This window comes from Mesorhizobium sp. NZP2298 (assembly GCF_013170825.1).
Lineage (GTDB): Bacteria > Pseudomonadota > Alphaproteobacteria > Rhizobiales > Rhizobiaceae > Mesorhizobium.
Genome location: NZ_CP033365.1, coordinates 1,586,624 through 1,698,633, shown reverse-complemented (window position 1 = coordinate 1,698,633; position 112,010 = coordinate 1,586,624). Strand labels below are relative to the sequence as shown.

At 63.5% G+C, this 112,010-nt stretch carries 111 protein-coding genes and 1 tRNA gene (2 of these 112 running past the window's edge); 40 read left to right on the top strand and 72 right to left on the bottom strand.

The window, feature by feature from the left end:
* The 3 genes in view from EB231_RS08255 to EB231_RS08245 are tightly spaced (at most 43 nt apart) and all read right to left on the bottom strand, a layout consistent with a single transcriptional unit that may run on beyond the window.
* Nucleotides 1-129: the 5' end (the start) of a lysoplasmalogenase gene (locus EB231_RS08255; protein WP_172348378.1), read on the bottom strand. 546 nt of this gene lie to the left of the window's left edge; only the first 129 of its 675 coding nucleotides appear in the window; it begins with the start codon at nucleotides 127-129; its stop codon lies beyond the left edge, outside the window.
* Nucleotides 126-1,040, bottom strand: coding sequence for an aromatic amino acid exporter YddG (yddG, locus tag EB231_RS08250; RefSeq protein ID WP_172348377.1), 915 nt, complete (start codon nucleotides 1,038-1,040; stop codon nucleotides 126-128). The genes EB231_RS08255 and yddG overlap by 4 nt, the downstream gene beginning before the upstream one ends.
* A 43-nt stretch (nucleotides 1,041-1,083) precedes the next feature.
* Entirely contained in the window at nucleotides 1,084-1,872 is a 789-nt protein-coding gene (locus EB231_RS08245) for a DUF3108 domain-containing protein (RefSeq protein ID WP_172348376.1), read from the bottom strand.
* 259 nt (nucleotides 1,873-2,131) lie between these two features.
* Here EB231_RS08245 and rpmB point away from each other — a divergent pair, with 259 nt between their 5' ends.
* The 3 genes from rpmB to EB231_RS08230 all read left to right on the top strand — a co-directional run bounded on the left by rpmB (nucleotide 2,132) and on the right by EB231_RS08230 (nucleotide 3,945).
* On the top strand, nucleotides 2,132-2,428 hold the full coding sequence (rpmB, locus tag EB231_RS08240; protein ID WP_010911765.1) for a 50S ribosomal protein L28: 297 nt from the start codon (nucleotides 2,132-2,134) through the stop codon (nucleotides 2,426-2,428).
* A gap of 154 nt (nucleotides 2,429-2,582) precedes the next feature.
* The gene (locus EB231_RS08235) at nucleotides 2,583-3,263 is read left to right on the top strand and encodes a queuosine precursor transporter (protein ID WP_172348375.1); all 681 of its coding nucleotides are present in this window, start codon (nucleotides 2,583-2,585) and stop codon (nucleotides 3,261-3,263) included.
* A 4-nt stretch (nucleotides 3,264-3,267) separates the two neighbouring features.
* Nucleotides 3,268-3,945, top strand: a complete 678-nt coding sequence (locus tag EB231_RS08230) for a spermidine synthase (RefSeq protein ID WP_172348374.1) — start codon at nucleotides 3,268-3,270, stop codon at nucleotides 3,943-3,945.
* Nucleotides 3,946-4,066: 121 nt separating this feature from the next.
* On the opposite strand, the gene EB231_RS08225 is transcribed toward EB231_RS08230, so the two are convergent.
* The 4 genes from EB231_RS08225 to EB231_RS08210 form a co-directional block, all read right to left on the bottom strand.
* A complete protein-coding gene (locus EB231_RS08225) occupies nucleotides 4,067-5,092 on the bottom strand; it encodes an esterase-like activity of phytase family protein (RefSeq protein ID WP_172348373.1) in 1,026 nt (341 codons plus the stop codon).
* A complete protein-coding gene (gene cobT / locus EB231_RS08220; protein ID WP_172348372.1) occupies nucleotides 5,089-6,987 on the bottom strand; it encodes a cobaltochelatase subunit CobT in 1,899 nt (632 codons plus the stop codon). Before cobT ends, EB231_RS08225 begins: the two co-directional genes overlap by 4 nt.
* 61 nt (nucleotides 6,988-7,048) lie before the next feature.
* On the bottom strand, nucleotides 7,049-8,035 hold the full coding sequence (gene cobS / locus EB231_RS08215) for a cobaltochelatase subunit CobS (RefSeq protein WP_172348371.1): 987 nt from the start codon (nucleotides 8,033-8,035) through the stop codon (nucleotides 7,049-7,051).
* A 123-nt stretch (nucleotides 8,036-8,158) separates the two neighbouring features.
* Nucleotides 8,159-8,788 carry a J domain-containing protein gene (locus EB231_RS08210; RefSeq protein WP_019861454.1) on the bottom strand — a complete coding sequence of 210 codons (630 nt, stop codon included), beginning with the start codon at nucleotides 8,786-8,788 and terminating at the stop codon, nucleotides 8,159-8,161.
* 182 nt (nucleotides 8,789-8,970) lie between these two features.
* Here EB231_RS08210 and EB231_RS08205 point away from each other — a divergent pair, with 182 nt between their 5' ends.
* Nucleotides 8,971-9,273, top strand: a complete 303-nt coding sequence (locus tag EB231_RS08205) for a BolA family protein (protein WP_172348370.1) — start codon at nucleotides 8,971-8,973, stop codon at nucleotides 9,271-9,273.
* Between the two features lie 30 nt (nucleotides 9,274-9,303).
* Here EB231_RS08205 and EB231_RS08200 read toward each other — a convergent pair whose 3' ends face one another.
* The 5 genes from EB231_RS08200 to EB231_RS08180 all read right to left on the bottom strand — a co-directional run bounded on the left by EB231_RS08200 (nucleotide 9,304) and on the right by EB231_RS08180 (nucleotide 14,854).
* A complete protein-coding gene (locus EB231_RS08200) occupies nucleotides 9,304-10,857 on the bottom strand; it encodes an acetolactate synthase large subunit (RefSeq protein WP_172348369.1) in 1,554 nt (517 codons plus the stop codon).
* A 184-nt stretch (nucleotides 10,858-11,041) separates the two neighbouring features.
* Complete coding sequence (locus tag EB231_RS08195) at nucleotides 11,042-11,842, bottom strand: alpha/beta hydrolase (RefSeq protein ID WP_172348368.1); 801 nt, start codon at nucleotides 11,840-11,842, stop codon at nucleotides 11,042-11,044.
* Between the two features lie 369 nt (nucleotides 11,843-12,211).
* Nucleotides 12,212-13,108, bottom strand: a complete 897-nt coding sequence (locus tag EB231_RS08190; protein WP_172348367.1) for an HlyC/CorC family transporter — start codon at nucleotides 13,106-13,108, stop codon at nucleotides 12,212-12,214.
* A 1-nt stretch (nucleotide 13,109) separates the two neighbouring features.
* Complete coding sequence (gene aroB / locus EB231_RS08185; protein WP_172348366.1) at nucleotides 13,110-14,246, bottom strand: 3-dehydroquinate synthase; 1,137 nt, start codon at nucleotides 14,244-14,246, stop codon at nucleotides 13,110-13,112.
* The gene (locus EB231_RS08180; RefSeq protein WP_172348365.1) at nucleotides 14,243-14,854 is read right to left on the bottom strand and encodes a shikimate kinase; all 612 of its coding nucleotides are present in this window, start codon (nucleotides 14,852-14,854) and stop codon (nucleotides 14,243-14,245) included. Before EB231_RS08180 ends, aroB begins: the two co-directional genes overlap by 4 nt.
* 211 nt (nucleotides 14,855-15,065) lie before the next feature.
* Here EB231_RS08180 and EB231_RS08175 point away from each other — a divergent pair, with 211 nt between their 5' ends.
* The 5 genes from EB231_RS08175 to EB231_RS08155 all read left to right on the top strand — a co-directional run bounded on the left by EB231_RS08175 (nucleotide 15,066) and on the right by EB231_RS08155 (nucleotide 19,233).
* Nucleotides 15,066-15,218: a hypothetical protein gene (locus EB231_RS08175; RefSeq protein WP_056575994.1), complete on the top strand. Its 153-nt coding sequence runs from the start codon at nucleotides 15,066-15,068 to the stop codon at nucleotides 15,216-15,218.
* A 21-nt stretch (nucleotides 15,219-15,239) separates the two neighbouring features.
* The gene (locus tag EB231_RS08170) at nucleotides 15,240-16,157 is read left to right on the top strand and encodes a site-specific tyrosine recombinase XerD (RefSeq protein WP_172348364.1); all 918 of its coding nucleotides are present in this window, start codon (nucleotides 15,240-15,242) and stop codon (nucleotides 16,155-16,157) included.
* Between the two features lie 98 nt (nucleotides 16,158-16,255).
* Nucleotides 16,256-17,206, top strand: a complete 951-nt coding sequence (locus EB231_RS08165; protein ID WP_140608701.1) for an acetyl-CoA carboxylase carboxyltransferase subunit alpha — start codon at nucleotides 16,256-16,258, stop codon at nucleotides 17,204-17,206.
* A gap of 444 nt (nucleotides 17,207-17,650) precedes the next feature.
* Nucleotides 17,651-18,982: a L,D-transpeptidase family protein gene (locus tag EB231_RS08160; RefSeq protein ID WP_172348363.1), complete on the top strand. Its 1,332-nt coding sequence runs from the start codon at nucleotides 17,651-17,653 to the stop codon at nucleotides 18,980-18,982.
* Between the two features lie 8 nt (nucleotides 18,983-18,990).
* Nucleotides 18,991-19,233: a sulfurtransferase TusA family protein gene (locus EB231_RS08155; RefSeq protein ID WP_172348362.1), complete on the top strand. Its 243-nt coding sequence runs from the start codon at nucleotides 18,991-18,993 to the stop codon at nucleotides 19,231-19,233.
* A gap of 4 nt (nucleotides 19,234-19,237) precedes the next feature.
* On the opposite strand, the gene EB231_RS08150 is transcribed toward EB231_RS08155, so the two are convergent.
* Nucleotides 19,238-20,347, bottom strand: coding sequence for a CobW family GTP-binding protein (locus EB231_RS08150; protein ID WP_172348361.1), 1,110 nt, complete (start codon nucleotides 20,345-20,347; stop codon nucleotides 19,238-19,240).
* 4 nt (nucleotides 20,348-20,351) lie between these two features.
* Nucleotides 20,352-21,518 carry a D-alanyl-D-alanine carboxypeptidase family protein gene (locus EB231_RS08145; protein WP_172348360.1) on the bottom strand — a complete coding sequence of 389 codons (1,167 nt, stop codon included), beginning with the start codon at nucleotides 21,516-21,518 and terminating at the stop codon, nucleotides 20,352-20,354.
* Here EB231_RS08145 and EB231_RS08140 point away from each other — a divergent pair.
* The 12 genes from EB231_RS08140 (at nucleotide 21,517) to EB231_RS08085 (ending at nucleotide 33,269) form a co-directional block, all read left to right on the top strand.
* Complete coding sequence (locus EB231_RS08140; protein ID WP_172348359.1) at nucleotides 21,517-21,804, top strand: hypothetical protein; 288 nt, start codon at nucleotides 21,517-21,519, stop codon at nucleotides 21,802-21,804. The genes EB231_RS08145 and EB231_RS08140 overlap by 2 nt on opposite strands.
* The gene (locus tag EB231_RS08135; RefSeq protein WP_172348358.1) at nucleotides 21,792-22,955 is read left to right on the top strand and encodes a M20 aminoacylase family protein; all 1,164 of its coding nucleotides are present in this window, start codon (nucleotides 21,792-21,794) and stop codon (nucleotides 22,953-22,955) included. The genes EB231_RS08140 and EB231_RS08135 overlap by 13 nt, the downstream gene beginning before the upstream one ends.
* Nucleotides 22,956-23,040: 85 nt before the next feature.
* Nucleotides 23,041-23,117, top strand: a tRNA-Arg gene (locus EB231_RS08130).
* 582 nt (nucleotides 23,118-23,699) lie between these two features.
* Nucleotides 23,700-24,584 carry a DeoR/GlpR family DNA-binding transcription regulator gene (locus tag EB231_RS08125; RefSeq protein WP_246740896.1) on the top strand — a complete coding sequence of 295 codons (885 nt, stop codon included), beginning with the start codon at nucleotides 23,700-23,702 and terminating at the stop codon, nucleotides 24,582-24,584.
* 1 nt (nucleotide 24,585) lies between these two features.
* Complete coding sequence (locus EB231_RS08120) at nucleotides 24,586-25,680, top strand: four-carbon acid sugar kinase family protein (protein WP_172348357.1); 1,095 nt, start codon at nucleotides 24,586-24,588, stop codon at nucleotides 25,678-25,680.
* Between the two features lie 218 nt (nucleotides 25,681-25,898).
* A complete protein-coding gene (gene pdxA, locus EB231_RS08115) occupies nucleotides 25,899-26,930 on the top strand; it encodes a 4-hydroxythreonine-4-phosphate dehydrogenase PdxA (RefSeq protein ID WP_206681899.1) in 1,032 nt (343 codons plus the stop codon).
* A 154-nt stretch (nucleotides 26,931-27,084) separates the two neighbouring features.
* The gene (locus EB231_RS08110; RefSeq protein WP_172348356.1) at nucleotides 27,085-27,333 is read left to right on the top strand and encodes an ABC transporter permease subunit; all 249 of its coding nucleotides are present in this window, start codon (nucleotides 27,085-27,087) and stop codon (nucleotides 27,331-27,333) included.
* 135 nt (nucleotides 27,334-27,468) lie between these two features.
* A complete protein-coding gene (locus EB231_RS08105) occupies nucleotides 27,469-28,584 on the top strand; it encodes a sugar ABC transporter substrate-binding protein (RefSeq protein WP_172348355.1) in 1,116 nt (371 codons plus the stop codon).
* 60 nt (nucleotides 28,585-28,644) lie between these two features.
* Nucleotides 28,645-30,168 (top strand): sugar ABC transporter ATP-binding protein, encoded by a 1,524-nt coding sequence (locus EB231_RS08100; protein WP_172348354.1) that lies wholly within the window; start codon nucleotides 28,645-28,647, stop codon nucleotides 30,166-30,168.
* Nucleotides 30,165-31,127, top strand: coding sequence for an ABC transporter permease (locus tag EB231_RS08095; protein WP_172348353.1), 963 nt, complete (start codon nucleotides 30,165-30,167; stop codon nucleotides 31,125-31,127). The genes EB231_RS08100 and EB231_RS08095 overlap by 4 nt, the downstream gene beginning before the upstream one ends.
* Nucleotides 31,128-31,192: 65 nt before the next feature.
* Nucleotides 31,193-32,122 (top strand): ABC transporter permease, encoded by a 930-nt coding sequence (locus tag EB231_RS08090; RefSeq protein ID WP_246740895.1) that lies wholly within the window; start codon nucleotides 31,193-31,195, stop codon nucleotides 32,120-32,122.
* 238 nt (nucleotides 32,123-32,360) lie between these two features.
* Nucleotides 32,361-33,269: an SMP-30/gluconolactonase/LRE family protein gene (locus EB231_RS08085; RefSeq protein WP_172348351.1), complete on the top strand. Its 909-nt coding sequence runs from the start codon at nucleotides 32,361-32,363 to the stop codon at nucleotides 33,267-33,269.
* A 460-nt stretch (nucleotides 33,270-33,729) separates the two neighbouring features.
* Here the strand turns inward: EB231_RS08085 and EB231_RS08080 are convergent, their stop codons facing one another.
* The 3 genes from EB231_RS08080 to EB231_RS08070 are packed head-to-tail and all read right to left on the bottom strand — an operon-like array spanning nucleotide 33,730 to nucleotide 37,381.
* Nucleotides 33,730-35,667, bottom strand: a complete 1,938-nt coding sequence (locus EB231_RS08080) for a (Fe-S)-binding protein (RefSeq protein ID WP_172348350.1) — start codon at nucleotides 35,665-35,667, stop codon at nucleotides 33,730-33,732.
* 1 nt (nucleotide 35,668) lies between these two features.
* Nucleotides 35,669-36,610 (bottom strand): electron transfer flavoprotein subunit alpha/FixB family protein, encoded by a 942-nt coding sequence (locus tag EB231_RS08075; protein ID WP_172348349.1) that lies wholly within the window; start codon nucleotides 36,608-36,610, stop codon nucleotides 35,669-35,671.
* Between the two features lie 3 nt (nucleotides 36,611-36,613).
* Nucleotides 36,614-37,381, bottom strand: a complete 768-nt coding sequence (locus EB231_RS08070; protein ID WP_172348348.1) for an electron transfer flavoprotein subunit beta/FixA family protein — start codon at nucleotides 37,379-37,381, stop codon at nucleotides 36,614-36,616.
* Between the two features lie 222 nt (nucleotides 37,382-37,603).
* Between EB231_RS08070 and EB231_RS08065 the strand changes: the two genes are divergently transcribed.
* The 6 genes from EB231_RS08065 to EB231_RS08040 are packed head-to-tail and all read left to right on the top strand — an operon-like array spanning nucleotide 37,604 to nucleotide 43,143.
* Nucleotides 37,604-39,235 (top strand): GMC family oxidoreductase, encoded by a 1,632-nt coding sequence (locus tag EB231_RS08065; protein WP_172348347.1) that lies wholly within the window; start codon nucleotides 37,604-37,606, stop codon nucleotides 39,233-39,235.
* Nucleotides 39,232-39,657 carry a hypothetical protein gene (locus EB231_RS08060; RefSeq protein ID WP_172348346.1) on the top strand — a complete coding sequence of 142 codons (426 nt, stop codon included), beginning with the start codon at nucleotides 39,232-39,234 and terminating at the stop codon, nucleotides 39,655-39,657. The genes EB231_RS08065 and EB231_RS08060 overlap by 4 nt, the downstream gene beginning before the upstream one ends.
* Before the next feature lie 26 nt (nucleotides 39,658-39,683).
* Entirely contained in the window at nucleotides 39,684-41,351 is a 1,668-nt protein-coding gene (locus tag EB231_RS08055) for a GMC family oxidoreductase (RefSeq protein WP_172348345.1), read from the top strand.
* A complete protein-coding gene (locus EB231_RS08050) occupies nucleotides 41,351-41,785 on the top strand; it encodes a hypothetical protein (protein ID WP_172348344.1) in 435 nt (144 codons plus the stop codon). Before EB231_RS08055 ends, EB231_RS08050 begins: the two co-directional genes overlap by 1 nt.
* A 21-nt stretch (nucleotides 41,786-41,806) precedes the next feature.
* Nucleotides 41,807-42,709, top strand: a complete 903-nt coding sequence (locus tag EB231_RS08045) for an amidohydrolase family protein (protein WP_172348343.1) — start codon at nucleotides 41,807-41,809, stop codon at nucleotides 42,707-42,709.
* Nucleotides 42,703-43,143: a DMT family transporter gene (locus EB231_RS08040; protein ID WP_172348342.1), complete on the top strand. Its 441-nt coding sequence runs from the start codon at nucleotides 42,703-42,705 to the stop codon at nucleotides 43,141-43,143. The genes EB231_RS08045 and EB231_RS08040 overlap by 7 nt, the downstream gene beginning before the upstream one ends.
* Before the next feature lie 81 nt (nucleotides 43,144-43,224).
* Here EB231_RS08040 and EB231_RS08035 read toward each other — a convergent pair whose 3' ends face one another.
* From EB231_RS08035 to pcaD, 7 genes are all read right to left on the bottom strand, one after another.
* Nucleotides 43,225-43,629 (bottom strand): GlcG/HbpS family heme-binding protein, encoded by a 405-nt coding sequence (locus EB231_RS08035; protein WP_206681898.1) that lies wholly within the window; start codon nucleotides 43,627-43,629, stop codon nucleotides 43,225-43,227.
* A gap of 18 nt (nucleotides 43,630-43,647) precedes the next feature.
* Nucleotides 43,648-45,147 (bottom strand): sugar ABC transporter ATP-binding protein, encoded by a 1,500-nt coding sequence (locus EB231_RS08030; RefSeq protein ID WP_172348341.1) that lies wholly within the window; start codon nucleotides 45,145-45,147, stop codon nucleotides 43,648-43,650.
* A gap of 16 nt (nucleotides 45,148-45,163) precedes the next feature.
* The gene (locus tag EB231_RS08025; protein ID WP_246740894.1) at nucleotides 45,164-46,189 is read right to left on the bottom strand and encodes an ABC transporter permease; all 1,026 of its coding nucleotides are present in this window, start codon (nucleotides 46,187-46,189) and stop codon (nucleotides 45,164-45,166) included.
* A 44-nt stretch (nucleotides 46,190-46,233) separates the two neighbouring features.
* Entirely contained in the window at nucleotides 46,234-46,989 is a 756-nt protein-coding gene (locus EB231_RS08020) for an SDR family NAD(P)-dependent oxidoreductase (protein WP_172348340.1), read from the bottom strand.
* Entirely contained in the window at nucleotides 46,986-47,204 is a 219-nt protein-coding gene (locus EB231_RS08015; RefSeq protein WP_172348339.1) for a 2-hydroxymuconate tautomerase, read from the bottom strand. Before EB231_RS08015 ends, EB231_RS08020 begins: the two co-directional genes overlap by 4 nt.
* 74 nt (nucleotides 47,205-47,278) lie before the next feature.
* Complete coding sequence (locus EB231_RS08010; protein ID WP_172348338.1) at nucleotides 47,279-48,337, bottom strand: sugar ABC transporter substrate-binding protein; 1,059 nt, start codon at nucleotides 48,335-48,337, stop codon at nucleotides 47,279-47,281.
* A gap of 18 nt (nucleotides 48,338-48,355) precedes the next feature.
* The gene (gene pcaD, locus EB231_RS08005; protein WP_172348337.1) at nucleotides 48,356-49,231 is read right to left on the bottom strand and encodes a 3-oxoadipate enol-lactonase; all 876 of its coding nucleotides are present in this window, start codon (nucleotides 49,229-49,231) and stop codon (nucleotides 48,356-48,358) included.
* Nucleotides 49,232-49,327: 96 nt separating this feature from the next.
* Here pcaD and EB231_RS08000 point away from each other — a divergent pair, with 96 nt between their 5' ends.
* Genes EB231_RS08000 through EB231_RS07990 form a run of 3 tightly spaced genes read left to right on the top strand, consistent with a single transcriptional unit; the run spans nucleotide 49,328 to nucleotide 51,835 of the window.
* Entirely contained in the window at nucleotides 49,328-50,443 is a 1,116-nt protein-coding gene (locus tag EB231_RS08000; RefSeq protein WP_172348336.1) for an NAD(P)/FAD-dependent oxidoreductase, read from the top strand.
* A 4-nt stretch (nucleotides 50,444-50,447) separates the two neighbouring features.
* Nucleotides 50,448-51,149, top strand: coding sequence for a GntR family transcriptional regulator (locus EB231_RS07995; RefSeq protein WP_206681897.1), 702 nt, complete (start codon nucleotides 50,448-50,450; stop codon nucleotides 51,147-51,149).
* Nucleotides 51,146-51,835 (top strand): N-acyl homoserine lactonase family protein, encoded by a 690-nt coding sequence (locus EB231_RS07990; protein WP_172348334.1) that lies wholly within the window; start codon nucleotides 51,146-51,148, stop codon nucleotides 51,833-51,835. The genes EB231_RS07995 and EB231_RS07990 overlap by 4 nt, the downstream gene beginning before the upstream one ends.
* 314 nt (nucleotides 51,836-52,149) lie before the next feature.
* On the opposite strand, the gene EB231_RS07985 is transcribed toward EB231_RS07990, so the two are convergent.
* The 14 genes from EB231_RS07985 to EB231_RS07920 form a co-directional block, all read right to left on the bottom strand.
* Nucleotides 52,150-52,917 carry an SDR family NAD(P)-dependent oxidoreductase gene (locus EB231_RS07985; RefSeq protein ID WP_172348333.1) on the bottom strand — a complete coding sequence of 256 codons (768 nt, stop codon included), beginning with the start codon at nucleotides 52,915-52,917 and terminating at the stop codon, nucleotides 52,150-52,152.
* Nucleotides 52,914-53,879, bottom strand: coding sequence for a carbohydrate kinase family protein (locus EB231_RS07980; RefSeq protein ID WP_172348332.1), 966 nt, complete (start codon nucleotides 53,877-53,879; stop codon nucleotides 52,914-52,916). Before EB231_RS07980 ends, EB231_RS07985 begins: the two co-directional genes overlap by 4 nt.
* Nucleotides 53,880-53,913: 34 nt before the next feature.
* Nucleotides 53,914-54,897 carry an ABC transporter permease gene (locus EB231_RS07975; protein ID WP_172348331.1) on the bottom strand — a complete coding sequence of 328 codons (984 nt, stop codon included), beginning with the start codon at nucleotides 54,895-54,897 and terminating at the stop codon, nucleotides 53,914-53,916.
* Nucleotides 54,894-55,925, bottom strand: coding sequence for an ABC transporter permease (locus EB231_RS07970; protein WP_172348330.1), 1,032 nt, complete (start codon nucleotides 55,923-55,925; stop codon nucleotides 54,894-54,896). Before EB231_RS07970 ends, EB231_RS07975 begins: the two co-directional genes overlap by 4 nt.
* Nucleotides 55,922-57,448 carry a sugar ABC transporter ATP-binding protein gene (locus EB231_RS07965; RefSeq protein WP_172348329.1) on the bottom strand — a complete coding sequence of 509 codons (1,527 nt, stop codon included), beginning with the start codon at nucleotides 57,446-57,448 and terminating at the stop codon, nucleotides 55,922-55,924. The genes EB231_RS07970 and EB231_RS07965 overlap by 4 nt, the downstream gene beginning before the upstream one ends.
* A gap of 71 nt (nucleotides 57,449-57,519) precedes the next feature.
* Nucleotides 57,520-58,521 carry a sugar ABC transporter substrate-binding protein gene (locus tag EB231_RS07960; RefSeq protein WP_206681896.1) on the bottom strand — a complete coding sequence of 334 codons (1,002 nt, stop codon included), beginning with the start codon at nucleotides 58,519-58,521 and terminating at the stop codon, nucleotides 57,520-57,522.
* Nucleotides 58,522-58,584: 63 nt separating this feature from the next.
* Entirely contained in the window at nucleotides 58,585-59,244 is a 660-nt protein-coding gene (locus EB231_RS07955) for an L-fuculose-phosphate aldolase (RefSeq protein ID WP_172348328.1), read from the bottom strand.
* Nucleotides 59,245-59,271: 27 nt separating this feature from the next.
* The gene (locus EB231_RS07950; protein WP_172348327.1) at nucleotides 59,272-60,048 is read right to left on the bottom strand and encodes an SDR family NAD(P)-dependent oxidoreductase; all 777 of its coding nucleotides are present in this window, start codon (nucleotides 60,046-60,048) and stop codon (nucleotides 59,272-59,274) included.
* A gap of 200 nt (nucleotides 60,049-60,248) precedes the next feature.
* Nucleotides 60,249-61,085 carry a GntR family transcriptional regulator gene (locus tag EB231_RS07945; protein WP_056577120.1) on the bottom strand — a complete coding sequence of 279 codons (837 nt, stop codon included), beginning with the start codon at nucleotides 61,083-61,085 and terminating at the stop codon, nucleotides 60,249-60,251.
* Nucleotides 61,086-61,156: 71 nt separating this feature from the next.
* Nucleotides 61,157-62,401, bottom strand: a complete 1,245-nt coding sequence (locus EB231_RS07940) for an MFS transporter (protein WP_172348326.1) — start codon at nucleotides 62,399-62,401, stop codon at nucleotides 61,157-61,159.
* A complete protein-coding gene (locus EB231_RS07935) occupies nucleotides 62,398-62,850 on the bottom strand; it encodes a MaoC family dehydratase (RefSeq protein WP_172348325.1) in 453 nt (150 codons plus the stop codon). Before EB231_RS07935 ends, EB231_RS07940 begins: the two co-directional genes overlap by 4 nt.
* Complete coding sequence (locus EB231_RS07930; protein WP_172348324.1) at nucleotides 62,847-63,287, bottom strand: Zn-ribbon domain-containing OB-fold protein; 441 nt, start codon at nucleotides 63,285-63,287, stop codon at nucleotides 62,847-62,849. The genes EB231_RS07935 and EB231_RS07930 overlap by 4 nt, the downstream gene beginning before the upstream one ends.
* Nucleotides 63,287-64,438 carry a thiolase family protein gene (locus EB231_RS07925; RefSeq protein ID WP_172348323.1) on the bottom strand — a complete coding sequence of 384 codons (1,152 nt, stop codon included), beginning with the start codon at nucleotides 64,436-64,438 and terminating at the stop codon, nucleotides 63,287-63,289. The genes EB231_RS07930 and EB231_RS07925 overlap by 1 nt, the downstream gene beginning before the upstream one ends.
* Nucleotides 64,435-66,381, bottom strand: a complete 1,947-nt coding sequence (locus tag EB231_RS07920; RefSeq protein WP_172348322.1) for an acetoacetate--CoA ligase — start codon at nucleotides 66,379-66,381, stop codon at nucleotides 64,435-64,437. The genes EB231_RS07925 and EB231_RS07920 overlap by 4 nt, the downstream gene beginning before the upstream one ends.
* An 81-nt stretch (nucleotides 66,382-66,462) precedes the next feature.
* On the opposite strand from EB231_RS07920, the gene EB231_RS07915 reads away from it, so the two are divergent.
* A complete protein-coding gene (locus tag EB231_RS07915; protein ID WP_281411431.1) occupies nucleotides 66,463-67,692 on the top strand; it encodes an acetyl-CoA C-acetyltransferase in 1,230 nt (409 codons plus the stop codon).
* Between the two features lie 160 nt (nucleotides 67,693-67,852).
* Here the strand turns inward: EB231_RS07915 and ssuD are convergent, their stop codons facing one another.
* The 12 genes from ssuD to EB231_RS07855 form a co-directional block, all read right to left on the bottom strand.
* The gene (gene ssuD / locus EB231_RS07910) at nucleotides 67,853-69,010 is read right to left on the bottom strand and encodes an FMNH2-dependent alkanesulfonate monooxygenase (protein ID WP_172348320.1); all 1,158 of its coding nucleotides are present in this window, start codon (nucleotides 69,008-69,010) and stop codon (nucleotides 67,853-67,855) included.
* A 38-nt stretch (nucleotides 69,011-69,048) separates the two neighbouring features.
* Nucleotides 69,049-69,897, bottom strand: a complete 849-nt coding sequence (locus EB231_RS07905) for an ABC transporter permease subunit (protein WP_172348319.1) — start codon at nucleotides 69,895-69,897, stop codon at nucleotides 69,049-69,051.
* Complete coding sequence (locus tag EB231_RS07900; protein ID WP_172348318.1) at nucleotides 69,894-70,688, bottom strand: taurine ABC transporter ATP-binding protein; 795 nt, start codon at nucleotides 70,686-70,688, stop codon at nucleotides 69,894-69,896. Before EB231_RS07900 ends, EB231_RS07905 begins: the two co-directional genes overlap by 4 nt.
* Before the next feature lie 67 nt (nucleotides 70,689-70,755).
* A complete protein-coding gene (gene tauA / locus EB231_RS07895; protein WP_172348317.1) occupies nucleotides 70,756-71,763 on the bottom strand; it encodes a taurine ABC transporter substrate-binding protein in 1,008 nt (335 codons plus the stop codon).
* Nucleotides 71,764-72,141: 378 nt separating this feature from the next.
* Nucleotides 72,142-73,029, bottom strand: a complete 888-nt coding sequence (locus EB231_RS07890; RefSeq protein WP_172348316.1) for an MBL fold metallo-hydrolase — start codon at nucleotides 73,027-73,029, stop codon at nucleotides 72,142-72,144.
* 390 nt (nucleotides 73,030-73,419) lie between these two features.
* The gene (locus EB231_RS07885) at nucleotides 73,420-73,773 is read right to left on the bottom strand and encodes a cupin domain-containing protein (protein WP_172348315.1); all 354 of its coding nucleotides are present in this window, start codon (nucleotides 73,771-73,773) and stop codon (nucleotides 73,420-73,422) included.
* 133 nt (nucleotides 73,774-73,906) lie between these two features.
* The gene (locus EB231_RS07880) at nucleotides 73,907-74,800 is read right to left on the bottom strand and encodes a sugar phosphate isomerase/epimerase family protein (protein WP_172348314.1); all 894 of its coding nucleotides are present in this window, start codon (nucleotides 74,798-74,800) and stop codon (nucleotides 73,907-73,909) included.
* Between the two features lie 71 nt (nucleotides 74,801-74,871).
* Nucleotides 74,872-75,810, bottom strand: coding sequence for an ABC transporter substrate-binding protein (locus tag EB231_RS07875; protein ID WP_140772521.1), 939 nt, complete (start codon nucleotides 75,808-75,810; stop codon nucleotides 74,872-74,874).
* A gap of 80 nt (nucleotides 75,811-75,890) precedes the next feature.
* Nucleotides 75,891-76,883, bottom strand: coding sequence for an ABC transporter permease subunit (locus EB231_RS07870; RefSeq protein ID WP_140772523.1), 993 nt, complete (start codon nucleotides 76,881-76,883; stop codon nucleotides 75,891-75,893).
* Complete coding sequence (locus EB231_RS07865; RefSeq protein ID WP_172348313.1) at nucleotides 76,880-78,424, bottom strand: sugar ABC transporter ATP-binding protein; 1,545 nt, start codon at nucleotides 78,422-78,424, stop codon at nucleotides 76,880-76,882. Before EB231_RS07865 ends, EB231_RS07870 begins: the two co-directional genes overlap by 4 nt.
* Nucleotides 78,421-79,800: an FGGY-family carbohydrate kinase gene (locus EB231_RS07860; RefSeq protein WP_172348312.1), complete on the bottom strand. Its 1,380-nt coding sequence runs from the start codon at nucleotides 79,798-79,800 to the stop codon at nucleotides 78,421-78,423. The genes EB231_RS07865 and EB231_RS07860 overlap by 4 nt, the downstream gene beginning before the upstream one ends.
* Nucleotides 79,797-80,579: a DeoR/GlpR family DNA-binding transcription regulator gene (locus EB231_RS07855; protein WP_172348311.1), complete on the bottom strand. Its 783-nt coding sequence runs from the start codon at nucleotides 80,577-80,579 to the stop codon at nucleotides 79,797-79,799. Before EB231_RS07855 ends, EB231_RS07860 begins: the two co-directional genes overlap by 4 nt.
* 181 nt (nucleotides 80,580-80,760) lie before the next feature.
* Here EB231_RS07855 and EB231_RS07850 point away from each other — a divergent pair, with 181 nt between their 5' ends.
* From EB231_RS07850 to EB231_RS07840, 3 genes are read left to right on the top strand one after another with little or no spacing between them, the layout of a single operon-like run.
* The gene (locus EB231_RS07850; protein WP_172348310.1) at nucleotides 80,761-81,801 is read left to right on the top strand and encodes a class II aldolase/adducin family protein; all 1,041 of its coding nucleotides are present in this window, start codon (nucleotides 80,761-80,763) and stop codon (nucleotides 81,799-81,801) included.
* A gap of 15 nt (nucleotides 81,802-81,816) precedes the next feature.
* Complete coding sequence (locus EB231_RS07845) at nucleotides 81,817-83,091, top strand: FGGY-family carbohydrate kinase (protein WP_172348309.1); 1,275 nt, start codon at nucleotides 81,817-81,819, stop codon at nucleotides 83,089-83,091.
* Nucleotides 83,088-83,939, top strand: coding sequence for a TIGR01459 family HAD-type hydrolase (locus EB231_RS07840; protein ID WP_172348308.1), 852 nt, complete (start codon nucleotides 83,088-83,090; stop codon nucleotides 83,937-83,939). The genes EB231_RS07845 and EB231_RS07840 overlap by 4 nt, the downstream gene beginning before the upstream one ends.
* Here the strand turns inward: EB231_RS07840 and EB231_RS07835 are convergent.
* Entirely contained in the window at nucleotides 83,926-84,936 is a 1,011-nt protein-coding gene (locus EB231_RS07835) for a sugar-binding transcriptional regulator (RefSeq protein WP_445299300.1), read from the bottom strand. The genes EB231_RS07840 and EB231_RS07835 overlap by 14 nt on opposite strands.
* 155 nt (nucleotides 84,937-85,091) lie before the next feature.
* On the opposite strand from EB231_RS07835, the gene EB231_RS07830 reads away from it, so the two are divergent.
* Complete coding sequence (locus EB231_RS07830) at nucleotides 85,092-85,886, top strand: hypothetical protein (protein WP_172348307.1); 795 nt, start codon at nucleotides 85,092-85,094, stop codon at nucleotides 85,884-85,886.
* Nucleotides 85,887-85,908: 22 nt separating this feature from the next.
* On the opposite strand, the gene ptsP is transcribed toward EB231_RS07830, so the two are convergent.
* The 5 genes from ptsP to EB231_RS07805 all read right to left on the bottom strand — a co-directional run bounded on the left by ptsP (nucleotide 85,909) and on the right by EB231_RS07805 (nucleotide 90,725).
* Nucleotides 85,909-87,891, bottom strand: a complete 1,983-nt coding sequence (gene ptsP, locus EB231_RS07825) for a phosphoenolpyruvate--protein phosphotransferase (RefSeq protein ID WP_172348306.1) — start codon at nucleotides 87,889-87,891, stop codon at nucleotides 85,909-85,911.
* Between the two features lie 151 nt (nucleotides 87,892-88,042).
* Nucleotides 88,043-88,423, bottom strand: a complete 381-nt coding sequence (locus EB231_RS07820) for a PTS glucitol/sorbitol transporter subunit IIA (protein WP_172348305.1) — start codon at nucleotides 88,421-88,423, stop codon at nucleotides 88,043-88,045.
* A 27-nt stretch (nucleotides 88,424-88,450) separates the two neighbouring features.
* On the bottom strand, nucleotides 88,451-89,455 hold the full coding sequence (srlE, locus tag EB231_RS07815) for a PTS glucitol/sorbitol transporter subunit IIB (protein ID WP_172348304.1): 1,005 nt from the start codon (nucleotides 89,453-89,455) through the stop codon (nucleotides 88,451-88,453).
* 17 nt (nucleotides 89,456-89,472) lie between these two features.
* Nucleotides 89,473-90,234 (bottom strand): PTS glucitol/sorbitol transporter subunit IIC, encoded by a 762-nt coding sequence (gene srlA / locus EB231_RS07810; protein ID WP_027054143.1) that lies wholly within the window; start codon nucleotides 90,232-90,234, stop codon nucleotides 89,473-89,475.
* Nucleotides 90,235-90,287: 53 nt separating this feature from the next.
* Complete coding sequence (locus EB231_RS07805) at nucleotides 90,288-90,725, bottom strand: transcriptional regulator GutM (protein ID WP_115140659.1); 438 nt, start codon at nucleotides 90,723-90,725, stop codon at nucleotides 90,288-90,290.
* A gap of 192 nt (nucleotides 90,726-90,917) precedes the next feature.
* Here EB231_RS07805 and EB231_RS07800 point away from each other — a divergent pair, with 192 nt between their 5' ends.
* Both EB231_RS07800 and EB231_RS07795 read left to right on the top strand, forming a co-directional pair.
* Nucleotides 90,918-91,559 (top strand): hypothetical protein, encoded by a 642-nt coding sequence (locus EB231_RS07800; RefSeq protein ID WP_140772549.1) that lies wholly within the window; start codon nucleotides 90,918-90,920, stop codon nucleotides 91,557-91,559.
* A 105-nt stretch (nucleotides 91,560-91,664) separates the two neighbouring features.
* Complete coding sequence (locus EB231_RS07795) at nucleotides 91,665-92,339, top strand: HAD family hydrolase (protein ID WP_172348303.1); 675 nt, start codon at nucleotides 91,665-91,667, stop codon at nucleotides 92,337-92,339.
* A gap of 9 nt (nucleotides 92,340-92,348) precedes the next feature.
* Here the strand turns inward: EB231_RS07795 and EB231_RS07790 are convergent, their stop codons facing one another.
* Complete coding sequence (locus tag EB231_RS07790; RefSeq protein ID WP_172348302.1) at nucleotides 92,349-93,434, bottom strand: DUF930 domain-containing protein; 1,086 nt, start codon at nucleotides 93,432-93,434, stop codon at nucleotides 92,349-92,351.
* A 59-nt stretch (nucleotides 93,435-93,493) separates the two neighbouring features.
* Here EB231_RS07790 and EB231_RS07785 point away from each other — a divergent pair, with 59 nt between their 5' ends.
* The gene (locus EB231_RS07785; RefSeq protein ID WP_172348301.1) at nucleotides 93,494-93,682 is read left to right on the top strand and encodes a hypothetical protein; all 189 of its coding nucleotides are present in this window, start codon (nucleotides 93,494-93,496) and stop codon (nucleotides 93,680-93,682) included.
* On the opposite strand, the gene EB231_RS07780 is transcribed toward EB231_RS07785, so the two are convergent.
* The 6 genes from EB231_RS07780 to EB231_RS07755 form a co-directional block, all read right to left on the bottom strand.
* Nucleotides 93,679-94,848: a DUF930 domain-containing protein gene (locus tag EB231_RS07780; RefSeq protein WP_172352837.1), complete on the bottom strand. Its 1,170-nt coding sequence runs from the start codon at nucleotides 94,846-94,848 to the stop codon at nucleotides 93,679-93,681. The two genes, EB231_RS07785 and EB231_RS07780, sit on opposite strands and share 4 nt — an antisense overlap.
* 153 nt (nucleotides 94,849-95,001) lie before the next feature.
* Nucleotides 95,002-95,760 carry a 5'/3'-nucleotidase SurE gene (locus tag EB231_RS07775; RefSeq protein ID WP_172348300.1) on the bottom strand — a complete coding sequence of 253 codons (759 nt, stop codon included), beginning with the start codon at nucleotides 95,758-95,760 and terminating at the stop codon, nucleotides 95,002-95,004.
* A complete protein-coding gene (locus tag EB231_RS07770) occupies nucleotides 95,757-96,923 on the bottom strand; it encodes an MBL fold metallo-hydrolase (protein ID WP_172352836.1) in 1,167 nt (388 codons plus the stop codon). Before EB231_RS07770 ends, EB231_RS07775 begins: the two co-directional genes overlap by 4 nt.
* Nucleotides 96,923-97,999: an ABC transporter ATP-binding protein gene (locus EB231_RS07765; protein ID WP_172348299.1), complete on the bottom strand. Its 1,077-nt coding sequence runs from the start codon at nucleotides 97,997-97,999 to the stop codon at nucleotides 96,923-96,925. Before EB231_RS07765 ends, EB231_RS07770 begins: the two co-directional genes overlap by 1 nt.
* On the bottom strand, nucleotides 97,987-99,690 hold the full coding sequence (locus tag EB231_RS07760) for an ABC transporter permease (protein ID WP_172348298.1): 1,704 nt from the start codon (nucleotides 99,688-99,690) through the stop codon (nucleotides 97,987-97,989). Before EB231_RS07760 ends, EB231_RS07765 begins: the two co-directional genes overlap by 13 nt.
* A gap of 74 nt (nucleotides 99,691-99,764) precedes the next feature.
* Nucleotides 99,765-100,751, bottom strand: a complete 987-nt coding sequence (locus tag EB231_RS07755) for an ABC transporter substrate-binding protein (RefSeq protein ID WP_140772560.1) — start codon at nucleotides 100,749-100,751, stop codon at nucleotides 99,765-99,767.
* A 263-nt stretch (nucleotides 100,752-101,014) separates the two neighbouring features.
* Here EB231_RS07755 and EB231_RS07750 point away from each other — a divergent pair, with 263 nt between their 5' ends.
* Nucleotides 101,015-101,986, top strand: a complete 972-nt coding sequence (locus tag EB231_RS07750) for a sugar-binding transcriptional regulator (protein WP_172348297.1) — start codon at nucleotides 101,015-101,017, stop codon at nucleotides 101,984-101,986.
* A 30-nt stretch (nucleotides 101,987-102,016) separates the two neighbouring features.
* Here the strand turns inward: EB231_RS07750 and EB231_RS07745 are convergent, their stop codons facing one another.
* The 9 genes from EB231_RS07745 to EB231_RS07705 all read right to left on the bottom strand — a co-directional run bounded on the left by EB231_RS07745 (nucleotide 102,017) and on the right by EB231_RS07705 (nucleotide 111,739).
* Nucleotides 102,017-102,385, bottom strand: a complete 369-nt coding sequence (locus EB231_RS07745) for a hypothetical protein (protein WP_172348296.1) — start codon at nucleotides 102,383-102,385, stop codon at nucleotides 102,017-102,019.
* A 118-nt stretch (nucleotides 102,386-102,503) separates the two neighbouring features.
* Nucleotides 102,504-103,868, bottom strand: a complete 1,365-nt coding sequence (locus EB231_RS07740; RefSeq protein WP_172348295.1) for a pyruvate dehydrogenase complex dihydrolipoamide acetyltransferase — start codon at nucleotides 103,866-103,868, stop codon at nucleotides 102,504-102,506.
* Between the two features lie 3 nt (nucleotides 103,869-103,871).
* Nucleotides 103,872-104,870 (bottom strand): alpha-ketoacid dehydrogenase subunit beta, encoded by a 999-nt coding sequence (locus tag EB231_RS07735; RefSeq protein WP_172348294.1) that lies wholly within the window; start codon nucleotides 104,868-104,870, stop codon nucleotides 103,872-103,874.
* Nucleotides 104,870-105,898, bottom strand: coding sequence for a thiamine pyrophosphate-dependent dehydrogenase E1 component subunit alpha (locus EB231_RS07730; RefSeq protein WP_172348293.1), 1,029 nt, complete (start codon nucleotides 105,896-105,898; stop codon nucleotides 104,870-104,872). The genes EB231_RS07735 and EB231_RS07730 overlap by 1 nt, the downstream gene beginning before the upstream one ends.
* Before the next feature lie 2 nt (nucleotides 105,899-105,900).
* A complete protein-coding gene (locus tag EB231_RS07725) occupies nucleotides 105,901-107,229 on the bottom strand; it encodes an NAD(P)H-dependent oxidoreductase (RefSeq protein ID WP_172348292.1) in 1,329 nt (442 codons plus the stop codon).
* Between the two features lie 247 nt (nucleotides 107,230-107,476).
* Complete coding sequence (locus EB231_RS07720) at nucleotides 107,477-108,325, bottom strand: carbohydrate ABC transporter permease (protein WP_172348291.1); 849 nt, start codon at nucleotides 108,323-108,325, stop codon at nucleotides 107,477-107,479.
* The gene (locus EB231_RS07715; protein ID WP_140772575.1) at nucleotides 108,322-109,197 is read right to left on the bottom strand and encodes a carbohydrate ABC transporter permease; all 876 of its coding nucleotides are present in this window, start codon (nucleotides 109,195-109,197) and stop codon (nucleotides 108,322-108,324) included. Before EB231_RS07715 ends, EB231_RS07720 begins: the two co-directional genes overlap by 4 nt.
* Before the next feature lie 72 nt (nucleotides 109,198-109,269).
* Nucleotides 109,270-110,559: an ABC transporter substrate-binding protein gene (locus tag EB231_RS07710; RefSeq protein ID WP_172348290.1), complete on the bottom strand. Its 1,290-nt coding sequence runs from the start codon at nucleotides 110,557-110,559 to the stop codon at nucleotides 109,270-109,272.
* A gap of 79 nt (nucleotides 110,560-110,638) precedes the next feature.
* Nucleotides 110,639-111,739, bottom strand: coding sequence for an ABC transporter ATP-binding protein (locus tag EB231_RS07705; protein ID WP_172348289.1), 1,101 nt, complete (start codon nucleotides 111,737-111,739; stop codon nucleotides 110,639-110,641).
* 185 nt (nucleotides 111,740-111,924) lie between these two features.
* Between EB231_RS07705 and EB231_RS07700 the strand changes: the two genes are divergently transcribed.
* Nucleotides 111,925-112,010, top strand: partial view of a metallophosphoesterase family protein gene (locus EB231_RS07700; protein WP_172348288.1) — the 5' portion only. The gene runs 760 nt beyond the window's last position; only the first 86 of its 846 coding nucleotides appear in the window; it begins with the start codon at nucleotides 111,925-111,927; its stop codon lies off the right edge, out of view.

Here is a 112,010-nt window from a genome sequence, read left to right as displayed (position 1 = left end):
CTTTGCCGCCGAGCGGGCGAGCGTCGGCGCCATGCCTGACGAGAAGGCGTAGATCGCCGCCGCCACCAAAGAAAAGATCAGCGTTGCATTGGCGTTGGCATCGATGCCGCCGGCAAACGGCATCGTCATGCCCCGGCTCCGCTTTCGGATGCCCCGGCCTCGCCCTCAGCCGCGGCCGGCTTGCGCAGGAACAGCGACTTCGCCGCCAGGGCCGCACCGCCGGTGATCAGCACGCAGGCCGCGAGAATGCGCAGCGATGGCTCGGCGACGCCGGCCGCAATCAGCATCAGCGTCGACAGCAGCGGCGCCGCATAGCTCGCCGCGCCCAGCACCTGGATATTGCCGCGCTTGACGCCGATGTCCCAGGCATAGAAGGCAGCCCCCACCGGCATCAGGCCAAGGCCAAGCACCGCCAGCCACTGTCCGGCGCCGTCCGGCAGGTCCGTTTGCTCCAGCGCCAGATGGCAAACGAGCGACAGCACGGCGGTCGCCGCGCAGAACCAGGTGACGATGCTGGTCGGTACAGACGGAAAGCGCCGCGACAGGAGCGAATAGGACGACCACAGCAGGGCGCAGACGGCGGCCATCGCATAGCCGAAGGTATAGCGTGCATCGAAGGCCAGCCCGCCACCCTTGGTCACGATCAGCACCGTGCCGGCCAGGCCGAGCAGCGCGCCGACGACATGGTTCCACGCCAGTTTTTCACCCGGCATCAGCGCGGAGCCCAGCACGATCAGCAGCGGCCACAGATAGGCGATCAGGCTCGCCTCCACCGCCGGCGCGTTGCGCAAAGCGGTGAAATAGAAAAAGTGGTAGCCGAACAGGCCGGCAATACCGATGACCCAGACCTGGGGTGGTATCTTCTGGCTCCTGTCGGCCGCCGGAATCAGGAGACGCGCGACAAGACCGACCCCTGTACCGATCGAGAAGGTGATTGCCGACAAAAGGAACGGCGGCACCTTGCCGGATGCGTCGGTGAGCAGCGCCAAAAGCGCCCACATGGCGACCGCCGAAAAGCCGATCAGTGTTGCGCGCCCCATTTTTTCTCCCGTGGCGCGCCCTCCTCTGTTTCCGGTGGCGTGCCTATTGTACCGCTTCGAAACGCCCGGCGCTGATGGTCAAGGTGCCGATCTGCGTTCCGACCGTGGCGTGGATCGGCGCATATACTCCGGTTTGGCCGAGCGGCGCAAACGTCACCATCATGCGGCTTTTGTTCTTGAGATAGTTGAGCGCCTTACGTCCCTTGCGATAGCCGGCCACCGGCTCGAAACCCATCTGGCAGGTGACGGTGTCGCCCTTGTAGCCCGGGACCGAGATCGTGCCTTTCGAATCGTAGGTCAGCGTCAGGTCGGCGCGCATCTCGCCGTCATAGAACTTGACCTTGCGGCCGCAGACCTGGTCGAGGCTGTCGGCATGGATGACGGTCGCCGCCATTGGATCGAGCACCGCGGCCAAGTCGCCGGCACCGATCGGCACCCAGGCATTGGGGTCACGCTTGCCGGGCGCCGGGATGACCTGCGTCGAGGTCACGTTGCCATTGGTAAAGCGGATGTCGATCGCGGACGCCTTCTTGCCGGAGGTGTAATCGGCACGAAATGCCTGGGGCACCATTTTCTGGCCCGAAATCGTGCCCTTGGAAGAGATCGTACCCCGCGTGTCGTCGAACAGCTTGGCGAGACCGGCCGCCGTCACCGTACCGTCGATCGCGTAGGCGCCGTTCTCGTAATGGCTTGAGAAGGTCGATCTTGCGATCGAGAGGCCAAGGAACGAAACCGTATATTCTCCTTTGAAGGACTGCGGCGAGGCCGCGGACGCGGCCGACGGCAAGGCGATGGCAAGCACGGCAACAAGTGCGTGAGACAAACGAGGCATGGCGGGATCGGATCCTTGATTTTCGGCCGGAGGCGGGCAACTCCGGTCTGGCATGTCCCTATAAGACCGCTTATAGGGTGAAATCCGGCCTTAATATGAAATGCCGCGCGCTTCCGTGGCGAAGCCGGAGCTTGACGCCCCGGTGAAATGCAACTATGGAACGCCAACTTTTTCCATAAGGCCGCCTGACCAGAACCGCGCGCCACCCGGCGTGGGCACAAGGGTTTGACAGGTCCCGAGAGAACTGAAGGTTAGAATTATGTCCCGCACCTGCGAACTCACTGCCAAGGCAGTCCAGACCGGCAACAATGTGAGCCACGCCAACAACAAGACCAAGCGTCGCTTCCTGCCGAACCTCGTCAATGTGACGCTGATTTCGGAAGCACTGAACCAGAATGTGCGCCTGCGCATCTCGGCCAATGCGCTGCGTTCGGTCGAACATCGCGGCGGTCTCGACGCTTTCCTGGCCAAGGCCGACGTCAAGGAACTGTCGCAGCGCGCGCGCCTGCTGAAGAAGCAGATCGCCAAGAAGCTGGCCGAACAGGTCGCTGCCTAACATCGGATAAAGGCGGGGGACCGCCCGGGCCAACCTCTTGTTGGCTTGGAGCATCGGATGGATCCGCAAGGTTCGACAATCCGATGCTCGACTACGAAGCGAGCACCGCCCGATGGGCAGATGCTCCGCTGGTTCCATTACCCAGGATAAAAAAATGACATCCTTCTCGCGATATTTGCCCTTCGTGGCCGCCATGGCGCTTGTCGTCGTGGCGTCGAACATCCTCGTGCAGTTCCCGATGCAGGGCCAGATCGGCGGCCTGTCGCTGGCGGACCTGCTTACCTGGGGCGCTTTCACCTATCCCTTCTCGTTCCTCGTCACCGACCTCGCCAACCGCCGCTACGGGCCTGCCGTGGCGCGCCGGATCGTCTTTGTCGGCTTCATGACAGCGGTGGTCTGCTCGATCCTCGTCCCGCCCTTCCTGTTCCGCCATGGCCTGATCGAATTCGAGACCGCCGCTGACCGGCTGGCGCGCATCGCCGCCGCTTCAGGCGCGGCATTCCTGTCCGCGCAATTGCTTGACGTGACCGTGTTCAACCGGCTGCGCAGGCAGAGCTGGTGGCGGGCGCCGATCGTCGGCACGCTGGTCGGATCGGTGTTCGACACGATGGTCTTCTTCACCGTCGCATTCTCGGCCGCCTTCGCCTTTGCTGGCCCCAATGATAGCTTTGCGCTCGAAACGGCGCCCCTGATGGGCGTCTTCCACATCGAGGCCATGCGCTGGGTTTCCTGGGCGCTGGGCGATCTCTCGGTGAAATTGATCATTGCCGTGGTCGCGCTCATCCCCTACCGGCTGCTCGCTGCTCGATGGAGCCAGCCGGCAGTCGCGGCCTAGACCCGTGATACCCTGGGTCCAGCTCGATTCGGCAAAGACCGGGGACGGTGTCCAAGAACTTCGCCTCAAGCGGCGCGGCAGCGAATTCTCGATCATGCTAGGCACCAACGAGTTGATGAACAGCCGCCTCAGCGGCTCCGAGCAAGCGCTGGCGAAACTGTCCTGCCAAAAGATTGCGGGCCATCGGCAGCCGAGGATCCTCATAGGCGGCCTTGGCATGGGTTTCACGCTGCGCGCTGCTCTTGCCGAACTCGGCAAGGATGCCAGCATCGTTGTCGCCGAACTGGTGCCGGCGGTCGTCGCCTGGGCACGTGGCCCGATGGCGGAAGTTTTCGGCGATTGCCTCGACGATCCCCGCGTCGCCATAGAGGAGACCGATGTCGGGCAGCTGATACGCTTCGAGCCCGCAGCCTGGGACGCCATCCTGCTCGATGTCGACAATGGCCCCGAAGGCATCGTTCACAAGGGCAATGACGCCCTCTACAGCCTGGCGGGCCTTGGCGCCGCGCGCAGTGCTCTCAAACCCGGCGGCGTATTGGCAGTGTGGTCGCAGGGGCCGGATACAGGTTTCACGCGGCGGCTCAAGCAGGCGGGTTTCGCTGTCGAGGAGGTCAACACGCGCGCCAACGGCAAGCGTGGCGCGCGCCATGTCATCTGGATCGCCACCAACGGCTCGTGGTGAACAGTCGACCCCCACTCCGTCGAGCTTCGCCGCGAAGCAGCGACGGAGTGGGGGAAGGATCAGACCAAATCGAACCCGCCGTCGAAAACCCTCAACTCAGCTTCGCAGTTGGAGCTGCGGCTCAATCCTGGTGGAGAATAAATTCCAGGTAGAGGTTGCGCTGCAGGATCGAGTGGTTGTCATCGGAGATCAGCGACACCATCAGCGCGCCGTCATAGCGGGTCCAGACGTCGAGACCTTCCATATTGTCGATCTGGTAGCCCATGTCGGCTTCCAGCAGCACCGGCCCGTCGGCGACAGCGCCCTTTGCGACGCTCTCGCCATAGATGCGCCGCAGGCGCATCTTGAGGCCACCCGCCATAGAAAAGCTGCGCTCCAGCAGCAAGAGGTCGCCGTCCGGCAGGAAGGCGCCATCTGTGATGTCGAAATCGCCGTTGCGCTTGACGGTGAAGACGCCCTTGTGCGGCCCTTCGATGATGGCGGCATAGATATTGCCAGCCTTGTCCAGGCTCTTTTCCGAGACCACGACCAGACCGCCCTCGTGCTGGCCATTGGCATTGGCATGGGTGACCGTCTCGAAGCCGCGGTTCTGGCGCAGCTCTCGCGCCGGTACCAGGAAATCGAGTTGCCGGTATGGCGCCTTCATATTGGTCGGGTCGATCCTGAACTGGGAGACGCGGTGGTTGCGCTCGAAACCGACCGTGGCGATGCCATCCTTGACCGCAAGGCCCTCGGCGTCGACTTCCCATTTCTCGTCGATCGGCTGCCCGCTCTGGTCGACCATCTGCTGCATGCGGAAGTTCTGGATGGCCACGGGTCGCCCGTCGGCATCACGGGCCACCGTCCCGAAGAACCAGTAGCCGGTGTCGGCCACGCCGATGAAATCGCTCCCTCCTTTCAGAAACCGAAAGGCAGACAGCGCACCGAAATCGCGCGATGGCGAGGTCATTTCCAGCCCGCCCACGAATTCCAGCGGACCGAACTGTTTCTCGTCATGTCCGATCTTGAATTGGCTTATCGGTCTCGCCGAAACCTCGGCCGGCTCGACCGAAGCCGGCCCGGCCGCAATCGCTGGCGAAAGCACCACGCCGGAGAGTGCGCAAGCGGCAAGAACCGTTTGCCGAAACCCGCCCCGCGAAAGGATCATCCGGCGCGCCGCATGCCGCCGCGCCGCGTGTCGCGTACGCTTTCTTCGGCAAACAGCGAGGCCAGTTGCTCGGTCATGGCGCCGGCCAGTTCCTCCGCATCGACGATGGTGACGGCGCGGCGGTAATAGCGCGTGACGTCATGGCCGATGCCGATGGCAAGCAATTCCACCGGCGAGCGCGTCTCGATCAGCTCGATGACGGCGCGCAGGTGCCGCTCAAGGTAATTGCCCGGATTGACCGACAGTGTCGAATCGTCGACCGGCGCGCCGTCCGAAATCATCATCAGGATCTTGCGCTGCTCCGGCCGGGCGATCAGGCGATTGTGAGCCCACAGCAGCGCCTCGCCGTCGATGTTTTCCTTGAGCAGGCCTTCGCGCATCATCAGGCCGAGATTGCGCCGGGCTCGGCGCCACGGATGGTCGGCGGATTTGTAGATGATGTGGCGTAGATCGTTGAGGCGGCCGGGGTTCGGCGGCTTGCCGTCCTTCAGCCATTTCTCGCGCGCTTGCCCGCCTTTCCAGGCCCGCGTGGTGAAGCCGAGGATCTCGACCGAGACGCCGCAGCGCTCCAGCGTGCGCGCCAGAATGTCGGCGCAGGTGGCGGCGACCGTGATCGGCCGGCCGCGCATCGAGCCCGAATTGTCGAGCACCAGCGTCACCACCGTGTCGCGGAATTTGGTGTCGCGTTCCTGCTTGAAGGACAGCGGCTGCATCGGGTCGATGACGACGCGTACCAGCCGCGCCGGATCGAGGTAGCCTTCTTCCAGGTCGAAATCCCAAGACCGGTTCTGCTGCGCCATCAGGCGGCGCTGCAGCCGGTTGGCGAGCCGCCCGACGACACCGGACAGATTGGCAAGCTGCTTGTCGAGGAAGGCGCGCAGCCGGTCGAGCTCTTCTTCTTCGCAAAGCTCCTCGGCGCCGACCGTCTCGTCGAAGGCAGTGGTGTAGACCTTGTAGTCGATTTCCTTCGGCAGATTGGCGAACGGGTTGTCGTTGCGGCGCGCCTCGCCGGGCGTCTCGGCATCGGCATCGTCATCGTCGGACAGATCGTCGGCGGTGGCGTCGGAGGCTTCGGTTTCCGACGACTGCTCGTCATCGGCCGAAGCCTCGGCATCCTCGGACTGCGACTGCTCAGAGCCGGAATCCTCTTCGCCGCCTTCCTCGCTTTGCTCCTCGCCTTGCGGCTGGTTGTCGTCATTGTCCTCGGAATCTTCCGTCTCCTGGTCGTCGCCGAGTTCCTCGGCCATTTCCATGGAGGCGAGCATTTCGCGCACGACGCGGGCGAAGGCCTGCTGGTCGTCGAGCTTGGCCGACAGCCCGTCGAGGTCGGCCTTGGCCTTCTCCTCGACCCAGGGCCGCCAGAGTTCGACCAGCCGCTCGCCGCTCTTCGGGACCGGCCGGCCGGTCAGCTTCTCGCGCACCATCAGCGCCAGCGCTTCCTCGATCGGCGCGTCGGCCTTGTCCTTGACGTCGACAAGGTTGGCCTTGGCGTATTTATCCTCCAGCATCGAGCCGATATTGTCGGCGACGCCCTGCATGGCGCGGCTGCCGATCGCCTCGACGCGGGCCTGCTCGACCGCGTCATAGATGGCGCGGGCGGCCTTGCCTTCCGGCGCCAGCTTGGTGTGGATGCGCGCATCGTGGCAGGCGCGCTTCAGCGCCATGGAATCGCCAAGGCCGCGGGTGATGGCGATGTCGGTCTTCGACGCCTTCTTTGGCAGTTCGGGCAAGCGGGCGCGGCTGCCGGCGAGTGCCGGCCTATCCTTGGCGAAAGCGACTTCCAGGTCCTTGTCGCCGGCGATGGCACGCATGCAGACGGTGACTGCGCGCTTGAAGCTGTCGGCTTCAGAACCCGTCTTCGACTTGTTGCGCGTGTTGTCGCCCGGACCCGCCATCGATTATTCCCTGGAGCACGATGTTGCCGGATAAGTCATATGACCTTCCGGCATCGCGCTCTTAGCCCAGCACCACGTTGGCGGCGCTCTCGGGCAGATCCTCGCCGAAGGCGCGCTGGTAGAATTCGGCCACCACCGAGCGCTCGAGTTCGTCGCACTTGTTGAGGAAGGTCAGCCGGAACGCCATGCCGATATTGCCGAAAATCTCGGCGTTCTCGGCCCAGGTGATGACCGTACGCGGGCTCATCACGGTCGACAGATCGCCATTGATGAAGGCCGAGCGCGTCATGTCGGCAACGCGCACCATCTTGTTGACGATGTCCTTGCCCTTGTTGTCGCGATAGTGCTTGGCCTTGGCCAGAACGATGGCGACTTCATTGTCGTGCGGCAGATAGTTCAGCGTGGTGACGATCGACCAGCGATCCATCTGCGCCTGGTTGATCTGCTGGGTGCCGTGATAGAGGCCGGTGGTGTCGCCGAGCCCGACCGTGTTGGCGGTCGAAAACAACCGGAACGCCGGATGCGGACGGATGACCCGGCTCTGGTCGAGCAGCGTCAGCCGGCCCGAGGATTCCAGCACGCGCTGGATGACGAACATCACGTCCGGGCGGCCTGCGTCATATTCGTCGAAGCAGAGCGCGACATTGTGCTGGTAGGCCCAGGGCAGGATGCCGTCGCGGAATTCGGTGACCTGCAGCCCGTCCTTGACGACGATCGCGTCCTTGCCGACGAGATCGATACGGCTGACATGGCTGTCGAGGTTGACGCGCACGCAGGGCCAGTTGAGGCGGGCCGCGACCTGTTCGATATGGGTCGACTTGCCGGTGCCGTGATAGCCCGACACCATGACGCGGCGGTTGTAGGCAAAGCCGGCAAGGATCGCCAGCGTCGTCGCCTTGTCGAACAGATAGTCCGGATCGATATCAGGAACATGTTCCGATGTCACCGAGTAGGCCGGCACCACCATCTTGGAGTCGAAGCCGAATTTCTCCTTAACCGACACCGTCGTGTCGGGCAGGTTGGCGATGTCGCGATCGACCTTGTTCATATCTCTCAACGTCTCCACGGGCGAAACGTCCCGTTTCGCCGGCAATCGATTTTGTTCGGGGGCGGTCTTAAAGCCTTTTCCAACCTTATGAAAGTTGGAAAACGACACAAACCATAGGGTCGCTCAGCACAGGCCCGCCTGTTTGAGCACGCGATAGGCCTGCAGCACATCGCGGAACCGGTCTTCCGAACCTCTATCGCCACCATTCGCATCCGGATGGTGACGCTTCACCAGTTCCTTATAGCGCGCCTTGATATCCTTGCCAGTCGCCTTTGTATCAAGGCCAAGCGTTTCCAGCGCCTTGGCCTCAAGCGGCTTGGCCTTGCGCTCGCGCGCCTCGCGCGGATCCTTCGGTCCCTTGAACAGGTCGAACGGGTCGCGCATGCGGTTGTAGTAGCCGGCGCGGCCGGAGCGCATCTGCGCCATATCGGGCGACGAACGCGTCGAGGCGCCGTTGACGCCCATCTTCCAGGTCGGCCGGTGGCCGGTCATCGCTTCCTTCTGGAAGCGCGCCACCTCGGTATCCGGCACGCCGGAGAAATAGTTGAAACCCTTATTGTACTCGCGCACATGGTCGAAGCAGAAGCGGAAATACTCGCCCTCCTTCATGCGCCCCACCGGGGCGCGATGGGTGCCCGGCTCCTTGCAGCCGTCCCACTGGCAGATCGGCGAGTGCGACTTCAGCTCCGCGTCCTTCTCCGGGCGGATGCGAATCTTCTCGAAATATTTGGGGTACGGCTTCATCTCACCCATTTATGGGGCGTTCGCAGATGCGAAACAAGAATTGACATTTTCGCGATCATCGCCCTAACCGCTGAATCGCGGCATAAAGCAGGCGAATGGCGGATTTTGTTGCGAAACAGCAGGCCCCTTGTGAAACCGGCTTCCGGTTTTCACGCTGGTACGCCAACCATATGTGGTGAACGGAGACGGCGATGTCCATACAGGCGACCATGGAAGACAAGCTCAACAGGGCATTTTCGCCCGACCGGCTGGTCATCATCAACGAAAGCCATCTCCACGCGGGCCACCACCACCACGGCTCCGACCATCATGGCACCTATGACGGCACCGGCGAGACGCATTTTCGCGTCCGCGTCGTCTCAGCCGCCTTTGCCGGCATGAGCCGCATCGACCGCCACCGCGCCGTCAATGAACTGCTGGCCGACGAACTGAAAGCCGGCGTGCACGCGCTGGCGATCGAACCGGCGGCCCCTGGCGAAAAGACGCGCTGGTAGGTCAGCCCCGCTCGCCCGTTGGTTGGACGGTCAGATCACCGCTTCGATCAGGAACGGGCCGCGCCGCGACAGGGCGCTGTCCAGAAGCGCATCGAACCGCTCGCAGGTGTCGGCGCGCGCCGCCTCTACCCCCATGCCCTTGGCCAGCGACACCCAGTCCAGCGCGGGATGGTCGAGGTCGAGCATGCGCCTGGCGTTCTCGCCGATCGCATTGACGCCGACATTCTTCATCTCGCCATGCAGGATCGCGTAGGTGCGGTTGGAAAAGACGATCGTCACCACGTCGAGATTTTCCCGCGCCTGCGTCCACAGCCCCTGTACCGTGTACATGCCGCTGCCATCAGCCTCCAGATTGATCACCTTGCGGTCGGGACAGGCGATCGCAGCTCCCGTGGCCATCGGAATGCCGCCGCCGATCGATCCGCCGGTGCCCATCATGTAGTCGTGCGGAGCGGCAAAGGCCGACAGCGCGAAGAAACGCCGCGCCGAGGTGACCGCTTCGTCGCAAATGATTGCCTCCGCCGGAAGCTTGCGCGCCACCGATAGCGCGATGGCGTCTTCCGTAAGCTGGCCGCGCGGCGCTGCCTCGTCGGGAAAGGCGGTTGCGAAGTCAGTCCATTGCGATGGTTTGACGCCGAGTTCGTCGCGAAGCGCTTCCAGCGCCGCAAACAGATCCTGCCCATGGGCCGCGAGCGTCAAAACCCGACAATCGTCACGCACAAGCCGGCCCGGTTTCCCTGGATAGGCGAAGAAGGCGACCGGCTCCTTGCCGCCGACCAGCACCAAAACGTCGATGTCACTCAGCAACGCCGTCGCCGCGTCGATTGGATAGGGGATGCGGGTCGGCGCGACACGCCCACGCCCGCGCTGCATCCGTGCGACCAGCACCTCGCTGAACAGGCGCACATCGCAAGCCGTCGAGATCTGGCCGGCGAGCTCCAGCGCATCGGTCCGCGCCGCCCGGCCACGAACGATCATGCCGACGCGCCCCGGAGCCGAACGGATCGCCGCGGCGGTCTCGCCGACGACGTCCTTGTCAACGGCCGGCGGCGGTGAAAGGACGACCTTGCCCGGTGAGGCCAGAGCAGCATCGCCCCAGGCCGCATCCGCCGGCAGGATCAGCGTCGTGACGCCCGGCGGGGTGAGCGAGGCGTGAAAAGCCGCCTCCGTGGCCGATTGGACATCGGCTGGTCCCGTGATGCGACGAACCCAGTTGGACATCGGCGCCGCCAAGCCTTCGATGTCGCTGGTCAGCGGCGCGTCGAGCGGCAGGTGGTAGGAGGCATGGTCGCCGACGATATTGATCATCGGGCTGAACGCACGGCGCGCATTGTGCATGTTGGCCAGCCCATTGGCCAGGCCCGGACCTGTGTGCAGCAAAGTCGCGGCCGGACGGTCGGCCATGCGCGCATAGCCGTCGGCCGCCCCCGTCACGACGCCCTCGAACAGGCCAAGCACGCAACGCATTTCCGGCTTGCGGTCGAGCGCGGCAACGAAATGCATCTCGGAGGTGCCGGGATTGGCGAAGCAGACCGTCACATCATTGGCCAGCAGCACGTCGCACAGCACATCGGCACCATTCATGCGATTTTTCTCCCATTCGCGGTCAGGAGCAATTCCGGGAAAGGCGCGTAGCGCTTTCCCTGGAGAATTGCGTCAAGACAGACAGATGGAGCAATTGCACCCGCGGATGTCCACGCGGCAATATCCCGCCGCCGCTTTTGGCATGATCCAGTTGCCGGAGTGGCCGAGCGGAAGTCGCCGGCTATCAGCGGGCCGCGGATTTGAGGAATGCCAAGGCGGCAGCGGTCAGCGCATCACCATCTTTGCCGAAATCGCGATTGATCGACATATGCGTATAGGCACTGCCGTCGAACAGCGTCACCGCAGTACCCGTGGCGCGCAGGCGATCGGCAAAGGCTTTGGACTCCTCGCCACGGCCCTCGGCGCGCGAATAGGCGATGAAGGTCGGCGGATGCTTGCGGCCGGCGACATAGCTGGCCGGCGACAGTGCCGCCCATTGCGAGCGATCGGAAAACACCCGGGCATAGGCCCGCACCATGCCGCCATTTTTCTCAAGCGCCGGCAAGTCATAGGCCCTGGTATCGTCAAGGAGCAGGCCGGCGACGCCGGGCAATCCACCGCGCATGCCGGTCAGCGCGATCAGGTGGCAGCCGGCCGAATGGCCCATGCCGACAATGCGCTTGGGGTCGCCGCCATGCCCGGCGATGTTGGCCCTGACATAGGCATAGGCCTTCTCGACATCATTGGCCTGGGTGGCGACATCGGCCTCAGGCAGCATGCGGTAGTCGATCGAAACGAAGCAGAAGCCGTTGGCGAGCAGGAATGCCGGCTTGGCGCCCACCTGGCTGCGTTTGCCGAACTCCCAGGCGCCGCCATGGACGAAAAAGACGACAGGCAGTCCTTTCGCGCCGTCCGGTGCGTAGATATCGAGCTTGGCCGGGCCGTAGTCGAAGGTTTTGGGAGATGGCGACGACTGGCGTGCAAATGTCGTGGCCGGCAGAAAAGCCGCCATCGAAGCCAGAAGCAGAGTTCGCCGATCGATCATCATTTTCTCCTGGCTGCCCCGCGCAAAATGCACCGGGACGCCACGAAGTTCCAATGAAGGATTGGTAACGTGGTCCTCGGCTTGGCGGGTCGGACGTGCTTGTCTTGACGGACCACATGCCTTGGAGATTGGCGAAAACGCCCATCACGTCGTCATCCTATGGCGAAGCAAGGAGCGAAGCGAAGCGGCGCAGACCATAGGATCCATGCCGCGACTTCAATGCGTTGCAGTGGCCCAGAATTCTGCTCCGCCGCATCCTTCGGCCGGGGTCGCGGCATGGATCCTCGGGTCTCCGCGACGCCGCTTCGCGGCTGCTCCGCCCGTGGATGACGAAGTTGGGGCTGCGCCAATCCCGAACGTCTACGGTTTCTAAGCGTCGCCGGCCGGCCTGATCCTCAACCGGGCGATCCGGTTCTTGTCGCGCTTCATGACGATGAAGCGCTTGCCGTGGAAGGTGAAGGCCTGCTTCTCCTCTGGTATCGACTGTGTCTCATGGATGACGAGGCCGGCGATGGTGGTCGCCTCCTCGTCCGGCAGATTCCAGTCGAGCGCCCGGTTCAGGTCGCGGATCGGCACCGTGCCGTCGACGACAACGGAGCCGTCCGCCTCCTGCTTGACGCCCTGTATGTCGACATCGTGCTCGTCGGCGATTTCGCCGACAATCTCCTCGATGATGTCCTCCAGGGTCACCAGCCCCTCGACCTCGCCATATTCGTCGACGACGATGGCAAAATGCGCCTTGCGGCGCAGGAAGGCGTTGAGCTGTTCCTGCAGGGTCGTGGTGTCGGGCACGAACCAGGGTTTCGAGGCGATCTTCATCACGTCGATCCTGGAAAAATCATTGCCGACTTCGTTCAGCGCACGCAGCAGATCCTTGGCGTGCAGCACGCCGACGATATTGTCGAGCGAGCCCTTCCACAACGGCATGCGCGTGTGCGGGCTCTGCAGGATCTCGCGCACCACCGCTTCCGGCGCGTTGTCGGCATTCACCGATCGCATGTTGGTGCGGTGCACCATGATATCGGAGACTTCGAGCTCTTCGAGATCGAACAGGCCGCCGACGCGGTCGCGGTCCTCGCGCACCACCTGGCCGTCGCGGCGGAAATCGTCCACCGCGCCACGCAATTCGTCCTGGCTCGACCGCTGCGGCTCGATTCGCGACAGCTCATAGCCGAACATGGCGAGAAGACGCGTGCGCACGGCAACGACCAGCAGGATGACGATGCCAAGGACGGCGACGACGATCCAGCCCGTCTCGTTGTCCATCTCAGCCGGCTTTCCGGCTGGTGGGATGGTTTTCCCTCAGGAAGGACAACACTTCCGAAGCAGGCACGTCCTTGGCGATGAAGGCCTGGCCGACGCCGCGCGTCAGGATGAAGGTCAGCGCGCCGCGCGATACCTTCTTGTCCTGGCTGATGAAGGAAAGCAGCGCCTCGGCATCGGGCAAGTCACCTGGAATATCGGACATCCGCCACGGCAGGCCGACGGCGCGCAGATGCGTCTCGACGCGCACCGCGTCGTCGGGACTCGCCAGATTGAGCCGCGAGGAGAACCGATGCGCCAGCGCCATGCCGATGGCGACCCCCTCGCCATGGACGAGGCGGGCTCCGTCATATTGCGTGGCGGCTTCGAGCGCGTGACCGAACGTGTGCCCGAGATTGAGCAGCGCGCGGTCGCCGGTCTCGAACTCATCGCGCGCGACGACATCGGCCTTGGCCCGGCAGGCCTCGGCAATCGCCTGTGCCCTCGGCGGCCCTCCGGCGAAAACTTGTCTCCAGTTCACTTCCAGCCAGGCGAAGAATTCCGGCCGGTCGATCAGACCGTATTTGGCGAGTTCGGCATAGCCGGCGCGGAATTCGCGGATTGGCAGCGTGTCGAGCACTTCGGTGTCGGCCAGCACCAGCTTGGGCTGCAGGAATACGCCGACGAGGTTCTTGCCGCGCGGGCTGTTGATGCCGGTCTTGCCGCCGACGGAGGAATCGACCTGCGCCAGCAGCGAGGTCGGGATCTGCACGAAATTCATGCCGCGCCGCACGATGCCGGCGGCAAAACCGGTGAGATCGCCGATCACGCCGCCGCCAAGCGCGATGACGACGTCGCCGCGCTCCAGCCTGGCTGCCAGGACGCCATCGACCACCTCTTCGAGATGGGCAAAGCTCTTGGTTTTCTCACCCGGTGGCATTGTGATGACTGTGGGCTGGATGCCGCCCTTCTCAAGCCCGGCCTTCAGCGTATCGAGATGCGCGGCGGCGACATTCTCGTCGGTGACGACAGCGGCGCGCGTGCCCGGCAGCCGGCGAGAAATCTCCTCACCGGCGCGCGACAGAAGGCCGGAACCGATCAATATGTCGTAGGCCCGGTCGCCAAGCCCGACTTCGACGGTGACGGGTTGATCCGCGCTCACGATTCGACCTCGCCCGTCGCTGCGATTTCATCGATGCCGAAATGCCGGCACAGTGCGTTCAGCACCTCGGCGGCGATGATCTCCTTGCGGTCGTCGCGGGTCGGCACGGTGACATCAGCGGTCGCATAAACCGGATAGCGCTCTCCCATCAGCCGTTCCAGCACGGCGCGGGGATCGGCGCTCTTCAGCAGCGGCCGGTTCTGCTTCTTGGAGACCCGTTCCATCAGAAGGTCGAGTTCGGCCTTCAGCCACACCGACACGCCATGGGCCGCGATGGCCTCGCGCGTCTGCGCGTTCATGAAGGCGCCACCGCCGGTCGACAGAACCTGCGGGCCATTTTCCAGCACGCGCAGGATGACACGCTGCTCCAGCGCCCTGAACTCGGTCTCGCCGTAGCGCTCGAACAGCTCCGGCACCGTCATGCGCGAAACGCTTTCAATCTCCTGGTCGCTATCGATGAAGGGCAGCGAAAGCATGGTCGACACCTTGCGGCCGATCGCCGTCTTGCCGGCGCCCATCAGGCCGACAAAGACAATGGACCTGCCGCCCAGCCGGCCAAGCAGCGCGGCGTGGGTCTCGCCTGGAGGATTTGCCTGGTGCGCGTTCATCAGCTGTTTCTTGGGCCCTCTTTGCCGGCGTATCGACATGAAAAGCCGGTTTGCGTCAAGCGTGCCGAGCGCCCGGGGCCCGATATGGGCGGATGGGCGCCTGCATCAGAAGTTGCTAACAGGCCTCCGCTTCGTCCTTGAATTGGTCGGATTGGCGTCCCATAAGGGCACAGGGTTTGGAAACGCAGAACAAGAAGACGAGCGAAAATTGATGCCGACACTGTTTCGCTTTGTCGTGACCCTCGCGATTCTGGCCGGCATTGCCTATGGTACGATGTTCGCACTGGTGATGTTCGTCGAGCCGAAAAAAGCGGAGATGAGCGTGCGCATCCCCCCGGACAAGCTGAATCCCAAGAAAAATTGACCCGAGGAAACTGATCCTAGGATGAACAGCGCCGCCCGCATCGAGGCCTTCCTGGAAATGATGAGCGCCGAGCGGGGCGCTGCCGAAAACACGCTTTCCTCCTACCGGCGCGACCTCGAAGACGCTTCGGGCGAGATCGATGGCGGGCTTGCCGGTGCGGCCGTCGCCGATATCCGCGCCTATCTCGACGATATCGCCGCGCGCGGCTTCGCGCCGACCTCGCAAGCGCGCAAACTGTCGGCGATCCGCCAATTCTTCAAATTCCTCTATGCCGAGGGTCTGCGCGGCGACGATCCGACCGGCACGCTGGACAGCCCGAAAAAGGGCCGGCCGCTGCCCAAGACGATGAGCGAGGCCGAGACCGGCCGGCTGATCGACCGTGCCGCGCAGGAAGCCTGCGACGCCGGGCTCGGCAATGGTGACCGGCTGGCGGCCCTGCGCCTGCATGCGCTGGTCGAAGTGCTTTACGCCACGGGCTTGCGCGTGTCCGAGCTTGTCGGCCTGCCGGTGACGGTGGCGCAGCGCGACGACCGTTTCTTCATGGTGCGCGGCAAGGGCGACAAGGAGCGCATGGTGCCGCTGTCGGCCAAGGCGCGCGCGGCGATGCGGACCTGGCTAGCCGCCCGGGCCGGGGTGCCGGCCTTCGCCGACAGCCCGTTCCTGTTTCCGGCCGCATCGGACAGCGGCTACCTCTCGCGCCAGGTCTTTGCCCGCGACCTGAAAGGACTGGCAGCGCGAGCCGGCATCGCTTCGGGCAAGATATCGCCGCATGTGCTGCGTCATGCTTTCGCCAGCCATCTCCTGCAGAATGGTGCCGATCTCAGGGCGGTGCAGCAGCTGCTCGGTCATGCCGACATATCGACGACACAGATTTACACCCATGTGCTGGAGGAGCGGCTGGTGCGGCTGGTCAACGATCATCATCCGCTTGCCGACTAGGCCTCATATCGCTATGTGAGGACAACATTTCACCGCCCGGAACCTTGATTTCAAGGGTTCCGCGGTCCTTGCCTTCCGACGTATCGGTCCGCTCAAGCATGTACAATTATCTCGATTTCGAAAAGCCGGTGCAGGATCTTGAACTCAAGATCCTCGAGCTCAAGAAGCTCGCCGAGAACGGCGAGGCGGTCGATGTCGCCGATGAGATCACCAGACTCGAGAAGCGTTCGCGCGACGCGCTGCGCGATCTCTACAAGGCACTGACGCCGTGGCAGAAGGTGCAGGTGGCGCGCCATTCCGACAGGCCGCACTGCGTCGACTACATCAAGGGCCTGTTCAGCGACTTCACGCCGCTCGCCGGCGACCGCAATTTCGGCGAGGACCAGGCGATTGTCGGCGGCTTTGCCCGCTTCCGCGGCGAGCCCGTCGCGATCATCGGCCAGGAAAAGGGCTCCGACACGACAAGCCGCCTGAAGCACAATTTCGGCTCGGTGCGTCCCGAGGGTTACCGCAAGGCCGTGCGGCTGATGGAACTCGCCGACCGCTTCAAGATCCCGCTCCTGACGCTGGTCGACACGGCGGGCGCCTACCCCGGCGTCGGTGCCGAGGAGCGCGGTCAGGCCGAAGCCATAGCCCGCTCGACCTCGGCCTGCCTTGCGCTGAAAGTACCGTCGATTTCGGTGGTCATCGGCGAAGGCGGTTCGGGCGGCGCCATCGCGATCGCCACCGCCAACCGCGTCTACATGCTCGAGCACGCCATCTATTCGGTGATTTCGCCGGAAGGCGCCGCCTCGATCCTGTGGCGCGACACGACGCGGTCCAAGGACGCTGCGACCAACATGAAGATCACCGCGCAGGATCTTCTGGAACTGAAGATCATCGACGCCATCATCCCCGAGCCGATGGGCGGCGCCCAGCGCGCGCCCGAAAAGGTGATTGCCGCGACCGGCGACCTCATCGCCAAGACGATGAAGGAATTCGCCGGCGCCAACACCGATTTCCGCGAACAGCGCCGCGAGAAATACCTGGCCATGGGCCGCAGCCTCTAGGGGACTGGGTCACGATGGACACCCTGATTTAACGGCGGCTAGTTAAGCTTGTCGTTTTACGGGGATCCGAGATGAAAAATACGAGGGACCGACGCTGGTCAAAGCGGCCCGACTACAAGCACTAGCGGCGCAACAGGCGAGTTCCCAACCGCCAGTGGACATAACGAAGGCGGCAGCGTTACCTGGTCCCCGGCAAATCCGGATCTGTCAAAACGTGTGATCGCCTTGGGATTGCCCCGGCCACCACACGGCAAAGTGGCGGGAAGGCACGATTCCGCCACAAAAATGCCGTCGCATTCGGTTCAATGAAATTGCCGCGAGGCGTTGGCCGAGGCTTGCGGTAAGGAATTTTCAAGGTTAACGGGCTTACGGTCCGTGGGTGTTCAGCATGCGGGCCCGGCATTTTGAAGCCATTGGCCCGAGGGAAAAGACATAGCCGTATCCATGTTTGCCAAGCTCGCCCGCACCGGAGTCCTCATCACCTCGATAGCCGTCGCCGGCTGCAATGATTCGTCGATGAAGGACTTTGCCCCGGAAGCCAACAAGCCGCTGCCGGACAAAATACTGGCCGACATGAGGGCCAAGGGGATGGTGCGCACCTCTTCGGTGATGGCGCGCATCTTCAAGGAAGAGGGCAAGCTGGAGATCTGGAAGGCCAAGACCGACGGCCGCTACGGTCTCGTCGCTTCCTATGACATCTGCAAATGGTCGGGCAAGCTCGGCCCCAAATACACCGAGGGCGACCGCCAGGCGCCTGAGGGCTTCTACACGGTGCGTCCGTCGCAGATGAATCCCAGGTCGAACTATCACCTGTCCTTCAACATAGGCTTTCCCAACGCCTATGACCGTGCCAACGGTCGCACGGGTCAGAACCTGATGGTGCACGGCGCCTGCTCGTCGTCGGGCTGCTACTCGATGACCGACGCGCAGATCGAGCAGATCTATGCCTTCGGCCGCGACGCCTTCCAGGGCGGTCAGACCGAATTCCAGATCCAGGCCTTCCCGTTCCGCATGACCGCCGCCAACATGGCGCGTTATCGCAACGACCCGAACTATGAATTCTGGAAGATGCTGAAGGTCGGCTACGATAATTTCGAGATTACCAAGGTGCCGCCGAAGGTCGATGTCTGCGAAAAGCGCTACGTCTTCAACCAGGTCGCCGCCGACGGCCAGACATTCGATCCGACCGGACCGTGCCCGGCGACCACCCAGCCGGATTCGCTGAAGAGCGCCTACAACGCCTACCAGAGCACCTACGACGCTGCATTCAACGGCGCGCTCAAGGCCAGCGTGCCGCCGCCCAAGCCGACCATTGCAGGCATCAAGGAAGCCAGCATCGTTTCGGATTGGTCGAAGCGCCGGGCGCGCGGCGAGCGCGTGCCGATCGATCCGCCATCGCTCAATTCCGACGGCTCGGTGACCGAGACGGCGCGCATGGGTCGTATCGATTCGCCGGCCGGCCGCAAGATGGCGGCATTGGATGCCGAGAAAGCCGCCAAGCAGAAGGCCGAGGAGCAGCGGCTGGCGGCCATAGAGGCCGCCAAGCAAGCCAAGGAAGCCGCCAAGGCGCAGGCGTTGGCCGAAAAGGAAGCTGCCAAGGCGCAAGCCGTTGCTGCAAAGGAAGCGGCCAAGGCCGCGAAGGAAGCCCCTGTCGCCACCGCCACCATCGCGGCCCCCACGGATGTCGCGCCGGTCGCCGAAACGCAGGCCGCGAGCGCTGATGAAAGCCGGGTGACAAAGCTGAAGAACAAGCTGCTCGGCATGTTCGGCGGCTGAGCTTAATCTTGACCGCGGATACCGCCAGCTATGACCTCAAGGGCCTGAACTGCCCGCTTCCCGTGCTCAAGGCGAAAAAGCGCCTGGCCGGGATGGAGCCCGGCAGTCGACTCTGGCTCGAAACCACCGATCCGCTGGCCGTCATCGACATACCGGCATTCTGTGCCGACAGCGGCCATCATCTGGTGGAAACGTCGGCCGTTTCCGGCGGTCATCGCTTCCTGGTCGAGCGCGGCGAACAGCGATCGTAGAAATTCAAAGCCCGGCGATCGCCAGCGGGTTGTTTTCCAGCGCCGCGCGGTCGGGCGTATCGATCGACGGCCGGTTGGTGAAGGCGGCGAACAGCCGGCGCACATAGTCTTCGGGCATATCGAGCGTGATCAGCACCAGCCGTGTGCCGCGCTGGCCGTCGGGCCAGGCCGGCAGGCGCGCCGGCGGATGCAGGATCTTCTGCACGCCGTGGATGACCAGCGGGCGTGACGGATCCTCCCTGAGTTCGATCACGCCCTTCATGCGCAGCAGCTTTTCGCCATGCGTCGAACGCAACAGGTCGAGAAACATTTCTATCGCCGAAAACGGCACCGGACCATCATGGACGAGCGAATAGGAGCGCACGCGGGAATCGTGGCGATGGTCATGATCATGACTGTGATCGTGATCGTGGTCATGACCGTGATGATGGTGCTCATGCGCCGCTTCCTCGCCGAGCCAGCGCCGCACGTCGGCGGATTTGGTGGCGGGATTGTAGAGGCCGCAATCAAACAGCGCCGCCACGCCTGTTGCTGAATTGCCGGCGTCAAGCAGCTCGGCGCCCGGATTGATCTGCCGCAGGCGTGCCCGCAGCGTTTCGAGGTTACCCGGATCGGTGACCAGGTCGGCCTTGCTCAGCACGATGCGGTCGGCGACGGCGACCTGCTTGACCGCCTCTACATGGGCATCGAGCGTGGCATTGCCATTGACCGCATCGACCAGCGTGATGACACCGTCGAGCCGAAAAGCCTGGACGAGCGCTGGATGCGCCATGATCGACTGCAGCACCGGCGCCGGGTCGGCAAGCCCCGTTGTCTCGACGATGACGCGGGCAAGCCGGGCGATGCGGCCGGTCTGCAGCCGGTCGACGAGGTCGGCCAGCGTGTCGACCAGTTCGCCGCGCACGGTGCAGCACAGGCAGCCGTCCGAAAGCTGGATGATGCCGTCGGAAGACTGCTCGACCAGCAGATGGTCGATCGCCACTTCGCCATACTCGTTGATGATGACCGCCGTATCGGCCAGCGCCGGATCTTTCAGGAGCCGGTTGAGCAGTGTCGTCTTGCCGGCGCCGAGGAAGCCGGTCAGCACCGAGACAGGGATCGGGAATCCGCTCATCAGGTTAGTTCGCGACCTTGACCGGCTGATCGCCTTGCGCGGCGGAACCGGCAACGGCCGGACCGGCGCCGGTCGGCGCTGGCCGATCCGGCCGCCAGCTCGGGATCGGCACGTCGGCATATTCCTGGCCGCCCTGGTCGAGCATCGCCTTCGGCGCCGGACCTGTGGCGCCGCCGAGGCCGACGGCGACCAGCGTCGGCACATGGTCGAGCTTTTCCTGGTAGGGTGATTTCGGCACGTCCTTTGCGGCGGCGGCCGGCGGCGCCTCGGACTGCTCCTCCGGCGTCTTTTTCTTGCAGACCTCGTCATGCATGTCGTTGGGCGAGACCGTGTCACCGTAGGGCGCCAGCGTCGCGACAGTGGCCGAACCGGCGGCTTGGGTGTCAAATCCCTGGTCGAGCAGTCTTGCCGCGGTCTCGGCACGGCTGACCGCCGATTTCTCGCCAAGCACAACCGCGACCAGCGTACGCCCATTGCGCGTCGCCGAACCGATCATGTTGAAGCCGGAGGGGCAGACAAAACCCGTTTTCATGCCATCGGCGCCGGGATAGCGACCGATCAGGAGATTGTAGTTCGGGATCGCCTTCTTGCCGACCGCGAGCCCTTCGATGGAGAACCACGGCGCATATTGCGGGAACTCGTGGCGGATCGCCATCACCAGCACCGAAAGGTCGCGCGCCGTGGTGTACTGGTCGGGCGAGTAGAGGCCGTTCGGATTGACGAAATGGGTGCCGTTCATGCCGAGCCGGGTCGCCTCGGCATTCATCCTCTCGGCGAAGGCGGCCTGCGAGCCGCCGACATTCTCGCCGACCGCCATGGCGATGTCGTTGGCCGATTTGACCAGCATCATCTTCAGCGCGTTGTCGAGCCGCATCACCGAGCCTGGCTTGAAACCCATCTTGCTCGGCGGTTCGCCGGCGGAGTGCTTGGTCACCTTGATCGGCGAATCAAGCTGGACTTCGCCGGCCGCGATCGCCCGGAAGGTCACGTAGGCGGTCATCAGCTTGCTGAGCGAGGCCGGATACCAGCGCTTGAACGCATCCTGATGCTGCAGGATCTGGCCATTCTTCAGGTCGAAGACAACCACCGGATTGGCCAGCGCCGGCCCGGCCAAGACCGAAAGCGCGATTGCGCCGGCCGAGAGTAGTTTGAGGAAATGCCTGTGCCGCATGATCGAATCCGAAATCGCCTCTTGCCCTGATCGCCCCTGGCTCCGTAAGATTTCGTTACGTGACCGCCAGCATAAGGAGTCCGTCCCTCAAAAAACGGACCGCATCGTTGCGGTGCTATTTACCCTATGTGACGCCAACATGGCAAAGCACCTGACAATCACAATTGCAAAACACCCGGCACAATTGCAAAACGGGCACAATTGCAGAACACTGGGCCCAGTTGCAAAACACCAGGCTGAAGCCGGCTGCTCCAACCACGAAATGGAACCATCATGCCAATCCTGAACCGCGCCGCTGAAATGCAGGACGAAGTTGCCGGCTGGCGTCGGCATCTGCACCAGACGCCGGAGCTTAATTTCGACGTCTTCAAGACGGCCGCCTTCGTCACCGAAAAGCTGAAGGAGTTCGGTTGTGACGATGTGGTCACCGGCCTCGGCAAGACCGGCGTCGTCGGCATCATCCGCGGCCGCCAGGGCGAAGGCGCCACCATCGGCCTGCGCGCCGACATGGACGCGCTGCCGCTCAACGAGATCACCGGCAAGGCCTATGCGTCTACCGTTCCCGGCAAGATGCATGCCTGCGGCCATGACGGCCACACGGCGATGCTGCTGGGCGCCGCCAAATATCTCGCCGAGACGCGCAATTTCGCCGGCTCCGTGGCGGTGATCTTCCAGCCCGCGGAGGAAGGCGGCGGCGGCGGCAATGAGATGGTCAAGGACGGCATGATGGAGCGCTTCGACATTGTAAAAGTGTTCGGCATGCACAACATGCCGGGCCTGCCTGTCGGCCAGTTCGCCATCCGGCCGGGCCCGATCATGGCGGCGACGGCCGAATTCACCATCACCGTGAAGGGCCGCGGCGGCCACGCCGCGATGCCGCATGGCACGATCGACCCGATCGTCATCGCCAGCCAGTTGGTCGGCGCGCTGCAGACGATTGCCTCGCGCAGCACCGATCCGGTCGAGGCCGTGGTGGTGTCGGTGACCAAGTTCCATGCAGGCGACGCTTACAACATCATTCCCGAATCGGCCGAGATCGCCGGCACCGTGCGCACCTTGCGCAAGGAGATCGCCAAGAAGTCCGAAGAGCGCATCCGCACCATCTGCGACGGACTGGCGACTGCTTTCGGCGCCAAGATCGAGGTCGACTACCAGGCAAATTACCCGGTCACCTTCAACCACGCCGAAGAGACGGTGTTTGCCAGCGACGTTGCGGCAAACGTCGCCGGCGACAGCCATGTCCACCGCAGCATCCAGCCGGTGATGGGCGGCGAGGATTTCTCCTACATGCTGGAAGCCCGCCCCGGCGCCTTCATCTTCATCGGCAATGGCGACACCGCCGGTCTTCACAACCCAGCCTACGATTTCAACGACGAAGCCATACCGCACGGCATGAGCTACTGGGTGAAACTGGCGGAAACCGCGCTGGCCGCTTGAGGCCCGCCGCGCAAGGAGCCGGCCGAATTGCATGCGGCCGGCCTCTTGGCGAAACGATCCGAAGCGGCTATGTGTCTGGCCGCGTGGTCCCGTAGCTCAGTAGGATAGAGCGGCAGATTCCTAATCTGTAGGTCACAGGTTCGATTCCTGTCGGGATCACCAATTAAATCAAATGGTTGGAAGGTCGGCGCCGTACTTTTCCCGGCGCCAGCGCCGCTGTATCTCGTGCGTGAGATGGCCGCCTCCTCACTTGGGGCGCGCCCGAAGGTCTTGCCGTCCCCAGGCCGTGCTTTGTTCTCGTCATCGGTCACCTTCATCTCGATGCGGAATAGCGGATAGTCCCGCCTCCCCTGGCCATCGAGCCCGGCTTTGCCCGTAAGCGTCTCATATTGCGGCTTCAGTGTGCAGAGCGTGCCGACAGGCGACATCTCCATCATGCACCACCCCGTGGATGACCTGGGAGAGCTATTCTTGACCAATCAAGGGGATGTTGCGGAGAAGGGTGGCGAGAAGGAACGCGCCGCCTTTAGGCCGCTTGTTAGACGGTTTGACCAAAATTGCTCGCTTGTTAACCGCCAAATGACGATATCTGTTTCCCAGGTTCAGTCAAAATCAGCCAATAATGATAGGAATCACGCATCAGGGTGACAAATCATTGGGCTAGCCCGAGGGATTCGTGATATTCGCGACACAGAGTGCGCTGTGAATCAGGTGAGCGCGTCGCGACCATGCGGAGATACGAACGTGGCAAGGAATGTCCGAAAATCAACAGCGGAGGACGTGGCGCCTGTCGTGTCCGCCGGGGCATGGGAGGACGATGGCGGACGCGGGCGGGTCGATCTGATTCCGGCCAAGCGTCACGCCTTCATCCTCGAATGCCTTAAACGAGAAGGAGCCGTCGGCGTTCAGGAACTCATCGATCTCATCGGCGCCTCGCCTTCGACGATCCGGCGCGATCTCGAGACGCTTGAACGGCAAGGAGCGTTGGAGCGGACGCATGGCGGCGCAATGCTTCAGCGCACGGAACTGGCCACATTCGAGCCGGATCTCGCCACTGCAGCGCAATTCGCCAGAGCCGAGAAAGAGGCCATAGGCGCCGCCATGATGTCGGAACTTCGAGCCGGACAGAGCGTCATTTTCGACGCAAGCACGACCGTTCTGGAAGTCGCCCGCGCTATCGCCGCGGCGCCTATCCCGCTTACGGCTGTCACCAACAGCCTTGCGATCGCGCAGATACTTGCACCTGTGCCGGGAGTGCGTCTCGTGATGCCCGGAGGCACCTGCAAGCCTGGTTCGCTTACTCTGATCGGCCAGCCTGGCGAGAATTTCCTGCGGACCATTCACGCCGATGTGGCCATTCTGGGCACTCATGCCATCACCGGAGACATGCTCACGGAGACCTCGCTGGAGGTTGCGGCAATGAAGCAGGCGATGATTGCCGCGGCGCGTCGTGTGGTCGTGCTTGCCGACCATTCGAAATTCACTGTCCCCAATTTTTGCACGATCTGCCGTCTGACCGAGATCCACCAGATCATTACCGACGAGGGCATCGATCCGGCTCACCTCACCAATCTTCGGACGCTCGATGTAGACGTCAAGGTCGTGCGCGTCAGCCGTTCGGGTTGTTAAGTTGAGCACTCCTGAGGTTACGGATATCCGGGTCGTCGCGGACGACTTGACCGGCGCCCTGGATAGCGCGGTTTCCTTTGCATCACCTGGGAATGGCATTGGGGTAAGCTGGCAGCTGGACCGTACGTTTGCGGGACGTATGGCTATCGACACCGCCACCCGGGAGGGGCCTGCGGCGACGGCGGTCGAGCGACACCGGGCGCTTGCGCCATGGCTCGCCGGCGGACAGTTGAGTTTCAAGAAGATCGACAGCCTTTTGCGCGGCCACGTCATCGCTGAAATTGAGGCCTGCATCGTCAACGGAACGTACCAGCGGGTTGTTATCGCACCTGCGTTCCCATTTCAGCGACGCGCCACGCGCCTTGGGCGGCAATGGCGGCTTGATCAAACTGAAATGGTAGGTCCCGACCTGGTCGCCGGTCTAGGCCAGCGCTTCGCGGCTGGGCGTTCGGCACCAGGGTCGCAACCAGTTGATTTCATCACACTCTACGACGCCGAAACGGATGCGGACCTGGACAAGATCGTCGCGACCGTGCCGAAGCAAGCGACATTGTGGGTCGGCACTGGCGGCTTGGCGGCGGCACTCGCACGGCACATGAATGTGCCGCACAAGCCTGTTCCTGCGTTTTCCGATCCATTTCTGGCTCTTGTCGGCACAAATCATGAGGTCACGGCGGGACAGGTAGCCCTCTTTGCAGCCAGGCATGAGGATGCGCATGTGGTCGTGGAGCACGACATCGACAAAGCGAGAAGGCGTTTGGCGGAAAGGATGATGCGCGGGGAGCCGTCGGTCGTCAGCGTCGCTGCATCGGGTGATCGCCACGCCATCGCAGTCCATATCGGCAAGGTGCTTGCCTCGCTTCTCGCAGGCTTGCCAAAGCCCGGCACGTTACTCGTCACCGGCGGTGAAACATTGCGATCGGTGTGCGACAGCCTGGGCGTCATCGAACTCACGGTCGAATGCGAGATCGAGCCAGGGCTTCCGGTCTCCAGAGTCAAAGGTGGTGTTTTCGAGGGGCTGGCCACCATTTCGAAATCCGGCGCATTCGGCGACAGCGCCCTGCTCTGCAGGCTCGCGGCTCTCGCGCATCGCTGATCAAGACGATCTCCGGTCAAAAGCACCGGCGGGCCCGTCCCGCCGGTCAAATGGCGTCAAACGATATTTCAGCAGCCAGGTAACTCGGAATCGCACGAGGCAGGCGAAGAGGCGACTCTCACGTTCATATGATTACCGATGACCGAAAAAGAAAACTATTGCGCGTCGATGGTTGAAAGGATTACAAGATGACCACAATTGACCGATTAGAGGCGTTTATGTCTGGTCCAAGACTCGGCATCACAATGGGTGATCCTGCGGGCATCGGCCCTGAGATCATTGCAAAAGCATGCGCAAGGCTGAAACCGCGGCTTGCCGACGGATCATTGTCGCTTCTCATTATCGGCAGCGTCACCGCGATGCGCGCTATGGAGTCCATTTCAGGACATATCGAGTTGGAAGAACCGTCAGCTTCGGCAGCGGGGACCTTTCCGCCCGTGGCCATTCTTGAGGCTGGACCGGAGCGGACCCCCATTGAGACAGGCGTCATGTCGGCTGAAGGCGGGCGCCTCGCCTATCTGGCGATCGAAAAAGCTGTACGCCTGGCGCAGGCCGGTTCAATCGCAGGTATCGTTACGGCTCCTCTCAACAAGGAAGCGCTCAATCTGGCCGGCTATCATTATGCCGGTCACACCGACATGCTGGCGGAACTGACAGGCGCCCGCGATTCCGTGATGATGCTTGCCCATGGCGATTTCCGCGTCAGCCATGTCTCGACCCACGTAGCGCTGGCCCAGGTTCCGTCGAAACTGACCGAGCCTCGGCTGCGGCGGGTCATCCAGTTGACGGTCGAGGCGTTGCGCGGCCTCGGCATTGCCCATCCCCGCATTGCGATTGCCGCGCTCAACCCGCACGCTGGTGAGGGCGGCATTTTCGGTCGCGAGGACATCGACATCACGGCCCCGATCGTGGCCTCCTACACCTCTGCGGATTTTACGGTGGTTGGGCCCGTTCCGGGCGATACGGTTTTCGTCAAGTTGCGCGCCCGCCAGTATGACGCAGTGGTCGCGATGTATCACGATCAAGGCCATGTCCCGGTGAAGCTGCTCGGCTTCAACGTCGATCCCGCGACCGGTGAGTGGAAAGCGCTCTCCGGTGTCAATGTCACGCTCGGCCTTCCGATCATCCGCACCTCCGTCGACCACGGCACGGCCTTCGACATTGCCGGCAAGGGCATCGCCAATGAGGACAGTCTGATCGAGGCGATCGAGTTCGCGGTCCAGATGGCTGCGGCGAAATCCAACCCTTAGCGTCGGCACGCCTGCAACGCACGCAAAAGCGATCGAACCATGGCAGCACAAGACAATAAATCCTATCTCATGCTGATTGACGGGAAGTTTGTCACCGGCGAAGCCGGTATGCGCCCGGTGATCAATCTGCACGACCGCATCCCTTGCGGGCCTGATGCTCGCGGCCCGCTCCACGGCAGGCAATCCCAGCCTGGCAACAGGTCTCGAACTGGACGTGATCGCGGCCGTGATCATAGGCGGGACAAGTCTCTTTGGCGGTTATGGATCAATCGTCGGTTCGGTCGTCGGTGCGATCTTCATAGGCATTCTCGGGTTTGGCCTTCTCGTGCTGGGTCTTTCGACCAGCATCCGGGAGGTCATCAAGGGAGCCATCATCATTGCCGTCTCGTTGAACCGGCGTTGATGGCAGCAGGACCGATGATCCGACCATATGCGCCCATCTCAGGAATTTGGCCTCCGCAACGGCAACTGCGGCGGAGGAAAGCTCACATCAATTTGAAAGCCGGCGGTGGTCGCCGGACAACGGGAGGAAAGTGAAATGAAAAGACATATGACGCTTCTGATGATGGGCGCCCTTGCAGCATCCACCGCAACGCTCACAAGCGCCCGGGCGCAGGACACCTACAAGCCGGACTGCTATGCTCCTGCACCGGACAGTGCTTCGGTGATCTCCTATCCGAAGAAGTCCGGGCCTTATAAAATTGCCTTGGTCAACGGCTATGTCGGCAATGACTGGCGTGCCAACTCCATCCAGACCGCAAAAGCCTGGGGCGCGCGTCCTGAGAATAAGTCCAAGCTGTCCGACCTGAAGATCATATCGGTAGGCAACGATTCCACGGCGCAGATCTCCGCGATCGACAATTTCATCGCCGCCGGCTACGACGCCGTGATCATCAATGCCGTCAATCCCACCGCCTTCGACGCAGTCGTGAGGCGTGCCAAGCAAGCTGGCGTGGTGCTGGTTACCTATGACAACGTCCTCGACTCCAACCAGGTCGTGCAGATCAATGAAGATCAGGTCGAGCTGGGCCGGATCAAGGCGCAGGCCGTGGTCGATGGCATCAAGGCCAAGAAAGGCAATGTTTCGGGTCAGGTTCTGGAAATCGATGGCGTCCCCGGCAACAGCGTCGACCGCGACAACCAGGCGGGCTTCAGCGAGGTCTTCTCCAAGTACCCCGATCTGAAGACGGTCAAGGTCGAAGGCGACTGGGACGTGGGTAAGGCGTCGAAGGTAACGTCCGACGCCATCGCCACCAACGGCAATTTTGACGGCATCGTTGTCCAGGAGGGCTCCGTTGGCGCGCTTGAGGCGATGGCCGCGGCCAAGCACCCCGTGGTCCCGGTCGGCGTCGATGCCGGCAACGGCACGCGGATGCTGGTCAGCAAGGGCAAGTATCCGGGGACTACCGCCGCTCAGGCGCCGGCGCTGGCCGCCATGGCGTTGGAGGCCTCGGTCGTGCTGCTGGAGGGCAATGCGCTGCCGCAGAAGGTTTTCCTGCCAATCCCGCACAAGGACAACGCGGACCTGACAGAGGGCAAGGATTTCTTTCCCAACCTGCCCAAGACCTTCTACACGGCCACCGGTTTTCCGCAGTGCTTCCCCGTGTTCACGCCCGATGAGTTGAACGGCCAGACGGCCGATAACTCCAACTAGGCAATCACACAGGAGCCTGGCCGGCGTCTGCGCCGGCCAGGTCGACGGCAGGGAGCGCGCATGGCCGACCGCTATGTTGAACTGAAATCGGTGTCGAAATCCTATGGTGGCGTTCCAGCCTTGACCATGGTGGATTTCCGCTGCGAGCCAGGACGCGTGCACGCCATTCTCGGCGAAAATGGCGCCGGCAAATCGACGCTGATGAAATTGTTGGCCGGTGTCATCCAGCCGGATACGGGAACGATCTCCATCGGCGGGCAGACGGTGCAATTTTCCTCGCCGCGCGAGGCGGCCGAACAGGGCACGGTCTGCATGTTCCAGGAACTGTCGCTGATGCAGCACCTTTCGGTCGGCGACAATATCGTGCTTGCCGCGCCCCGCACCCGGATGGGATTGATGCAGCGCGGTGTTTATCGTGAGGCGCGCGCGGCGCTGGATCTGGTAGGGGCCAAGTCGATCCCGCTCGGCGCCCGAGTCTCCGGCCTGTCGCTGTCCGAACGCCAGCTTGTGGAAATCGCCAAGGCCGTGTTCCGCAAGCCCAAGCTTCTTATCCTTGACGAGGCAACCTCGGCGTTGACCAGCGAACTCGTCGAAACGGTGTTCGGTGTCCTCAGAATGCTGAAGGAGCAGGGCGTCGCCATCCTTTTCATCTCGCATCGCATGCACGAGGTCGAGGCCATCGCCGACCGCATTTCCGTCTTCCGCAACGGCAAGCATATCGAGACCTTCGACGTTGGCGCACGCACGACCGATGAGATCGTCGGCCTGATGATTGGCCGCTCGCTGGAGGAGCTGTTTCCGCCGCGCCGCCCGCCTGTGCCCGACACGGCGCCGATCGTTCTGGATGTGTCCAACGTCAGTTGGCAAAACCAGCTTGTCGACGTGTCGATCGCCGCTCGCGCCGGCGAAATCGTCGGGCTTGGCGGTTTGGATGCCCAGGGCCAGCAGCAGATCATGCATGCCGTCTTCGGTGTGCTGCGCGGAGTGACGGGCCGCATCACGTTGAATGGCAAGCGACTGAATGGTTTGCAGCCGCCAAGGGTGAAACAATCCGATGTCGGTCTGGCGCTCGTGCCCGAGGATCGCAAGACCGAGGGGCTGATCCCCGGCATGTCGGTAGCGCAGAACCTGCGCTTGGCAGTTCTTGGGCGCGCGCCCTTCGGCCTGCTCGACCTGAACGGCGGTAACGAGGCCCGGCTTCAAGGCCTGATCGAACGGCTGGCATTGACCTACGGTTCGCTCGATGATCCCGTCGCGACGCTCTCGGGCGGCAACCAGCAAAAGGTGGTGCTGGCCAAATGGCTGGTGCTGTCGCCCAAATGTCTGCTGCTGATGGACCCGACGCGCGGCATCGACCTGCCGACCAAGGCCCAGATCTACAGGCTGCTCACTGACCTGGCGGCCGAGGGAATGGCAGTGATCCTGCAATCGACCGATTATGAGGAACTTATCCACTTGTGCGATCGGGTCTATGTCTTCTACCGGGGCAGTGTGGCCAGGGAACTAAAGGGCGACACCCTGTCCGCCGATGCGCTCATCGCCGCCTCGATGAACGTGCACCTTCACGCTGAGGCCCGAGCATGATGTCCTGGCTTCGCCAAAATGCCAAGGAAGCGATTGCCGCGCTCGCGCTGATAGTGCTTTTCGCCGGCTATATGGTCGTCCATCCGCGCGGCTTTTCAACCTATGTGGTTACAATCTGGTCGAACCAGGGGGCACTGCTTGGGCTTGCCGCGATCGCTCAGTTCTTTGTGGTTCTGGTCAAGGGAATCGACCTGTCGGTAGGATCCATTATTGCACTGACCAACGTGGTGGCGTCGTTCCTTCTAAACGGATCTCCGACCTCGATCGCCCTTGGGATGATTGCAGTGCTGGCCGTCGGGGTGGCATGTGGGCTGGTGAACGGGATCGCGGTTGTCTATGGCCGGGTGCAGCCAATCGTCGCCACCCTTGCGACGGGTGGCATCTTCGGCGGCATCGCTCTGCTTTTGCGGCCTACGCCCGGAGGCAGCATCGATGAGACGATGTCGGACGCGCTCACCTATGCAGTTGCGGACGTTCCGGTCTCGGCGATGATTCTTGTCGTCGTTCTTGTCGCACTGATGGTCTTTCTGCGCCGGTCGGCCCTCGGCCTCGGCCTCTATGCTGTCGGATCGTCTGAACAGTCGGCTTACATGACCGGCCTTCGCGTAAACCGGCTCAAGCTCATCGCCTACGGCAGCAGCGGCTTCATCGCGGCCCTTGCCGGCATCTATGTCAGCATGGTCACGCTTACTGGCGATCCCAATATCGCGCCGTCCTACACGCTGAATTCGATCGGCGCCATCGTGTTGGGCGGAGTGGCGCTGAGCGGTGGCGTCGGCAACCCCATCGGTGCCGTTATCGGCGCTTTGATCCTCAAGACAATCTCGTCGCTGATGTTCTTCTCCGGGCTGCCACCATTGGCGCAGCCGTTCTTCGAGGGATTGATCCTCGCAACTGCAATCGCACTGGGCGCGCTCGGCGTCTTCCGGGTGCGCAGCCGGCTTGAGTTGTACCGCTGATGACTGATGCAACCGCACGACGCGCAACGCCCCACAAATCCCGCCGCTGGTTAAGCCGGGATCATGTGTCCGTCCTGCTGATTGGGCTGGGCTGCGTCGCCCTGCTCTTGGGTGGTTCGCTACTGTACCCCGGATTCCTGAAGCCCAGCTACATTCTGCAACAGCTTCAGATCGCCGCCTTTCTTGGTATCATCGCCACCGGTGCCATGCTTGTGATCCTGCTTGGCGAGATCGACCTTTCAGTGCCCTGGACGATCACAGGCACTGCGATTGTTGTCATCTCGGCCACTGGCAGTTCCAATCCCGTGATCGCCGGCCTGGCAATTCCACTGGGCCTGTGCTTTGGCATGGTTATTGGGCTCTTGAACGCCATCGGTGTCGCTATCTTTCGCGTACCCGCGATGGTCTGGACGCTGGCGGTGAACGCCATGCTGCTTGGCGCCACGGTTTTCTACACCGGCAACAGCCGTCCCAACGGTGAGGTCCCCTGGCTGGCGACACAGGCGGCGATCGGTCGGACCTTCGGCATCCCCAACGCCTTTCTCGTATGGCTGGGAGTTGCCGTGATCACAGTCTGGGTGCTCCGGCGTACCGTCTATGGCAACTACCTCTATGCACTGGGTAATTCGCGACGTGCGGTGTTCCTTGCCGGGGCGCGGGTCCGCCTGGTGACAGTGGCAACCTTCGTCCTTGCCGGAGCGTTTTCCAGTTTCGGCGCTATCCTGCTGCTGGGCTACACCAACCAGGCCTATCAGGGCATGGGCGACCCCTATCTCATGCCGGTCATCTCGGCTGTGGTGGTCGGAGGAACCTCCATTCAAGGCGGTCGGGGGAACTATGTCGGCACCTTCGCCGGCGCGATCTTCATCACGCTTCTGTCGTCGATCCTTTCGGTGATGCAGATGCCCGCTGCCGCGCGCGAGATGATCTTCGGCGCGATCATCCTTGTCATGCTGCTGATTCACGGTCTCAGCGCCAAGAACAAGGACATCTGAAGCTGTTGGCGGACCTGTCAATGAGGCGTCATACATCTCTTCAGCAACCCGAGGCACTTAGCCCTGCGATGGGATGCGACGTCCGCGGCTATCAGGCCTTCATTGCCCATAATGCCGACGGGGCCGAGCGCGAGCTGCGCAGGCGTTTGCGCGACGTTGAAACGCTCGGTCGGGTCATGTGCAAGCCCGAAGGAACCGGCCGATCGGCAAGGCAACCCAGCAAGCAAGGCACCTGAAGATGACATACTACGAGGTTCTTGATCGTCGCTTCCACGATTTCATTATCCCGTTGTGCAAACTCGAAAAACTTCACACTGGAATGCGCTGGGCCGAAGGGCCCGTGTATTTCGCCGATGGGCGCTTTCTGCTCTTCAGCGACATTCCCAACAACAGGATGCTGAAGTGGGATGAAGTGACGGGTGATGTTTCCACTTTCCGCTATCCTTCGAATTTTTCCAACGGCAATACGCGCGACCGGCGGGGACGCCTCGTCAGCTGCGAACATGGGGAACGGCGCGTCACGCGTACTGAATATGATGGCAGTATCACCGTCCTGGCCGATCGGTTCGAGGGCAAGCGTCTCAATTCGCCCAACGATGTGGTGGTCAGATCTGACGATACTGTCTGGTTTAGCGATCCGCCCTACGGTATCCTGAGCAACTATGAGGGCTACAAGGCGCCCAGTGAGATCGGAGCTTGGAACGTCTACCGCCTTGACCCCAAGTCAGGTACGCTATCGGTAGTTGCCGGCGACTTCGACAAGCCGAACGGCCTTGCCTTTTCCCCGGATGAGACACAGCTCTATGTCGCCGACAGCGGCCGTTCCCATGGCTGGGATAAGCCGCACCATATCCGCCGCTTCGATGTGGACGAACACGGCCGCCTTTCGGGCGGCAGCGTCTTTGCCGAGATCGATCCCGGCATCCCTGATGGGTTTCGTATCGATGTTGACGGCAACCTATGGGTGTCTGCTGGCGATGGCGTGCATTGCTTTGCGTCGGACGGTACGCTTCTTGGCAAGATTCTTGTCCCGGAGACCGTTGCCAACGTGTGCTTTGGCGGACCTCATCGAAATCGCCTGTTCATCACTGCCGACAGTTCGCTTTATGCCGTCTATCTCAATACGGCCGGGTTGCATTTCTGCTGAGCAAGGAAATTTCCATGCGCCCGGATGCATCGCCGATGATGCGGACCGTTGGCGCATCCATAGCTGGCGCGGGCATGAGATAGGCATTGCAAAGTGGATTGGGCGAAACCCGTAACCGAGCACGCGGGGCAGAAAGCCAGCGGCGATCGACATCAGCGCAGCGGGCCCGTTCATGCTCCGCTTCCAATAGCCGGCAAGAAAGTTTTAGGGCGAGCGCCACGATCGGGAAGTCGGCTGATTAGATCCCGCCGGACTTCACCGCCAACGCGGCGAGAGAGCATTGTCGCCGGCCACAGCGGCCATTTCAGCGCGATGGAAATGCGGGACGGGCGCGCCGCGGAAGCGATGCTCCATCAAAGCCCGGGATCAAACATCTACGCGAGAGCTTTCCGCCTACTGAGCTATCCTCGATGACAGGGTCCGCCCAACTGGGGCAATTCCTGGTAGGGCGGCAGCGGGATCAGGACAGGTACACGAGATCGATCATGTCGCGCACGGTGATGCGATCACCAACGCCAAGCGCCTGAACCGCCGCCGTGTACATGACCGTGTCCTTCGGGCAGGCCACGACAAACTGTCTGGCATCGCCCAGAGCCAGCGCCTCCTTGATGCGGTTCTCGCTCGGCCGTTCAACCGATTTGCTGTCGTCCATCCAGATACGCCCGCCGCCGGCGCCGCAGCAGAAACTGTTCTCTCGGCAGCGGCCCATTTCATGCAGTTCGTAGCCCGCTTTGCGGATGATTTCGCGCGGAGCGTCGAAACCGCCATTGTAGCGGCCGAGGTAGCAGGGATCGTGATAGGTGACGACGCCTCCGTCGTTGGCCAAAGGCTTTAGCCGGCCCGACTCCAGAAGCTCCAGCAGCAACTGCGTATAGTGGATCACCTCATAATTGCGGTCGAAGAAGCGGTATTCTTGCCGCAACGCGTTCAGGCTGTGCGGATCGGTCGTCATGATCCGATTGAACTGGCAAGCGTCGAGCACTTCGATGTTCTGGCGAGCCAGCACTTCGAAGACGCCTTCCTCACCGGCCCGGCGGACATCATTGCCGCTGTTCTGTTCGGCGTCGTAGAGGATACCAAAGTCCACTCCGGCCTCGTGCAGCACGCGCGCCACCTTCAGCGTGATGCGCTGGACCCGGGCATCGAAGGACGCGTAATCGCCAACGAACCAGAGGATGTCGACAGGCTCCTCGCGCGCGTCCTTGATCTTGAAGTCCAGGTCTCTGGTCCATTTGGCGCGCTGGCGCGCCGGCTTGCCCAGTGAGTTGCCGTTGCGCTGCAGGCTCGCCAGCGAATCCTGCAGCATCGGCTCGACATCGCCTTCCTCAACCAGGCTGCGACGCATTTCGATGATCTTGGTCATCGGCTCGATATGGACGGGACAAACGTCCAGGCAGGCGCGACAGGTCGTGCACGCCCAAAGCGTTTCTTCCTTGATCACCCCGCCGATCAGCGGCACGTCGCGGCAATTGCCACGCTCGCGGTCCATCATATGATCGCGCAGATCCATGATCAGCTTCTTGGGGCTGAGCGGAAGCCCGGCGGCGTTGGCCGGGCACGCCTCCTGGCACCGGCCGCATTCGGTGCACGAAACCAGGTCGAGCTTGTGCTTCCAGTGGAACTGATCGATGTCGGTAATGCCCGCAGCCTCGGAGCCGGCGGGCGTGAGCAGGCCCTTTGGCCCGATGTTGCGGAAATAGATGTTGGGAATGGCCAGGAACATATGGCGGTGCTTGGAACCCGGAATGTAGATCAGGAAGGCAAGCACGACGCATATATGCGCCCAGTAGAAGAATTCGGCCCCTCCAGCCGCAACGGCCGGGCTTATGCCCAGGACGACAAGAAACGAAGCTATGGCGCCGGAGACTGGGCGCCAGGAAGTCGCCGTTCCGACGGCCACGATATGGAACGCGTTCTCCAGCAACATCGTGCCGACCACGCAGCCGACCAGCCCGTAGATCACCCAGGCATCGACGGCATTCGAGCCCTTGAAGCGAGCCGGCCGCAGAAAGCCGCGCTGGAACGCCGCCAGCGCCAGCGCCGCGATGATCAGCACGGCGAAGATGTCCTGCGCCAGCGCGATCCAGGTGTTGCCGCCGATCGCAGCCAGCGAGAAACCGGGGAAAAATCCGGAACCGAAGCTCTGGATGATCGCGGTGAAGAGCACGACGAAGCCGGAAAACAGCATCGCATGGAGCAGCCCGGAATAGCGTTTCCGGAATAGCCGTCTGTGCAGGCCAACATCGGCCGCGGCTCCAGCAGCACGCTGCCGGGGGTGGTCGAGCCTGTACACGGACGCCCCCCGGAACACCGGCGCCAGGATCCTATAGAACCGATATCCGGATATGGCGACGGTGGCGGCGACCAGGGCGGTCAGAACAAGCTGCGTCTGAAGCACGTCAGCCCACCTTCCTGGCCAGAGCCTCCTTGAAGGCAGGGAGGAAATCGGCGACGTCGACAGCCGCACCGAAATGCGCATGGTCGAAGATCGGCGCGCCGGCGTCGGTGTTGATCGCCACGATCGTGCCCGCACCCCCCATGCCTTCGATATGTTCGGGCGCACCCGAAACGCCCAGGGCGAGGTACAGCTGCGGCTTGACTTTGCGGCCCGATTTGCCGACCTGGCGCTCCTTCGGCAGCCAGCCGGCGTCGATGATCGGCCTGCTGCCGACGATTTCGCCGCCCATCAAATCGGCGACTTCGCGCGCCTCCTCGATGACGTCCTGTTCGCCAATCCCGCGGCCCACGCAGAGCAAGCGGCTGGCCTTGGTGATATCGACCGCATTCGGATCCGGCCGATTGGCGGACAGCAGCCGCACCGAGGACTGAGGCCTGTCGGGAAGCTGAATGATCTCGGCATTTTCGGCCTGGCTGCCGTTTTCCTCGCTGAAGGTGCCGGCATTCACGAGGAGCACGGCAGGCATTGAAGCCTCGGCGGTGGAAACAAGTTTGCCCCCATAGATCTGGCTATCCGCCTCCACCGTGCCGCCGGAAATCCGCACCGCCGTGCAGTAGCTGAGAAGCGGCAGGTCGTTGCGGAACGCAAGGACAGGCGCAAGGTCGAGACCCGAGGTGGTGCAACCGAAGACAATGAGGTCGAACCCGTTGTCGGCCACGATGCCCTGGAGATAGGCGCCATGCGCCACGGGATCATAGGGCGAAGGGGTCGATGTGAAGACGCGGGAGGCGCCCAGGTTCCTGGCCGCGTCGGCGTCGCCGCCAATCAGCGCCAGTTCGATGCTGCCGCCCTGCCCGGCGAGCCGGCGCGCGCCGGCCACAAGTTCACGCGACAGCGCGGTGGGAACACCGTCCTGAAGATCGAGATAGACGAGTATCTTCATCGTTCAGGCTCCGACCAGTCCGCGTTCGGCGAGCATATCCACGAGCTTGGCGGCAATCTGCTCGGCGCTTCCGGTGATCATGTCGGCCTTGGTGCCGGATTGAGACGCGCCAAGGCGCGTCGAGACCTGAGCTCGGAAACCGTCCGGGACTGTCGACACCACCGAGGCGATCGTGGCTGTGCTTGCCTGGCGCAGCTTGCTGCCCGAGACGTAACGCGGCGGCTTCGACGCGGCCTGGATTCCAAGGACTGCCGGCAGTTTCACGGCGAGGCGGGAGGAATAGCCGCCGCTGTATTCCTGCGTCACCTCGAGCCCGCCCTCCGCAACGGACACGCCGTTGATCGCATTCAGCACCGGCCATTGCAGGTCCGCCGCCAGGAACGGGGCCAACTGCCCGAAGACATCCTCGGGCGTCTGCACGCCGGTCAGCACCAGATCGGCACCAAGATTCTTCATGACCGAACCCAGCAGATGCGCGGCGGCGCGTGCGCCTACCGCGCCTTCCTGGTCATGATTGACGACCATGGCATTATCGGCGCCACGCGCGATCGCGGTCTGCAACTGGCGTTCCGCGCCGTCGCCGGCAAGCGTAACGGCCGTCACGCGCGCGCCGGTCGACTCCTTGAGGAGCACCGCTTCTTCCAGCGCATGATCGTCGAACTCGTTGAGCTTGAGGCCGATCCATTCACGATCGATCTCCATGCCGTTGCCGGCGATCTCGATCTCCTCCGTTACGTCTGGCACGATGCGCAGAACAACCGCAATATGCATTGATCCTCCCCTTAAAGCCGCGCCGTCAGCGCGCCTCCGATGGGCCGTGAGCCCCGGATTGATGCCGCCTCCCGCAGCCGTCTTGAGACCCATACAGCGCGCGCCACCAAAAATGTCAACTATAATGTCGACAATGTTGTCAGAACGTTTTTGGTGTGCAAAGGTGACGATATGGCAGTCCTCTCTGGGCCGCCCGTCATGATGTTTGGGAGGAGGAACCGCATGGCACCCCAGGGTAGACCACCCCAAGTCGCGGATGTTTTGATCATTGGCGCCGGCGCATCCGGTTCGGTTGCGGCGAAGCACCTCGCCGCCAACGGCTTCAGCGTCGTCTGCCTCGAGCAGGGCGGGCGTGTCGACAATGCCGAATTCTGGGGCAACAAGCCGGAATGGGAGTTGATGTCGCAGAAGCGCTGGCATCCCAACCCCAACGTTCGCGATCTCGAGCAGGACTATCCCGTGGACACGTCTGAATCGGACGTGAACCCGTTGATGTACAGCGCCGTCGGCGGCAGCACGATTCTCTATGCGGCGCATTGGCAGCGCTTCATGCCGTCGGATTTCCGCGTCAAGACGCTGGATGGCGTCGCCGACGACTGGCCTTTCACCTACGAGGATCTCGAGCCGTTCTACGATCAGATGGACATAGAGATGGGCGTGTCGGCTCTGAACGGCGATCCAGCCTATCCGCCGGGGAAAGCATCGCCGTTGCCGCCACTGCCGATCGGCAAGATCGGCATGAAGGCCGCCGAGGGCATGAACAGGCTCGGTTGGCATTGGTGGCCGGCACCCAATTCCATTCCCTCCAAACCTTATGGCGGGCGCAACCAATGTGTCCGCTGGGGCACGTGCCTGACCGGCTGCCCCGAACGCGCGAAAGCCTCCTTCGATCACACCCATTGGCCCGACGCGCTTCGCGACGGGGCCGTTCTCATCACCGGCGCGCGTGTTCGCGAAATCACGCTCGACGCCCAGAACCGTGCCAACGGTGCCACCTATATCGATCGCCAGGGCCGTGAGCGGCATCAAAAGGCGCAGACCGTCATCGTCTGCGCCAACGGTGTCGGCACACCGCGCCTGCTGCAACTGTCGACCTCCGGCCGTTTTCCCAATGGGCTCGCCAACTCCTCCGGACTGGTCGGCAAGAACCTGATGATGCACCCCTATGCCGCTGTAACGGGCTATTTCGACGAACCGCTGGAGAGCTGGCTCGGACCGGCCGGCCAGACGATCCAGTCGATGCAGTTCTACGAAACCGACAAGTCGCGCGGCTTCGTGCGTGGCGCCAAATGGCAGGTCATGCCCTCGGGTGGCCCGCTCGGCATGCGCGCCGCCTATGGTGGCAAGCCGCTCGACGAGGCCTGGGGCGCCAATCTGCACCGCAACACCCGCAAGGTCTTCGGCCGCGCCTTCGAATGGGGCATCATCGCCGAGGATCTGCCTGACGAGACGAACGCCGTTGTGCTCGATCCGGTGTTGAAGGACAGCGACGGCATTGCCGCGCCGAAAATCATCTACAAGAACTCCGACAACACCAAGAAGATGATCGACTTCCATCTAGAACGGGCCAAGGAAGCCATGCTCGCCGCTGGCGCGGTGGACATTTCCACCACGCCTCTGATGCGCGACTGCGGCTGGCACCTCATGGGCACCTGCCGCATGGGCAACGATCCCGAGCGCTCGGTCGTCGACCAGCACGGCCGCTCGCACGACGTGCCGAACCTGTTCGTCTATGACGGCAGCGTCTTCGTGACCTCCTCCGGCTTCAATCCGACGGGCACGATCGCGGCCGTGGCGCTGCGTTCGGTCAAGCACCTCATCGCCAACCGTCGTGATCAGCAGGTGGCGGCATGAGCCAGTTGGACGCCAACATTCGCGAGACATTCGCAGCCATTGCCGATGTGCTTATTCCCAATGCCGAAGGCATGCCCGCGGCCAGCGAGATGAACGTGCAAGGCGACATGCTTGACCGCATTCTGGAGCTGCGGCCCGACCTGCGCGAGAATTTCCTGCGCGGCCTTTCGAAGGCTGGCGGACGCGACGCATCGGAGGTCGCCAACGAGCTGAACCGCACCGATGCCGATGCGCTCTCCGCGATCGGCCTTGTGGCTTCCGCCGGCTACTATATGACCCCGCATGTGCGGGACCTGATCGGCTATCCCGGACAGCAGAGTCGCCCGGAAGCAAACCCGGATGCCGTTCCGGAATATGTCGCCAACGGCATGCTGCAGCAGGTGATCGACCGGGGTCCAATCTTCCGGTCGACACCGAAATAATAGTGCTTGTCTCAAGGGAGGAGATCATGGCTGCGATCGCAGCGTCCGGTTCTCGCGCCGGGCGGGAGGATATTGCCGACGTTTTGATCATTGGCGCGGGGCCGTCCGGTTCCGTTGCGGCAAAACATCTGGCGCAGGCCGGCTTCAAGGTGGTCGCGCTGGAGCAAGGCCACATGCCGGATGCCGGCCGCTATCCCGGCCGGCGCCCCGAATGGGAGTTGGTCACCCAGAAGCAGTGGCATCCCAATCCCAATTTTCGCGACATGCCTCGCGACTATCCCATCAACACTACGGAATCAGACGTTAATCCACTGATGTTCTGTGGTGTCGGCGGCAGCGCCACGCTCTATGCCGGCCACTGGACGCCGTTCATGCCGTCGGACTTCAAGGTGCGTACGCTTGACGGTATCGCCGACGATTGGCCTTTCACCTACGAAGATCTGGCGCCATACCTTGAGGTCATCGAACGCGAAGTCGGCGTTTCCGGACTGGGCGGCAATCCCGCCTATCCGCCCAAGATGGCCTATCCGACCCCTGCCCTGCCGATCGGCAAGGTCGGCCATAAGGCTGCGGAATGCCTGGACAGAATGGGCTGGCATTGGTGGCCGGGGACCAACGCGATACCGTCTGTGCCCTATAATGGCCTGAATGCCTGCGTGCGACGCGGCACCTGCATGAGCGGCTGTCCCGAAGGCGCCAAATCGACCACCGATCTCACCCATTGGCCACACGCGATCAAGGCTGGCGCCCGCCTCGTCACCGGTGCCCGGGTGCGGGAAATCACCGTCGACGAACGGGGCCTCGCCACCGGTGCCATCTACATGGACGAAAATGGCCGCGAGCGGCGTCAGCGGGCGGCCACGGTGATCCTGTGCGCGAACGGTATCGGTACGCCGAGACTGCTCCTGCTGTCGAAGTCGGCACGCTTTCGCGACGGTCTCGCCAATTCGAGCGGACTGGTCGGCAAGCGCCTGATGATGCATCCCTTCTCGGCCGTGCAGGCCACGTTCGAGGAGGATCTCGAATCGTGGCGCGGGCCGTTTGGCCAGAATGTCTCCTCTTACGAGTTCTACGAGACGGACGAGAAACGTGGTTTCTTGCGCGGCGCCAAATGGGGCGCCATGCCGGGTGGCGGACCGCTTGGCGCGACAAGCTTCGTCGGTTCCAAGGTCTTTGCCGACCCCAACGCCAAGGTCGAGGACATGTGGGGAACGAACCTCCATGACCTCGTTTCCCGTCGCTTCGGCCGCACCATGGTCTGGGGAATCATTGGCGAGGATCTCCCGGAGGAATCCAATCAGGTCCTTCTTGATCCGGAACTGACCGATACCGATGGCATCCCCGCCCCCAAGTTGATCTACAAGGTCTCCGAGAACTCCGAACGCATGCTCAAATTCCACGAAGAGCGCTGCGCGGAGGCCTGTCAGGCCGGCGGAGCCGTGGAGATCTCGGTCGTTCATCAGATGCCGGATACAGGATGGCACCTGCTGGGCACCTGCGTCATGGGAACCGACCGCGAAACCTCGGTCGTCAACGAATGGGGCCAGACCCACGACGTTCCCAATCTCTTCATTTTCGACGGCAGCACATTCCCGACCTCGGCCGGCCTCAACCCCACGGCCACCATCATGTCTGTCGCCTTGCGGCAGACCCGTCGCATGATTTCTGAACGCCGCAACCTGGAGGCCGCGTGATGCCGAGCGCCAACCAGATCACTACGGACATGCGCAAGCTTTTCGGCCGGATCGCCGACATGCTGATCCCCGCCTACAAACAATTCCCCTCGGCCACTGCGGTCGGCGTGCATGAAAAGTTGCTTGACGATGTGTTGGCGTTCAGGCCCGACATCGTGGAGAGCTTTCGGCGCGGCCTGGCTGGTATCGACGCGGATGCCTTGTCAAGGAGCATCAACGATCTTTCGCGTGACGATCCGGAGGCCTTCAATGCGCTGACACTGGCCGCTTCCGGCGGCTACTACATGGCGCCCGAAGTGCACACGGTGCTTGGCTATCCCGGGCAGGAGTCCGTATCCTACAACCCCCATGAGGTGGCCGATTATCTGACGAACCATATGCTCGAACGAACCATGCGCCGCGGCCCGATCTATCGCCCGACACCCCAGTCCTGACCGGCCACTCAGGTGCCGGACTTGGACATCCCAATCTGCGAGCCAGCAGACCTTGCGCCGCGAGCGCCTCGGAGCGGTCTCCCGGCCAATGCCATCGATACGCATTTCCATGTCTTCGGCCCCCGGCCGGACTATCCCTTCGCATCCGGCCGAAGCTACACCGCTCCTGACGCCAGCCTTGCTGACTACGAGCATCTGGCGCGCAAGATCGGTTTTTCCCGGGCCGTGGTGGTGCAACCCAGCGTCTACGGTACCGACAACAGGCGTACACTCGACGCGTTGCGCGAGGCGCGCATTCCCATGCGGGCCGTCATCGTTGTCGATGAGACCCTGCCGGAGCGCGAATGGCTTGCCTTGCATGAACTCGGCGTGCGCGGCGTCAGGATCAATCTCGTCTTCAAGGCCGGCAATGGCCTTGCCACGGCCCGCGCCTTGGCCAGTCGCATCCGCGAGTTCGGCTGGCACCTGCAGTTCCTCGTCGACGTGTCGACGATACCCGATCTGGCGGATTGGGTACGGGCATTGCGCGTGCCGGCGGTTTTCGATCATTTCGGCCACGTGCCGGCGACAAGGGGCCTGGCAGACCCCGGCTTCCAGGCGCTTTTGGATCTGGTTCGCGAAGGCAGTGCCTGGGTCAAGCTCTCCGGCGCCTACCGCATCACCGGCATACCGCGTCCGCCCTATGACGACGTCAGGCCTTTCGCGGAGGCATTGCTGGCAGCCAACCCAGAAAGGGTCTTATGGGCGACGGACTGGCCACACCCGGCCATATCAGTGCCAATGCCTAATGACGGCGACCTGGTCGATATGGCACTGGACTGGACCACGGACCCCGACCTTCGCCGCAAGCTGTTCGTAACCAACGCGGAGCAGCTCTACGGCTTTGATACGGCAATATCCCGCGCTGAGGACGATGCATGCTGAAGGCTGTTCTGATCGCCCTGGTTGCCGGCTCCGTCCTGCCAATCCAGGCGCTCGTCAACGGACGGCTTGCGGCAGGTCTTGGCAGTCCATTGATAGCGGCCGGCATCTCCTTCCTTGTCGCGACGCTCGCGCTCATGGCCGCGCAGCTGCTTCTGAGAACGCCACTCCCCCCGATGGAACAGGCCGTATCCATACCGGGCTGGGTCTGGCTTGGTGGATTGCTCGGCGCGATCTATGTCACCGGGGCGATCGTCAGTGTCGGTGCGCTCGGCACGACGACTGCGATCTGCCTTGTCATCGCCGGACAGATAGGGGCCGCGCTGCTCGTGGATCGCTTCGGAGTCCTTGGCGCCTCAAGCCATCCGCTTGGCCTGTTGAGGTTGTTCGGCGCCGGCCTCGTTCTGGCCGGCGCCATCATCGCCGTGAGGGGTTAGCTTCCTGTCCAGCCAACGACAACGTCCCCCACCCATTGCTGAAGCGGGGGACGCGGTAAGCCGCATCGTATCTTTGGTAGCTCAGCCTGCCATGGCGGCAGCGGCGGCGGAAGCGATCGCCTCGTCATCCGGCGGCATGCCACCGGCCACGCCGACGGCGCCGACGACCTGATCACCGCGTGAAACCGGAACGCCGCCGGCAAACACCACCAGCGGCAAGCGGTGTGAATTCTCCATTCCGTAGAGCGGCCCACCGGGCTGCACCAACGGCATCACGTCGCCAGTCTTCATGTTGAGCGAACGCGAGGTATAGGCCTTGGCTTGCGAGATTTCGACACTGGCGAGCAATGCGCCTTCCATGCGCACGAAACCCAGCAGGTTCCGCCCCTCGTCCACGATGGCGATGCTGGACGGCGAGTTCAATTCGCGCGCCTTCTTCAGACCCGCCTGCAGTCCGGCCTGTATCTTTTCGGCAGTGATCGTCACGTCCTCTTCTCCTTGATGTTACGCTGCGATTTCTGTTGTGCTCCCGCCCATGGAAAGAGCGAGAAGCTGGTCGTAGTTGCAGTCCGTCTTCCTGGCCGCGTGGACGATCGCGCCCTTGCGGACCACCACCACCGTCTCAGCCAGCGAAAGGATCTCCTTGATCGACGAGGAGATGATGATCACCGCCGCACCGCTTTCGGCCAGCCGCAGAATGATGTCGTAGATCTCCTTGATCGCGCCGACGTCGACGCCGGAGGTCGGCTCGACGAATACGTAGACACGTGCCTCGGCCTTCAGCCATTTGCCGATCACGGCTTTCTGCTGGTTGCCGCCGGAGAAGAACTTGACGATGGTGTCCGGCTGTCGTGGCATGACATTGAGTTGGCCCATTACCGCCTGCGCATAACCATCCTTGAGGCGTCCGTTGACCAGGCCCCATCGGGACAGTCTTGAGAGCACGGGCAGGCAGATATTTTCCGCCATTGTCAGATTGGGAAACAGCGCCTGCTTGCGCCGGTCCTCGGGGATGACTGCGATGCCCGCCCGCCGGGAGGCGGGCGGATCCGGAATCTGCCGCGCCGTCCCATCGACGCGCACCGTGCCCGAGGCCGCGGCTATCCCGCCGAGTGCAAGCTCCAGCTGCTCCATGCCGCCGCCGACCGGACCGGTGATGCCGAGAACTTCGCCGGCATGAACCTTGAGCGACAGCGGTTCGAGCTTGGCCGTTCCGACGGCTTCCAGTTCGAGCACCACCTGCGCCGTCGAATGGCCGGTGTTGTAGGTTTCCAGATCGCTGCGGCTGCGATCGACCATCAGCTCCGTCACCCGATCCTCAGTGATCTCGTCACGGTCGAGCGTTGCCGAAACCGTGCCGCCGCGCAGGACAGTCACGCGATCGCAGATGCGTTTGATCTCCTCCAGCCGGTGCGAGATGTAGATGATGGTGATGCCTTGCGACAGGAAGTTCTGGATGATCCGGAACAACAACTCCACCTCGCTAGCCGACAGTCGAGCCGTCGGCTCGTCGAGAACGATCACCTTGTAATTGCGGTGAAACAGCGTGCCCAAGGTGACGAGTTGCATTTCGGCTGCGGAAAGCGTCCTGGCAAGGCGCGTGGCGTCGATCTCGATGCCGATGCGGTCGAGGATTGCCTGCGCCTGAGCATGGATATTCCTGTTGCTGATCAGCGCTTTTCCCGGCTCGTTGCCGAGCAGCAGATTCTGCCCGACGGTGAATCCCCCGATCAGTTCAGCATCCTGATAGACGGCGCCAAGCCCGAGCCTATGGGCGTCGAGCGGGCTGCCGATCCGCACCGGCCTGTCCTCCAGCAAGATTTCACCGCTGCTGGCGCCATAGACGCCGGTCAGGATCTTGATCAGCGTGCTCTTGCCGGCTCCATTTTCACCGAGCAGCCCGTGGACCTCACCGCGCCGGAAGCCAAGATCGATGCCTTTCAGCACCTTGGTCCCGCTAAAATCCTTGGTGAGGTTGCGAACCTCGAGAAGCCATTGCGACATGATGGTGTCCTCCGGCTCAGATGAATTTGAGGTGAATTTCCTCGCGGTTCAGCATCGCATTGGCGCCGACGGCGAGGATCAGGATAAGGCCCGAGAACAGCTGACGCGCGGCGAAGGGGAAGCCGACCATACTCATTCCGGAATTGACCATGTAGATGAAGAAGACGCCAAGCAGCGTGCCGAACACATGCGGCTTGCCCTTGCCGAGCACGGTCGCGCCCAGGAACACCGCGGCGAACGCCTCCAGCAGATATCCTTCGCCACCCACCGGCTGCGCCGAGGAGGAGACGGAGGTCAGAATGATCCCGCCGATCGACGACATGACGCCAGCCAGTATGAAGGCCAGGATCAACCAGTGATAAACTTTCACGCCCGAATAGTAGGCAGCCATGGGATTGTCGCCGACGGCGGCGATGTAGTGCCCGGGCTTGGTGCGCGTCGAGACGACATGCATCAGCGCCACCACCGCCAGCAGGATCAGGACCGGAAAGGCGACGAAGCCGATCTTGCCCTGACCGATGAAGGCGAACGCCGTTTCCTTGTAGTCGACGGCGATCTGGTAGCCATCGGTAAGGAAGATGTTGATGCCGCCGAGCACGAACATCATGCCGAGCGTGACGACGATGCCGGACAGCCGCCCGTAGGTGACCAGGAAGCCGTTGAGCAGACCGATGAAGGCGCCGACGAACAAGGCGCCGACGATTGCCAGCCACGGCCCGACGATCGGGATAAGGAAGGCGGTTACGATCGACGTCGTGGTTACGGTCAGACCAACGGAGAGGTCGAAGCTGCCACCGACCACCACAAAGGTGAGCCCGACGGAAACCAGGCAGCTGACGATCATCGAGAACAGGATGTTGTTGAAGTTCGACAGCGTCAGGAACCAGGGCGAGGCAAGCGCGAAGCCGATGCCCGTGGCGACGATGACAACGATCGTGCCCCAGCGGCGCAGAAAATTGACCAGAGGCGATCCTCGATCCTGCTTCGGCTTGCCTTGCATCGCGACTGTCCCCGAACCGATTTCAGTTGTTGACTGTGCCATCTCATTCTCCTCCCAGGCCGATCCGAGCTTCTCAGCGAGAGGACTCAGGAATTGTAGACGCCGCCATCGATCGTGATCGCCTGTGCGGTCATGTAAGAGGACTCGTCCGAGGCGAGATAGACGAACATCGGCGCGATCTCGCTGCTCAGGGCCTGCCGGCCCAAGGGCACCACCGAGGACACGGCTTTCGCCTGGGCGTCGAGGCCACCCATGAAATTGATCGCCGGCTGGTTGAAGGCGGTATCGACCCAACCCGGACAAATCGCGTTGACGCGGATATTGTCGGCCGCCAGCTCCATCGCGAGCGCGGTGGTGAAGGCGATCACCGCGCCTTTCGAGGCCGAATAGGCGGTCATCCCCGGCCCGCCGCGCTTGCCGGCCAGCGAGGAGGTGTTGATGATCGACCCCTTCCCGTTCTTGCGCAGCATCGGAACCGCGTACTTCGCGCCAAAGAAATGGGCTCGCGCATTGACCGCGAAGAGCGCGTCCCATTTCGCGGCATCGAAATCGGTCACGGCGCCTGAGTGCTGGAGACCGGCGTTCTGGCAAAGGACATCGAGGCCTCCGAGCCATGCGGCACCCTCTTCGATCAGCGACCGCACGCTGCCTTCCTCGGTGACATCGACCTTTATGAAATGCACCGCGCCGCCAAACTCTTGCGCGGTGGCCGCACCTCTCTCATCCCTGTCGCCGATGACGACTCTTGCACCCTCGGCCACGAAGCCACGCACGGCTTCCTTGCCGATATTATCGACAGCGCCCGTGATGATGATGCGCTTTCCGCTCAGACGTCCGCTCATTTTCGTTCCTTTTCCTGAACGGCTATTGCGGCGATGTCGGACAGCAGTTGCCCGCCGCGACCCCAGCTCTCTTCCGCAACTTCGTTGATGATGACGTGGACACGGTCCCTGGCCGCGCCGCATACGTCGACCAGCGCATCCGTGATGCGCGAAACCAGTTCGCGCTTCTGGTCGAGCGTGCGCCCATCCTTGATATTCACCTGAACGACAGGCATCGCCTACTCCACAAAGACCTGGTCAACACGATCATGAGGGGCCGGGTCCGAGCCCGGCCCCATTTCGACTTGGCTCAGCCGCCGTAGTCCTTAAGGAAGGCGATCGCTTCCTCGTCCATCTTCTGCACCTCGGCCAGCGCCTGACCCGCCTGGTCCTTGGTGATCGCCGTCACCGGAACCCGGCTCTGATAGGGCGGCACCGTCTCGCCCTGTCCAAGCTTGATGGCGATCTCGGCGACCTGCTCACCCATCAGATGCCAAGGCACGTCGGTCGAGAATTCGACCGGCGAGTTCGGTTTGACCATCTCTTCCAGCAACTGGTTCGAGAAGTAGTGGTTGAAGATGCGGACATCGGTGCGGCCCATCTGCTGCATCGCTTGCGCGGCGCCGATCGTCAGCGGCCACCACCAGGAGATGATACCGGTCAACGAGCCAGGTTCAGGATTGGCCTGGAGCAGCGCCAGAGCGTTCTCGCGGCCCTTGGATATCTGGTCCTGGGTCGAGACCGAACCGGAGACGAATGGCAGCACCTTCATGCGTGGCTCGTAGCTGGCCATGAGGCTGAACTGGTCCGCCTCCTGATCGAACGGCGTATAGAACCCTTTGCTTTCGGCGGTCTGGACGAATGTACCCTGCCGGCCGGTGACGTTCAGCACATGATAGGACAGCGTGGCGCCTGTGCCGTAGGTGTCTTCCGTGACAAATGGCGAATCCTTGACCGGTACCGCGAAGCCAACTGTCTTGATGTTGCGCTTCTTCGCCTCGTCGACGAGGTAGGCGGTTTCCGATTCCAGCGAATAGATGCCAAGCACCAGGACATCAATGTCGCGATCCAACAGCGAACGCGCCGAATCCTGTTCGCTCTGCTTGCTGGGTGTGCCGCGCACGGTGACGGCCTCGCCGCCCAGTTCCACGACCTTCTTCAGCAGCGTGTAGCAGCCGCGCCGCCAGGGCTGATTGAAGGGCCCGTAATTCAGCCCCAAGCCGACCCTCACCTTCTTGGCCTGGGCAATTGCCGGCGTGGCCAGTCCAGCGCTCAAAAGGCCCGCGGCGGCCATCGTGCCGCCGGCTGCTGTCAGGAATGTGCGGCGGCTCAGGCCGGGCACGGCAGGTGATTTGATCTCCTCGGTCATTTGTTCTCCTCCGGTTTGTCACCCCAAGCGGGTTTGTGTGGCGGACGCATCTGATCCGCCTGTCTGCGGGTCGAGCTCGGCCGTAACTTCGGCAAGGAACTCGGCAATGACGCGGGTCACGCGATCGGGCTGCTCGATCGTGAACAGATGGGCCGCGTCCTCCAGAACGATGAAACGCGCGCCTTCGATACGTTCATGAAGCCGCGCCATCGTCTCAGGCGGCGCCGAAGGATCGTCGGCCGCGGCGACCAAAAGCGTCGGCAGCGAGATATGCTGGGCGGCACCGGAAATATCCATATCGCGGATTGCGGCAGCACATCCGGCATATCCTTCTGCCGAAGTCTTGCCGATCATGCCGCGCACCGCGTCCACGACATCGGGACGCGCCGCCCGAAATCCAGGCGTCAACCAGCGCGTGAGGGTCGGTTCGATCAGGGGTTCGACGCCCTCTTTGCGCGCAAGCTTGACGCGCTCGTCCCACATCTCGATCGAGGTCGAGGCAAACGTCGCACACAGGACCAGACTGGACAGCCGATGGGGCGCGCGCACGGCGAGAAGCTGTCCGATCATTCCGCCCAGCGAAAGTCCGACGAAATGCACTTTTTCGATGTCCATCGCATCCAGAAGCGAGAGGACGTCATCGACCAGAAGATCGAGAGAATAGTCGTCCGCCGTAGCTTCCGTCCGCCCGTGTCCCCGGGCGTCGAAGCGGATGACACGGTAGTTCTGCGCCAACTGCTGAGCTTGCGCGGCCCACATCGAGGTGTCCGCCGCAAGGCTGTTGCTCATCAGCACCGCCGGCGCACCGACAGGTCCGATCTCCTCGACGTGAACGGAAATCCCGTTGACGAGCAGCCGCTCCAAAACGCCCTCCCCACTCTTGCGCAAACGCATTCCTCGCCATCATGAGATTGCACGGCGACAATTTTGTCAACAATCTTGTTGCAGATTTTGCCGACATATGGCCAATTGCGGAAAAGAGGTGTTGGATTGGATATCGAAACGATCGTCGTCGGAGCTGGCGTCATCGGCCTCGCGGTCGCGCGGCAACTGGCGCTGCATGGCCAGGAAGTTCTTGTGCTCGAAGAGGAAAATGCCATCGGCACACACACCTCGTCGCGCAATTCGGAGGTCGTCCACGCCGGGATCTACTATCCGTCCGGAAGCTTGAAGGCGCGGCTATGCGTCGCCGGACGGCGGATGCTCTACGACTATTGCGAGCGCCGCGGGGTTCCGGTGAGCCGGCTCGGCAAGCTGATCGTCGCCACCACCCCCGCGCAGATAAAAACACTCGAAGCCCTGGCGAAGCGGGCAGCCGAAAACGGCGTTCTTGATCTGATCGCTCTCGATGGTGTTGAAGCCCGGCGCATGGAGCCGGAACTCGAATGCCTGGCCGCGCTTCACTCGCCCTCGACCGGTATCATCGACAGCCATGCATTCATGCTCGCCTTGCAAGGCGACGCCGAGGCCCATGGCGCCCAATGTGTTCTGCGCACGCGGGTGAATGCCGCGAGACAGCGAGCCGATGGATTCGACGTTCAAGCAGCCGGCGAAAACGGTGCCAATGCCATATCGATAAGCTGCAGAAATCTGATCAATTGCGCGGGGCTCGGAGCCCAGGCGGTCGCCGGCAGCATCGAGAACCATCCACCGGGCCGAATCCCTCGCCGCTTCCTGGCGAGAGGAAATTACGTTTCGGTTTCGGGAGCGACACCCTTTTCTCGCCTCATCTACCCCGTGCCGGTGGAGGGCGGTCTCGGTATTCATCTGACTCTGGATCTCTCCGGCCGGATGCGCCTCGGTCCCGATCTTCATTGGATTGATGAAATCGACTATATACCTGATGCACAGGTTGCAGAGGAGTTCTACACCCTCGTGCGATCATACTGGCCTGGGGTCATGAACAGGGAACTCAATTGTACGCACTGCGGTGTCAGGCCCAAGATCAGCGGCCCTGGCGCGCCGAGCGCGGATTTTCTGGTCGAAGGCCCACTTGACCATGGAATCCCGGGGCTAGTGAATTTTTTCGGGATAGAATCACCCGGTCTGACATCCGCGCTCGCGCTTGCCGAGTATGCTGTCGGAAAACTATTGGAACGGAGTTGAGATTTTGGCCCAGAACAAGAACAGCCAGCATGTGGCTCAGATCGTCGATTTCATCAAGCAGAAGATCATCTTTGGCCGACTCAGGCCACGCGAACGCCTGATTGAGGAAGACATCACCGCTCAGTTCGACGTCTCCCGGCACATCGTGCGTTCCGCCATGGCTGATCTCGAGCAGATGGGGCTTGTCTCGCGCCGCCCCAACAAGGGCGTGACGGTACGCGATTTTTCCGTCGAAGAGGTCGAGCAGATCTACGAGACCCGGGCGCTGCTGCAGACCGAAGCCGCACGGCGCATTCCCCTGCCCGCCAGCAGGGAGTTGATCGCCGACCTCGAGGCCATCCATCGCGACTATTGCGCCGCGCACGAGAGTGGCGAACTTCAGAAGGTCTGCACGCTCAATAACAAGTTCCATCGCCGCATCTGGGCGGCATGCGGCAATGTCTGTCTGGCCGGCCTGATCGACCGCGTCTGGGTGGAAACCCTCGGCATCCGTTGCTATGGCATCGGCGACCCGGTTCTCCTGAAGCTTGCGCGTGAAGAGCATGGCCGCATGATCGATATGTTGCGCACCGGTGACCGGGAGGGTTTCATCAGCCTGTCGGTCGATCACATGCAGCCCGCGCTCGAAGCCTACAAGCGGGCGCATGGCGGCTGGAATACCTTGCCCGAGACATTGCGCTGGGTAGAGGAAAGGCAAGCCTCTTGAACCCGTCCTACGAGATCGTCGTTGCCGGGAACAATCTGCGCCTGAAAGACGATTTCCTGGGGATGTCGAATGTCACGCTGATCCATGGCGGGCGCGGTCCGATCCTCTTCGATACCGGTGGCTACATTTCCCGACTCGGCCTGCTGAAGAAGTTGCGCGAACGTGGCCTCGAGCCGTCCGACATAAAGACCGTCTTCCTGTCGCATCTGCATTTCGATCACGCGCACAACATCGATCTGTTTCGCAACGCGCGGATCGTCGTCAGCCGGACCGAGTGGAACTACGCAGCCAACCCGCATCCCGATGATCTGCTGGTTCCCTGGGGCATTCTCGACCAGTTGTCGCGCGGCCAGGTCGACCTGATCGATGGCGAGGGCGAACTGGAACCCGGCATCTCCTATTTCCCGGCGCCCGGCCACACACCCGGCAGCTATGCGCTGCGCTTCGAGAGTGCGGAAAAGGGCCGAGTCATCATCGCCGGCGACGCCATCAAATATATAAAGGAGGCGATCCTGGCGCGATGCGACATGGCCTTCGACACGCTGGAAGCAGGCACAGCCACCATAAAGCACATTCTTGCAACGGCCGATCGCATCGTGCCCGGTCATTTTCCCGAGCTTATCAGGCAGCCCGAAGGTTCCTTTTCATGGGAGGGCGAGGCGCCCTTCAACCTTCTGGTCAGATAGTCGATCACGCGCTGGCCGGACGCGTTCCGCGACGCGATGATCCTTGGGCAGGAAATTGGGATTTGGCACGAATCCCCTGACCCCTGGCGCGACCCTTGAACATTGCTCGCACCTCCAATGCCGCGGAGCGTTCCATGCCACGGTCCACTTACTGAAAGTTTGCCACAGAACCCTCTCCCCCGGCAACGCGCGTCAGCTGCCGGGGCGACATCCAGTCTCTGGATCACCGCTTTCGCCGCTTGGACGGATCCTCTCGTGTCGTATCTTCAACGCCAGACGTGGACGTCGCGATTGTGCAAGCCCGCGGCGGCCCGTCAGTGGTAGTAGATGCCGCCGTCGACGTTGAGCGACTGGCCGGTGACGAAGGCCGACAGATCCGAGGCGAAGAACAGCACCGGCCCGACGACGTCTTCCGGTGCGCCGAGGCGCTTCAGCGCCGCGACATCTTCCCAATGGCGGATCGCCGCCTCGCTGCCGAGGTTGTTCTTGCCCATCTCGGTCAGGATGATGCCGGGGCAGATGGCATTGACGGTGACGCCGTCCATGCCGACTTCCTGCGCCAGCACGCGGGTGAGCGTGATCACCACCGATTTGGTCGCCGCGTAATGACCCTGCGTCGGCACGCCCTGGCGGCCGGCGATCGAGGCGATGTTGATCACCCTGCCCGATCTCCTGGCGCGCATATGCGGCAGCACGGCCTGGCACATCATCAGCACGCCCTTGGCATTGATGTCGAAATGCGCGTCCCAACTGGCCTCGTCGAGATCCTGGAGCAGGCTGGGTTTCAGGATGCCGGCATTGTTGACCAGCACGTCGATGCTGCCAGCCGCCTCAAGCAGCGCCTGTGCCGTCGCCTCGATCTCGTGCTTCCTGCTGACATCCATTGTGTAGACATAGGCCTTGCGGCCGGCCGCCTCGATCTCGGCCTTGGTTGCGGCAAGCTCCGCCGCCTGCGACGGCAGGTCGGTGACGGCGACGTCGAAGCCCGCGTCGGCGAGCCCCTTGGCGAGCGCCCTGCCGATACCGCGGCTGGCGCCGGTGACGAGAGCCGTTTTGCCCTTGGCCTCAGGAAGAATGGTCATGCTGCTTGCACCTTTGATGTCTTGACAGGGAGCGAATTCATCGCCGCCACCGTGTCGTCGAATGAAACGAGTTTGCCGTCGGAGCCGAGCCCCATCGCCACCTTGGCGGCGACGGCGGTTGCGAACCGCGCCGACTGTTTGAGGTCCCAGCCCTTGACGATTCCGACGATGATGCCGGCGGTGAAGGAGTCACCGCAGCCCGTGGTGTCGAAGACCTCGACGTCGAAGGCCGGCAGGTGGAAATCCTCGCCATGCTGCGGCGAGACATGCACGCCATCGGCGCCGAGGGTCAGGATGCAGTTTTTCACGCCCCTCGCCTTGAAGAAGGCGGCAACGCGGGCCGGATCCCGGTCGTGCGCCATCTCGCCTGCCTCGTCGATGCTCGGCACGAAATAGTCGATATAGGGCAGACACGGCTCGACCAGCTTCCAGGTTTCCGGCGTCGCCTGGATCAGATCGAAGGTTGTGATGCGGCCAAGTTCCTTGGCGCGTTTCAACAGCTTGACCGTCGGCGCCCCGTCAAAACGCTTCAACAGCCCGGTGCCGCCTACATGGACGACCGTGGCGTCAAGCGCGGCGTCGAGATCGGCGTCTGCGACCTCGAACACGGCGGCCGTCCCCGGCACATGCAATGCCGGACGCTCGCCATTTGGCCGCACCGGCAGAATGGTGGAGGAAGTCTGGACGCTGCCGTCGCGGCGCACCAGGCCGCACTCCAGGCCATATTTCTTCAGCTTGGCGAGGAACCAGTCGCCCATATCGTCGGTGCCGAGCGTGGTAACGGCCCGCGTTTTCAGCCCGAGGATGGCGCAGTCCATGCCGGTCGCGCCGGCCGTGCCGGCGACTGTCATGCGGATCTCCTCGATATAGTCGGCGCGGCCGCCTTCGGGGATGCGCGACACCGGCCGCCCCAGGATGTCGAGGACGTAGAAGCCGATCGAGCTGACGTCGAATTGTGGCATGGTTGGCTGACCTTTCGAACTCATGTGGTCGAACTCAATGGGTGGCGCGGCGCAGGCCGAAGCTCACGGCGAGCACCAGGAAGACCAGCACGCCGATGCCGACCTGCTGCCAGTAGAAATTCCAGCCAACGAGGAGCAGCCCGTTCTTGACGATGGCAAGCAGCAGGACACCGAGCAGCGTGCCGATCACCGAGGGCTTGCGCTCGCGGCTGAGCGTCGTGCCGATGAAGGTGGCGCCGATGGCGTCGAGCAGGAAGGCGTTGCCGGACAGCGGCACGTAGGACTTGACCGTTGCCGACAGCAGGATGCCGGTGACGCCCGCCAGCAGCGCGCACAGCACATGCACCATCGACAATTCGCGCGGCACGCGGATGCCGGAATACCAGGCTACGCCCGGCTGCGCGCCCATCGCCTGCACATAGCGGCCGAAGACAGAGCGGTGCAGCAGGACGTGAACCGCGATGGCCGAGACGATCAGCACAATCACCGGTGTCGGCACGCCGAACAGAGCGGTGCGGGCAATGGCGTTGAACTGGTCGCCGGCATAGCCGCTGGTGAGGTAGATCGGCTGGCCGCCGCTGGTGGCGAGCTGCTGTGTGCTCTGGCCTATGAACAGCACGCCAAGCGTTGCCAAGAACGGGCTGATGTTGAGCCAGGTGATGAGGATGGCGTTGAGGATGCCGACGACCAGGGCAGCACCCAGGCCGCCACCGACGCCGACCACGCCACTATAGCCGGCGGCGAGCAGCATGACGAAGACCATGCTGGCCATGTCGACGGACACGCCGACGGAAAGATCGATGCCGCCGGACGATATGACGATCGTGAGCCCGAGCGCCACGATCGCCAGCATGACGACATTGTTGACCAGCACGTTGAAGAGGTTGGCCGGTGTCAGGAAGGTCGGGCTCGCCATCGCGAAGAAGATGACGATTGCAGCAAAAGCAATGAGCACGCTGTATTTGGCAAGGAAGGCGCGCAGGCTCATCTTGGGACTGTCGTTGGCCGAGACGCTCATCGTGAACCCTCCGAGCCGCGGGCAAAGGATGTGATGGCCACCACCAGCAGGATCAGCGCTCCCTGCACGCCGTTGACCCAGTAGCTCGAGACGTTGAGCAACTGGAAGCCGTTGGCGAGCAGGCCGATGAACAGCACGCTGAGCAGCGTGCCGCCCATGGTCGGCACGAAGCGGCGGGAAAAGACGGTGCCGAGCAGCGCCGCCGCCAGCACCGACAAAAGCAGTTCGCCGGAACCGGGCGTGCTGGCCGAGAGCCGCGAAACGGTGAGGACGCTCGCCACCGCCGCGCAGAAGCCGCTCAGCACATAGGTGAAGGACACGTAGAACGGCACGCTGAGACCGGCCGCGCGCGCGGCCTCGGGATGGCCGCCGACCGCGTAGAGCCGAAGCCCGAAGGCGGTGCCGTGAACGATCACGATCATGATCGCGGAGAAGACGATCAGCGCCCAGGCAAGCGCGGAGATGCCGAGGAAACTGCCCGAGACCAGGAAGCCGAGCAGCGGGGAGGATGCGCCGACGACCGTGTTCTGGGTGAGCGTGAGTTCCATGCCGGCGGCGACGTTGAGCACGGCAAGCGTCGCCAGCAGTGGCAGGATGCCGAGACCGACGACCGCAAGGGCGTTCAGCGCGCCGACCGCCATGCCGACGGCGATGGCCGCCAGCACCGAAAGGAAGTCGCCATAGCCCATCGACAGCAGCGTGGCGTAGACGGCGGCGCACAGCCCCATATTGGCGGCGATCGACAGGTCGATGCCGCCTTCGGTGACATCGGAGCCGCCGCCGATGATGACGGAAGTCATGCCATAGGCGAGCACGCCCAGGATCGCCGACTGCTCGACGACGTTGATCAGGTTGAAGGTCGAGGTGAAGCCCGGCGCAAAGACGACGAAATAGGCCATGATCGCGGCGAAAGCGGCAATCGCGCCGAGCCGCACGACGAGGGTGGCGAACCGCCGCCCAGCACTTTTGCCTGTGGCGCTGGCTTGGTCGGACACGCCGGCCTGGGCGTGGACAGTTGTCGCGCTCATGCCGCCACCCCGTCAGCGTTGGAGCGCGCGCCCGACGAGGCCGCGAGCAACGCATCGCTGTTCATCGCCGTACCGGAGAAGGTACCGGCCAGCCGGCCGCGATAGACGACCAGCACCCGGTCGCAGACGCCGACCAGTTCGAGCAGGTCTGACGACAGAAGCAGGATCGCCGCGCCCTCGCCCGCCAGGCGGTTCAGCAGATTGTAGATCTCGACCTTGGCGCCGACATCGACAGCCACCGTGGGCTCGTCAAGCACATAGACCCGCGACTGGCAGCTCAGCCATTTGGCGATCGCCACCTTCTGCTGGTTGCCGCCGGAGAGTTCGCGCACCAGCGCGTCGCGATGCGGCGTCTTGATCGACAATTCCCTGATCAGTCCGTCGACCGCCTGGTTCTCGCTGTTGCGGCTGACCAGCCCGCTTCTGGAATAGCGGCGCAGGCTCGCCAGCGAAATATTTTCGCGTACCGACAGGCCGAGCGCCACGCCGTGCGCGCGACGATCCTCCGGCAGCATGGCGATGCCGTCACGAACTGCCTTGACCGGCGTCGACAGCGACAGCTGCTTGCCCTCGACCTTGATCGAGCCGCCCTCGGCGGTCTTGAGGCCGAACAGGCACTGCACGATCTCCTTGGCGCCGGATCCGAGGAGGCCGGTGAGGCCGACGATCTCGCCGGCGCGAACGTTGAAGCCGATGTTTTCGAAGCTCCCGCCGAGCCGCAGATTGGCGACTTCGAGCACCGGCGCGCCCAACGTGACCGAACGCTTGGGAAACATCTCGCCGACATCGCGGGCGATCATCATCGATATGATCTCGTCGATCGATGTCTCACGCGGGTCGACCGTACCGACATCGGTGCCGTTGCGCATCACGGTGACGCGGTCGCAGAGCTTTTCGATTTCCTGCATGTAGTGGGAGATGAAGACCACGGCGATGCCGTCGTCGCGCAGCCGGCGCAGCACATCGAACAGGCTGTCCACCTCGCGTTTGACCAGCGCCGCCGTCGGCTCGTCGAGCACCAGCACGGACGCTTTCTGCGCCAGCGCCCGCGTGATCTGCACCACTTTCTGCTGTGCCGTGGTCAGGTCCTTGACCAGGGTTCCCGCCGGCAATTCCATGCCGAAGAACCGCTTCAGCAGATCGCCCGCCTTGCGCTCCATGGCGCGGCGGCTGACGAACGGGCCGAGGCCGATTTCGTGGCCGAGGAACACCGCCTCGCCGACCGTCGCGGTCGGCACCAGCAGCCTGTCCTGATGGATGAAATGCACGCCGAGCTTTTCCACAGATGCCGGCGACAGCGAGGTCACGGTCTCGCCATTGATGACCACGGTGCCGCTGTCCGGCCTGATGATGCCGGCCAGCACCTTGATGATCGTCGACTTGCCGGCGCCGTTCTGGCCGACAAGGCCGAGGATCGAGCCGCGCGCGATCTCGAGGTTCGCGTTTTCCAGCGCCCGCACCGGGCCGAACCGCTTCGATATGTCCGTCATCGATACAGCAATTTCACGCTTTGCTGTCTGCATGGCCGTCAATCCTGGTTGATGGTGGCGGGCGGCCATTTCCCTGGAGATGGCTGCCCGCCGTTTCGTTCCGCCTATTTAACGCCTGCCTTTTCGGCGGCGTCGAGGAACGGCTTTCCTTTTTCCGCGGCATTTTCCTTGTTGATCAGCACCGCGGGCACGAAGGTGAAGGGCGCAACCTTCTGGCCGGCAAGATATCTGGCGGCATTGTCAACCGATGTCTTGCCGATTTCATAAGGCTGCTGCGCGGCCACCGCGCCTGCCGACGACTTCGGATCCATCACCATCTTGATGACTTCCGGGCTGCCGTCGATGCCATAGGTCTTGACCTCGTTGCGGCCGGCGGCCTCGACCGCCTGCGTGGCGCCGATCTGCGGCACGTCCCAGCAGGCCCACACCGCGCCGATCGAGCCCTTCTCGGGCGACTTGGTCAGCATGTCCGTCACGTTGGAATAGGCGCTCTGCACGGTGTTCGGGATGACGTCGCGCAGTTCCGGCTCGACGATCTTCACATCCGGGAACGAAGTCAGCACATATTTCAGCTGGTCGTAGCGGATCTTGCAGACCGGCACGCTGTAGAAACCGTTGAAGACCAGCACATTGCCCTTGCCGCCCATGTCGGCGACCATCTGCAGCGCGATCTCGGCGCCGATGTTGTAGTTGTTGGACGTGGTGTTGTTGATGGCGTGCGGCGTCGCGGTGTCGACCGTGAACAGCGGGATGCCGGCATCGCGGATCTTCTGCAGCCACGGGTTCAGCACTTCGAGATTGCCGAGTTGCTCGATGATGGCGTCGGGCTTCTGCGCGATCAGCGTCTGCAGCTGCGCGATCTGCTGCTGGTCCTTGCGGCCGGCGTCGAGCGCGATCACTTCGCCGCCGAGCTCCTTCACACGGTCCTGGATGCCGCGGAACGCCATCAGGTCCCAATAGTGGTCCGTGCCGATGGCGGAGACGCCGATGCGCTTGCCCTTGAGCGACAGTTCCTCGGCACTCGCGCCTGAGATGGCAGCCAGGCTGCAAGCCGCCGCCAACCCCAAAGCGAGCGCCTTGACGAGGCCTCTCATTGATCCGGTCATTTCATTTCCTCCCTTGTTGATCGCTCCGGGCCTTCCCGGAGGATTGTGCCAGATGGCCGCCGCTCAGGCAGCAGCCTCCTTGTCGCGCAGGCCGTAGCTGGCCATGCGCCTGATGACGTTCTCGATCTCCTCCTCGGACAGGATCGGCGGCTCGCCGATCTGCAGGGCGCCGTGATACTGCCGCGCCAGCGTTTCCACCTCTACCGCCAGCCACATCGCCTGGCTGAGGCTGGAACCGACCGCGATCATGCCGTGCTGTGCGAGCAGGCAGGCCTTGCGGTCGCGCAGCGCCTCCACCGCATGCGCCGAAAGCTCCGCCGTGCCGAAGGTGGCGTAAGGGGCGCAGCGAATGTCGCTGCCGCCGGCGACCGCCACCATGTAATGGATCGCCGGTATCTTCCTGCCCATGATCGCGATGGTCGTGCAATAGTTCGGATGCGCGTGGACGACCGCGTTGACCTCGGGCCGCGCCTTCATGATGTCGAGATGGAAACGCCATTCGCTCGACGGCGGCAGGCGCCCGTCAATCTCGCCGTCCCAGGCCATGAAGACGATGTCCTCGGGCACCAGCCTATCGTAAGGCGTGCTGGTCGGCGAGATCAGCATGCCCTCGCCATGGCGCCGGCTGACATTGCCTGAGGTGCCCTGGTTGATGCCCAGCGCGTTCATCTTGAGGCAGGCATCGATGATTGCCTGGCGTGCCTCTAGGTCCGAAACGGTCATGCGATATTCCAATCCTTGCTCGGCCCGTCACCAGGCCGTGTAGCCGCCATCGATCGACAGGATCGCGCCGGTGACGTAGCTCGACGCCGGCGAGGCGAGAAACAGGATCGCCGAAGCGATCTCGTGCGGCTCGCCGAGCCGGCCCATCGGCGTCATGTCGATCCAGGTGTTGAAGAGTTCCGGACGCTCGCGCATTTTCAGCGTCATCTCGGTGCCGACATAGCCCGGCGCCAGGGCGTTGACGCGAACGCCCGATTTCGCCCATTCGACGGCGAGCGCCTTGGTCATCATGTGCACGGCGCCCTTGCTCACCATATAGGAGGGCGCGGTCTGCGGACGGTTGATGACCAGGCCCGACATCGAACCGAGATTGACTATCGAGCCCTTGTTGCGGGCGACCATCGAGCGGCCGAAAGCGCGTGAGACCCAGTAGACGCCGTTGACGTTGACATCCATCACCAGGCGCCATTCCTCGTCCGATGTGTCGAGCGCGGTGTTGAGGCGGGCGATGCCGGCGCTGTTGACCAGTATGTCGACCTGGCCGAAATCGCTGACGATCCGGGCGGCCATCGCCTCGACGGCTTGCGGATCGGTGACGTCCAGCACGCGGCCGTCGATGCTTGCGACACCGGCCGCCGTGAGTTCGTCGGCGGCGGCCTTCAGCCCTTGCGCATTCATGTCGAGAAGGACGATGCGCGCGCCGCAAGTGCCAAGCGCCTTGGCGGCCTCCAAGCCGATGCCGCTGGCGCCGCCGGTGACGACGGCAACCTCGCCCGTCAGGTCGAATTGCGACCGGTAATCCACGCAGATCCTCCATCGGGACCAGGCTTGCACGCGGGCAAAATCTTCCCCTCGCCGCCAAGGCGGCGTCGCAAGCCGATCGATCCTGATAATGCCTCCAGGGTCAGGCTCCTCCCGACCCCATGACAAGGACGTTACAGAAGCTTCCCGGGTCCGTCAATCTGGTTATAACCAGAAAACGGATTCTTTTTCACGGATGTGATTCAGGTGCGATCGACACCGTTCACCGTCGCCGACGGCTGCTCGACCGCCATGTGGATGCGGGCGACGGAGGAGTTGTAGAAGGCCTCGTAATATTCGAGCGCCGCGCCGTCCGCGTCATAGGCGATCGACTCGATCTCGATCAGCGGCGTGTTGGCGGCAACGCCCATCTGCTCGGCCTCTTCCTTGGTGGGCAAGGCCGCGCGCAGCCAGCGGTCGGCGCGCTTCACCGTCAGGCCGAACACCGCGCGGATGGTGCCGAAAATCGACTGGTTTTCCGACAGGATGTTTTCGAGACCGGGCACCCGGTGCCCCGGCAGGCTGATGCGCGTCATGGTGATCGGCGCGCCGTCGGTCATGTAGACGCGGCTGATGCGGACCACGCTGCCATTGGCGGGAATGCCGAAGACGCTGGATTCCTTCTCGTTCGGCGGGCAGCGGTAGATCTCGAGCGTGCGCGTCGAGACCTTGTGGCCCTTCGCCGTGAGGTCGTCGAACACGCCGAGATTGGCGGTCATGAAGTCGACATGCTCGCGCGGTGCGGCAACGAACATGCCTTTGCGCGGCATCTTGATGATGCGGCCTTCGCTGGACAGCGAGCCGATCGCGGCGCGCACGACCGGACGCGAGACGCCGAAGAAGTCGCACAGCGCCTGCTCGGAAGGGATGCGCGAATTGGCCGCCAGCAGGCCGGTGTTGATGGCTTCCTCGACCTGGTTGCGCAATTGCACCCACAGCGGTGCCGCCTCGTCGCGGTTGAGCTCGACCTTGGAGCCGATCGAGCGGAACGCCTCGGCGGCTCCGGCATCTTCCTGGTCGTAGCGAGGACGCCCACGCATTCTGGTCGTTTGTTCCATTCGGTCCCGCCGCAAAATCATTTGCCGCGACTCAAGGAGCGGCAGCGTCCTCCCTAACGGAGGCCGCCAGCCATATTCACGCTCTCCGGCAAGTTTCGCAACCACAGCATGGCGACGGCTCCGAGGAGCGGGCCGGGAACCAGCAGCAGGAAGGCCCAGCGCCAGCCGCCGATGAGGTCGGCAAAGTGCGGTGTCAGCCAGATGGCGAGCACCGTCAGCGCGAAACCGGCGCCGAGTTGCACCGAGAGTGCCGTGCCGACAAAGCGGCGGTCGGCAAGCTCGGTGATGGCGGCGGAGAACTGCGCGGAATCGCCGATCACCGAAATGCCCCACACGACGGCCACCAGCATGAACAGCCAGAGCGGCCCGGTGAACAGAAAGCCCATCAGCAGGGCGCAGCTCCCCGAGACGATCATCATGCCGGCTGTGGTCGCCGTTCGGCCGATGCGGTCCGACAGATAGCCTCCGAGCAGGCAGCCGAGCATGCCGGAGGCGACGACGAAGAAGGTCGACAGCGAAGCGGCGGCGGCTGTTCCGATCGCCTGCGCTTCGAAAGCGGCGCGCGTGTAGGCAAGCAGCCACGCCCACATGGCGTAGAGTTCCCACATATGGCCGAGATAACCGAGATTGGCCAGCAGCAGCGGCTTTTCACGAAACACCTGGCCGATGCGCGCCGGCTCGAACACCGCCTTGCCGAAGGGATAGGGCCCTTCCCTGGCAAACAGCAGGAACAGCAGCGCGCCGATGGCCGTCGCCAGGCTGGCGGCGGCGACCACCGGCCGCCAGTCGAGCGCGCCTGAGGCGGCGCGGAACAGATGCGGCAGCGCCGAGCCGATGGTCAGCGCGCCAATGACCGCGCCGAGCGCCAGCCCCCTGTCGCGCGTGAACCAGGTTGCGACCAGCTTCAGGGCCGGGGGATAGACGCCGGCGAGTGCCGCGCCGGTAACGATGCGCGCGGCGATGGCGCCGCCCGGATCGGGGTGGAACAGCAGGCTGGCATTGGCGAGCGCGGCAATCATTGCTGCCGCCGCCATGAGACGGCTGAGCCGAACCAGGTCGGGAAGGTTGACGAGGCTCGCCGCCAGCGCACCGATCACGAAGCCGACCTGAACGCCATTGGTCAGCCAGGCCTCGGCGCCAGGGCCGAGCGCAAGCTCCTGCTTCAGTTCGGGCAGGATGGCGGTCGCCGAAAACCAGGTGGTCAGCGACAGGACGACCGCCAGGCAAAGCAGCGACAGAACGCGCCAGCGTTCGCAGTCGGCCGCCACGCCAAGCCGGCTGTCGCCCACCGTGTTCATGCGCCTTGCAGCGGAACGGTGAACACGGTCGCCGTGCCGGTGAGACAAAGCTCGCCCTGGCCGTTGCGCACGCTGGTCTCGATCTTGCAGATCGGCTTGTCGGGGCGCACCTCCTTGACCTCGACGCGCCCGGTGATCTCCTCGTCGACGCCAACCGCCTTGACGAACTTCCAGGCGACCTCGAGGAACACGGTGCCGGGTCCCGGCAGATCCTCGGCGACCAGCGCATTGAGGATACCCGAGGTGACGCCGCCCTGGACGATCAGCTTGCCGAACACCGATTTCTCGGCCAGCGCGCGGTCATAGTGCAGCGGATTGCGGTCACCGGTGATGTCGGTGAAGGCTTCAATGTCGCTGATGCGCGTGCGGCGCGTGCGTTCGGCAAAGGCGCCGACCTGCGGACGGCCCTTCACCACGCCTGCCCAGCCGTCTTTCGTCTCGGTGCTCATTTCGGCTTCTCCTCTGTTGCGGTTTCGACGGGTTTGAAGGCCGGCAGGACACGGCCGCCTATGGCTGTCGGCGCGAGCAACAGCGCGTCCCCCACCTTGGGCGATCGCATGCCCGGCAAGATGAAGCTGAGCATGGTCGGGCCTTCGGCCAGTTCGACCAGCCCAACCACGTAAGGTGCCGCCGGCAGCCAGCCGGGATGGCCCGGCTTGTGCACTTGTGAAAAGGATTTCAGCTGGCCCCTGCCCGACGCCTCCGTCCATACGAGGCGCTTGCTCCAGCAATGCGGGCACATCGGGCGAGGATAGAAGACGGCCTTGTCGCAGTCCTCGCAGTGCTGGATTTTCAGCCGCCCTTGCGCCGCGGCGTCCCAGAATGGCTGAGTCGACGCGGTGATCGTCGGAGCGGGGGTTTTCAATGTGTCGAGATCGACGGACATCAGGCGGCTCCCAGCACGAGCGCGGTCGCCTCGCTCATCGTCGCGCCATTGCCGGTGACCAGTGCCAGCTCGGCCTTGTCGATCTGGCGTTCGGCCGCCTCGCCTCTGAGTTGACGCACCGCCTCGACGACATGCGTCATGCCGCCGGCAAGATCCGGCTGGCCGAAGCCGAGCTGGCCGCCATGGGTGTTGAGCGGCTTGTCGCCTTGGTGAGAAAGATCATGGTCGCGCAGCCATGCGCCGAACGCGCCCGGCGCGCAGAGCCCGGCATCCTCGATCGTCGTGGCGACCATGATCGTGTAGCAGTCGTAGAGCGACAGGAGATCCATCCCATTGGCGTCTGTGCCAGACTGCGCGAAGGCTCGCGCCATGGCGCTCTTCAGCGGACCGGAGGTGAGGCTGGGCGCCTGACTGACCGCGCGATGCGTGACCTTCTCGCCGGCGCCAAGCAGATGCACGGGTCTTCTGGGCAGCGCGCGCGCACGTTCGGCCGAAGTGACGATCACAGCCTCGCCGCCGGCGACCGGCATGACGATCTCGTAGAGATGCAATGGCGAAGCGACCATCGGCGAAGCCAGCACGGCGTCCACATCCGCCGGTTTGCCGAAAAAGATGGCGTCGGGGTTGAGCTGCGCATTGGCCCGCGCCGCGGCGGCGATCAGCGCGAAATCCCTGGCGGTCGAGCCATGCAGCGCCATATGCGCCTGCATCAGCAGCGCGTAAGAGATGTTGGCGCCCGAGGCGCCGAACGGCACGTCGAACTCGCGGATCGGATTGCGGTTGGGCGAGCGGGGCGCCGCCGCCTCGCGGTTGTTGGCGAGCACGCACAGCACTGTCTCGCACATGCCGGCCTCGATCGCCGCCGCCGCGCGCCAGACCATCCCTGCCCCCGAAGCGCCGCCGAGGTCGACGACATTGGCCATGGTCGGCGCCAACCCGAGATATTCGGCAATCGTCGCCGGAACATGCTGCGGCGTCTCGCCGACCTGCGGCCCGACCAGCAGCCCGTCGATATCAGCCGGCTCCAGCCCGGCATCGAGCACCGCCAGACGCGAGACCTCCGCGATCATCTCCAGCGTCGTCACGCCGCTGGTCAGGCGCAGTGGCTTCAACTCGCCGATACCGACGATCGCTCCCTTGGCTCGGCTCATGCCGCCTTGCTCCTGTCGAGCGCTCGGTATTCCTCCAGGCATGCGGGATTGGCGAGCGAAGCGATATTTTTCACCGGCTTGCCCTCAAGTGTCGTTCGCGCCGCCCCTTCCACCCGTTTGCCGTTGAGCGTGTAGGGCACGGCCTGCACCGCATGGATGCGGTGCGGCACGTGACGCGGCGAAGCGCCCTCGCGAATGGCGCGGCGGATCCGCGCGGCAAGCTCGGTCGTAAGGCCCAAACCGGCGTTCAGCTTGACGCAAAGCACGATCTCTTCGTCGCCTTCGACCGGCGCGCCGAAGACCAGGCAATCCTCGATCTCGGCGAAGGTCTCGCAGGCGGCGTAGATTTCGGCCGTGCCGATACGCACGCCGCCTGGCTTCAGCGTCGTGTCCGAACGGCCATGGATGATCCCCGAGCCGTGCGCCGTCATCTCCGCGACATCGCCATGCGTCCAGATTTCCCGGCGTGCGGCAAAATAGGTGGCGTGGTAACGCGCGTCACCGTCCTTGCCCCAGAAGGTCAGCGGCATGGACGGGAACGGTTCGGTGCAGACCAGGTCACCCTGCCGGCCGATGACCGGGGCGTTGCGCTCGTCCATGGCAGCCACCGCGAGGCCCAGCCCTTTGACGGTCAGCTCGCCGCGGCGAACGGCGTGGATCGGCGAGCCGAGCAGGAAACAGCCGATGATCTCGGTGCCGCCCGAGATCGAGGCAAAGATCATGTCCGACTTCACATGCGCGTAGACCCAGTCGAACTGGCTGGGAGAGACCGGCGCGCCGGCTGAGAGCAGGGAGCGCAGCGAGGACAGGTCGTGCAGCCGTCCCGGCGCGTAACCTTCGGCGGCCAGCGTCGCCAGATATTTCGGGCTGGTGCCGAAATGGGTGACGCGTGCACGCTCCGCCATTGTCCACAGCGGACTGGGGTCGAGGCCATCAGTGGTCTTCAGGATCGGCGCGCCGTCATAGAGCACCACGGTCGCGCCGCAGGCGAGGCCCGAGACCAGCCAATGGTACATCATCCAGGCTGTGTTGGTGTACCAGCTCATCACGTCGCCGGGGCGAACATCGCCGTGCAGCAGATGCTCCTTCAGATGCTGGAGCAGCACGCCGCCGGTGCGGTGGACGATCGCCTTCGGCGCACCCGTGGTGCCCGAGGTGTAGAGCACATAGGCCGGATGGTCGAAGGGCACGCGTTCGAAGGCGAGCGCGCCGTCGCCGCCGAAATCGTCGAAGGCGAGACAAGTCGCCGCGCAGTCCGGCCTTGCGCCCGGCTCGCCGGTCAACACCAGCGTGGTCACGGTCGGCATCGCAGCGACGATCTCGGCCAGCCGCTCGGAGATGTCGTGTTTCCTGCCCGCGTAATGATAGCGCGGCGCGGCAAACAGCACCTTGACGCCGATCTGGCCGAGGCGGTCGACGATCGCCGCGGCGCCGAAATCCGGAGAGCAGGACGACCAGACGGCGCCGATCGACAGCGTCGCCAGCAGTACCACGAGACCTTCGACGCGGTTGGGCAGGATGCCGCCGACGCTGTCGCCCCTCGCCACGCCGGCCGCGCGCAGGCCTTGCGTCGTCCTGGCGACGCGCCGACGCAACTCGCCAAGGGTGAAGGTACGGAAATGGCCACTCTCGTCCGCCTCGATGACCGCGGCCCGATCATCGTCGCCCCGCAGCAGGTTTTCCGCGAGATTGAGTGATGCGTCGGGGAAGAACCGGCTCTGCGTCATCGGCGCCTGATCGTCGCGCAGGAAAGATCGCGCGCCGGGATCGCCGATCACGCGGCCAAAGTCCCACACCGACCGCCAGAAGGCGCCGGTGTCACTGACCGACCAGCGATGCAGCGTTTCGTAGTCGCGCGGGTCGAAGCCGTTGGCCCGGCAAAAGCGCGCAAGATTGGACGATTCGAACGCGGCCGGCGCCGGCGCCCAAAGCACGGATGACATAAATTTCCTCCCGGAATGCAGGCCGGCACGAAGCCGTCATCTTGTCTGCATGTTGCTTTCAGATTATTGGTTATAACCAGAATGTCAAGCGGTGAACACAGCCTGTGTGCCGCGAAGGTGGAGGACGGGAAATTGCAAGATGCGGTGTATATCGTCGCGGCCAAACGCACGCCGATCGGCAAGCTGAATGGCGCGCTCGCCAGCCTTTCGGCGGCGGAACTGGGCGGACAGGTCATTCGGGCGATGCTGGCCGAAACCGGGCTTGCGCCAGGGGCCGTCAGCGAAGTGATCATGGGCCAGGTGCTGACCGGCGGCGCCGGGCAGAACCCGGCAAGACAGGCATCGCTCAAGGCCGGCCTGCCGGTCAGCGTCCCCGCCATGACGGTCAACAAGGTGTGTGGCGCCGGCCAGAAGTCGATCCACCTTGCCGCGCAGGCCATTCGCTGCGGCGACGCCGATTGCGTCATTGCCGGCGGCCAGGATTCGATGACATCGGCGCCGCACTTCATTCCAGGCGTTCGCGGCGGCGTGCGCATGGGCGACCGGGTCGTCAAGGATTCGATGATCACCGACGGGCTGTGGGACGCCTTCCATCAGGTCCATATGGGCGTCACGGTCGAGTCGCTGGCGCGGCGCTACCAGATCATCCGCGATGAGCAGGACCGTTTCGCGCTGCGCTCGCAGGAGAAAGCCGACGCCGCCATCCGCTCGGCAAGGTTCGACGATGAGATTGTGCCTGTCTCCTTAAAGACCACGCAAGGCGATGTCATTGTCGGCCGCGACGAGCATCCAAACCCCTCGACCACCCTCGAAGGGCTTGGCCGGCTGAAGCCGGTCTTCGAGCGAGAGGGGACAATCACGGCCGGCAACTCCTCCGGCCTCAACGACGGCGCCGCCGCCGTGCTGGTGATGTCGGAGACACGGTTGAACGAACTCGGGCTAAAGCCCCTCGCCCGCATCGCGTCCTATGCTTCGGCGGGTGTCGAGCCGATGGATATGGGGCTGGGCCCTGTCGCGGCGTCGCGCCTTGCGCTGGAGAAGGCCGGCTGGCGGCCGTCCGAGCTCGACGTCATGGAGATCAACGAAGCCTTCGCCGCGCAAGCGATCGCGGTCAACCGCGAGATGGGCTGGAACGAGGAGATCATAAACATGAGTGGCGGCGCCATAGCGCTCGGCCACCCACTGGCCGGCTCCGGCTGCCGCATCGTGGTGACGCTGCTTCACGAGATGACGAGGCGCAAGGCCCGCAAGGGCCTGGCCTCGCTCTGCATAGGCGGCGGCCAGGGTGTGGCGATCTGCCTGGAGCGGTGAACGGAGGCTTTGATCGGTTGGCGTCCGAGAGCTTTGGACGACGGCCTTGGCCAAGCCACCTCTGGAATTTCGTCACGGCGAATGACTCCAGCGGCCCGGGAGGATGTGAAGGCCGGCCTTTGGCCGGTCCACATGCGCCCAGATCACGGGCAGCACGACATCACGAAGCGGATGCGGCGGCTTGGGGGCGGACTCCACGTCCGAACTCGACGTCCCAGCTACGCTCCGCTTGCGCGGCCTCACCGCTTAGTCCGAGTTTGGGGAAAAGAAGTTCAGCAACGTTGAACGCCTCTTCCAGATGCGGGTAGCCCGATGCGATGATCGTCTCGATGCCGATGTCCTGATACTCGCGAATCCGCGCCGCGACATTGTCGGGATTGCCGACCAGCGCCGTTCCCGCACCGCCGCGCACCAGCCCGGGTCCCGCCCACAAATTCGGGCCGACGACCAGCCGGTCGCGCCGCCCCTGATGAAGCGCCGACATGCGCTTTTGGCCGACGGATTCCGAGATATTGGTGAACCCGTTCTGGGCTTCGGCGATCAGGTCGTCGGTGACATGGCTGATCAGACGGTCGGCCGCCGCCCAGGCCTCATCTTCCGTTTCGCGCACGATCAGATGAATGCGAAGTCCGAAGCGCATCGTCCGGCCTTGCGCCGCGGCGGCCTTCCTCACGCGATCGATCTTTTCGGCAAGCTGGTCCACCGGCTCGCCCCAGCTCAGATAAGCGTCGACGTGCTTGGCGGCGATCGCAATGCCGGCGTCGGATGAGCCTCCGAACCACAGTGGCGGGTGGGGCTGCTGAACTGGCGGGAAGGAAATGTCGGTGCCATGGGCGGACAGATACTTGCCCTCGAAATCAGCCGGCTCGCCCGAAAGTATCCGCCGCCAGATGGTGAGGAACTCGTCGGTCTGCGCATAGCGCTCGTCATGACCGAGCTTGTTGCCGTCGCCGGCGAGATCGGCCGGGTCGGCTCCGGTGACGACATTGAGCAGGACACGACCACCGGAAATGCGGTCCAGGGTGGCCGCATGACGCGCGAACAGGGCCGGCGTTCCGCTGCCCGGCCGCAGCGCCACGAGGAACTTGAGCCGTTCGGTGAGCGGGATCAGCCCCGCCGCCACGATCCAGGCATCCTCGCACCGCGTCCCGGTGGGCAGGAGCACACCCTTGAAGCCAAGCCGGTCGGCGGCCTGGGCAATCTCCCTGAGATATCCGAACGTCGCCGGACGGTGCCGTTCGTCCGTGCCGAGATACGGTCCATCGCCATGGGTCGGCAGGTACCAGTAGAGGTCGAGCGGACGGGTGTTGCTGGACATGGGTTGCTCCTTCAGGGCTGTGGAATGTAGGGCAGGCGTCAGATCTTGCCCTTCCAGGGGATGAGGCGATGCTCCAGCCAGCGCATGCCGCTGGTGAAGGCGAAAGCAAGGATGGCGATGACGATGAGGCCGACGAATACGACATCGGTGGCGAGAAAATTGGCCGCCGACATGATCATGTAGCCAAGGCCCGACTGGGCCGCGATCAACTCGGCCGCGACCAGCGTCGACAGGCCGGCGCCGATGGCGATCTTCAGGCCGGTCATGATCTCCGGCAATGCGGACGGCAGGATGATGCTGGTGAAGAGCTGCAGGCGGCTGGCGCCAAGCGACAGTGCGGCATTGATCCGTTCGATGGGCACGGACCTGACACCGGCCTGTGCGGCAAAGCAGATCGGAGCAAAGGTCGACAGCGACAGGAGCACGATCTTGGAAGTCTCGCCGATGCCCAGCCAGATGATCAGCAGCGGCAGGTAGGCCAAGGGCGGCAGCCCCCAGTAGAGGTCGATCGGAACGCTGAAGATGCCCTTGACCCAGCGATTGAGCCCCATCAGCAGGCCAAGCGGAATGCCAAGAAAAATGCCAACGCCGAGCGCCGCGGCGATGCGGCCAAGGCTTGCCAGCGTGTGGTCGAGGAGCGTGCCGTTGGCATAACCGTCGGCCCAGACGGCCCTGAACTGGGTCAGCACCTCGGCGGGCGAAGGCAGGAACAGCGGCGAGGCCCAGCCGAAATGCGCGGCGAGGAACCACAACGCGATCAGCGCAGCCAGCGTGACCAGGCTGATGCCGAGTGTGCTTGTCGATGTCGACCGGCGTGGCCGAGCGGACCGCGCGCTGTGAGTTGTCGAAGCTGGAAATGAGGTTCCCGAATTGGCGGCAAGCGTCATTGCAAGGTTCCTTTGCGGGCGCCTTCCGGCAGGTGGATGAGCGAGCGGATTTCTTGACGCAGTTCGATGAAGCGTGGGTGGGACTGGATTGGCCCGATGTCGCCGCTCTCAGCGAACTCGCGCACGAAATCGGCGTCGAACCGAGCAACGATACGGCCGGGCCGAGGCGACATCACAACGATGGTCGTGCCGAGCGTAAGGGCTTCCTCGATGGAATGCGTGATGAACAGGATCTGCTTGCCGGTCTTGGCCCAGACCGAGGCCAGAAGCTGCTGCATCGTCTCGCGTGTCAGGCTGTCGAGGGCGCCGAAAGGCTCGTCCATCAACAGTATCTTCGGATCGGTGGCCAGCGCACGCGCGATGCCGACGCGCTGGCGCATGCCGCCGGAAAGTTCGTAGGGCGGTTTTTCGGCGAAATCGGCGAGCCCGACCAGATCCAACAGGCGTCGTGATTGCTCACGTCGGTCGCCGCGCCGCACGCCTCGGTATTTCAGGCCGAGAGCAACATTGTCCAGCACGCTGGCCCAGGGCAGCAAGGTATCCTTCTGGAACACGACGCCCCGATCGCCGCCGGGCGCGACAATCTCCTTTCCATCCAGCGTGATCGAGCCTTCGGTAAGCGGCAGGAAGCCGGCGATCGCGTTGAGCAATGTCGACTTGCCGCATCCGGAAGCGCCGACCGCGACGACGATGGAATCCGGGGCGATGTCGAGCGAGACATGATCGAGCGCGTGTACCTCCTGGCCATCCGAGGCTGGAAAGGTGACACTGGCGTCGCGAATTCGAAGCATGGTGGCCTCCAGGCAGCCTGGCTGGCGGGATTTCCGCCAGCCAGAACCGAATGTCGTTCGGGGATTTCTAGTTGGAGGCCCCGGCGGCCTCCGCGTATTGCGGATCGGCGGCCGCTGCGTAGCTGTCCTTGATGGTGGTGATCTTCTTCTGATCCTTCAGGAAGCCCGCGGTGTCCTTGAGTATCTTCGCAACTGCGCTCTTGTCGCCACCGCCCAGCCATTTATCCGACACCTGCTCGTCGAGCGGCGGAACGACAGTCGTCTTCAACTGTTCGGAATTCTCGGCCGCCGTGCCGCCCTGCAATTTGGCGATCGCCTTGGCGTTCTCGGAGTCCGGTCCCCAGGCGGCCGGGTTGCCCAGATAGGACGTGGTGTAGCCGTCGATCAGCCGGACATACTGGCCGAGGAAGTCGGGATTGGCCTTGGCGAAATCGCCAGTCACGACCAGCGCGCTGAAGGTCGGCGCGCCACGATCGGCAACCTGGCCGGCCGTGAGCAGGACCTTGCCGTTCTTCTTGAGTTCGGAGAGTGCCGGATCCCAGACGAAGGCGCCATCGATGTCACCGCGCTTCCAGGCCGCGACGATCTCTGGCTGCGGAATGGCGATGACCTGGGTTTCCTTCTCGGAAATGCCTTCCTGCTTGAGCACGGCGAGAAGCTGGTAGTGGTCGGTGGAAACCGGCGCGGCGGCGAGCTTCTTGCCCCGCAGTTCGGCCGGCGTCTTGATCTCGGGTCGCACCACCAGGGCTTCACCGTCACGAGAAACCGACGAAATGTAGAACGCCTTCACGTCGATGCCCTTGCTGACGGCAGCGGCGAACGGGCTCGATCCCACGTCCCCGATCTGCACGTCGCCGGACGCGATGGCGGCAAAGATGTCGGCACCTGAGTTGAAGCGGCGGAACTCAATGTCCCAGCCGGTCTTCTTGGCAAGATCGCCATTGGCGATGCCGAGATTGTAGGGGTTGGCACCGGTCTGGTAGGCGATGACGACTTTCTTGTCGGCGGCGTGCGCTGCAGCGGAAATGGCTGCCAGGGCAAACCCGACAAGGGTGGCGGAAATCAGTTTTCGCATGGCATTCAATCCTTTTGAACAGAGGGCAAACCCCTCGATTGCCCGCCCTGGCCAAGAGCGTTGGACTAAATTCCACTTAATTTATAGATTTAGATAGAAATGAAATTCTGAAATGCGGCTCGCCTTTGAAAAAGAAGCGGGCCCCGACATCGGGTTTGTCGCGCATGGCGACTGTCGAGCCGAATATGATTGCCTGGACCGCACAACTTGGCGTCAGCCGGCATCAACGTCTATTTCATCACGAACCCAAATCCGGGATCGCGCGGATGGCGCATTCTCGACGGAAGGCGATGATTTGCTGCTCCAGCGCGCCAATGGTCAGACAGCTGTCCCTCCAAGTCACCGCGCCATAGCCCTCTTCGACCAAGGACCAGAAGCCTACCGAGGCTTGTCGCTCGGCGCCCATTTGAAGTGATCGCCGTCTTTCTCGATATAGCCAACACCCGGGAAGGGGAAATGTGGCGCAAAGATCATTTCGTGGTCCTTGGCAAGTGTCGCCAAAGTCTTGGCCCGGCTGTGCTCCGCCTCCGGCTTGTCGCCGTCGAAGGCCACCGCCCAGTCGGGCTTGGCAAGCGAGAGGATCGAACTGTGCACGGTATCGCCGATATCGAAAAGCCGTTCCTTTCCGGATTTGATCTGATAGCCGACATGGCCTGGCGTATGGCCCTTGAGCGCTACCGAGGTAATGCCGGGGGCCACCTGGGCGCCGGCCTTGAACGGTTTCACGTGATCGGTGATCACCTTGACGATATCGGCCACGGCCTCGTTGGACTTGGCGAAATTCCACTCCACGTCCGACATCCGTATCGTGGCGTTGGGGAAAGCGAGTTTCCCGTCCTTGACCAGTCCTCCGATATGATCGGGGTGAGAATGGGTGATCAATATTTCGCTGACGTCACCTGCTTTCACCCCGGCCTTGGACAGGCTGTCCTGCAGCGCGCCGCCGACCCCGGTGTCGATCAGCACAACGCTGTTCTTTGATTTCACCAGCAAGGCATCGACGCTCAGCGTGATGGTGTCAGTCGGAGCCCCCGCGGCCTTGAGCAATTCGCCGACTTCCGCGGGGCTGTGATCGAGGCCGAAGGTCGTGCCATCATTTGGTTTCACGAACTGGGCGTCATGCAAGGCGATAATGTCAAGCTCGCCAAGCTTGAACGACTTGGCGTCCGCCTGCTGCGCAGGCATCTGCGCCATTGCCAACCCTTGATGCAGAACCATCAAGGCCGTCACGGCCATCAGCCTGACCGTGGAATTGAACCTTGTCATACGGGTATCCTCTCGCTGCGGGCGGCGCGACCGTAACGGATTACCTCCACCGCGACAGGCAGTTTGGGGTCCCGTTCGATCACAAATGCGCTAGCGGATATAGGTCGCGAGCATGCTCCGGCAACGGCGGTCCGTTGCCGATGTCCGTTTTCCCGGGACGACTTCATGAGCTGGCGCATAAGCCTTCTCCAACGCTCGGCCTTGCCGATGACGTAGTCGAAATAGGCATCGTCCTCTTCTGTACGGATCATGCGATGGCAAGGCGTGTCATGAGAGGCACTGGCGTCCGCCTTTCCAAGCGAGGCAAGCCGCCAAACCGATATGGCAAGGAAAAGCCCGCCATGGTTCGCCATGGCGGGCCTCTCATGCTGCAACTGCGATCAGGCTGGTTCAGCCAACCCTGACCACGAAATGCTTGGTCACCGGCTCGATGATCTTCCAGGTTCCCTTGAAATCGGCTTCCACGACGAAAGCGTCGCCGGGGCCCACTTCGACAGGCGTGCCGCCGTCCGGCGTGATGATGATGCGGCCGGCGATCATGTGCACGAACTCGTAGTCGGTGTAGGTCGCGTGATAGGTGCCGGGCGACGCCCGCCAGGTTCCCGATATCACCTTGCCGTCCGCGGTCGTGTGCTGGACAGCGGTTTGCATGGTCGGCTGGCCCTCGACCGCGATCCAGCCTGGCAGGTCGCCGCCTTCCGCGTGTTCGACGGGGCCGAATTTGAGGATCGTCTTGTTCGTCATGCCGGGCTCCTTTTGCTGTCCGAGAGGTCGGATAGCCGATGCGCATGACGGGAGCAATGCAAATACCAGGAGAACCAGCGGCGTTTCCGCATCAGGCAATCCAGCTTGGGACGTCCTGCTGCCCGTTCCCGCGTTACGGTTTGTGCCGGGCCGAGACGAGTTCGGCCTTGCGGCGTGCCGTTTCCAGCCCAAGACCGATGAAGGCGCGCGCGTGCTTGGCGAGCGCCATATTGTCGGTCCACAGATTGCGCCAGATCGCGGTTTTCTTCGACAGGTTCTCATCGACGATCTCCGAGGAGAAGGATTCGAAGCTGAGATCGTCGGCGTAGCCGATTGCCGTCAGCGCATCGAAGATCGCGGCGAAGTCGATGTTGCCGGTGCCCAGGAAGCCGCGATGGCTTTCGCCGATATGGACATAACCGATCTTGGCCGCGGCATGGCGGATGGCCAGCCCGAGATCGGCCTCCTCGATGTTCATGTGGAACGTATCGAGATGCAGGAAGATGTTGTCCGACCCGGTGTCCTCGATGAAGGCCAACCCTTGCGCGGCGGTGTTGAGCAGATTGCTTTCGAAGCGGTTGACGATCTCGAGATTGAGCGTGACGCCGGCCGCCTTTGCCGTCTCGGCAACCTTGGCCAGTGTTCCGGCGCTGCGGCTCCATTGGTCGCGCGTCGGCGCTTCGACCTGCAAGCCGTGGCTGGCCGACAGAATGCCGGCGACCTTGCGGCCGCCCAGGTCGCGCGTCAGTGCGATGGTCTCGTTGAGGATTTCGACGCCGCGCGCGGCGACCGCCTTGTCGGCGCTCGATATGTCGCCGTCACCAGGCAATCCGATGCTGATCGCCACACCGAGGCCGAGATCGGCGATACGTTTGGCAAGCCCGCCAATGTCGACATCGGCGGGATCGAGGTAGGAGAATTCGATCAGGTCGAAGCCCGCCTCCCTGGTGTTGGCCAGCGTGCGTTCGAGCTCGCCCTGCGCCGAGCTTGCCGACCAGACGAAAGAATGGATTCCGATGCGCGACATGATCGTCTCCGGGTTGGCGGCGATGAGGAAGGCGCGGCCGGATCAACCCGGCCGCGCCTGTGTCGGACTGATCAGCGGGCCGCGGTCCAGCCCTTGTAGTCCTTCAGGTTCTCGGCGGTGATCAGCTTGGGATCGAGCAGCACGGTTGCCTCCGCCGGCTTCTTGCCGGCGAGCAGCTCCGCCGCCATCGTCAGCGACTGACCGGCCATCACATAGGGGTCCTGCGAGGCCGAGGCCTTGATCATCGAGGTGCCGGAAGAGAGCTCCTTTTCGATGTCGGGCGCGCCGTCGACCGCGGTGATGATGAACTCGGAGCGGTTGAGCTGCTTGGCGGCGAGCTGGGCGCCGATCGCGGTCGGATCGTTGATGGCGAACACCGCGTCGATCTTGTCGAAACGGGTGAGCAGCGACTGGAACACCTTCAGGCCGCCGTCGCGCGAACCTTCGGCGTTCTGGTCGTCCGAGAGGATCTTGATGTCGGGATGCTGCGAAAGCACGTTCTTGCAGCCCTTGACCCGCTCCAGGATCGACGACGACGCCGGGCCGTTGAGGATGACGTAGTCACCCTTGCCGCCAGTGTGGTCGACCAGGTACTGGCAGGCTTCCTCGCCGGCCTTGACGTTGTTGGTCATCACGGTGACGTCGGCGCCCGGCGCCGAAACGTCGAAGGCGGCAACGATGATGCCGGCGGCCTGTGCCTTCTTCACCGCCGGTGCGATCGCCTTGGCGTCGACAGCGTTGAGCATGATCACGTCGACGCCGGCGGCGATGAAGGAATCGACCTGCGAGACCTGCTTGTTGAGGTCGTAATCGGCCGAAACCGACGTCACCTCGACCTTCGGGTTGATCTTCTTGGCCGCGTCCTCGATGCCCTTGATGGTGGCGACGAAGAAGGGGTTGCCGAGCAGGCCGACCGAGATGCCGACCTTGTTAAGGTCCTTGGCCGATGCCGGCGCGATGGCGACGGCCGCGAATGCGGCGCCGCAGAGCAGTTTGGCGATGGTCTTCATTACGCTTACTTCCTCCGATTGCCCCGCGCCTCTCACGGTGCGTTACACAAGCCGGCCTTTGATGCCGGCGACCAGGTCACTCACGTTCTCGCCCCTGCCTGGAGCCGGTAGCGGTCGAGGGCGACCGCCACGATGATGACCAATCCCTTGATGATGTACTGCCAGATGTCCGAAACGCCGGCCAAGATGAGCCCGTTGGAGAGCACCGCGATGATCAGGCCGCCGATCAGCGTGCCCCAGATCGAGCCGACGCCACCGACGAAGCTGGTGCCGCCCAGGATGACCGCGGCGATGGCGTCGAGTTCGTAGGACTGGCCGAGCTGCAGGCCATTGGCGGCATAGAGCCTTGCCGCCGACATCGCGCCGCCGAGCCCGGCGAGCAGGCCGGAAACGCCGTAGACGAAGAGCAGCACCAGCGGCACCTTGATGCCGGTCAGCCGCGCCGCCTCGGCATTGCCGCCGACGGCATAGATCCAGGTGCCGAGCACCGTGCGCTTCAGCACCAGCCAGGACAGCACGACGACCGACAATGCGATGACGACCAGCCAGGGAATGCCGAACAACGAGCCGTTGCCGATGAAATCGAACGGCAGGTCGGAGTTGAACACGGTCGTATCCTGCCCGAGCAGGCGGGCAATGCCGCGCACGGCCGTCAGCGAACCCAGCGTGACGATGAAGGGGGGCAGCCTGATATAGGCGACGAGCAGCCCATTGATGAGGCCAAAGCCGAGGCCGGCCAGGATGGCCGCCGGCACGCCGAGGAGACCCCAGTCAGGCACCAATGACACCAGCACCGCCACCATCGCCGCGGCGGCGAGGATGGAGCCTACCGACAGGTCGATGCCGCCAGTCAGGATGACGAAGGTCATTCCAGCCGCCAGCACGATGTTGATCGATGATTGCTGCGTGACGATGAGCAGGTTGGTTTCGGTGAGGAAGCGGGGATTGATGAACTGGAAGCCGGCCGCCAGCAGCACCAGCACCGGTAGCATGCCAAGTGCTGCGAAGGCGGTGCGCAGCCGGCGGCTCCTGACCGCGGCCTGATCCACGCTCGTCGTTGTTCTGTCGGTCATTCCTGGGCCGCTCCCGTCGCAAGTTCCATGATCGCTTCCTGACGAAGCGGCTCGCCCCCGGATGCAGCCACCTCGCCCGCTATGGTGCCGTCGCGCATCACCAGCACGCGGTCGGCGACGCCGATCACCTCGGGCAATTCGCTGGAGATCATCAGGATGGCGATGCCTTTGTTGGCGAGATTGTCGATCAGCCGGTAGATTTCCGACTTGGCGCCGACGTCGACGCCGCGGGTCGGCTCGTCGAGGATGACGACCTTCGGCTCGGTTTCCAGCAGCCGGGCGAGCAGCACCTTCTGCTGGTTGCCGCCCGACAGCGAGCCCGCATTGGCCTGCGCGGAACGGGTACGGATCGACAGGTCGGTAATCGCTTTTGCCGCACGCCTGTCGGCGGCGCTGAAATCGCGAAATCCGGCGGCCCGCGCGTCCCTGGCCAGCACGCCCATGTTGATGTTGTCGGAAATCGACATGTCGAGGAACAAGCCGAGCTCCTTGCGATCCTCGGTGAGGTAGGCGATGCCGGCATCGAGCGCCTCGCGCGGCGAGCCGATGGAGATCGGTTTGCCCTCGAGCTCCACCGTGCCCGATATGCGTTTGTCGGCGCCGAAGATCAGCCGGGCAAGCTCGGTGCGGCCGGAACCGACAAGACCCGCCAGGGCCAGCACCTCGCCCTTGTGAAGGTCGAACGAACAGTTCTTCAACAGCCGCCCGTCGGACATGCCGTGCACCGAGAGCGCGACCGCGCGCTTCTCGTCCGGTGGGCGATGATCCTTCTTGTAGAAGGCGGAGAGATCGCGTCCGACCATCATCGACACCAGCCGCGAAGCGTTGAGGTCGGCGCGTTCCAGCGTGCCGACATAGCCGCTGTCGCGCAGCACGCTGACGCGATCGGCGAGCTGGTAGACCTCTTCCATGCGATGGCTGATGTAGATGATGGCGATGCCTTGCGATTTCAGCGTCGCGATCACCTCGAACAGCCGGTCGGTCTCGCGTGAGGTCAGCGACGTTGTCGGCTCGTCCATGACGATGATGCGCGCATTGGTTGACAGCGCACGCGCGATCTCGACCAGCTGGCGCTCGCCCAGCGATAGGGTGGAGACCAGGGCGCGCGCCGAGAAGGAGACGCCGAGCCGCGCGATGATTTCGTTCGCGCGCAGGCTGCACTGGTCACGGTCGACGATGCCGAAGCGCCGCGGCTCGTTGCCGAGGAAGATGTTCTGCGCCACCGTCAGGTTGGGCGCCAGCGACAGCTCCTGATAGATCACCGCGATGCCCGCGGCGCGCGCCTTGATCGGATCGCCGGTCGCGGTGGGCGCGCCATCGATCAGGATCTCGCCTCCCGCATCCGGACGATAGGCGCCCGACAGCACTTTCATCAGCGTCGACTTGCCGGCGCCGTTTTCGCCCATCAGCGCGTGCAGTTCGCCGGCATGAACGGTGAGCGAGACATCATGAAGGGCGCGGATCGCGCCAAAGGTCTTGGAGATGTGGCGCATCTCCAGCACTGGATGATTGCTTGCGTGTTTCTGCGCCGGCACGCTCATCGTGCACCACCCGCAGCCTTGACGGTGGCGCCCTGCGCGACAATGCGATCGCGCCAGGCGTCGCGGTAGCCGGCGAGGCCGCCGAAGCCCGTCGCGTGCGCCGGCTCTGGCGCCTCGGCGGCGAATTCGCGACCGACGCTCTCGAATGCGAGCGCTGCCGCCCCCGTGGCACTGCCTTCCAGTGAGGCGCCCTGCAGGAATGCCTGTCCGGGACGCAATTGTGCAATGAGCCCGGCAAGCAGCCCGCCGACGTTCAGCCCGCCATCGACGATGACGGTGTTTTGCGAATGGATGAGGTCAAGGCAGAGATCGACCATCAGCGCCACATAGAGCAGAGCCGCCGCGGCGCGTTCTCCGGCATCGGGCGTGCGTCCGACCAGCCGGCCGGGACTGTCCGGCATCGGGCCGCCCGGCGCGAAGCTCGGCAGCGCCATGATGCCGGCGTCGATCGCTTGCTGGATCGAGCCATGCGGAATCGCGCCTTGCCAGCCGTCGCTGATGACGGCGAATTCGCGCCCGCCCATGAAGCGGATGGTCGGCACCGGGCCGCCGTCGACATCGACATTGACCAGCATGTCGCGCTCACGGTCGAGCACGTCCAGCGGGCAGTCGGGATTGAGCACGATGACCCATGTGCCTGTCGACACGACGGTCAGCGGGCCAAGGTCCTGCCGGCGATAGGCATGCAGCGCCGCATTCGAGTCGTGAACGCCATTGTGGATGGCGATCGGCCGCGCCGCGCCTGCAAGGCGCCGTTCGCCGATGACCGTGCCGGCGCGCTCGAAGGCCGGCATCCGCCCGCGCCACCCCTGGGCATCGACCAGTGAGGAGAAATCGCGTTTGCGCGGCGCCCACAAATGCGAATGGCAACCGAGATAGGACACTTCGCAGGCTGGCCGGCCGCCCAGGCGCCAGCTCCAGTATTGCGGATAGGCGAGGATCGATTTCGACGCCGCGAACGCATCGGGATCGACCTCCTGCAGCCACAGCATGTGACGACCATAGTTGAAGCCGAGCGGCAGGCGGGGCGAGAACGTCTCGGAGAAGTCCGGGATGCCGCGATCGATCCGCGCGGCGATTTCGGCCGGCGGCTCCTGCTCGTAGTCGAGGATCGGATGCGTCAGCGCCGCGTCATCGACGAGAGCAAAGGTGCAGCCATGGCCCGACACCATCACCCCTTCCACGCCATGGTTTTCGATCGCGTCAGTGACGGCACCGAGTGCCCAATCATGGAGCTCGGCCTCCTCGAGCACGCTGAACCCGTCCTTGCGCGTCCATTTCGGCTGGGTCCGGCGCTCGTCGAGAATGCGTCCGTCCTGGCCGAAGACGAACAGCTTCGAATTGGTCTTGCCGAAATCGAGCACCGCCAGCCTCACGGGATCGCCCCCGAAGTGGAAGCAATCCGCACCATGACGCCGGCATCCTCCAGCATGCGCGCATCGGCATCGGAGAGCCCGTCATCGGTCACCAGCGTGCCGATGCGCGACAGGGGCAGCGCGACATTGCGCGCGTGGATCGACAGTTTGCGGCTGTCGGCCAGCACCACGATCTGGTCGGAGCAGAGGCTGAGGTCGGCGATGGAGCGCACCAGCAGCGGGTGCGATTCCAGCACCCCTTCCTGGTTGAGACCTTGTGCGCCGAGAAAGAATTTCGATGCGTAGAAGGGCGTTGCCTGGGTCAGGGAGTGGATGATGCCGGGCTCGCGATGCAGGTCACCACCCGCAACAGTCAGGCTGCAATGGCCGTGGTCGCTGAGATAGGCGGCCAGCGGCATCGAATTGGTGTAGAGGCGGATGTTGCGGTCGGCGAGCTTGACTCCGAGGTGGAAGCAGGTCGAGCCGCCATGGACGATGACGGCGTCGCCGTCGCGCACCATGGTCGCCGCTACGGCCGCGATCTGCCGCTTGGCCTCGACGGCGAGGTCACGGTTCTCGTCATAGGGCCGGGCATAGGCAATGCCCGCCTGCGAGGCCCCGTCGAGCGCCGAGATGCCGCCATAGACCTTGCGCGCCTCACCGGCCTCGTCGATCCGGTCGATGTCGCGCCTGACCGTCGCAGCCGAAACGCCAAGCCGCTCCTGCAGCTCGCGCACCGAGGCAAACGGGCGATCCCGCAGCAGTTCGACGATCTGACGCTGGCGGCCGGAGTCGCTCAACTTCTTCCTCCCAATGCCATTTTCCCACGGCAATTGGTGCAACTTACTCAACATCAGTGAGATTGCAAGCCAGTTTTGATGATAGTAGATCACTGTTGACGTAAGTCGCTCGCATCTGCGATATCAGCGCCAACAGCGGCCCGGGCGGCGGGATTTCGTGCAGCGTGGAAGGAATGGCGCCATGGCAACCCAAGCTGACGCGCAGGAACTGGCGGCCTTGCGGGCACTTTCAGCCGGCATTGGGCTGGACGCGCATATGACCCAGGCGGCGGGCGGCAACACCTCGCTCAAGGCCGGCGACACGCTTTGGATCAAGGCGTCCGGCACCTGGCTGAAGGATGCGCTCACCGACGACATCATGGTGCCGGTGGCGATGGCGCCGCTGCTCAAGGCGGTTGAAGAGCGCGACCCGGCCGCCGACAAGCCGCAGGGCTTCGCCATTGCGGCGCTCAATTCGCGCGGCCTGCGCCCATCGATCGAGACCACGGTGCACGCTTTGATGCCGCAGCGCGTGGTTTTGCATGTCCACTGCGTCGACACGATTTCGCTTGCCGTGCAGGCCGATGGCGAAGCCCAGGTCGCCAAGCGGCTGGGGGGCATCGAATGGGCCTACGTGCCCTATTTCCGGCCGGGCCTGCCGCTTGCCCGCGGCATTGCCGAGAAGCTGCGGCCTGGCGTCGATGTACTGATCCTCGGCAATCACGGGCTGGTCGTCGCCGCCGAAACCGTCGCCGAGGCGGATCGTCTGCTCCACCGCGTCCGATCACTGCTGGCGCGCCCGGCGCGCGCGACCATCGCACCCGACATCGCGGCCCTGACATCGCTTGTTGGCGAAAGCGCCTACCGATTGCCGGCGGATGTCGAAGCCCATGCCGTCGCGCTCGATCCGGAAAGCCGCCGCATGGCCGGGGCCGGCAGCCTCTATCCCGACCATGTCATCTTCCTCGGCCAGGGCTCGGTCGTGGCGAGGCCCGGCGAAGACGCCGCCGGCGTCACCGCGCGGCTTGGCGCGGCACCCGTGGCGATCCTGTTTCCCGATGCCGGTGTGCTGATGCGCGGCGACGCCAGCGCCGGCGCCGACGCCATGCAGAGATGCCTGGCCGACGTGACGGCACGCGTCGATGTCACGGCCCGATTGAGCTATCTCACCGCCGCCGAGAATGACGAACTGGTCAATTGGGACGCCGAACAGTATCGCCAGAAGCTGAATGCCGCCGGTTAGCAAAGGACTGAAGACATGATGCCACTTGTCATCGGCATCGATATGGGCACATCGGGCGCGCGCGCTGTCGCGATGCGCCCGGACTTTTCGATTGCCGGCCAGTCCGCCGTCCGGCTCGACAGATTCGGCCAAGACCCCCGCGCCCCCTCGGCATGGTGGCGAGCGGCCCAGGCGGCTCTGACGGAACTGCTTTGGGGCATCGACCGCGCCTCAGTCCGCGCCATCGCCGTCGACGGCACGTCGGGTACACTGCTGCCGGTCGACGCCACAGGGCAGCCGCTGGCGGAGCCGCTGATGTACAACGACAAGGTCGCCGAAGGGGATATACTGGCCGCGATCGCCCGCGACGCGCCGGATGCGAGCGCCGCCCACGGCGCGACGTCCGGCCTCGCCAAGGCGTTGCGGTTCCAGCATCTGCCTGATATCGCGGCCGTGCTGCACCAGGCTGACTGGATTGCCGGAAATCTCTCCGGCCGCTTCGATGTCAGCGACGAGAACAATGCCCTGAAGACAGGCTATGATGTCGGGGCCCGCCGCTGGCCGGACTGGATCGCGGCCACCGGCATGCGCATGGACTTGCTGCCTGACGTCGTCGAGCCGGGCGACGTCACCGGCTCGCTCGCCGCGGCCGCCGCGGAGCTGTTCGGTTTGTCGCGCAATGTGGTCGTGGTCGCCGGCACCACGGATGGCTGCGCCTCGTTCCTGGCAACGGGCGCCACGGCGGCCGGCGACGGCGTCACGGCGCTGGGATCCTCGCTGACCATCAAGATACTGTCCGACCGGCCGATCTCGGCGCCACGCTTCGGCATCTACAGCCATCGCCTCGGCAATGCCTGGCTGGCCGGCGGTGCATCGAATTCCGGCGGCAAGGTGCTGGCTCAGCAATTTCCACTGGCGCGGATCATCGAGCTCAGCGCGGCAATCGATCCCGCGACCGAGACCGGCCTCGACTATTACCCGCTCAGCATACCAGGCGAGCGGTTCCCGATCGCCGATCCGACCCTTCCGCCACGCCTTGCCCCGAGGCCGGCTGACGACACCGACTATCTCAAGGCGATGTTGGAAGGCATGGCGGCGATCGAGGCACTCGGCTATCGCAGATTGGCCGAACTTGGCGCGCCGGCGCTGACATCGGTCAGGAGCGTGGGAGGCGGCGCCGCAAATCCGGCCTGGACTGATATCCGGCGGCGCAAGCTCGGCGTCGACTTCCTGCCCGCACTTTCCGACGAGGCCGCCGCCGGCACCGCGCGGCTGGCGCTGAGGGGCGCAAGCAAGGCCGGACTCCTATGAGCGCGAAAACAATCGAACGACTCGACGGTATCGGACCGCTGGCTGGCCTCTACCAGGTTTTCCTGCTCGACCAGTTCGGCGTGCTGCATGACGGCCGGGCCCCTTATCCGGGCGCGGTAGAGGCATTGTCGGCGCTAAAGAGCGCCGGCAAGACGGTGGTGCTGATTTCCAACTCCGGCAAGCGCGCTAGGCCCAATGAGGATCGCCTGCTGAAGCTCGGCTTCGCCGCCGGAAGCTGGGACCATTTTGTCTCCTCCGGCGAGGTGGCGTGGCGCTCCTTCAATGACATGGCGGCATCGGGAAGGCTGCGCCCGGGGACAAAGTGCCTGCTGATCAGCCGCGACGACGACCGCACCGCGGTCGAAGGCTTGCCCTTTGTGCTGACGCAGGCCGGCGAGGACGCCGAATTGGTACTGATCTCGGCCAGCGAGGGCGACCGCCATGACCTCGATCATTATCGCCGGCTGCTTGCCCCGGCGGCGGCACGTCAGGTGCCGTGCTTCTGCACCAATCCCGACAAGATCATGCTGACGGCGGCAGGCCCCCGTTTCGGCGCGGGCGAGATCGCCGATCTCTACGAAGACCTCGGCGGCAGCGTCACCCGCATCGGCAAGCCCTATCCGGCGATTTTCGACGCGGCCCTGGCACTGGCCGGCGAGCCCGATCGCGCCAGCGTGGTCTGCGTTGGCGACAGCGTCGAGCATGACATTGCGGGCGGAAACGGTTCCGGCATCGCCACGGCACTGGTTCTCAGCGGGATATTGGCGGACACACCGGATCTTGCCGCCGTTTTCGACGAGCAGCAGGCCTGGCCCGATTACATTACCGGGTCCTTCAGCCTGCGCTGACCGCCTCGAGCATGCGTTTTGCGGTCTCCTCGTCGGTGATCAGGATCGTCGGCGCGATCAGGTTCATGGCGCCGAGCAGAGCCTCGATCTTCTCCTCGCCGCCGGAGGTCAGGATACGGATCGGCGCCTTGCGCAGGCGGTCGACATCCACCGACATCACCAGGCTGTTGATCGGATGGTCGACCAGATCGCCATTGCGGTCGAAGAAATGGAACAGAAGGTCGCCGACCGCGCCGCGCGACACCAGCGCCTCACGCTCCGCCTCCTTGAGGAAGCCGCCCCGATAGAAGGTCGTCGCCGAGGCGATGCCGCCGATCGACAGCAGCACGGCATCAAGCGTGTCGGCCATTTCGAAGATTTCCTGCAGGCCGCAGCGCTCCACCAGCGCTATCTTGGTCTCGACGCTGTCGACAACGGCCGGTGTCGGAATGAGATAGCCGTCACCCTGGAAGACCTGGGCGAACCGCCAGGCGAACTCCGCCGGATTGTAGCGACGCGCGACGCCAACGCCGCCCAGCAGCGAGATGACCTTGAAGTCCGAGAGCGACTTGGCGCTGATGAACGGCAGGCTCGAGAACAACGTCCTGCCCCAGCCGACGCCGACGCGCATGCCGGATTTCATCGTATCGGACAGGAAGATCCCGGTCTTGGCGCTGATCGCGGGGATCGGGTCGGCATTGGGCGCGGTGAGCGGCGCCACCAGCGCCTGCTGCAGGCCGAACGTCCGCTCGAGCGCGCGCTCCAGCCGCACGATCTCCGACAATTCGCTCTCGATGGTGATCTTGACCTCGTTTCGCGAACGCGCCTCCGCCAGCATGCGCACGATGGTGACGCGGCCGACGCCAAGCACGTCGGCGATCTCGTTCTGCGTCATCTGCTCGACGAAATACATCCAGGCCGCCCGAATCCTCAGACGATCCGTCCGGCTTTCGCTGACGACCTGTTCGGTCGCTTCGGCTCCCGCCCGACCTTCGTCGATTTGTCGTCGCCTGGCCAAGTCATCCCTCCCCCGCGGTGACGGATGCGCGCGCCGTCACCGATTCTGCATGCTGGTCTACTATCGCCTATTGATCTACCAATCGATAGGAACAATGTAGAGTGTTGGGCGCCCCTTGCTGGCGGCAATCCACGGCACTTTCGAGGCGAACCGCGATGCTCCGACAAATCTCCGAAGACGTCCGCGTCAACCTGAAGGACCGGTTGCGGGAAGTCCGAGACATCATCCGGCAGAGCCGCCATGACGGCAGCGGCGACGCCAGCGTCCTGCGCGAGGCGACCAGCCATCTGCCGCCGTTTCCCGGCAAGGGCATCGAAGGCTTGCTCAGCCATGCCGCCAGCGCCGTCGACGACGCGTTGTCGATCGCTGAATCCTTTGTTCCGCATGAGCGTCCGATCAAGGTGGACGGCACGACCGTAAAGGGCCTCGGCACCTATTTCCCGGCCGGAAACGAAGAGCGGCAATTGAGTGCCGAGCGCCTGTTCCGGCGCGACATGTACTATCTGGCCAAGGCGGTGCTTGCCGGGCTCAAGATCGAAAACGCCCGCATCCACGAAGCCGATTTCGCAGCCGCTCACGCCGCCATGCGCAAGCGCCATGCTGATTTGTTGGCGGCCCTGGCCGCGCCGGGTGCCGGGCTGCCGGCAATCGCGGCCACCTGCGCGGCATTGCTGGTAGAGTTGCTCGGCCAGCGTCCGGTCCGCTTTGGCGAAGCCGCGCCGGAAATGGCGAGGGAGCGGGCACTCGACATAAGCTGCCTGGCGCCGGTCGTTCTGGCCTGCGGCCTGGCGACCACCGGTCGCGACGGCGCGCCGGAGCCGGACATGCTGGAGATCGCGATCCTGGCGGTCGATATCCGTCATGACCGCATTCTGCAGGCCTGCGCCAAGGCAAGCCCGGTCGACGAGCTGACGCCTGTCTTCGCCACCTTGCTTGCGCATTTGCCGTAGCCCCAGCAGCGCTTTCGGAAATCTATTCCCCGGCTATCATGGCCGTGATCGTTTTCTTGGCGCGCTGGATCGAGGCCGGGCTCATCGAAAGCTCGGTCAGCCCCATCTTCACGAAGGCCGGGATCAGGTCCGGTCGCCCGGCCGCTTCGCCGCACATGCCAACCATGATGCCTGCGGCGACGCCGGCTTTTGCCGTCAGCTCGATCGCCGACATGACCGCCGGATTGGTGACGTCGTTGAGCTTGGCCACGGTCGGGTTCAGCCGGTCGGCGGCCATGATGTACTGGGTCAGGTCGTTGGTGCCGATCGAGAAGAAGGCCACTTCCTTGGCCAGCGCCGGGGCGATCAGCACCGCGGCCGGGGTCTCGATCATCACGCCGAGATCGAACGTCGCATGCGGCACGCCTTCGGCCTTGAGTTCGGCGGCGCATTCATCAACCAGTGCGCGGGTGCGCGTGACTTCGGAAATATCGGACACCATCGGCAGCATCACCTTGATGTTGCCATGCACGGCCGCCCTGAGCAGCGCCCTGAGCTGACGCTTGAAGATGTCGGGCCGGTCGAGGCACATGCGGATGCCGCGCCAGCCGAGAAAGGGGTTTTCCTCGTCGGGGAACTCGATGCCGGCGATCGGCTTGTCGCCGCCGATGTCGAGCGTGCGCACGATGACCGGATAGGGCTCGAAGGCCTTGGCCAGCGCCGCATAGGTCTCGGCCTGCATGTCCTCGGAGGGCAGGTGCATGTGGCGCATGAACAGAAGCTCGGTGCGGAACAGGCCGACGCCCATGGCTCCGGCCTCCTGCGCTGCTTCGATTTCCTCGAGCGAACCGATATTGGCCGCGACCTCGATGACCCTGCCGTCGGCGCGCTTCGGCGTCACCGTCTTGAAGGCGGTCAGGCCGGCAAGCTCGCTCGCCGCCGCTTTGACACGGCCGGCGAAATCGGCACGCGTCGCCTCGTCGGGGTCGATGATCACATGGCCCGTGTTGCCGTCGAGCGCCACGTCGTGCGCCGTGCGCAAGGCATTGATCTGGTCGCCGAGGCCCAGCACCGCCGGAATGCCATGCGAGCGGGCAATGATGGCGATGTGCGAGGTGGCGCCTCCATGGCCGCAAATCACCCCGCCTATGCGTTTCAGCGGCGCGCGCGCCAGATCCCAGGCGCCGATGTCGTCGGCGATCAGGATGGCCCCCTGCGGAATGTTTTCGAGGCTGACGTCGTCCTGCCCAAGCAGGACGAGACAGATCTGCCGCCCGACGGCATGAACGTCGTCAGCGCGCGCATTCAGATAATGATCGTCGACGGCGCTGAAATCGGCCGCGATGGCGGACGCGGCGGTGATGACGGCCGAGACCGCGTCGTTGCCGCCCTTGATCGCCTTCTCGGCCTCGCCGGTCAGGCTGTCATCGGCGGCGATATCCCTGAGTGCCGCGACGATGCCACGGTCTCCGGCCGACAGGCTGTCCTGCGCCAAGGCCCGGTCCATGCGCGCCTGGACGGCGGCGACGGCGGCGCGGAACCTGTCAATCTCGCCGGCGATCTCTTCAGCCCGCAGCGTGCGACCTTGCCCTGTGATATCAGGCGGGAAATGCGCGAAAGCCGGCCCGATCGCGACACCCTCGCTTGCCGCGACACCGCGCAAGCCATTTGCTTCGCCGGAGGCAGCGAGCGCAGATTCGGCCGGCGCGGGTGCCGCTTCCGGCCCGGCATCATTGGCCGGGCTCTGCGGCCCCGCTTCATCGTCGAGACCAGCCTTGGGGTTTTCGAGATAGCCGATCAGCGCTTCGATGGCCTCGATGGCATCCGCGCCGTTCGCCCGAACGGTGACTTCCTGGTTTTCCTTGACCGCCAGCAGCATCAGCTTGACCGAGCTCTTGGCGCTGACCGCCTTGCCGTCCTTGACCAGTTCGACATCGGATTCGAAACCCTTCGCGAGTTTGACGAACCGCGTGGCGGGACGGGCGTGCAAACCTTCATGCACTCTGACGATGGTCGAGCGTTCCATGGCAAATACTCTGCTTTTCCTGGAGCTATTTCGCCATTTCGGCGAAATCGCTCTAACTCTTTGTTTTGACGCAATTCCGGACGGAAAACCGTTTCACACTTTTCCTGGAATTGCTCTTGGCGCCAAGACCGGACGGTCCCAGCGCGTGTGTTCAGGCGGCGATGGTGATGATCGCGCCTGTCTCCAGGGCGGCCACGAGCGCTTGGGTATCGACCTGCGATGCGCAGATCTCGCCCGGCCTCTCGGCCTCGGTGGCGCCGTTGAACGAGATGACGACATGGCCCATCTCGAGCACCTTGCTCCATGCGCTGGAGCCTACCGCCGTTATGACGGCTGAAACCGAACCGACGGTGATCGAAGCGCCCTTGGGGGGCGCTCCGTCACTTGGTCCCTGCTCCGTCTTGTGCAGGACGGAGACTTCGGCAAGCTCCGGCGGCGAGCCATCCGCGAACAGGATGAGCACGCCCCCTTCGGCAAGATCCGCCACTTCGGGTCCGATGGAAGTGACCCGTGTTCTCAACAGAACCGTCATATGGCGAACCTCATTTCCTTAATCTCTTTAAAACACGATCAGTGAGACGACCCAGGCGATCAACACCGAGACCGGACCCATGATCTGGCGGCTGATGAGCACCGCCGGCACACCGATTTCGATGGTTTTCGGCTTGGCTTCACCAAGCGCCAGGCCGACAGGCACGAAGTCGCAGCCGACCTGGGTGTTGTAGGCAAACAACGCCGGCAGGGCCATCGCCGGCGAAATCGTGCCGTTGGCGATCTGCGGGCCGATGATGGCTACGCCGATGACCTGCGCGATGACCGCGCCCGGCCCCAGGATGGGCGACAGGAACGGCAGGCCGCAAATGGCCGAGATGATCAGCAGGCCGACGATGTTGTTGGCCAGCGGACCCATCGGCTGGGCGAGCACATCGCCAATGCCGGTGTAGAGGATCAGGCCGATAAGCATGGTCACGAAGGCCATGAACGGCAGCACGTTGCGCACCACCTGGTCGATGGTACGGCGGCCGGCATTGAAGAAAATGCCGACCACCCGGCCCATGACGCGGCCGATCGAGCTGATCAGGCCGATCAGCCCGCCTTCGCTCGGCAGCGGCTGTGGCGCCGCGGCTGCAGTGTTATTGCCTGAACTCATCGATGCTGCTCCCCCCGCGGTGGTGACCGCCTCGGATCCGTCCGCCATTGTGACGTTGGCCGGTTTCACGCCCGAAACGTAGATGTCCTCCGTGATGAACTGGGCGAGCGGCCCAGCCTGACCGACCGGCGTTAGATTGACGGTCGGGATGCGCTTGCGCGGATAGACGCCGCAGCGTGCGGTGCCGCCGCAATCGACGACGACAACAGCCATCTCGCCTTCGACCGGCGGCGCCTTGAAGCCGTCGACGGCCGTGGCACCGGTCATGTCGGCGATAAGCTGGGCTACGGGATGGATGCCGCCGCCGGTGACGGAGACGACCTTGTCGCGCTGCGCGGTCGGCTCGATGACGAGCGGGCCGCCCCAGCCGGTGGAGCCCCGGGAGATCTTTACGGCTTTGTATGTCTTGGCCATGATTGTCCTCCCCGCCCTTACAGCTCGACGCCCTGGCGGCGTGCCATGATGGTGGTGATGCGCTCGGTCAGCATGCCCTTGAGCAGGATGACGACGAGGCCGACAATAGCGTACCAGATCGCCACCTTGACGTGGTAACCGGCGACGACGACGCCCTTCTTCTCAAGCTCGAGCAGAGCCACGAGAATGCCGCCCCAGACGAAATATTCGCCGGGATTGATGTGCGGGAACAGGCCAAGCGGCGGATGCACGTAGGACACGGCCGCGTCATAGAAAGCCGGCTTGTGCTTTTCTTCCAGGAACGATCCGAACGTATAGGCCATCGGATTGGTGAGGAAGAACACCGCCAGCAGCGGCAGCAGCGTATAGCGGGTCAAGGCAATCCTGCCGGCGCCACGCGCCAGGCCATGCACGCGCTCCTCGCCGACCAGTTCGGTGACGGCGTAGAAGGCGGTCATCAGCACCACCAGCGTCGGAATAATGCCGGTGACGAAGCCGGCGAACACTTCGCCGCCCTTCTGGAAGATGCCGATGAAGTACTTGCCGATGGCGGTCAGCCAGCCGAGCTGCTCTTCCTGCTGGACGTCCTTCAGCTTTTCCTTGAACTGGTCGACGGTGATGGGCCCGCTGTCTGCTTGCGCAAGGACAACGAGATGATCGGAAGCATGCTCGACGGCGAGCTTGCCATGCAATGCAGCATCCGAGACCATCGCACCTGCGACATGCAGATTGTGCACGGCCATGTCGGCATGCTGCGCCAACAACGAAAATACAGACATTTCTCCTCCTTATGCCGGTCGGCCGGTTGATCCCAGTCGGCGCACGGCGTCCTCTATGCCCTTGCTACATTCAAGCCGGCCAGGCCCGGCTTCTTCCCCGGCTCCGACCGTGCTTTGTCGATCTGTTCGATCGCCCGCTTCACGGCCTCGGCCACACCGGGTTCCCCCTCCCCCATGATCGCAGGGTTGGACCGGAGTCGATCGAGGGGAACTCCCTCGAATTCTTCATGTCTTTTGAACTTGGTGAAAACGGAACGGCCGCTCATCACCATCATGCGGCGCACGATCAGGTCGGGCGTCACCACGACAAGCGCGATGGTGCCCTTGGCCAACCGGCCGCGAAAATTGCCGGCTCCGACGAAGCCATCCTTGTACTGGTCGGTGACGCCCCGGAAGACATCCGAATAGTGCCGCATCTGCAGCCAGACGCCGAGCGACTGCAGCGCCCAGACAATAACCAGCAGAAGCAGTCCCCACTGCCAAATCGCCATTCGGTTCTCCTCCCGAAGCCTCAGTTGAACCGCACCTTGGACCGGCGCGCGACAACAGCAAAGTGAGAACATTTGTTTCCGCGAATGTCAATATGTATGATATTGGCCTTGGTCGCGGTCATCCACAGGACCGTCGGCCGATTTCGGCGGCGGCACCGCTGTGCTAACCTGCCACCAAACGGGATGCATGCAATGGAACTGCCCTTCAGGGATGAACTGGCCCTTATGCCCGACCTGCGCCACCGGTTGCGGCAGCTGCGCTGGTTCCGCGCCACCTTCCGCGGCAGCGCCAAGGTGGTTTCGGACACGTTCGGCGTGCGCTACGAGATCGACGAGGCGAAGCTCACCCGAGCTTTTCTCGACTGGGTCGAGATCATGGAGGCGCAGAAGCGCTTTGCCGCGATAGACCGCGCCGACTTCATCGTCTTTGCCGCCGGCCTCGTGCTGCGCGAACTGATCAAACAGGCGCCGGCAAGGGAGATCTCCGGCCTCGCGCAGCTCATCGAGACGGATCAGAATGCCGGCACGCTGGAAATCATCCGCTTCTGGCCGGAAGGCTTCCTCTACACCAACTACTGCGTCTCGGTGATCTCGGCCATCTACGAACAGGAGTTCGGCAAGGCGCCCAGCATCGACAAATGCGCCGACGACCTGCGCACATGGTGGTCCTATCGCGAGAATGTCACCGAGATGCCGGCCTACGCGGTGGCTTTCCTCGACCGCTTCCTCGGTGCCGAGCCGAACTGGATAACGCCCGACCGCGCACAGTCCCGGCAAGCCATGCAACGGGCGCTCGGATCCTCCCGCGCAAGCGATGCGTTGCGCCAGCTTTGACTGCTCTCCGTTTTCGAGCCCAAGCGCCATCAGCCCGTCGCACTATTGAACATTTGACTTTTTGCCGATAGCGATGTGCGGAAATTGACTTCAGGAGACAAGTGCGTGGCGCGACCAAGGCCTATCATTTTCGATTGCGACGGCGTGCTCGTCGACAGCGAGCCGCTGGCAGCCAGGGCCTATGAACGCGTCTATGAAAAGCACGGCATGCCAGGCGTCCATGGCGGCATCATCGCCCAGTGCGTCGGCATGAAGCAGTCCGACATCATCGTGCGGATCAGGGAATTGACCGGCCACCAGTTTCCGGCTTCGGCCGACGGCGACATCTGGGCCGAGACCAAGGTCCTGTTCACCGAGGAATTGAAGCCGACCCCTGGCATAGCCGCGTTTCTGGAAACGCTCGAGGGCGACCGCTGCGTTGCCTCGTCATCCTCGGTCGAGCGGATAAACCACAGCCTTGCCGTCACCGGGCTGGCGCATTTCTTCGGCGATGAGATCTACAGCTCCTCGATGGTCAAGAACGGCAAGCCGGCGCCGGACATCTTCCTGTTCGCCGCCGCCAGGTTGGGCGCCAATCCGGCCGACTGCATCGTCGTCGAGGATTCGCCCTTCGGCATCCAGGGCGCGGTTGCCGCCGGCATGACGGCGATCGGCTACACCGGCGGCGGCCACACCTATGCCGAGCATGCCGCGCGGCTGACCGCGGCCGGCGCCGATTTCGTCTGCGCCGACTGGCATGAAATTAGCCGGCAATTGGCCGGGCTTCGCGTGCCGGCCTAGACTGGCAGGCTAGAGAGGCCGCGGCCATTCGCTGCGTGGAAGCTCAGCGCCGACACGGAAGTCGAACGACAAGACCCTCGTCGCATCGGTGTCGACCTCGCACCGGAAGCTCAGATGGTACCATGTGGTTGTCGTACTGAAGGCGACATCCGGAGCGTAAATTATATTGCCCCCCTTCAGCGGAACTTTCGGCCACTGAATAGGAAAATAGGAACCTTCCACCAGTTGCTGTTGCAACTCGCTGGCGCAAAGTAGGGAAGCACGCTCATTGCGAGGCACGCCGCCCATCGAGGTGGTGGCCAGCGCATCGCTGGTTGCGCCCTGCGAATAGAGCCTGCGAACACTTGGAAGGCCCGAACCGTTCCGCGATGCAGACTTCGAGGCCTTAGAAGTGCTGGGCTTCGGCGCACTTGCAGGTTTGGACTTCGGCGCTTCGGCTGATGGGGGAAGCTCGATCTCGCCGTCGGCAGCCAAAGGCGCTGGTGCCGTGCCCTGTTGCTTGGCGGCGTCGATCGCCGCCTGTTTCTCCGCATCCTGTGTCGGCTTGGCGTCCGTCGTCGCGATTGCCGACTTCTCCTCAGCCTTGGTTGGATCTGCCTGCTGCTCGGAGTCTGCCGGCTTGACAGGCTGGTTTTCTGCCGGCGGCTCGACCGGTGGCTTCGAAGCGTCATCCTTGGCCGGCGCCAGCGAACTGTCCTGAGCGCTGGCCCCATCCAAGGATTTCCTCGGGCCGTTATCCTTGTCGCCGAACTGAAAAACGGGCTTCAGGACCTCTACCGGCGGGGGCTTCTGTGCCTGCTTTTCGGGCGGAGGTGGCTTTTCAACTCTCTGCTCGGGCGGTTGTTCTACCTTAGGCTCCGGTGGTTTTTCAAACTTCGGTTCCGGTGGCTTAGGGGGCGATACGGGAGTAGGTTTCGGTTTCGGCTGATCGGGCGGAGGCACGAGCGCCACATTGACTGGCTGCTCCTCCTGCGGCTTTTGCGGAGGAATTGGCAGGCCATATATCAGGATTGCCGCGACAAGCACGTGCAGGATCAGCGATGCGGGGATGCCCCACAGCACATTTCGACGCCGTTCTCGTGCCTCGTCCTTCATCCCAGCCGATGTGGAATGAAATAGCGGCGGGTTCAAGCATTGGCATTGGATTTGCGCATTTGGCTGATGACAATTTGGCTCAGCACACCCAGGACAGCCCGACCAAAGGCGCGGCTGCCGCCGGCATGACGGCGATCGGCGGCAGCCTATGTCATGGCGCGCGCCTGACGGCGGCTGGTACTGATTTCGTCTGCTCCAACTGGCATGGTATTAGCCGGCAATTGTCCCGGCTCGGCGTGCCAGCCTAATTCAGCGGATACTTTGTAAATCCGCGACTGGCCCATTCGCCACGCGGGACCAATGAGCCCACATGGAAGTTGAAGGACAGGACCCTCGTCGCATCGGCGTCGACTTCGCACCGGAAGTCCAGATTGTACCAGGCGCTTCTGGTGCTGAAGGCGGCTTTCGGAGGATTGAGGACATTGCCCGCGTCCAACGGGCTGTTTGGAACCCACTTGATCGTATAGTCGGCATTCTGCAATTCTCGGCTCAGAACGTTGCCGCAAAGGGTGGCCGCGCGCACCCCACGCGGCACTTTATCCATTGAGCTCGTGGCGAACGCATCGCCGGTTGCTCCCGGCGAGTAGAGCTTTCTGACGCCCGGAAGGCCGGAATAGATCGGTGATCCCGCAACGTCGTTGTTGGTGGGGTTTGACCTTCCAGCATTCCCAACCGGCGCCTTGAAGGCTCTTGCCGGTTTGAACGCCATTGTCTTGGCAGGTTTGGGCTTTGCCTTTCCAGTTGAGGCTGGAGGCGCCGGCTTGTCACCGGTCTCAGCCGCCAATGGCTTTGGCGTCACGACCTCTGGTTTTTCGGCGGTTTGCGATGCTGGCTCCTGCTTGTCCGACTGTTGCTTATCGGCATCCTCGGTCGCTTGCTTTTCCTCGCTTTGCGCGGGTTTTTCGTCGGGCGGAACGGTGGCAGGCTTCTCGTCAGGTTTGCTGGGCTCTGCCTTCTGCTGAGGCGTTGCAGCCGGGGCGGGCTGGGCCGGCGCAGGCGTCGGTGTTATAGGCGGCTTCGCCGCCTCATCCTTGGCCGGCGACGGCGTGCTGGGTTTAGCGCTGCTTCCGTCGAGCGATTTCTCCGGCCCAGTATCTTTCTGGCCGTACTGAAAAACGCGCTTCAGAACCTGTTCGTCTGGCGGTTTCGGCGGTTCCGGAGGCGGCTTTTGTTCAGGTGGCTTTTCAGCCTTCTTTTCAGGCTTAGGCTCCGGTGGCTTTGGAGCAGGTTTCGGCTTAGGCTTCTCGGGCGGCGGCACGATCGCGACATTGACGGGCTGTTCCTGCTGAGCCGGTTGCTGCTCGGACCTCGGCACGCCAAAGAACAAGAACGCCGCGATCATGGCATGCAGGATCAGCGATGCGGCCAAGGCCCATCGCCAATTGCGAAACCACTCTCGTATCTTGCCATTCATTGCGCCCGATGTGGAATGAAATAACGGCAGCTTCAAGCATAAGCATTGGATTGACGCAATTTGACCGCTGACAGCTTGGTGATCTGCGGTCTCGCGGGCCGCGTCTCCAAAACGCTAGCGTCACTCGCGCAGCTCGACGATCCAGACCTGAAATCAGCTGGCGTCGCCGTTGCGCTGAATCCCGGCCAGAAGCTTCTCGTCCAGCCGCGTTTCGCCAAACCAGTTCAGCCGGTTGATGCTGACGAAACCGGCATCGATTGCAGCGTTCTCGTCGCCCGACTCACTCGCATGCGCGCGCCCGCGCGGCACGGTGATGATGGTGCGATCGCCATCGCTTTCGGCGATTTGTGCCGTGCGCCCGATCTTGTCACGGCCGATGCGCGGCTGGCGGATCGCAGCCGGCAGCGCGGTCGGCAGGTTGACGCTCAGCCAATGCCCCTCTGTCGACCAGCCGGAGCGCGACTGCCACAGCGAGGCGATCAGCGCGCCAAGCCATGGGTCGTCGCCGTCGCTGAAATCAGGATTTTTCACCCGCGAGAAGCCGATCGCCGGCACGCCCCAGAAAGTTGCCTCCCGGGCAATGCCGAGCGTGCCGGAATAGGCGAGGTCCTCGGCGACGTTGCGGCCGTCATTGACGCCCGCCAGCACCAAATCCGGCTTCTTTGTCTCGGCGAACAGCCATGTCATCGCGCTGACCACGCAATCGGCCGGGGTGCCCGAGCAAGAGTACCAGTTCGGCTTGACGCGCCGCATCGTCAACGGCCTCGCAATGGTCAGCGACGAGCCGGCGGCGGTGCGCTTGCCGTCAGGCGCGACCACCCACACATCGTCGCTTAACCCGCCGGCGGCGTTGGCGAGGCGGGCGAGGCCCGGCGCCTCGATGCCGTCGTCATTGCAGATCAGGATTCTCATTGTTTGCTTCCTTGCGGCACCATGATGCGCTGGCCTGTGCGGCATTGCGTGCGCAGTGACGGGATGTGGCTCTTGAGGTCGGCGAGAAGATCCGTGGCGCAGGAATGTCCCAGCGCCTCAGGCCGCCCTGCCTTTTCCCAGATATCGACATTGCCCGACAGCGTCGGATGGGTCGGCATGCGCACCCAGTCCGCCCGACCGGCCCTGTACAGGAGATCGCCCGGAGAACCCGCCGGCAGATGCCCGGTAAGCAGTACAGGGAACCCAGCCTGATCGGCGCGCGGCAACAGGCGCGACGACGGCCCGGCCTCGCCCATGCCGTCATCGGCCAGCAACGGCAGCGGCGGCAACGGATCGGCATCGGTCCAGTCGACAGCGCTCGCCAAGCGGACACGCAGAAGCTCGGAAACCCCAGGCAACAAGGCCGCCGTGGCGCCAATCTGTGCTTCCAGGGAGAAACGCATGCCGGCATGGATGGCAAACGGGCCCGGCAGAGCCGCGATCAATTCCAGCGACCGGCCCGACAAAGGCGTCGGCAGGAGGCACCCCTGCGGATGCCTTGCCACCCATTCGGAAATTTCCCGCGCACGCGCCGTCCCTGATACTGGATCGGCGCCGTAGGAGGCATCGAAGACCAGAAGATCGCAGTGCGGGATCGTGTCCATCACGAACACATGGCTATCTGGCACCACATCGGCCGAATAGGCGACGCGGCTTTTCCCGTTATCGACGGCGAACCAGACACCGCCCACGACATGTCCCGACCGCCCGGTCCGGACCGTAAGATTGCCACTCTTCAATGTATCACCGGGTTCGAAGATTTCGACACGATCGTGCGGGAACGGAAAGCGCCTGAAATCCTCCGGCTCGGCATAGGCAGCGAGCGTGGCCGGCGCCTCGTCGCGCGTTTCGGTTGTCATGAAGATCGGGCCGGTATAGCCGCGCGACAACAGCCAGCTCAGCGCGCCGACATGATCTTCGTGGGCGTGCGAGACAAAAAGCGCATCGATGTCGCCGACCGATCCGTTGAGCGCCGGATAATACTCCGCGCCGGAAGCGCCGACCTTGATGCCGACATCGAGCAGGATGCGGTCGTCGCCGTTGTTGACAGCGAGGCTGGTACGGCCCTTTTCCCCAAAGCCGCCGAGCAGGTCCAGCATCATCACGATACCGCCTCCGCCGGGATGAGCCATCCGGATCTTATCCGCAGCCGCGCCTGAGCCCCGCTCTCGAGCGTGACCGGGTCTGGCTGTTCAAAATGCAAGGTAAGCTCGGGACCGGCCGCAGGCGTGAATTCGACGCGCGCCGCGCCGCCCTGATAGATCACCCGCTTGACGAGGCCGTCGAAACCCGGACCATCCGGTGATGCGTCGAGATCCGCGGACCGACAGCAGATCTTGGCACCCGCGCGCGGTCGCTCGCCGAGGCCGCAGCGGACCACCAGCTCGGCTCCGAGAACCCTGACCTTGCAATGGCCGCCCTCTTCGCCCGTCAGAACATCCGCCGGCAGCAATATGCCTTGCGAGATGAAGGACGCCACCATTTCATTTGCCGGCTCATGATAGAGCTTGCGCGGCGTCGCCAGCTGCACGAGCCTGCCGTGATCCATCACCGCGATGCGATCGGCCAGCGCCATTGCCTCGGCCTGATCATGGGTGATGTAGACGATGGTTGTGCCGGTGCGCTTGTGGAAGGCTGCGAACTCGTCCTCCATCGAGGCTCTGAGATGCACGTCGAGATTAGCGAGCGGCTCGTCGAACAGCACCAGCGAGGGCGCGGCGACAAGGCATCGCGCCAATGCCACGCGCTGGCGCTGGCCGCCGGAGAGATTGGCGGGCCGGCGCTCGCCAAGCCCCTGCAAATTGACCAAGGCGAGCGCGTCCTCGACCTTCTGGCGCGCAACCGCCTTGTCGAGCTTCGCCACCTTCAGCGAATAGCCGATGTTTTCGGCAACCGTCATGTGCGGCCACAGCGCATAATTCTGGAAGACAATGCCGACGCGCCGCTTTTCCGGCGCGACGCTGCCATCCTTGGCCGACACCACCTCGCTGCCGATGCGGATTTCGCCCGATGTCACTTTCTCGAAGCCGGCGACGAGCCGCAGCAACGTCGTCTTGCCGCAGCCGGAAGGCCCGAGCACGGCGAGAAACTCGCCGTCGGCGACGTCGATCGAGACGTCCTTCACCGCATCGAAATCGGCGAAGCTCTTGGTCACATGGTCCAGGGTCAATCGCGCCATGGCAGAACTCCACTCGGAAGATGAGGGGCAAGCAGATTGGTCACCAGCATGAGCACGAAGGTGACCGCGACCGTGATGACCGACATCGCCGCGGCATAGTTGGAATCGCCGCCTTGCTCGAAGGAAAACATCACCACGCCGATCGTCTCGGAGCCCGAGGACCACAGCAGCGCCGAGACGGTAAGTTCGCTGAGCGCCGTCATGAAGATCAACAGGCCGCCTGCGATCGCCGCCGGAGCGACCAGTGGAAAGACTATGGTGCGCATGCGCGTGAACAGGCCGGCGCCGGCCACCTGCGCGGCCTCTTCCAGCGCCCGGTCGATCTGGTGATAGCCGCTGATGGTCGGCCGCAGCGCCAACACCAGGAATCTGGCGAGATAAGCGTAGAGGATGATCCAGACCGTGTTGTAGAGCTGGATACCGGTGAACGGGATCGGCCGCAGGAACAAGAGCAGCGAGGCGATCGCCAGCACCACGCCGGGCAAGGCATAGGGCAGTTCGACCGACAGGTTGAGCAGCCGCACCCAGCGTTGCTTGCCCCAGGCGATGAGATAGCCGACAGGCACGGCCACGATGACCGCGAAGAAAGCCGCCGCGATCGACAGCCAGAAACTGTTGAAGAAGGCGCGCTTTGCGGCATCGTGCTCGAACAGAACGAAACGGTAATTGTCGAGCGTCGCCGTCTTGGCGGTCAATGCGATGCCATAGCCTGGCACCAGCGAGGTCAGCACCAGCCCGAACAGCGGCAGGAACAGTACCAGCACGATCAGGAGCCACATGCCGGCCTGGACAGCGGGCCGCCAGCGGCCGAGCTCGTAGGGTTCAGCCGGCAGCGATGTCGAGGAAATACGGTAGTCGCGGCGGCGGCTCATCACCTCCTGGACAAGGATGCCGGCCATGGCGATGACCCCGATCAGCACCGAGAGGAATGCGGTTTCGCCGAGCACCGCCGGACCGCCGCCGGCCAGCCTCTGATAGATGAGCGTCGGCAGCACGAGATAGTTGGCCGGAATGCCGAGAAAGGCCGGAATGCCGAAATTGCCGACGCAGGAGACGAAGGCCAGCGCCGCGGCCGCCATGATCGACGGCGTCATCAAAGGCAGCACGATGGTGACAAGCACGGTGAACCAGCCGGCGCCACCGGCGCGTGCGGCCTCGACCAGTTCGCGCGGCAGCTTGCGCAGGCCGGCCCGCACCAGCAGGAAGACCAGCGGGCCGTATTGCACGCCAAGCAGCAGGATGATGCCCGAGGTCGAATAGAGCGGGTTCTTCGTGCCCAGTGGCGGTGCGGCGCCGAACAGCTTGAGGAACGGGCTTGCCGGACCGAACAGTTGCAGCCAGGCCAGCGCCGTCACCTGCGGCGCGATCATCAGCGGCATGACGTAGCACAGCACCAGGGCGCCGCGGCCGCGTATGTCGGTCAGCGAGACCAGGACCGCCACCAGCGTTCCCGACAACACGGCAAGCAATGTCCCGCCGATGCCGACGACCAGTGTGTGCCATGTCGCGATCCATGTCGCCGGGCTTCTCAGCCCGGCCTGCACGGCCACGGTCGACAGGGTTCCGCCGGGTGCCACGATCTCCTTGACGAGGCGCAGCATGGGCAGCAGCGAAAGCAGCACGATAACGACCGCCACCGCCGTCGTCAGGGCCATTTCCTGCCCCCGACTTTCCCTGATGCGTGTTGACATGATTGTGCTTCCTGGAATCGATCCGTCGACGCGGTCGGGATGCCGTCTGATCGGCATCCCCCGCGATTGCCGGCTCAGCCGCCGAACAGTTCCTGGAACTTCGCCTTGTCGGCGTCGGTCTTGGCGACGATTGCCTTGGTGTCGAACGGCATTACCTTGACCTTGACGCCTTCCGGCAGCCAGTCGGGGCGGCCGACCGAGGCGCGTGCCGGCAGATAACCCATGGACAGCGCCAGCTTCTGGCCTTCGTCCGACAGAATGAAGTCGACGAACTTCTTGGCGCCATCGACGTTCTTGGCTGTCTTCATGATGGCCACCGGCTCGGTCACCGCCGGAACGCCTTCCGAGGGGAACACGAACTCGACCGGCGACCCCTTCTTCTTGGCGTTCATCGCCATGAAGTCGACGAGGATGCCGTAGGGCTTCTCGCCTGATGCCACGGACTTCAGCACCGCGCCATTGCCGCGCACGCTGACGGTGTTGTTGGTCTTGAGCTTCTGGAAGAAATCCCAGCCATAGTTCGTATCGCCGGCGAAGCCCGAAAGCAGATAGGCGGCCGCACCCGAATAGAGCGGACTCGGCATGACCAACCCATCGGCATAGGCCGGCTTGGCGAGGTCGGCCCAATGCTCCGGCTTTTCCGCGGCGGCGGTGTTGTAGACGATCCCGGTGGTGATCAGCTTGCTGCCGAAATAGGTCTTGTCGGCGTCATAGGCGTCGGCCTCGATGCCGTCGAGCTTGGCCTCGGGATAGGCCATCAGCCTGTCATCTTTCTTCAGCAGCTCCATCGAGACCGCGTCGGCGATCAACAGCACGTCGGCCTGCGGGCTTCCGGCGGCGAACTCGGCCGCCATCTTGGTCAGGATGTCGCTGGTTCCGGAACGATAGATGGTCACGTCGATGCCGGGTTGCGCCTTCTTGAAGGCGTCCACCGTCTTGGCCGCGTCGGCTTCCGGCTGCGATGTGTAGAGCGTCAGTGTTTCGGCACTTGCCACGCCGGCAAACAAAGTTGCGGCGAGCGCCAGCTGGCTGGCCAGCAGCTTGATGAATAGCGTCTTCATGAGACCTCCTGTCTTGTCTGTGCATGACCGGTCCGGCCCCTGGCCGGCTCCCCGTCTCTTCCTCCCTGCACGGCGCATATGACTGGTGGATGACACAGCGCGCGGAACCCACAAAATATGTTCATATGTACAATGTCAATTACAAATGAACAGAGATGTGCGACAATCGGCATGCCGCAAGCCGGCATCCAGTTGACATCCGGCCGGCATTCCTCCGATGAGGGCAACGCCGCCAGACCACGGCTCATGAGGGACCAGAACCGATGCCCGCCGAAAAACCCAGACCGGCTCGCCTGCCGATGGTCTCGTCGGACCTCAACGTCAAGACGGCCTGGCTCTACTATGTCGAGGGCTTCACCCAGGAGCAGATCGCCGAGAAGCTCGACGTTTCCAGGGTGAAGGTCATGCGCACGCTGGCCGCCTGCACCGCGGAAGGCATCGTCGTCACCATGATCAACGCCCCGACAGCAGAGCAGGTGGCGCTCGAGCGGCAGCTGGAAAAGCGCTGGGGCCTCAACGCCGCCGTCGTCATCCCGACACCCTCGGCGCATGAGCATCTGGAGAAGGCGATCGGCCATGCCGTGGCGGCCTATCTCGGCGAGCAGATGCGGGACGGCATGACGCTGGCGATCGGCGGCGGCGCGACGCTGCATGCCAGCCTGGGTTTCCTCGCCCGCCGGCAGCTGAAGCGCGCTTCGGTGGTGGCCCTTGTCGGCAGCCTGCCGCATTCGCAATGGATCAACCCGTCGATCGTCGCGGCCAAGGTCGCCGATGTCTTCGAGGTCGACAGCTACCAGATCACCGCGCCGGTGATGGTGGACAATCCTTCGCTTCGCGATCTCCTATGGGCACAGCCGACCCTGCAGGACGTGCGCCGCCGCGCCGCGGCCGCCGATATTGCTCTGCTCACCGTCGGCGACATGTCGCCGGACGCCACCATCTTCCGCCATGGCATCGTGCCGTCATCGCTGATCGCGCCATTGAAGGCGAAAGGCGCGGTCGCCAATATGTTGTGCTACTTTGTCGATGCCGCCGGCAGGCTGGTCGATCACGAAGTCAACGGGCGCGTCATGGCCATCGATCTCGAAATGGTCGGCCAGGTGCCGAATGTCGTGCTGGCCGCTGGCGGAAAACGCAAGGTGGCGGCGATCCTGGCCGCGCTGGAAGCCGTCAGCACCAATGTGCTGATCACCGACAGCGACACGGCCACCGCGCTGCTGGCCAAGGGCGGCTAAGACAGCTTTCGCTCTGGCCGTCGGTTCGAGCTAAATAAGTCCGCGCTCGCGCAAAAAATCCTCGACGCCGACATGCGTCATGGATTCGAATTCGGCGATCGCCTCGGCAATCCGCCTGCGCTGGGCCACCAGCAACGTGAACACCTGCTTCATCTCGCCGGAAACGCCGAAACGGCTCCAGCGCTCGGCAATATGGGCGGGCAGGCCGATATCGGCACAGAACGCGTCCAGGCTGTCATAACCAAGGCTGACGACAAGCTGCTTCGTCTCGTCCGCCGACATGCGCGGCTCGAAAGCGTGATCGTGCAGGCGCTGCGCTACAAGCTTGATATCGGACGGCGAGGCACCCATGACCTTGCCGAATAAGGTTTTGACGTCAGACGGGTCGAATGCAGGCATGCTGGCCTCCCTTGAACGCAATCCACTGGGGAACATGGGTCAAGGGTCGACGCCTGACAAGTCGTTTCTGAATGTGAGCCGGCTTTGCAGGTCGGCCTCACCCAATTGTCAACACGCCCTATACCAACAACCCCATCGGATTCTCGATCAACCGCTTGAAGGCGACCAGCAGTTCGGCGCCAAGTGCCCCGTCGACGGCACGATGGTCCGTCGACAGCGTCACCGACATCACGGTGGCTATTCTGATCTCGCCATTCTTGACCACGGCCCGCTCCTCGCCTGCCCCCACCGCCAGGATCGTCGCATGCGGCGGGTTGATGACGGCGGCGAAGTCCTTGATGCCGAACATGCCGAGGTTCGACACCGCCGTGGTGCCGCCCTGATACTCTTCCGGCTTCAGCTTGCGGCTGCGCGCACGGCTCGCCAGATCCTTCATCTCGTTGGAGATGGTGGACAACGACTTCTCGTCGGCATGCCGAATGATCGGCGTGATCAGGCCACCGGGGATCGAGACGGCGACGCCGACATCGGCATGCTTGTGCTTGACCATGGCGCTTTCGGTCCATGAGGCATTGGCATCCGGCACCGCCTTCAGCGCCATGGCCATCGCCTTGATGACCATGTCGTTGACCGACAGCTTGTAGGCGGGCGCCTCGCCCTTGTCGGTCTTCTTCACCGGGGCGGCGGCATTGATCTGCGTGCGCAATGCCAGCAGCGCGTCGAGTTCGCAGTCGAGCGTCAGGTAGAAATGCGGAATGGTGGTCTTGGCCTCGACGAGGCGGCGCGCGATGGTCTTGCGCATATTGTCGTGCGGGACGAGGTCGTAGGAGCCCTCCTCGAACAGCTTCAGCACCTGGTCGTCCGACATCGCCTTCACGGCAGGAGCGGAAGCAGCAGCGGCGGGGGGAGCTTCAGGAGCCAATGCTGGGGCCTCTTTGGCACCGCCCTTGGCAATCGCCGCGTCAATATCCGCCTTGACCACGCGACCGTAAGGACCGGTGCCGGTGACGCTGGCAAGGGCAAGGCCCGCCTCACGCGCCAGACGTCGGGCAAGCGGTGTCGCGCGTGCGCCCGACGGCGATTGGCCGATCTCCCCCCCAGAGGGGGAGATGCCCGGCAAGGCAGAGGGGGGCGTGACAGAATGCGACGTTGGCGGGACAGCGCCCCCCTCTGTCGACTTGGTCGACATCTCCCCCACAAGGGGGGAGATTGGCGCCGTGTCTTGCTTGGCCCCATAAGCCTCGCCATCGGCATAGATCCAGGCGACCGGCGCGCCGACCGGAATGTCGACGCCTTCCTTGCCGGTCACGTCGCGCAGCACGCCGCTGGCCGGCGCGTCGATCTCCATCGCCGCCTTGTCGGTCTCGATCTCGAACAGCACGTCGCCCTTCTTGACCTGCTGGCCTTCGGTGGCGAACCAGCGCGAGATCTGTCCGGTCGCCATGTCCATGTCGACCTTGGGAAGAATGACTTCTGTCGGCATGTCTCAGCGAACCCCTTTCACGAGGTCGCGCGCGGCGGTGATGATGTCGGGAACCTGCGGCACGGTGGCCTTTTCGAGCTCCGGATTGTAGGGGATCGGCGTCTCGGCGCCGCCCAGCCGCACGATCGGTGCGTCGAGATAGTCGAACGCCTCGCTCTCGGCGATCATGGCGCTGACTTCGGCGCCGATGCCCAATGTCTTGACCGCTTCGTAGACGCACATCAGCCGCGACGTCTTCTTGACGCTGTCGATGACGGTCTGCTTGTCCATCGGCCGGATGGTCCGGAGATCGACGACTTCGACGTCGATGCCCTCGGCTTCCAGCGTGGCGGCGGCTTCGAGTGCCTTCTGCACCATGATCGAGGTGGCGACGATGGTGAGATCCCGGCCTTCACGGCGGATGTCGGCCTTGCCGATCGGCACCGTGTAGTAGCCTTCCGGCACCGGGCCCTTCACCTTGTAGAGCAGCTTGTGCTCGAAGATCATCACCGGATCGGGATCGGCGACGGCGGCCAAAAGCATGCCCTTGGCATCGTAGGGCGTCGCCGGCTGGATGACCTTCAGACCCGGCACATGGCCGAGCCAAGCCTCCAGGCTCTGGCTGTGCTGCGCGGCGGCACCCGTGCCCGAGCCGGCCGGAAAGCGCATCACCACGGGAACGGAAACCTCGCCGCCCAGCATGAAGCGCATCTTGGCGGCCTGGTTGACAATCTGCTCCATGGCGAGTGTCGCGAAATCGGAGAACTGGAATTCGAAGATCGGCCGCATGCCGGTGACGGCGGCGCCGACAGCGACGCCCGCCCCGCCCAGTTCCGAGATCGGCGTGTCCATCACCCGGTCGGTGCCGTAACGGTCGACCAAGTCGCCGGTTACCTGGAAGGCGCCGCCATAGACGCCGATATCCTCGCCCATCAGGAAAACGCGCTCGTCCATGTCCATGGCGATCGCCATGGCTTCCTGGATCGCCTGGGCGTAGCTCAGTTCACGCACCATCGCGTCCATCACGCCTGCTCCGTATACACATAATTTCCAGTCTCGCTCACATCCGGCGAAGGGCTCGCCTTGGCGAACTCGATGCCGTCGGCAATCTCCTGCGCCACGGCGTCGCGAATGGCCTCGATGCCCTTGTCGTCGATGAAGCCGAATTCCCGCAATTCGTTCTCGAACAGCGTGATCGGGTCACGGTTCGACATCCAGTCCTCGATCTCTTCCTTGGTGCGATAGCGATTGCGGTCGCTCTTGGAATGGCCGCGATGGCGGTAGGTCTTGGATTCGATGAGCGTCGGCCCTTCGCCCGCGCGCGCCCGCTCGACGGCCTTGTACGAAGCCTCGGCGACTTCGGAGAAAATGTTGCCGTTGACGATGACGCCGGGCATCGAATAGGCGGCGGCGCGATCGGCGATGTTCTTCACCGCGGTCGAACGGGCCGTCGATGTCGACATGCCGTAGCCGTTGTTCTCGCAGACGAAAATGACAGGCAGCTTCCAGACAGCCGCCATGTTCAGCGCTTCGTGGAAGGCGCCTTCATTGTTGGCGCCGTCGCCGAAGAAGGAGACGACGACCTTGCCGGTCTTCATCATCTTGGAGGAGAGCGCAGCACCGACGGCGATCGGAATGCCGCCGCCGACAATGCCATTGGCACCGAGATTGCCCTTGGCGACATCGGCGATGTGCATCGAACCGCCACGGCCCTTGCAGTAGCCGGTTGTCTTGCCGAAGAACTCGGCGAACATGCGTTTCACCTCCGCACCCTTGGCGATGCAGTGGCCATGGCCGCGATGCGTCGAGGTGATCTGATCATCCTCGCCAAGCGGCATGCAGATGCCCATGGCGCTGGCTTCCTGGCCGATCGACAGGTGCATGGTGCCGTGGATCAGGCCACGCATGTAGCTTTCCTCCGCGCCCTCTTCGAAGCGGCGGATCAGGTACATCTTGTAGAGCACCTGCTTGAGCTGCTCGGCGCTGTACTGGCGATAGACGAAAGGCAGGTTGGCGCGGCTGTCCGCGACGGCTTTGCTGGCTGTGGCCATGATCAGGCTCCCACGGTTCCGTAGACGAGTTTGTCCTGGCGAGCGCGCAGCTCCGCGATCTTGGAGCCCGGGGCAGGAGCGGCATTGGCATAGGTGATGAGCTCGCCCTTCTTGATCGGCGCCGTCACCGAACCGCCCTGCAGCAAGCCGCAAGGAATGGCTCGCGCCGCATGCGCTTCCGGCGCCGTCATGATCCAGGCGCGGTAGCAATATTCGCCGATCGCATCGAGCTTCTCGCCCGGCAGCATGTCCTTCTTGGCGACCGCGGCAACTTCAGCCACCGGCTTTGCCAGCGGCACCATGTCAGCCTTGCCGTAAAGGACGACGCGGGCGCAGGTCAGCGGCACTTCGAGCGAGGTCAGGTGATAGGGGCGATGGAAGGTGAAATACGGGCCCTTGCCCATCTTCAGGTCTTCCATGCGTTCCGAAATGCGCGGATGCGACATGTCGGCGACGACGAAGACGCCGGGCGCCACGCCCTTGCCGATCGAGTAGTCGACGACGCCGACCTTGGACAGCACGCCGCCATCCTTTTCAGGCACCAGGACTTTCGAGAGTTCGCCGAGTGTCGCCGCGGGGCCATGCATGCCGGCCTTGTCCGGCACCAGGCCGGTGGCATTGGCGATCGCCGCCATTTCGACCATGGTCTTGGAGCCATCGACGAATTCGACCAGCATGCGCACATTCATGTGCCGGCGCTTGGCCTCTTCCTCGTAGGCGGGCGGCGTGGCGTCGATGTTGAGCGGGTTGTTCTTGCCCTTGCCGGCGGCGACAATCGGATGGCCCATGGCCGAAACGAACTCGATCAGTTCCATGCAGGAGGACGGCTCGTCGCCGGCGCCCAGCGAATATGTGACGCCGAGCCGGTCGGCCTCGCTCTTCAGATAGGCGCCGATGGTGACGTCGGCCTCGACATTCATCATCACCAGATGCTTGCCGTGCTCCATGGCGCGCAAGCCGATCTCGGCACCGACGGCGGGAACGCCGGTCGCGTCGATGACCACGTCGATGAGATCATTGTTGATGACCAGGTCGGCATCGTTGGTGACCGCCACCTTGCCGGCTTCCATGGCCGCCGTCATCGCCGAAGCGCTCGACACCTCCCGCGCATGGCCGGTTTCCTGGAAGGCGATATCCACCGCCTTGCTGGCGGCCGGCAGGTTCAGCTCCGAGATCGCGCCGATCTCGATGCCGGACATATGGGCGACGCGGGTGACGATGTCGGTTCCCATCTCGCCGGAGCCGATCAGGCCGATGCGGATGGGCTTGCCCGACTTGCCACGCTCATCGAGATCGCGGGCAAGGCCCGTCAACGAAATATTGGAAGCCATACCGCTTATTCCTCCCACATTGCAGGCTTGTTCAAGTGCTTGACGGGTATTGAACATCTGTATTTCTGTCAAGACTAATGTCCAAAATTACCGCACATTCGTGCCCTTTCCGGAGGCTTCCGACAGGCACGGAATGGTCGCCGGCAAAAGCCGGACGCCACGCGTTGCGGCAGGCTGTCCGGGACGCGGAACGGCCGTCGAACCGCAAAGCCGCGCGGCGGACGCCGTGATGTTCCGGCAAAGGCGGCTACTTGATGCCGGCCCGCATGAAACTCTGCACGAACTGGCGCTGGAACAGCAGGAAGCCGATCAGCAGCGGCGCCGAGGTCATCAAGGCGGCTGCCGAGATGATGCTCCACTGCACGCCCTGGTCGGGCGAGGCGAAGACCTGCAGGCCGACCGTCAGCGGCCGGGTCGAGACCGAGTTGGTAATCACCAGCGGCCACAGGAGATTGTTCCAGTGGTAGCTGACCGAGACCAGCCCATAGGCGACATAGATCGGGCGCGACAGCGGGACGTAGACCTTGAGCAGGATGCCAAGCGGCCCGGCCCCTTCGACGCGTGCGGCGTCGTCGAGTTCCTTGGGCACGGTCAGGAAGGCTTGGCGCAGAAGGAAGATGCCGAAGGCCGACGCCATGTAAGGCAGGCCCATCGCCAGCACGGTATCGACGAGGCCGAGCTTGACCATGGTGCGGTAATTCTCGACCAGCAGCACCTCGGGCATGATCATCAGCTGGATCAGCACCAGCATGAACACCAGCGTCTTGCCGCGGAAATCGTAGCGGGCGAAGGCATAGGCGGCGAGCGTGCAGATGACGAATTGGCAGGCCAGGATGACCGTGATCAGCACGAAGGTGTTGAGGAAATAGCGCGCGAACGGAGCCGCATTCCAGGCCTGGATGAAATTGCCGAATGTCAGCGGCGCCGTCAGGTCGAAGCGCACTTCGTATTCGGCGGGATGGAACGCCATCCACACCGCATAGAGCAGCGGCAGGATCCACAGCGCGCCGAGCAGATAGCAGCCGATCACCTCGATGGCGTGCCAGAAACCTTGTTCGCGCGACTGGATCGGCTGGGGGAGAGCGGTGACGGTCATTTGTAGTGGACCCTCCGGTCGAGAATGCCGAACTGCACGAAGGCGAGTGCTGCGAGCAATGCCAAGAGCACCATGGTCAGCGCGGCGGCATAGCCGGTATCCCAGAAGCGGAACGCCGTCTGGTAAATGTAGTAGAGGAGCAGCGTGCTGGCATTGTCGGGGCCGCCACGGGTCATGACGATGACGTGGTCGATCAGCCGGAACGAATTGATGATGGCGTTGATCAGCACGAACAAAGTCGTCGGCATCAGCAGCGGGAAGGTGACGCGCCGAAAGAAGTACCAGCGCCCGGCGCCCTCGAGAGCCGCGGCCTCCGACAGCGACGGGCTGATCTGCTGCAGCGCCGCCAGGTAGAAGATCATGAAGAAGCCGGCTTCCTTCCAGACCGCCAGCACCATGAGGCTGCCCAGCGCCGTCGAGCCATCACCCAGCCAGTTGCGTTCGGCAAAGCCGAACAGGCCAAGGAAGCGGTCGATGAGGCCGTAGCCGGGCGTGTAGAAGAACAGCCAGATGTTGGCCACCGCGATCATCGGCAGGATGGTGGGCAGGAAGAACGACATGCGCAGCAGGGCCTTGCCGCGGATGGACGAGTTGACGATCAGCGCCATCAGCATGGCGAGGCCGATCGCCACCGGCACCGTGCCGATGGCATAGATGGCATTGTTCTTCAGCGCGGCCAGGAACACCGGGTCGCTCAGCATGTCGCTGTAGTGGCCGAGCCCGACGAACTTTGCCGGACGTACGCCGCGCGGCGTGTTGTAGAAGCTGTTGACCAGCGTCATCACCGCCGGGATGTGGGTGAACGCCGCCAGCAGCACGACGGCCGGCAACAGCAGCAGCCAGGCGGTGATCTGATTTCGTCCCTGTGTCACGAGACACCCCTTTCCTGTCGCTGTGGCGGAAAGGGCGGCGGATCGGCTTCGACCCGCCGCCCTTCGTATCGGTCAGCGATACTGCTTCAGGATGCGGTCGGCTTCCTGCTGCGCATCGCTCATCGCCTGTGCCGGCGTCTTGGTGCCGGTCAGCGCGGCCTCGATGCCGTCATCGATGACGCGGGCGACACGCTGGTTCTCATGCGTCGAAAGCTCCGGCACCATGTAGGGGATCTGGTCGTGCGGAACGGCGGCACCCGGAAATTCCTTGACATAGGCCTGCATCGCCGGCGTGTTCCAGGCATCGTCGCGCGGCGCGATATAGCCGGTCTTGATGCTCCATTCGGCGGCCTGGTCGGCCGAGGTCAGCCATTTCGCGAATTGGAAGGCCGCCTGCTGCTTCTCGGGCGCCGTGCCGTTGAAGATGAATATGTTGCCGCCGCTGGTCGGCGCGCCACGCTTCTTGTGCTCCGGCAGCATCTGCACGCCGAAAGGGAACGGCGCGTTGGTCTTGACATTGGTCAGGTTGCCGCTGGTCGTGGTGATCATCGCGGCACGCCCCTCGAAGAAGTCCTTCGGGTTGGTCGCCCACTCGATCACGCCGGGCTTCATCACCTTGTGCTTGAGCGCAAGGTCCGTCCAGTACTGCAGTCCTTCGACGACCTCGGGGGAATCGAAATAGGTCTTGTCGCCCGAAACATCGGCGATCGTGCCGCCATTCTGGGCGACATAGCCCTGCAGCAACCAGTAGGAGGTCAGCGACGACGGCACCTGCATGCCCCATTGCGTGACGTTGCCGCTGGCGTCGCGCTTGGTCAGCTTGGTGGCGAAATCGACGACTTCTTCCCAGTTTTGCGGGCCGACATCCGGGTTGAGGCCGGCCGCCTTGAAGGCATCCTTGTTCCAGAAGAACACGGTCGTACCGCGCTGGAAGGGGATGCCCCAGGTCTTGTCCTCGCTCTTGCTGTTGGTCATGAACACCGGCGAGAATCCCGCGAGCCAGGCCTTGTCGTCGTCGGTCTTGACCAGGTCGTCGATCGGCGCGATCGCGCCCTCGTCGATCAGCGTGAAGAGATCGGCCGACAGCATGACCGCCAGTTCCGGTGGTTGGCCGGCCTTGAACGCGGTCAGCGACTTGCTGATCGTCTCGGAATAGGTGCCGGAGTAGATCGCCTTGACCTTGATGTCGGGATTGGCCGCCTCGAACCGAGTGATCAGGTCATCGACGATCTTGGTCACCGGTCCGCCGATGGCCACGGGATAATAGAAACTGATTTCGACCGGCTCGGCCTGCGCCACGCCGAGGCTCAGGCCTGCTCCCAACAGCGCGGCGCCAAGCCAATTGCCACTTCTTACAAACATCGTTTCCTCCGGTTTGTGATGTTTTCTCGTTGTCGTCGCCAATCGGCCTGTTTCGAGGCCGTGGGCCGTTCCCGGCAGGTCAGGGCACCGCGCGCAGCACGCGCTCGCCGGCAGCCTGACCGACCAATACCTTACGCTCGGCCCTGTTGCCGTCCGCCTCGTCGAAGACGTGCATGGCGTCGGGCAACCAGCCCAGCCGCACCTGGTCGCCAACGGACTGCCGGCGGATGCCGTCCACGCGCACCTGCAGAAGCTGGTCGCCGACGGCGCACTCCAGAATGCTGTCGGCACCGTGATATTCGATGCCGCGGATGATGGCGGGAACGACGCCATCCGGTTCGATCCGGATCTCCTCCGGCCGCAACCCGAGCGACAGTCCATCGCCCTTGCCTTCGACCAGTGCCGGCCCCGCCGATCCCTTGATGATGGCGCCGGCCGGCCCATCGGCCAGCGAGACGAGGTTCATCGGCGGCGTGCCGATGAACCTTGCCGCGAACGATGTCGCCGGCCGCAGATAAAGCCCTGCCGGCTCCGCCTTCTGTTCGATGCGGCCGCCGCGCATGAGGATGACCTGATCGGCAAGGCTCATCGCCTCGATCTGGTCGTGGGTGACATAGACCATGGTCATGCCCAGCGCCTGCTGGATGGTGCGTATTTCCTTGCGCATCTCGTGGCGAAGCTGCGCGTCGAGGTTGGACAGCGGCTCGTCCATCAGGCACACCGACGCCTCCGCGACGATCGCCCGGCCGAGGGCGACGCGCTGCTGCTGACCGCCCGAAAGCTGGGAAGGCTTGCGGTCAAGAAGCGCCCCCAGCCCGAGAATGTCGGCTGCCTTCTTGAGGCGGCGCGCCCGCTCCCCGGCCGGCACCCGCCGCACCTTGAGACCGAATAGGATGTTTTCCGCAACGCTGAGGTGCGGGAAGAGCGCATAGGACTGGAACACCATGGCCAGGCCGCGCTTGGCCGGCGGCTGCGCGGTGACGTCCTTGCCGCCGATGAAGATCTGGCCCGAAGTGACCGCATCGAGGCCGGCAATCAGCCGCAGCGTCGTCGACTTGCCGCAGCCGGACGGCCCAAGCAGCACTGTCAGGGTGCCGGGCTTCACCTCGAAGCTGACATCCTTCACGGCGTCAAAGGTCGCCCACCTCTTGTTGAGGTTCCTGATCTCGATGCCGGACATGGTGCCTCCCTGTTCCGGTAACCTCCCGCCCGATCCCTCCGGAATCCGCGCTGCGAAGGCGCGCTCGGGCTGGCGATCCGTTGATCGCTAAAATCGAATATTGAACTATCATTCTCAAGTCAATACAATTGTACAATTCTGAAGCAGCGACGCGTCAGACCACGACCACTGGCAAAGAGAGATCCATGGCCTCGATTCGAATTATGCAGATATCCGACACCCACCTGTCGCCGCGAACCCACCGGTTTCACGAGAACAACGAACTCATGAT

Excerpts from the sequence above, each read along its gene's own strand:
- yddG (WP_172348377.1), bottom strand. The coding sequence starts at position 1,040 with ATGGGGCGCGCAACACTGATCGGCTTTTCGGCGGTCGCCATGTGGGCG.
- EB231_RS08245 (WP_172348376.1), bottom strand. The coding sequence starts at position 1,872 with ATGCCTCGTTTGTCTCACGCACTTGTTGCCGTGCTTGCCATCGCCTTG.
- rpmB (WP_010911765.1), top strand. The coding sequence starts at position 2,132 with ATGTCCCGCACCTGCGAACTCACTGCCAAGGCAGTCCAGACCGGCAAC.
- EB231_RS08235 (WP_172348375.1), top strand. The coding sequence starts at position 2,583 with ATGACATCCTTCTCGCGATATTTGCCCTTCGTGGCCGCCATGGCGCTT.
- EB231_RS08225 (WP_172348373.1), bottom strand. The coding sequence starts at position 5,092 with ATGATCCTTTCGCGGGGCGGGTTTCGGCAAACGGTTCTTGCCGCTTGC.
- cobT (WP_172348372.1), bottom strand. The coding sequence starts at position 6,987 with ATGGCGGGTCCGGGCGACAACACGCGCAACAAGTCGAAGACGGGTTCT.
- cobS (WP_172348371.1), bottom strand. The coding sequence starts at position 8,035 with ATGAACAAGGTCGATCGCGACATCGCCAACCTGCCCGACACGACGGTG.
- EB231_RS08210 (WP_019861454.1), bottom strand. The coding sequence starts at position 8,788 with ATGGGTGAGATGAAGCCGTACCCCAAATATTTCGAGAAGATTCGCATC.
- EB231_RS08205 (WP_172348370.1), top strand. The coding sequence starts at position 8,971 with ATGTCCATACAGGCGACCATGGAAGACAAGCTCAACAGGGCATTTTCG.
- EB231_RS08200 (WP_172348369.1), bottom strand. The coding sequence starts at position 10,857 with ATGAATGGTGCCGATGTGCTGTGCGACGTGCTGCTGGCCAATGATGTG.
- EB231_RS08195 (WP_172348368.1), bottom strand. The coding sequence starts at position 11,842 with ATGATCGATCGGCGAACTCTGCTTCTGGCTTCGATGGCGGCTTTTCTG.
- EB231_RS08190 (WP_172348367.1), bottom strand. The coding sequence starts at position 13,108 with ATGGACAACGAGACGGGCTGGATCGTCGTCGCCGTCCTTGGCATCGTC.
- EB231_RS08180 (WP_172348365.1), bottom strand. The coding sequence starts at position 14,854 with ATGAACGCGCACCAGGCAAATCCTCCAGGCGAGACCCACGCCGCGCTG.
- EB231_RS08175 (WP_056575994.1), top strand. The coding sequence starts at position 15,066 with ATGCCGACACTGTTTCGCTTTGTCGTGACCCTCGCGATTCTGGCCGGC.
- EB231_RS08170 (WP_172348364.1), top strand. The coding sequence starts at position 15,240 with ATGAACAGCGCCGCCCGCATCGAGGCCTTCCTGGAAATGATGAGCGCC.
- EB231_RS08165 (WP_140608701.1), top strand. The coding sequence starts at position 16,256 with ATGTACAATTATCTCGATTTCGAAAAGCCGGTGCAGGATCTTGAACTC.
- EB231_RS08160 (WP_172348363.1), top strand. The coding sequence starts at position 17,651 with ATGTTTGCCAAGCTCGCCCGCACCGGAGTCCTCATCACCTCGATAGCC.
- EB231_RS08150 (WP_172348361.1), bottom strand. The coding sequence starts at position 20,347 with ATGAGCGGATTCCCGATCCCTGTCTCGGTGCTGACCGGCTTCCTCGGC.
- EB231_RS08140 (WP_172348359.1), top strand. The coding sequence starts at position 21,517 with ATGATCGAATCCGAAATCGCCTCTTGCCCTGATCGCCCCTGGCTCCGT.
- EB231_RS08145 (WP_172348360.1), bottom strand. The coding sequence starts at position 21,518 with ATGCGGCACAGGCATTTCCTCAAACTACTCTCGGCCGGCGCAATCGCG.
- EB231_RS08135 (WP_172348358.1), top strand. The coding sequence starts at position 21,792 with ATGCCAATCCTGAACCGCGCCGCTGAAATGCAGGACGAAGTTGCCGGC.
- pdxA (WP_206681899.1), top strand. The coding sequence starts at position 25,899 with ATGTCTGGTCCAAGACTCGGCATCACAATGGGTGATCCTGCGGGCATC.
- EB231_RS08110 (WP_172348356.1), top strand. The coding sequence starts at position 27,085 with ATGCTCGCGGCCCGCTCCACGGCAGGCAATCCCAGCCTGGCAACAGGT.
- EB231_RS08105 (WP_172348355.1), top strand. The coding sequence starts at position 27,469 with ATGAAAAGACATATGACGCTTCTGATGATGGGCGCCCTTGCAGCATCC.
- EB231_RS08100 (WP_172348354.1), top strand. The coding sequence starts at position 28,645 with ATGGCCGACCGCTATGTTGAACTGAAATCGGTGTCGAAATCCTATGGT.
- EB231_RS08095 (WP_172348353.1), top strand. The coding sequence starts at position 30,165 with ATGATGTCCTGGCTTCGCCAAAATGCCAAGGAAGCGATTGCCGCGCTC.
- EB231_RS08085 (WP_172348351.1), top strand. The coding sequence starts at position 32,361 with ATGACATACTACGAGGTTCTTGATCGTCGCTTCCACGATTTCATTATC.
- EB231_RS08075 (WP_172348349.1), bottom strand. The coding sequence starts at position 36,610 with ATGAAGATACTCGTCTATCTCGATCTTCAGGACGGTGTTCCCACCGCG.
- EB231_RS08070 (WP_172348348.1), bottom strand. The coding sequence starts at position 37,381 with ATGCATATTGCGGTTGTTCTGCGCATCGTGCCAGACGTAACGGAGGAG.
- EB231_RS08065 (WP_172348347.1), top strand. The coding sequence starts at position 37,604 with ATGGCACCCCAGGGTAGACCACCCCAAGTCGCGGATGTTTTGATCATT.
- EB231_RS08060 (WP_172348346.1), top strand. The coding sequence starts at position 39,232 with ATGAGCCAGTTGGACGCCAACATTCGCGAGACATTCGCAGCCATTGCC.
- EB231_RS08055 (WP_172348345.1), top strand. The coding sequence starts at position 39,684 with ATGGCTGCGATCGCAGCGTCCGGTTCTCGCGCCGGGCGGGAGGATATT.
- EB231_RS08050 (WP_172348344.1), top strand. The coding sequence starts at position 41,351 with ATGCCGAGCGCCAACCAGATCACTACGGACATGCGCAAGCTTTTCGGC.
- EB231_RS08040 (WP_172348342.1), top strand. The coding sequence starts at position 42,703 with ATGCTGAAGGCTGTTCTGATCGCCCTGGTTGCCGGCTCCGTCCTGCCA.
- EB231_RS08030 (WP_172348341.1), bottom strand. The coding sequence starts at position 45,147 with ATGTCGCAATGGCTTCTCGAGGTTCGCAACCTCACCAAGGATTTTAGC.
- EB231_RS08025 (WP_246740894.1), bottom strand. The coding sequence starts at position 46,189 with ATGGCACAGTCAACAACTGAAATCGGTTCGGGGACAGTCGCGATGCAA.
- EB231_RS08020 (WP_172348340.1), bottom strand. The coding sequence starts at position 46,989 with ATGAGCGGACGTCTGAGCGGAAAGCGCATCATCATCACGGGCGCTGTC.
- EB231_RS08015 (WP_172348339.1), bottom strand. The coding sequence starts at position 47,204 with ATGCCTGTCGTTCAGGTGAATATCAAGGATGGGCGCACGCTCGACCAG.
- EB231_RS08010 (WP_172348338.1), bottom strand. The coding sequence starts at position 48,337 with ATGACCGAGGAGATCAAATCACCTGCCGTGCCCGGCCTGAGCCGCCGC.
- pcaD (WP_172348337.1), bottom strand. The coding sequence starts at position 49,231 with ATGCGTTTGCGCAAGAGTGGGGAGGGCGTTTTGGAGCGGCTGCTCGTC.
- EB231_RS07985 (WP_172348333.1), bottom strand. The coding sequence starts at position 52,917 with ATGACCATTCTTCCTGAGGCCAAGGGCAAAACGGCTCTCGTCACCGGC.
- EB231_RS07980 (WP_172348332.1), bottom strand. The coding sequence starts at position 53,879 with ATGCCACAATTCGACGTCAGCTCGATCGGCTTCTACGTCCTCGACATC.
- EB231_RS07975 (WP_172348331.1), bottom strand. The coding sequence starts at position 54,897 with ATGAGCGTCTCGGCCAACGACAGTCCCAAGATGAGCCTGCGCGCCTTC.
- EB231_RS07970 (WP_172348330.1), bottom strand. The coding sequence starts at position 55,925 with ATGAGCGCGACAACTGTCCACGCCCAGGCCGGCGTGTCCGACCAAGCC.
- EB231_RS07965 (WP_172348329.1), bottom strand. The coding sequence starts at position 57,448 with ATGCAGACAGCAAAGCGTGAAATTGCTGTATCGATGACGGACATATCG.
- EB231_RS07960 (WP_206681896.1), bottom strand. The coding sequence starts at position 58,521 with ATGACCGGATCAATGAGAGGCCTCGTCAAGGCGCTCGCTTTGGGGTTG.
- EB231_RS07955 (WP_172348328.1), bottom strand. The coding sequence starts at position 59,244 with ATGACCGTTTCGGACCTAGAGGCACGCCAGGCAATCATCGATGCCTGC.
- EB231_RS07945 (WP_056577120.1), bottom strand. The coding sequence starts at position 61,085 with ATGCGTGGGCGTCCTCGCTACGACCAGGAAGATGCCGGAGCCGCCGAG.
- EB231_RS07940 (WP_172348326.1), bottom strand. The coding sequence starts at position 62,401 with ATGAACACGGTGGGCGACAGCCGGCTTGGCGTGGCGGCCGACTGCGAA.
- EB231_RS07935 (WP_172348325.1), bottom strand. The coding sequence starts at position 62,850 with ATGAGCACCGAGACGAAAGACGGCTGGGCAGGCGTGGTGAAGGGCCGT.
- EB231_RS07930 (WP_172348324.1), bottom strand. The coding sequence starts at position 63,287 with ATGTCCGTCGATCTCGACACATTGAAAACCCCCGCTCCGACGATCACC.
- EB231_RS07925 (WP_172348323.1), bottom strand. The coding sequence starts at position 64,438 with ATGAGCCGAGCCAAGGGAGCGATCGTCGGTATCGGCGAGTTGAAGCCA.
- EB231_RS07920 (WP_172348322.1), bottom strand. The coding sequence starts at position 66,381 with ATGTCATCCGTGCTTTGGGCGCCGGCGCCGGCCGCGTTCGAATCGTCC.
- EB231_RS07915 (WP_281411431.1), top strand. The coding sequence starts at position 66,463 with ATGTCAAGCGGTGAACACAGCCTGTGTGCCGCGAAGGTGGAGGACGGG.
- ssuD (WP_172348320.1), bottom strand. The coding sequence starts at position 69,010 with ATGTCCAGCAACACCCGTCCGCTCGACCTCTACTGGTACCTGCCGACC.
- EB231_RS07905 (WP_172348319.1), bottom strand. The coding sequence starts at position 69,897 with ATGACGCTTGCCGCCAATTCGGGAACCTCATTTCCAGCTTCGACAACT.
- EB231_RS07900 (WP_172348318.1), bottom strand. The coding sequence starts at position 70,688 with ATGCTTCGAATTCGCGACGCCAGTGTCACCTTTCCAGCCTCGGATGGC.
- tauA (WP_172348317.1), bottom strand. The coding sequence starts at position 71,763 with ATGCGAAAACTGATTTCCGCCACCCTTGTCGGGTTTGCCCTGGCAGCC.
- EB231_RS07890 (WP_172348316.1), bottom strand. The coding sequence starts at position 73,029 with ATGACAAGGTTCAATTCCACGGTCAGGCTGATGGCCGTGACGGCCTTG.
- EB231_RS07885 (WP_172348315.1), bottom strand. The coding sequence starts at position 73,773 with ATGACGAACAAGACGATCCTCAAATTCGGCCCCGTCGAACACGCGGAA.
- EB231_RS07880 (WP_172348314.1), bottom strand. The coding sequence starts at position 74,800 with ATGTCGCGCATCGGAATCCATTCTTTCGTCTGGTCGGCAAGCTCGGCG.
- EB231_RS07875 (WP_140772521.1), bottom strand. The coding sequence starts at position 75,810 with ATGAAGACCATCGCCAAACTGCTCTGCGGCGCCGCATTCGCGGCCGTC.
- EB231_RS07870 (WP_140772523.1), bottom strand. The coding sequence starts at position 76,883 with ATGACCGACAGAACAACGACGAGCGTGGATCAGGCCGCGGTCAGGAGC.
- EB231_RS07865 (WP_172348313.1), bottom strand. The coding sequence starts at position 78,424 with ATGAGCGTGCCGGCGCAGAAACACGCAAGCAATCATCCAGTGCTGGAG.
- EB231_RS07850 (WP_172348310.1), top strand. The coding sequence starts at position 80,761 with ATGGCAACCCAAGCTGACGCGCAGGAACTGGCGGCCTTGCGGGCACTT.
- EB231_RS07845 (WP_172348309.1), top strand. The coding sequence starts at position 81,817 with ATGATGCCACTTGTCATCGGCATCGATATGGGCACATCGGGCGCGCGC.
- EB231_RS07840 (WP_172348308.1), top strand. The coding sequence starts at position 83,088 with ATGAGCGCGAAAACAATCGAACGACTCGACGGTATCGGACCGCTGGCT.
- EB231_RS07830 (WP_172348307.1), top strand. The coding sequence starts at position 85,092 with ATGCTCCGACAAATCTCCGAAGACGTCCGCGTCAACCTGAAGGACCGG.
- ptsP (WP_172348306.1), bottom strand. The coding sequence starts at position 87,891 with ATGGAACGCTCGACCATCGTCAGAGTGCATGAAGGTTTGCACGCCCGT.
- EB231_RS07820 (WP_172348305.1), bottom strand. The coding sequence starts at position 88,423 with ATGACGGTTCTGTTGAGAACACGGGTCACTTCCATCGGACCCGAAGTG.
- srlE (WP_172348304.1), bottom strand. The coding sequence starts at position 89,455 with ATGGCCAAGACATACAAAGCCGTAAAGATCTCCCGGGGCTCCACCGGC.
- srlA (WP_027054143.1), bottom strand. The coding sequence starts at position 90,234 with ATGTCTGTATTTTCGTTGTTGGCGCAGCATGCCGACATGGCCGTGCAC.
- EB231_RS07805 (WP_115140659.1), bottom strand. The coding sequence starts at position 90,725 with ATGGCGATTTGGCAGTGGGGACTGCTTCTGCTGGTTATTGTCTGGGCG.
- EB231_RS07800 (WP_140772549.1), top strand. The coding sequence starts at position 90,918 with ATGGAACTGCCCTTCAGGGATGAACTGGCCCTTATGCCCGACCTGCGC.
- EB231_RS07790 (WP_172348302.1), bottom strand. The coding sequence starts at position 93,434 with ATGAAGGACGAGGCACGAGAACGGCGTCGAAATGTGCTGTGGGGCATC.
- EB231_RS07780 (WP_172352837.1), bottom strand. The coding sequence starts at position 94,848 with ATGAATGGCAAGATACGAGAGTGGTTTCGCAATTGGCGATGGGCCTTG.
- EB231_RS07775 (WP_172348300.1), bottom strand. The coding sequence starts at position 95,760 with ATGAGAATCCTGATCTGCAATGACGACGGCATCGAGGCGCCGGGCCTC.
- EB231_RS07770 (WP_172352836.1), bottom strand. The coding sequence starts at position 96,923 with ATGATGCTGGACCTGCTCGGCGGCTTTGGGGAAAAGGGCCGTACCAGC.
- EB231_RS07765 (WP_172348299.1), bottom strand. The coding sequence starts at position 97,999 with ATGGCGCGATTGACCCTGGACCATGTGACCAAGAGCTTCGCCGATTTC.
- EB231_RS07760 (WP_172348298.1), bottom strand. The coding sequence starts at position 99,690 with ATGTCAACACGCATCAGGGAAAGTCGGGGGCAGGAAATGGCCCTGACG.
- EB231_RS07755 (WP_140772560.1), bottom strand. The coding sequence starts at position 100,751 with ATGAAGACGCTATTCATCAAGCTGCTGGCCAGCCAGCTGGCGCTCGCC.
- EB231_RS07750 (WP_172348297.1), top strand. The coding sequence starts at position 101,015 with ATGCCCGCCGAAAAACCCAGACCGGCTCGCCTGCCGATGGTCTCGTCG.
- EB231_RS07745 (WP_172348296.1), bottom strand. The coding sequence starts at position 102,385 with ATGCCTGCATTCGACCCGTCTGACGTCAAAACCTTATTCGGCAAGGTC.
- EB231_RS07740 (WP_172348295.1), bottom strand. The coding sequence starts at position 103,868 with ATGCCGACAGAAGTCATTCTTCCCAAGGTCGACATGGACATGGCGACC.
- EB231_RS07735 (WP_172348294.1), bottom strand. The coding sequence starts at position 104,870 with ATGGACGCGATGGTGCGTGAACTGAGCTACGCCCAGGCGATCCAGGAA.
- EB231_RS07730 (WP_172348293.1), bottom strand. The coding sequence starts at position 105,898 with ATGGCCACAGCCAGCAAAGCCGTCGCGGACAGCCGCGCCAACCTGCCT.
- EB231_RS07725 (WP_172348292.1), bottom strand. The coding sequence starts at position 107,229 with ATGGCTTCCAATATTTCGTTGACGGGCCTTGCCCGCGATCTCGATGAG.
- EB231_RS07720 (WP_172348291.1), bottom strand. The coding sequence starts at position 108,325 with ATGACCGTCACCGCTCTCCCCCAGCCGATCCAGTCGCGCGAACAAGGT.
- EB231_RS07710 (WP_172348290.1), bottom strand. The coding sequence starts at position 110,559 with ATGTTTGTAAGAAGTGGCAATTGGCTTGGCGCCGCGCTGTTGGGAGCA.
- EB231_RS07705 (WP_172348289.1), bottom strand. The coding sequence starts at position 111,739 with ATGTCCGGCATCGAGATCAGGAACCTCAACAAGAGGTGGGCGACCTTT.